The sequence below is a fragment of the Paenibacillus hexagrammi genome (genome assembly GCF_021513275.1).
Classification (GTDB): domain Bacteria; phylum Bacillota; class Bacilli; order Paenibacillales; family NBRC-103111; genus Paenibacillus_E; species Paenibacillus_E hexagrammi.
In genome coordinates this window covers 3862631-3976368 of the sequence record NZ_CP090978.1, presented here as the reverse complement: position 1 = coordinate 3976368, position 113738 = coordinate 3862631, and the positions used below count along the sequence as shown (strand labels likewise).

General features: G+C 47.2%; 110 protein-coding genes, 1 tRNA gene, 17 pseudogenes and 1 riboswitch (1 of these 129 cut by a window edge). Of the genes and pseudogenes, 78 read left to right on the top strand and 50 right to left on the bottom strand.

Annotation, left to right across the window (positions count from 1 at the left end; translation table 11 throughout):
- Positions 1-1149, bottom strand: the 5' portion of a protein-coding gene (locus L0M14_RS18225) for a methyl-accepting chemotaxis protein (protein WP_235118055.1). The gene continues 891 nt to the left of window position 1, outside the view; only the first 1149 of its 2040 coding nucleotides appear in the window; the start codon lies at positions 1147-1149; its stop codon lies off the left edge, out of view.
- Between the two features lie 316 nt (positions 1150-1465).
- On the opposite strand from L0M14_RS18225, the gene L0M14_RS18220 reads away from it, so the two are divergent.
- The 5 genes from L0M14_RS18220 (at position 1466) to phoU (ending at position 5717) form a co-directional block, all read left to right on the top strand.
- On the top strand, positions 1466-2323 hold the full coding sequence (locus tag L0M14_RS18220) for a phosphate ABC transporter substrate-binding protein (protein ID WP_235118054.1): 858 nt from the start codon (positions 1466-1468) through the stop codon (positions 2321-2323).
- Between the two features lie 162 nt (positions 2324-2485).
- Complete coding sequence (pstC, locus tag L0M14_RS18215) at positions 2486-3421, top strand: phosphate ABC transporter permease subunit PstC (RefSeq protein ID WP_311198731.1); 936 nt, start codon at positions 2486-2488, stop codon at positions 3419-3421.
- Positions 3418-4275, top strand: coding sequence for a phosphate ABC transporter permease PstA (gene pstA / locus L0M14_RS18210; RefSeq protein ID WP_235118053.1), 858 nt, complete (start codon positions 3418-3420; stop codon positions 4273-4275). Before pstC ends, pstA begins: the two co-directional genes overlap by 4 nt.
- Positions 4276-5040: a phosphate ABC transporter ATP-binding protein PstB gene (gene pstB / locus L0M14_RS18205; RefSeq protein ID WP_235118052.1), complete on the top strand. Its 765-nt coding sequence runs from the start codon at positions 4276-4278 to the stop codon at positions 5038-5040.
- A 17-nt stretch (positions 5041-5057) separates the two neighbouring features.
- Positions 5058-5717 carry a phosphate signaling complex protein PhoU gene (phoU, locus tag L0M14_RS18200; RefSeq protein WP_235118051.1) on the top strand — a complete coding sequence of 220 codons (660 nt, stop codon included), beginning with the start codon at positions 5058-5060 and terminating at the stop codon, positions 5715-5717.
- A 60-nt stretch (positions 5718-5777) separates the two neighbouring features.
- Here the strand turns inward: phoU and L0M14_RS18195 are convergent, their stop codons facing one another.
- Positions 5778-7364: an ATP-binding protein gene (locus L0M14_RS18195; protein ID WP_235118050.1), complete on the bottom strand. Its 1587-nt coding sequence runs from the start codon at positions 7362-7364 to the stop codon at positions 5778-5780.
- A gap of 197 nt (positions 7365-7561) precedes the next feature.
- Between L0M14_RS18195 and L0M14_RS18190 the strand changes: the two genes are divergently transcribed.
- Positions 7562-9298 (top strand): bifunctional diguanylate cyclase/phosphodiesterase, encoded by a 1737-nt coding sequence (locus L0M14_RS18190; protein ID WP_235118049.1) that lies wholly within the window; start codon positions 7562-7564, stop codon positions 9296-9298.
- Here L0M14_RS18190 and L0M14_RS18185 read toward each other — a convergent pair.
- Positions 9295-9996 carry an HAD family hydrolase gene (locus L0M14_RS18185; RefSeq protein WP_235118048.1) on the bottom strand — a complete coding sequence of 234 codons (702 nt, stop codon included), beginning with the start codon at positions 9994-9996 and terminating at the stop codon, positions 9295-9297. The two genes, L0M14_RS18190 and L0M14_RS18185, sit on opposite strands and share 4 nt — an antisense overlap.
- A gap of 200 nt (positions 9997-10196) precedes the next feature.
- Here L0M14_RS18185 and polA point away from each other — a divergent pair, with 200 nt between their 5' ends.
- The 5 genes from polA to L0M14_RS18160 all read left to right on the top strand — a co-directional run bounded on the left by polA (position 10197) and on the right by L0M14_RS18160 (position 15942).
- Positions 10197-12848: a DNA polymerase I gene (polA, locus tag L0M14_RS18180; RefSeq protein ID WP_235118047.1), complete on the top strand. Its 2652-nt coding sequence runs from the start codon at positions 10197-10199 to the stop codon at positions 12846-12848.
- Positions 12849-13095: 247 nt separating this feature from the next.
- A complete protein-coding gene (mutM, locus tag L0M14_RS18175) occupies positions 13096-13956 on the top strand; it encodes a DNA-formamidopyrimidine glycosylase (RefSeq protein ID WP_235118046.1) in 861 nt (286 codons plus the stop codon).
- A gap of 103 nt (positions 13957-14059) precedes the next feature.
- Complete coding sequence (gene ytaF, locus L0M14_RS18170) at positions 14060-14746, top strand: sporulation membrane protein YtaF (protein ID WP_235118045.1); 687 nt, start codon at positions 14060-14062, stop codon at positions 14744-14746.
- 15 nt (positions 14747-14761) lie between these two features.
- Positions 14762-15358, top strand: a complete 597-nt coding sequence (gene coaE, locus L0M14_RS18165; RefSeq protein WP_235118044.1) for a dephospho-CoA kinase — start codon at positions 14762-14764, stop codon at positions 15356-15358.
- Entirely contained in the window at positions 15355-15942 is a 588-nt protein-coding gene (locus tag L0M14_RS18160; protein ID WP_235118043.1) for a lytic transglycosylase domain-containing protein, read from the top strand. The genes coaE and L0M14_RS18160 overlap by 4 nt, the downstream gene beginning before the upstream one ends.
- A 68-nt stretch (positions 15943-16010) precedes the next feature.
- Here the strand turns inward: L0M14_RS18160 and L0M14_RS18155 are convergent, their stop codons facing one another.
- Positions 16011-16235 carry an alpha/beta-type small acid-soluble spore protein gene (locus L0M14_RS18155; RefSeq protein ID WP_235118042.1) on the bottom strand — a complete coding sequence of 75 codons (225 nt, stop codon included), beginning with the start codon at positions 16233-16235 and terminating at the stop codon, positions 16011-16013.
- A gap of 106 nt (positions 16236-16341) precedes the next feature.
- Here L0M14_RS18155 and nrdR point away from each other — a divergent pair, with 106 nt between their 5' ends.
- From nrdR to L0M14_RS18135, 4 genes are all read left to right on the top strand, one after another.
- Positions 16342-16821, top strand: coding sequence for a transcriptional regulator NrdR (gene nrdR, locus L0M14_RS18150; RefSeq protein WP_235118041.1), 480 nt, complete (start codon positions 16342-16344; stop codon positions 16819-16821).
- A gap of 24 nt (positions 16822-16845) precedes the next feature.
- Positions 16846-16992, top strand: a complete 147-nt coding sequence (locus L0M14_RS18145; RefSeq protein WP_235118040.1) for a hypothetical protein — start codon at positions 16846-16848, stop codon at positions 16990-16992.
- A 66-nt stretch (positions 16993-17058) separates the two neighbouring features.
- Positions 17059-17985 (top strand): aminoglycoside phosphotransferase family protein, encoded by a 927-nt coding sequence (locus tag L0M14_RS18140; protein WP_235118039.1) that lies wholly within the window; start codon positions 17059-17061, stop codon positions 17983-17985.
- Complete coding sequence (locus L0M14_RS18135) at positions 17982-18728, top strand: SDR family NAD(P)-dependent oxidoreductase (protein WP_235118038.1); 747 nt, start codon at positions 17982-17984, stop codon at positions 18726-18728. Before L0M14_RS18140 ends, L0M14_RS18135 begins: the two co-directional genes overlap by 4 nt.
- Before the next feature lie 251 nt (positions 18729-18979).
- Here the strand turns inward: L0M14_RS18135 and tenA are convergent.
- From tenA to L0M14_RS18115, 4 genes and pseudogenes are all read right to left on the bottom strand, one after another.
- Positions 18980-19644: pseudogene (gene tenA / locus L0M14_RS18130) on the bottom strand (thiaminase II).
- Positions 19645-19662: 18 nt separating this feature from the next.
- Positions 19663-20478: a hydroxyethylthiazole kinase gene (gene thiM / locus L0M14_RS18125; RefSeq protein ID WP_235118037.1), complete on the bottom strand. Its 816-nt coding sequence runs from the start codon at positions 20476-20478 to the stop codon at positions 19663-19665.
- A gap of 260 nt (positions 20479-20738) precedes the next feature.
- A complete protein-coding gene (locus L0M14_RS18120) occupies positions 20739-21518 on the bottom strand; it encodes a Cof-type HAD-IIB family hydrolase (RefSeq protein WP_235118036.1) in 780 nt (259 codons plus the stop codon).
- Positions 21519-21606: 88 nt separating this feature from the next.
- The gene (locus L0M14_RS18115; RefSeq protein WP_235118035.1) at positions 21607-22884 is read right to left on the bottom strand and encodes a PASTA domain-containing protein; all 1278 of its coding nucleotides are present in this window, start codon (positions 22882-22884) and stop codon (positions 21607-21609) included.
- Positions 22885-23098: 214 nt separating this feature from the next.
- On the opposite strand from L0M14_RS18115, the gene L0M14_RS18110 reads away from it, so the two are divergent.
- The 7 genes and pseudogenes from L0M14_RS18110 to L0M14_RS18075 all read left to right on the top strand — a co-directional run bounded on the left by L0M14_RS18110 (position 23099) and on the right by L0M14_RS18075 (position 32767).
- A complete protein-coding gene (locus L0M14_RS18110; protein WP_235118034.1) occupies positions 23099-24703 on the top strand; it encodes a sensor histidine kinase in 1605 nt (534 codons plus the stop codon).
- Positions 24704-24834: 131 nt separating this feature from the next.
- A complete protein-coding gene (locus tag L0M14_RS18105) occupies positions 24835-26466 on the top strand; it encodes a response regulator (RefSeq protein ID WP_235118033.1) in 1632 nt (543 codons plus the stop codon).
- A 100-nt stretch (positions 26467-26566) separates the two neighbouring features.
- Positions 26567-27955 carry an ABC transporter substrate-binding protein gene (locus L0M14_RS18100; RefSeq protein ID WP_235118032.1) on the top strand — a complete coding sequence of 463 codons (1389 nt, stop codon included), beginning with the start codon at positions 26567-26569 and terminating at the stop codon, positions 27953-27955.
- A 39-nt stretch (positions 27956-27994) separates the two neighbouring features.
- Positions 27995-28891 carry a carbohydrate ABC transporter permease gene (locus tag L0M14_RS18095; RefSeq protein ID WP_405030791.1) on the top strand — a complete coding sequence of 299 codons (897 nt, stop codon included), beginning with the start codon at positions 27995-27997 and terminating at the stop codon, positions 28889-28891.
- A gap of 147 nt (positions 28892-29038) precedes the next feature.
- The gene (locus tag L0M14_RS18090; RefSeq protein ID WP_235122948.1) at positions 29039-29791 is read left to right on the top strand and encodes a carbohydrate ABC transporter permease; all 753 of its coding nucleotides are present in this window, start codon (positions 29039-29041) and stop codon (positions 29789-29791) included.
- 168 nt (positions 29792-29959) lie between these two features.
- Positions 29960-31569, top strand: a pseudogene (locus L0M14_RS32040) (spore germination protein).
- A pseudogene (locus L0M14_RS18075) lies at positions 31566-32767 on the top strand (Ger(x)C family spore germination protein). The pseudogenes L0M14_RS32040 and L0M14_RS18075 overlap by 4 nt, the downstream one beginning before the upstream one ends.
- Positions 32768-32772: 5 nt before the next feature.
- Here the strand turns inward: L0M14_RS18075 and L0M14_RS18070 are convergent.
- Positions 32773-33027 carry a YczF family membrane protein gene (locus L0M14_RS18070; RefSeq protein ID WP_235118029.1) on the bottom strand — a complete coding sequence of 85 codons (255 nt, stop codon included), beginning with the start codon at positions 33025-33027 and terminating at the stop codon, positions 32773-32775.
- Positions 33028-33135: 108 nt separating this feature from the next.
- Here L0M14_RS18070 and L0M14_RS18065 point away from each other — a divergent pair, with 108 nt between their 5' ends.
- Entirely contained in the window at positions 33136-34245 is a 1110-nt protein-coding gene (locus L0M14_RS18065) for a GerAB/ArcD/ProY family transporter (protein ID WP_235118028.1), read from the top strand.
- Between the two features lie 235 nt (positions 34246-34480).
- Here the strand turns inward: L0M14_RS18065 and htpG are convergent, their stop codons facing one another.
- Complete coding sequence (htpG, locus tag L0M14_RS18060; protein WP_235118027.1) at positions 34481-36361, bottom strand: molecular chaperone HtpG; 1881 nt, start codon at positions 36359-36361, stop codon at positions 34481-34483.
- Between the two features lie 228 nt (positions 36362-36589).
- Here htpG and L0M14_RS18055 point away from each other — a divergent pair, with 228 nt between their 5' ends.
- A complete protein-coding gene (locus L0M14_RS18055; protein WP_235118026.1) occupies positions 36590-36865 on the top strand; it encodes a DUF2277 domain-containing protein in 276 nt (91 codons plus the stop codon).
- Between the two features lie 162 nt (positions 36866-37027).
- On the opposite strand, the gene L0M14_RS18050 is transcribed toward L0M14_RS18055, so the two are convergent.
- Positions 37028-37642, bottom strand: coding sequence for a TetR/AcrR family transcriptional regulator (locus L0M14_RS18050; protein ID WP_235118025.1), 615 nt, complete (start codon positions 37640-37642; stop codon positions 37028-37030).
- A gap of 183 nt (positions 37643-37825) precedes the next feature.
- Here L0M14_RS18050 and L0M14_RS18045 point away from each other — a divergent pair, with 183 nt between their 5' ends.
- Positions 37826-39037 (top strand): multidrug efflux MFS transporter, encoded by a 1212-nt coding sequence (locus L0M14_RS18045; RefSeq protein ID WP_235118024.1) that lies wholly within the window; start codon positions 37826-37828, stop codon positions 39035-39037.
- A 228-nt stretch (positions 39038-39265) separates the two neighbouring features.
- Here the strand turns inward: L0M14_RS18045 and L0M14_RS18040 are convergent, their stop codons facing one another.
- Entirely contained in the window at positions 39266-39952 is a 687-nt protein-coding gene (locus L0M14_RS18040) for a TetR/AcrR family transcriptional regulator (protein ID WP_235118023.1), read from the bottom strand.
- A gap of 126 nt (positions 39953-40078) precedes the next feature.
- Between L0M14_RS18040 and L0M14_RS18035 the strand changes: the two genes are divergently transcribed.
- Entirely contained in the window at positions 40079-41008 is a 930-nt protein-coding gene (locus tag L0M14_RS18035) for a VOC family protein (protein ID WP_235118022.1), read from the top strand.
- Between the two features lie 122 nt (positions 41009-41130).
- Here L0M14_RS18035 and L0M14_RS18030 read toward each other — a convergent pair whose 3' ends face one another.
- Both L0M14_RS18030 and L0M14_RS18025 read right to left on the bottom strand, forming a co-directional pair.
- Positions 41131-41730, bottom strand: coding sequence for a TetR/AcrR family transcriptional regulator (locus tag L0M14_RS18030; RefSeq protein WP_235118021.1), 600 nt, complete (start codon positions 41728-41730; stop codon positions 41131-41133).
- Between the two features lie 22 nt (positions 41731-41752).
- Entirely contained in the window at positions 41753-42667 is a 915-nt protein-coding gene (locus tag L0M14_RS18025; protein ID WP_235118020.1) for an SDR family NAD(P)-dependent oxidoreductase, read from the bottom strand.
- 236 nt (positions 42668-42903) lie between these two features.
- On the opposite strand from L0M14_RS18025, the gene L0M14_RS18020 reads away from it, so the two are divergent.
- Positions 42904-43308, top strand: coding sequence for a VOC family protein (locus tag L0M14_RS18020; RefSeq protein WP_235118019.1), 405 nt, complete (start codon positions 42904-42906; stop codon positions 43306-43308).
- A gap of 270 nt (positions 43309-43578) precedes the next feature.
- Positions 43579-44289 (top strand): MBL fold metallo-hydrolase, encoded by a 711-nt coding sequence (locus L0M14_RS18015; RefSeq protein WP_405030790.1) that lies wholly within the window; start codon positions 43579-43581, stop codon positions 44287-44289.
- Positions 44290-44405: 116 nt separating this feature from the next.
- On the opposite strand, the gene L0M14_RS18010 is transcribed toward L0M14_RS18015, so the two are convergent.
- A tRNA-Ala gene (locus tag L0M14_RS18010) sits at positions 44406-44478 on the bottom strand.
- 198 nt (positions 44479-44676) lie between these two features.
- Here L0M14_RS18010 and L0M14_RS18005 point away from each other — a divergent pair.
- Together L0M14_RS18005 and L0M14_RS18000 are read left to right on the top strand one after the other, a co-directional pair.
- Positions 44677-44985: a cytochrome c oxidase VIIc family protein gene (locus L0M14_RS18005; RefSeq protein ID WP_235118018.1), complete on the top strand. Its 309-nt coding sequence runs from the start codon at positions 44677-44679 to the stop codon at positions 44983-44985.
- Positions 44978-45478: a VanZ family protein gene (locus L0M14_RS18000; RefSeq protein ID WP_235118017.1), complete on the top strand. Its 501-nt coding sequence runs from the start codon at positions 44978-44980 to the stop codon at positions 45476-45478. Before L0M14_RS18005 ends, L0M14_RS18000 begins: the two co-directional genes overlap by 8 nt.
- Here the strand turns inward: L0M14_RS18000 and L0M14_RS17995 are convergent.
- A complete protein-coding gene (locus L0M14_RS17995) occupies positions 45456-45611 on the bottom strand; it encodes a hypothetical protein (protein ID WP_235118016.1) in 156 nt (51 codons plus the stop codon). The genes L0M14_RS18000 and L0M14_RS17995 overlap by 23 nt on opposite strands.
- 122 nt (positions 45612-45733) lie before the next feature.
- On the opposite strand from L0M14_RS17995, the gene L0M14_RS17990 reads away from it, so the two are divergent.
- The 3 genes from L0M14_RS17990 to L0M14_RS17980 all read left to right on the top strand — a co-directional run bounded on the left by L0M14_RS17990 (position 45734) and on the right by L0M14_RS17980 (position 48014).
- Complete coding sequence (locus L0M14_RS17990) at positions 45734-46675, top strand: ABC transporter substrate-binding protein (RefSeq protein WP_235118015.1); 942 nt, start codon at positions 45734-45736, stop codon at positions 46673-46675.
- Positions 46676-46755: 80 nt separating this feature from the next.
- On the top strand, positions 46756-47562 hold the full coding sequence (locus L0M14_RS17985) for an ABC transporter substrate-binding protein (RefSeq protein WP_235118014.1): 807 nt from the start codon (positions 46756-46758) through the stop codon (positions 47560-47562).
- 53 nt (positions 47563-47615) lie between these two features.
- The gene (locus L0M14_RS17980) at positions 47616-48014 is read left to right on the top strand and encodes a hypothetical protein (protein ID WP_235118013.1); all 399 of its coding nucleotides are present in this window, start codon (positions 47616-47618) and stop codon (positions 48012-48014) included.
- 75 nt (positions 48015-48089) lie between these two features.
- Here the strand turns inward: L0M14_RS17980 and L0M14_RS17975 are convergent, their stop codons facing one another.
- Positions 48090-48353, bottom strand: coding sequence for a hypothetical protein (locus L0M14_RS17975; RefSeq protein ID WP_235118012.1), 264 nt, complete (start codon positions 48351-48353; stop codon positions 48090-48092).
- A gap of 124 nt (positions 48354-48477) precedes the next feature.
- Here L0M14_RS17975 and L0M14_RS17970 point away from each other — a divergent pair, with 124 nt between their 5' ends.
- The 4 genes from L0M14_RS17970 (at position 48478) to L0M14_RS17955 (ending at position 51023) form a co-directional block, all read left to right on the top strand.
- The gene (locus L0M14_RS17970) at positions 48478-48843 is read left to right on the top strand and encodes a response regulator (protein WP_235118011.1); all 366 of its coding nucleotides are present in this window, start codon (positions 48478-48480) and stop codon (positions 48841-48843) included.
- Between the two features lie 128 nt (positions 48844-48971).
- Positions 48972-49634 (top strand): tetratricopeptide repeat protein, encoded by a 663-nt coding sequence (locus tag L0M14_RS17965; protein WP_235118010.1) that lies wholly within the window; start codon positions 48972-48974, stop codon positions 49632-49634.
- Positions 49635-49869: 235 nt separating this feature from the next.
- The gene (locus tag L0M14_RS17960; RefSeq protein WP_235118009.1) at positions 49870-50307 is read left to right on the top strand and encodes a DUF86 domain-containing protein; all 438 of its coding nucleotides are present in this window, start codon (positions 49870-49872) and stop codon (positions 50305-50307) included.
- A gap of 128 nt (positions 50308-50435) precedes the next feature.
- Positions 50436-51023, top strand: a complete 588-nt coding sequence (locus L0M14_RS17955; protein WP_235118008.1) for a helix-turn-helix transcriptional regulator — start codon at positions 50436-50438, stop codon at positions 51021-51023.
- Positions 51024-51128: 105 nt separating this feature from the next.
- Here the strand turns inward: L0M14_RS17955 and L0M14_RS17950 are convergent, their stop codons facing one another.
- On the bottom strand, positions 51129-51761 hold the full coding sequence (locus tag L0M14_RS17950; RefSeq protein WP_235118007.1) for a bifunctional 4-hydroxy-2-oxoglutarate aldolase/2-dehydro-3-deoxy-phosphogluconate aldolase: 633 nt from the start codon (positions 51759-51761) through the stop codon (positions 51129-51131).
- 155 nt (positions 51762-51916) lie between these two features.
- Between L0M14_RS17950 and L0M14_RS17945 the strand changes: the two genes are divergently transcribed.
- Positions 51917-52399 (top strand): DUF948 domain-containing protein, encoded by a 483-nt coding sequence (locus L0M14_RS17945; RefSeq protein ID WP_235118006.1) that lies wholly within the window; start codon positions 51917-51919, stop codon positions 52397-52399.
- A gap of 32 nt (positions 52400-52431) precedes the next feature.
- Positions 52432-52773, top strand: a complete 342-nt coding sequence (locus L0M14_RS17940; protein ID WP_235118005.1) for a YtxH domain-containing protein — start codon at positions 52432-52434, stop codon at positions 52771-52773.
- A 49-nt stretch (positions 52774-52822) separates the two neighbouring features.
- Here the strand turns inward: L0M14_RS17940 and L0M14_RS17935 are convergent, their stop codons facing one another.
- From L0M14_RS17935 to L0M14_RS17925, 3 genes are all read right to left on the bottom strand, one after another.
- On the bottom strand, positions 52823-53938 hold the full coding sequence (locus L0M14_RS17935) for a phosphodiester glycosidase family protein (RefSeq protein ID WP_235118004.1): 1116 nt from the start codon (positions 53936-53938) through the stop codon (positions 52823-52825).
- 100 nt (positions 53939-54038) lie between these two features.
- The gene (locus tag L0M14_RS17930) at positions 54039-55853 is read right to left on the bottom strand and encodes an EAL domain-containing protein (protein WP_235118003.1); all 1815 of its coding nucleotides are present in this window, start codon (positions 55851-55853) and stop codon (positions 54039-54041) included.
- Between the two features lie 109 nt (positions 55854-55962).
- On the bottom strand, positions 55963-56616 hold the full coding sequence (locus L0M14_RS17925; protein ID WP_235118002.1) for a helix-turn-helix domain-containing protein: 654 nt from the start codon (positions 56614-56616) through the stop codon (positions 55963-55965).
- Between the two features lie 187 nt (positions 56617-56803).
- On the opposite strand from L0M14_RS17925, the gene L0M14_RS17920 reads away from it, so the two are divergent.
- The 5 genes and pseudogenes from L0M14_RS17920 (at position 56804) to L0M14_RS17900 (ending at position 61807) form a co-directional block, all read left to right on the top strand.
- Positions 56804-58837, top strand: a complete 2034-nt coding sequence (locus L0M14_RS17920; RefSeq protein WP_235118001.1) for a glycoside hydrolase family 15 protein — start codon at positions 56804-56806, stop codon at positions 58835-58837.
- A gap of 18 nt (positions 58838-58855) precedes the next feature.
- Positions 58856-59065 (top strand): hypothetical protein, encoded by a 210-nt coding sequence (locus tag L0M14_RS17915; RefSeq protein ID WP_235118000.1) that lies wholly within the window; start codon positions 58856-58858, stop codon positions 59063-59065.
- A pseudogene (locus L0M14_RS17910) lies at positions 58975-59226 on the top strand (alcohol dehydrogenase catalytic domain-containing protein); the annotation flags it as partial. The gene L0M14_RS17915 and the pseudogene L0M14_RS17910, both read left to right, overlap by 91 nt.
- A 45-nt stretch (positions 59227-59271) precedes the next feature.
- Positions 59272-60027 carry a zinc-binding dehydrogenase gene (locus L0M14_RS17905; protein ID WP_235117999.1) on the top strand — a complete coding sequence of 252 codons (756 nt, stop codon included), beginning with the start codon at positions 59272-59274 and terminating at the stop codon, positions 60025-60027.
- A gap of 271 nt (positions 60028-60298) precedes the next feature.
- Positions 60299-61807 carry a transposase gene (locus L0M14_RS17900; protein WP_235117998.1) on the top strand — a complete coding sequence of 503 codons (1509 nt, stop codon included), beginning with the start codon at positions 60299-60301 and terminating at the stop codon, positions 61805-61807.
- A gap of 204 nt (positions 61808-62011) precedes the next feature.
- On the opposite strand, the pseudogene L0M14_RS17895 reads toward L0M14_RS17900, so the two are convergent.
- The 3 genes and pseudogenes from L0M14_RS17895 to L0M14_RS32035 form a co-directional block, all read right to left on the bottom strand.
- Positions 62012-63503, bottom strand: a pseudogene (locus tag L0M14_RS17895) (IS5 family transposase).
- Positions 63504-64017: 514 nt separating this feature from the next.
- On the bottom strand, positions 64018-64725 hold the full coding sequence (locus tag L0M14_RS17890) for a hypothetical protein (protein ID WP_235117996.1): 708 nt from the start codon (positions 64723-64725) through the stop codon (positions 64018-64020).
- A complete protein-coding gene (locus L0M14_RS32035) occupies positions 64613-64873 on the bottom strand; it encodes a transposase (RefSeq protein ID WP_350340519.1) in 261 nt (86 codons plus the stop codon). Before L0M14_RS32035 ends, L0M14_RS17890 begins: the two co-directional genes overlap by 113 nt.
- Positions 64874-65691: 818 nt before the next feature.
- Between L0M14_RS32035 and L0M14_RS17885 the strand changes: the two genes are divergently transcribed.
- The 7 genes from L0M14_RS17885 to L0M14_RS17855 all read left to right on the top strand — a co-directional run bounded on the left by L0M14_RS17885 (position 65692) and on the right by L0M14_RS17855 (position 72153).
- Positions 65692-66120, top strand: a complete 429-nt coding sequence (locus tag L0M14_RS17885) for a disulfide oxidoreductase (RefSeq protein WP_235117995.1) — start codon at positions 65692-65694, stop codon at positions 66118-66120.
- A gap of 233 nt (positions 66121-66353) precedes the next feature.
- The gene (locus L0M14_RS17880; RefSeq protein ID WP_235117994.1) at positions 66354-67289 is read left to right on the top strand and encodes a polysaccharide deacetylase family protein; all 936 of its coding nucleotides are present in this window, start codon (positions 66354-66356) and stop codon (positions 67287-67289) included.
- Positions 67290-67397: 108 nt separating this feature from the next.
- Positions 67398-68204, top strand: coding sequence for a glutamate racemase (racE, locus tag L0M14_RS17875; protein WP_235117993.1), 807 nt, complete (start codon positions 67398-67400; stop codon positions 68202-68204).
- 191 nt (positions 68205-68395) lie between these two features.
- Positions 68396-69277, top strand: a complete 882-nt coding sequence (locus L0M14_RS17870) for a M14 family metallopeptidase (protein WP_235117992.1) — start codon at positions 68396-68398, stop codon at positions 69275-69277.
- 103 nt (positions 69278-69380) lie between these two features.
- The gene (locus L0M14_RS17865) at positions 69381-69581 is read left to right on the top strand and encodes a hypothetical protein (protein WP_235123076.1); all 201 of its coding nucleotides are present in this window, start codon (positions 69381-69383) and stop codon (positions 69579-69581) included.
- Between the two features lie 132 nt (positions 69582-69713).
- Positions 69714-70355 (top strand): HlyD family secretion protein, encoded by a 642-nt coding sequence (locus L0M14_RS17860; RefSeq protein ID WP_235117991.1) that lies wholly within the window; start codon positions 69714-69716, stop codon positions 70353-70355.
- A gap of 13 nt (positions 70356-70368) precedes the next feature.
- A complete protein-coding gene (locus L0M14_RS17855) occupies positions 70369-72153 on the top strand; it encodes a DHA2 family efflux MFS transporter permease subunit (protein ID WP_235117990.1) in 1785 nt (594 codons plus the stop codon).
- A 92-nt stretch (positions 72154-72245) separates the two neighbouring features.
- Here the strand turns inward: L0M14_RS17855 and L0M14_RS17850 are convergent, their stop codons facing one another.
- The 5 genes and pseudogenes from L0M14_RS17850 to L0M14_RS17830 form a co-directional block, all read right to left on the bottom strand.
- The gene (locus L0M14_RS17850) at positions 72246-72437 is read right to left on the bottom strand and encodes a DUF2524 domain-containing protein (protein ID WP_235117989.1); all 192 of its coding nucleotides are present in this window, start codon (positions 72435-72437) and stop codon (positions 72246-72248) included.
- A 293-nt stretch (positions 72438-72730) separates the two neighbouring features.
- Entirely contained in the window at positions 72731-72910 is a 180-nt protein-coding gene (locus L0M14_RS17845; protein ID WP_235117988.1) for a hypothetical protein, read from the bottom strand.
- A gap of 174 nt (positions 72911-73084) precedes the next feature.
- Positions 73085-74196, bottom strand: a pseudogene (ytvI, locus tag L0M14_RS17840) (sporulation integral membrane protein YtvI).
- Positions 74197-74229: 33 nt separating this feature from the next.
- A pseudogene (map, locus tag L0M14_RS17835) lies at positions 74230-74977 on the bottom strand (type I methionyl aminopeptidase).
- A gap of 41 nt (positions 74978-75018) precedes the next feature.
- Positions 75019-75378 carry a winged helix-turn-helix transcriptional regulator gene (locus tag L0M14_RS17830; RefSeq protein ID WP_235117987.1) on the bottom strand — a complete coding sequence of 120 codons (360 nt, stop codon included), beginning with the start codon at positions 75376-75378 and terminating at the stop codon, positions 75019-75021.
- A 193-nt stretch (positions 75379-75571) separates the two neighbouring features.
- Between L0M14_RS17830 and L0M14_RS17825 the strand changes: the two genes are divergently transcribed.
- The gene (locus L0M14_RS17825; RefSeq protein ID WP_235117986.1) at positions 75572-75874 is read left to right on the top strand and encodes an iron-sulfur cluster assembly accessory protein; all 303 of its coding nucleotides are present in this window, start codon (positions 75572-75574) and stop codon (positions 75872-75874) included.
- Positions 75874-76093, top strand: a pseudogene (locus tag L0M14_RS17820) (DUF1450 domain-containing protein); the annotation flags it as partial. The gene L0M14_RS17825 and the pseudogene L0M14_RS17820, both read left to right, overlap by 1 nt.
- Positions 76094-76170: 77 nt before the next feature.
- Here L0M14_RS17820 and L0M14_RS17815 read toward each other — a convergent pair.
- A pseudogene (locus L0M14_RS17815) lies at positions 76171-76653 on the bottom strand (glutathione peroxidase).
- Positions 76654-76773: 120 nt separating this feature from the next.
- Here L0M14_RS17815 and L0M14_RS31140 point away from each other — a divergent pair.
- Positions 76774-77268, top strand: coding sequence for an MBL fold metallo-hydrolase (locus L0M14_RS31140; protein WP_260115367.1), 495 nt, complete (start codon positions 76774-76776; stop codon positions 77266-77268).
- A complete protein-coding gene (locus tag L0M14_RS31135; protein WP_260115366.1) occupies positions 77169-77627 on the top strand; it encodes an MBL fold metallo-hydrolase in 459 nt (152 codons plus the stop codon). The genes L0M14_RS31140 and L0M14_RS31135 overlap by 100 nt, the downstream gene beginning before the upstream one ends.
- A 1-nt stretch (position 77628) precedes the next feature.
- Here L0M14_RS31135 and L0M14_RS17805 read toward each other — a convergent pair whose 3' ends face one another.
- The gene (locus L0M14_RS17805; protein ID WP_235117985.1) at positions 77629-78540 is read right to left on the bottom strand and encodes a TIGR01777 family oxidoreductase; all 912 of its coding nucleotides are present in this window, start codon (positions 78538-78540) and stop codon (positions 77629-77631) included.
- Positions 78541-78673: 133 nt separating this feature from the next.
- Here L0M14_RS17805 and L0M14_RS17800 point away from each other — a divergent pair, with 133 nt between their 5' ends.
- The 7 genes and pseudogenes from L0M14_RS17800 to L0M14_RS17775 all read left to right on the top strand — a co-directional run bounded on the left by L0M14_RS17800 (position 78674) and on the right by L0M14_RS17775 (position 83702).
- On the top strand, positions 78674-79612 hold the full coding sequence (locus tag L0M14_RS17800; RefSeq protein WP_235117984.1) for a glycine-rich domain-containing protein: 939 nt from the start codon (positions 78674-78676) through the stop codon (positions 79610-79612).
- Entirely contained in the window at positions 79609-79737 is a 129-nt protein-coding gene (locus L0M14_RS31130; RefSeq protein ID WP_260115365.1) for a hypothetical protein, read from the top strand. Before L0M14_RS17800 ends, L0M14_RS31130 begins: the two co-directional genes overlap by 4 nt.
- A gap of 243 nt (positions 79738-79980) precedes the next feature.
- Positions 79981-81210: an MDR family MFS transporter gene (locus L0M14_RS17795; protein ID WP_235122945.1), complete on the top strand. Its 1230-nt coding sequence runs from the start codon at positions 79981-79983 to the stop codon at positions 81208-81210.
- Between the two features lie 113 nt (positions 81211-81323).
- Positions 81324-81416: riboswitch (cyclic di-GMP riboswitch) on the top strand.
- Positions 81417-81518: 102 nt separating this feature from the next.
- Entirely contained in the window at positions 81519-81824 is a 306-nt protein-coding gene (locus tag L0M14_RS17790; RefSeq protein WP_235117983.1) for a hypothetical protein, read from the top strand.
- A 125-nt stretch (positions 81825-81949) separates the two neighbouring features.
- Positions 81950-82864 (top strand): exopolyphosphatase, encoded by a 915-nt coding sequence (locus L0M14_RS17785; protein ID WP_235117982.1) that lies wholly within the window; start codon positions 81950-81952, stop codon positions 82862-82864.
- Between the two features lie 199 nt (positions 82865-83063).
- A pseudogene (gloA2, locus tag L0M14_RS17780) lies at positions 83064-83461 on the top strand (SMU1112c/YaeR family gloxylase I-like metalloprotein).
- Entirely contained in the window at positions 83448-83702 is a 255-nt protein-coding gene (locus L0M14_RS17775; RefSeq protein WP_235117981.1) for a hypothetical protein, read from the top strand. Before gloA2 ends, L0M14_RS17775 begins: the two are co-directional and overlap by 14 nt.
- Here L0M14_RS17775 and L0M14_RS17770 read toward each other — a convergent pair.
- Positions 83654-84807 (bottom strand): annotated as a pseudogene (locus L0M14_RS17770) (THUMP domain-containing class I SAM-dependent RNA methyltransferase). The gene L0M14_RS17775 and the pseudogene L0M14_RS17770 sit on opposite strands and share 49 nt — an antisense overlap.
- 144 nt (positions 84808-84951) lie before the next feature.
- Here L0M14_RS17770 and L0M14_RS17765 point away from each other — a divergent pair.
- Positions 84952-85600 (top strand): annotated as a pseudogene (locus tag L0M14_RS17765) (O-methyltransferase).
- Between the two features lie 57 nt (positions 85601-85657).
- Here the strand turns inward: L0M14_RS17765 and L0M14_RS17760 are convergent.
- Positions 85658-85876, bottom strand: coding sequence for a hypothetical protein (locus tag L0M14_RS17760; RefSeq protein WP_235117980.1), 219 nt, complete (start codon positions 85874-85876; stop codon positions 85658-85660).
- 181 nt (positions 85877-86057) lie between these two features.
- Here L0M14_RS17760 and L0M14_RS17755 point away from each other — a divergent pair, with 181 nt between their 5' ends.
- Positions 86058-86639, top strand: coding sequence for a spore coat protein (locus L0M14_RS17755; RefSeq protein ID WP_235117979.1), 582 nt, complete (start codon positions 86058-86060; stop codon positions 86637-86639).
- Between the two features lie 95 nt (positions 86640-86734).
- On the opposite strand, the gene L0M14_RS17750 is transcribed toward L0M14_RS17755, so the two are convergent.
- Together L0M14_RS17750 and L0M14_RS17745 are read right to left on the bottom strand one after the other, a co-directional pair.
- Positions 86735-87958, bottom strand: a complete 1224-nt coding sequence (locus tag L0M14_RS17750) for an MFS transporter (RefSeq protein ID WP_235117978.1) — start codon at positions 87956-87958, stop codon at positions 86735-86737.
- Between the two features lie 14 nt (positions 87959-87972).
- The gene (locus L0M14_RS17745; RefSeq protein ID WP_235117977.1) at positions 87973-88782 is read right to left on the bottom strand and encodes a metallophosphoesterase family protein; all 810 of its coding nucleotides are present in this window, start codon (positions 88780-88782) and stop codon (positions 87973-87975) included.
- A gap of 151 nt (positions 88783-88933) precedes the next feature.
- On the opposite strand from L0M14_RS17745, the gene L0M14_RS17740 reads away from it, so the two are divergent.
- Together L0M14_RS17740 and L0M14_RS17735 are read left to right on the top strand one after the other, a co-directional pair.
- Complete coding sequence (locus L0M14_RS17740) at positions 88934-90223, top strand: CapA family protein (protein ID WP_235117976.1); 1290 nt, start codon at positions 88934-88936, stop codon at positions 90221-90223.
- Positions 90224-90240: 17 nt separating this feature from the next.
- Positions 90241-90869 (top strand): annotated as a pseudogene (locus L0M14_RS17735) (fumarylacetoacetate hydrolase family protein).
- Positions 90870-91050: 181 nt separating this feature from the next.
- Here L0M14_RS17735 and L0M14_RS17730 read toward each other — a convergent pair.
- A complete protein-coding gene (locus L0M14_RS17730; RefSeq protein WP_235117975.1) occupies positions 91051-91953 on the bottom strand; it encodes an HD-GYP domain-containing protein in 903 nt (300 codons plus the stop codon).
- Positions 91907-92179: a GAF domain-containing protein gene (locus L0M14_RS17725; protein WP_235117974.1), complete on the bottom strand. Its 273-nt coding sequence runs from the start codon at positions 92177-92179 to the stop codon at positions 91907-91909. The genes L0M14_RS17730 and L0M14_RS17725 overlap by 47 nt, the downstream gene beginning before the upstream one ends.
- Before the next feature lie 298 nt (positions 92180-92477).
- Between L0M14_RS17725 and L0M14_RS17720 the strand changes: the two genes are divergently transcribed.
- A complete protein-coding gene (locus tag L0M14_RS17720) occupies positions 92478-93299 on the top strand; it encodes a DUF92 domain-containing protein (protein WP_235117973.1) in 822 nt (273 codons plus the stop codon).
- Positions 93300-93350: 51 nt separating this feature from the next.
- Here L0M14_RS17720 and L0M14_RS17715 read toward each other — a convergent pair whose 3' ends face one another.
- From L0M14_RS17715 to L0M14_RS17705, 3 genes and pseudogenes are all read right to left on the bottom strand, one after another.
- A complete protein-coding gene (locus L0M14_RS17715; RefSeq protein ID WP_235117972.1) occupies positions 93351-93743 on the bottom strand; it encodes a LapA family protein in 393 nt (130 codons plus the stop codon).
- Between the two features lie 70 nt (positions 93744-93813).
- Positions 93814-95605, bottom strand: a pseudogene (gene pepF / locus L0M14_RS17710) (oligoendopeptidase F).
- Positions 95606-95859: 254 nt separating this feature from the next.
- On the bottom strand, positions 95860-96042 hold the full coding sequence (locus L0M14_RS17705) for a hypothetical protein (RefSeq protein ID WP_235117971.1): 183 nt from the start codon (positions 96040-96042) through the stop codon (positions 95860-95862).
- Between the two features lie 453 nt (positions 96043-96495).
- Here L0M14_RS17705 and L0M14_RS17700 point away from each other — a divergent pair, with 453 nt between their 5' ends.
- The 4 genes from L0M14_RS17700 to L0M14_RS17685 all read left to right on the top strand — a co-directional run bounded on the left by L0M14_RS17700 (position 96496) and on the right by L0M14_RS17685 (position 99416).
- Complete coding sequence (locus L0M14_RS17700) at positions 96496-97248, top strand: thiamine pyrophosphate-binding protein (protein WP_235117970.1); 753 nt, start codon at positions 96496-96498, stop codon at positions 97246-97248.
- Complete coding sequence (locus tag L0M14_RS17695) at positions 97170-98171, top strand: thiamine pyrophosphate-binding protein (RefSeq protein ID WP_311198913.1); 1002 nt, start codon at positions 97170-97172, stop codon at positions 98169-98171. Before L0M14_RS17700 ends, L0M14_RS17695 begins: the two co-directional genes overlap by 79 nt.
- Before the next feature lie 307 nt (positions 98172-98478).
- Positions 98479-99072 carry a DUF4850 domain-containing protein gene (locus tag L0M14_RS17690; protein ID WP_235117969.1) on the top strand — a complete coding sequence of 198 codons (594 nt, stop codon included), beginning with the start codon at positions 98479-98481 and terminating at the stop codon, positions 99070-99072.
- A complete protein-coding gene (locus L0M14_RS17685; protein WP_235117968.1) occupies positions 99069-99416 on the top strand; it encodes a DUF4850 domain-containing protein in 348 nt (115 codons plus the stop codon). Before L0M14_RS17690 ends, L0M14_RS17685 begins: the two co-directional genes overlap by 4 nt.
- A gap of 3 nt (positions 99417-99419) precedes the next feature.
- Here L0M14_RS17685 and L0M14_RS17680 read toward each other — a convergent pair whose 3' ends face one another.
- Positions 99420-100256 carry a TerC family protein gene (locus L0M14_RS17680; RefSeq protein ID WP_235117967.1) on the bottom strand — a complete coding sequence of 279 codons (837 nt, stop codon included), beginning with the start codon at positions 100254-100256 and terminating at the stop codon, positions 99420-99422.
- A gap of 290 nt (positions 100257-100546) precedes the next feature.
- Positions 100547-100738: a hypothetical protein gene (locus tag L0M14_RS17675; RefSeq protein ID WP_235122943.1), complete on the bottom strand. Its 192-nt coding sequence runs from the start codon at positions 100736-100738 to the stop codon at positions 100547-100549.
- 332 nt (positions 100739-101070) lie between these two features.
- On the opposite strand from L0M14_RS17675, the gene L0M14_RS17670 reads away from it, so the two are divergent.
- Both L0M14_RS17670 and L0M14_RS17665 read left to right on the top strand, forming a co-directional pair.
- The gene (locus L0M14_RS17670) at positions 101071-101787 is read left to right on the top strand and encodes a methyltransferase domain-containing protein (protein ID WP_235117966.1); all 717 of its coding nucleotides are present in this window, start codon (positions 101071-101073) and stop codon (positions 101785-101787) included.
- A 125-nt stretch (positions 101788-101912) separates the two neighbouring features.
- A complete protein-coding gene (locus tag L0M14_RS17665; protein WP_188174947.1) occupies positions 101913-102110 on the top strand; it encodes a cold shock domain-containing protein in 198 nt (65 codons plus the stop codon).
- A gap of 149 nt (positions 102111-102259) precedes the next feature.
- Here L0M14_RS17665 and L0M14_RS17660 read toward each other — a convergent pair.
- The 6 genes and pseudogenes from L0M14_RS17660 to L0M14_RS17635 all read right to left on the bottom strand — a co-directional run bounded on the left by L0M14_RS17660 (position 102260) and on the right by L0M14_RS17635 (position 108702).
- A pseudogene (locus tag L0M14_RS17660) lies at positions 102260-102911 on the bottom strand (nitroreductase family protein).
- Between the two features lie 64 nt (positions 102912-102975).
- Positions 102976-104079 (bottom strand): efflux RND transporter periplasmic adaptor subunit, encoded by a 1104-nt coding sequence (locus L0M14_RS17655; RefSeq protein WP_235117965.1) that lies wholly within the window; start codon positions 104077-104079, stop codon positions 102976-102978.
- A gap of 13 nt (positions 104080-104092) precedes the next feature.
- A complete protein-coding gene (locus L0M14_RS17650; RefSeq protein ID WP_235117964.1) occupies positions 104093-105442 on the bottom strand; it encodes an ABC transporter permease in 1350 nt (449 codons plus the stop codon).
- Positions 105439-106128 (bottom strand): ABC transporter ATP-binding protein, encoded by a 690-nt coding sequence (locus L0M14_RS17645; protein WP_235117963.1) that lies wholly within the window; start codon positions 106126-106128, stop codon positions 105439-105441. Before L0M14_RS17645 ends, L0M14_RS17650 begins: the two co-directional genes overlap by 4 nt.
- A 44-nt stretch (positions 106129-106172) precedes the next feature.
- On the bottom strand, positions 106173-107378 hold the full coding sequence (locus tag L0M14_RS17640) for an MFS transporter (RefSeq protein WP_235117962.1): 1206 nt from the start codon (positions 107376-107378) through the stop codon (positions 106173-106175).
- 22 nt (positions 107379-107400) lie between these two features.
- Positions 107401-108702 (bottom strand): multi antimicrobial extrusion protein MatE, encoded by a 1302-nt coding sequence (locus L0M14_RS17635; protein ID WP_235117961.1) that lies wholly within the window; start codon positions 108700-108702, stop codon positions 107401-107403.
- A gap of 209 nt (positions 108703-108911) precedes the next feature.
- On the opposite strand from L0M14_RS17635, the gene L0M14_RS17630 reads away from it, so the two are divergent.
- The 5 genes and pseudogenes from L0M14_RS17630 (at position 108912) to L0M14_RS17610 (ending at position 112758) form a co-directional block, all read left to right on the top strand.
- Positions 108912-109226 (top strand): hypothetical protein, encoded by a 315-nt coding sequence (locus L0M14_RS17630; protein WP_235117960.1) that lies wholly within the window; start codon positions 108912-108914, stop codon positions 109224-109226.
- Between the two features lie 79 nt (positions 109227-109305).
- Positions 109306-109938 (top strand): hypothetical protein, encoded by a 633-nt coding sequence (locus L0M14_RS17625; protein ID WP_235117959.1) that lies wholly within the window; start codon positions 109306-109308, stop codon positions 109936-109938.
- A 37-nt stretch (positions 109939-109975) separates the two neighbouring features.
- A pseudogene (locus tag L0M14_RS17620) lies at positions 109976-111003 on the top strand (tetraprenyl-beta-curcumene synthase family protein).
- A gap of 34 nt (positions 111004-111037) precedes the next feature.
- On the top strand, positions 111038-112006 hold the full coding sequence (gene pfkA / locus L0M14_RS17615) for a 6-phosphofructokinase (RefSeq protein WP_235117958.1): 969 nt from the start codon (positions 111038-111040) through the stop codon (positions 112004-112006).
- Between the two features lie 311 nt (positions 112007-112317).
- Positions 112318-112758: an aminoacyl--tRNA ligase-related protein gene (locus L0M14_RS17610; protein WP_405030789.1), complete on the top strand. Its 441-nt coding sequence runs from the start codon at positions 112318-112320 to the stop codon at positions 112756-112758.
- Here the strand turns inward: L0M14_RS17610 and L0M14_RS17605 are convergent.
- Together L0M14_RS17605 and L0M14_RS17600 are read right to left on the bottom strand one after the other, a co-directional pair.
- A pseudogene (locus L0M14_RS17605) lies at positions 112755-113386 on the bottom strand (D-2-hydroxyacid dehydrogenase). The gene L0M14_RS17610 and the pseudogene L0M14_RS17605 sit on opposite strands and share 4 nt — an antisense overlap.
- Positions 113387-113406: 20 nt before the next feature.
- Entirely contained in the window at positions 113407-113706 is a 300-nt protein-coding gene (locus L0M14_RS17600) for a Rossmann-fold NAD(P)-binding domain-containing protein (RefSeq protein WP_235117957.1), read from the bottom strand.
- Positions 113707-113738 lie beyond the last annotated feature (32 nt).

Below are 113738 nucleotides of genomic sequence, written 5' to 3'. Positions count from 1 at the left end.
GGCAGCAAGTGTGTTCATAGCGTGGTTGACTTTCTTCAAGACCTCCTGCGAGCTATCGGATGATTCCTTCAAGGCTTTTATCGCTTCCGTTCCTTTCAATGTCCCTTTAGACGCTTCTTCGCTCGATCGCTTCATCTCCTGCGTGTAGGCCGTAATGTTGTTCATTTCGTCTTCAAGCTCCGCAATCATAGTGGAGCTGGCTTCACTATGGGTAGCCTGCTCATCGGCACCTACCGATATCTCATGAATAGCTTTCAAAATATCGGTGTTGGCCGAGGCGGTAGTCTCGCTGAATTGGCGGAACTTATGGGAATGCTCGGTCAGAGATGAGGCGATTCTTCCAGCAGCGCTGAGCATCTCGCGAACCTGCACAATCATATGATCAAAGCTGCGGCTTAATTGGCCAAGCTCGTCCTTAGCTTCGGAATTGATCGTATGGCTTAAATCTCCGTCGGCAATGCTCGCAGCTGCTTTTTGCAAACGGGTAATTGGGCCTAAGAAGGAGCGGATAATGAGCAGAGCGATGACGACGGTACAGATAAACACGATGACAGAGGCGACCAACATAACATGGCTTGTTTGATCTAACAGCAGTGTCGACTCGCTTACGGCTTGATCGGCAGATTCTGAATAAGCGACATAGAAATGGTCGACTAGCTCAAAGATTTTATCCTTTAATTCTTGGGATTCATTATAGATGTAAAGAAGGTTCATCTGCAGATCCACCGGATTGGTACCATTGCCTTGAATCATTTTAGCAGCGGAATCAAAGTTATTGATATAGTCGACGGAGGCCTGAATTAATTGGCTTCGCCACTTTAACTGGTCCGGTGTGGAGGCTGTGTCACCGATTTGTTTCAGCAGATCATTGTAGGGCTGCCGCATGCTGTTGTATTTCAAGATAAACTCCGGTTTCTTAGAAATCTCCAGGCCTGAGGCGATAATATTCAGCTCCTGTACGGTCTCCTTCATTTCAAGAGCCATGACCTTCAGCCTGACCTTATCGTTTTGATCGTTCATATGCTGCTTAATCTGATTCATTTGATGCAGATTGAAGAGAGCAACAGCAAGAAAAATGAGTAATACTGCGCTGAAGCTTGCGATTAATTTGAAACGCATGGTCATAGGGAAGGATAGTCTTCTCTTCATGTTCTCATACCTCCGATTTTTAAAAGACAAAGTTCGACTAATTTCTATTAATTTCTTATTACTATAGGACTCTACTATTAAATTGGATGTTGGAAATTGTAAAAGAATTGTAAAATAAAAGTTTTACATTACGTTTACGTTTCGTGAGTTTGGAATTTACAAACCGTTGTTACGATAAGGGTGTGAGTTAGTTCGGTGGACACAGTCGAACCTAACTAGAGAAGATAAAAACTAAGGAGGACATGCTGACAATGTTTAAGTTCATGTCGAAAAAGGAATCACATTAGCACTTTCTACGGTAGTAATGATGGGGGTTATGGTAGGTTGCGGTGCCAAAACAGAAACAGCACCTAAAGATGCAGCACCAAGCGCAAGCGCAGCGGCTTCCACAAAGCCGAGTGAAACTCCGGCAGCAGCTAAATCTGATCTTTCCGGTACAATTACAGCTTCCGGTTCCAGTGCACTTCTTCCTCTAGTCAAACAAGCGGCAACTGAATTCATGGAAAAAAATCCGAAGGTTACGATTAACGTAACTGCAGGCGGATCGGGTACAGGAATCAAAAACGTGGCAGACGGCACTTCCGATATCGGGAACTCCGACGTTGAGCCGGGTGATGAATATAAAGATAAAGATTTGAAAGATCATGTTGCAGCTATCGCTCCATTTGCAATCATCGTAAATAAAGACGTTACTATTGATAACTTAACCAAACAGCAAGCGGCTGATATCTACATGGGCAAAATCACGAACTGGAAAGAAGTAGGAGGTAAAGACGAGAAAATCGTTCTGGTTCACCGTCCTGAAAGCTCCGGCTCCCGTAAGTTGGTAAAACAAATCATCCTGGATGGCAAAGAATTCTCTAAAGATGGTATTACACAAGAGAACAGCGGTGCTATGAAAACAGCGGTTGGAAGTCAAGCGGGGTCCATTGGTTATGTGGATACTCCTTACATCGACGATTCGATCAAAGCTCTTAAAATCGATAACGTTGCATTCTCCGAAGACAACATCAAAAACGGTTCTTACAAGCTGTATGGCGTTGAGCATATGTATACAAAAGGTGAAGCAAAAGACCCAGCAAAAGCATTCATAGATTATATCAGAAGCAAAGATTTCCAAGACAAACAAGTGCGCGAACTGAAATTCCTTCCTGCGAATCTTTTGGATAAATAATCCAGATGTAACTACAGAGGTAGTTCTCAATGAGAACTACCTCTTTGATTTTGTCGAAAAGGAGCGAATTTTTACATTGCCTTAACAATTGCTTGATGGTCCATTTACATTCATGACCTATCATTATAGGTAGAAGGTAAGAGATGAAAGGGGCACGATGCATTGAACATGATGGCAGACAAACTGACCAACTCAGTAGAAGATAATAGCAAACCGACCATGAGCAAATGGACCCGGTCACAGTACAACCAAGACACCCTGATGCGATGGGTATTTGTAGGGAGCGCAGCTCTGGTGTCGGTCATCATCTTTTCCATTATCGGATTCGTAGGGATGCAGGGGATCAAAACTTTTCAAGGGGTCAGCTTCACCGAGTTTTTCTTCTCTACCGACTGGACGCCTTCACAAAATAAGTTCGGTGCTTTTCCGTTTTTATACAGTACCATGCTGTTAACATTGCTCTCTGTATTGTTTTCGGTTCCGCTGGCCTTGTCCGGAGCCTTGTTTATGGCCAAGATTGCACCAAAATGGGTGAGAGAAATTCTTCGCCCGGCAACCGATCTCTTTGTTGGAATTCCTTCCGTCGTATATGGCTTGATCGGGATGACCGTCATCGTGCCTGCTCTTGGAAAAATTACAGGTGATATCGGCTACGGCATTTTACCAGCAGCGATTATTTTGGCCGTCATGATTCTGCCGACCATTCTGTCCATCTCTGAGGATGCCATTCGATCTCTTCCGATCCGGTTGGAAGAAGCATCACTGGCACTGGGCGCAACGCGCTGGCAGACGATGTGGAGGGTTCTGCTTCCTGCTGCTAGACCAGGTATTCTGACTGGGATTATTCTGGGTATGGGAAGAGCGATCGGTGAAACGATGGCTGTGTTTATGGTGATTGGAAACTCACCGCAAATGCCCAAATCGCTGCTAGATTCCACGACCGTATTGACTACGGCGATTGTCAAAGATATGGGGAACACGAACTATGGTACGAGTTGGAACAACGCGCTCTACATGATGGCACTTGTTCTTCTTATTATATCCTTGCTTCTGATTTTAATTATTCGCATCGTAGCGAAAAGGAGCGAACTGAAATGACTAGTAAAACAACGGACCGACTGGCTACGATCTATTTTTGGGCTTCGGGGATTGCTATCATTCTAATTTTGGCTTGGTTTCTCGTGAAAATATTAGGAGAGGGTATTCCGCATCTGTCCTGGCATTTCATCTTCGGCAAGCCGGAGGAAATCAAGGCTGGGGGCGGGGTAGGTCCACAGCTGTTTAACTCCTTTTATGTGCTGTTTCTGTCACTAGTGATCTCGGTGCCGATTGGCGTCTTCTCGGGTATCTATCTTTCTGTTTATGCACAAAAAAATTGGTTCACTGACTTGGTGCGGATTTCGGTCGAAGCCCTATCCTCCGTACCTTCGATTGTATTTGGACTCTTTGGATTCCTACTTTTTGCAAATCTACTGAACTTGAAATTTTCAATTCTAGGCGGTGCCGCGACCGTAGCACTTCTCAACCTGCCGGTTATGGTTCGTGTAACCGAGGAAGCGATTAAGACTGTGCCAGAATCGTATTGGGAAGCTAGTTTGGCGCTAGGATCAACCAAATGGCAAGCGATTCGCAAGGTTCTCATTCCGGCCGCACTGCCGAATCTGATGACAGGGATTACTCTGATTGCAGGACGTGCTTTGGGTGAATCCGCCATCCTGATTTATACGGCAGGCCTGTCTGTATCCCGATTTTTTCCCGATTTCAATCCGTTGAAAATGGGCGAAACTTTATCCGTCCACCTCTGGTATGTAGGAGCTGAAGCGCTCGTTCCTGATGCTAAGGACATTGCCAAAGGAAGCGCGGCGCTGCTGCTCATCGTTGTTTTGCTATTCAACCTGCTGTTGGCTATTCCAAGCCGTATCCTACAAAAACGATTAACCGGAGGTAAATAAATGATCGCCACCAAATCCAAGATCAGAGCCGATAAATTAAACTTGTTCTATGGGGAGAACCATGCCCTGCATGATATCGATTTGAGCATTGAAGCGGGAACGATTGCAGCTTTGATCGGACCTTCAGGCTGTGGTAAGTCAACCTTTCTGCGAACGCTGAACCGGATGAACGATCTGATCGATAATGTACGCATCACAGGGAATGTAGCTGTTGACGGTCAAAACATTTATGGCTCCGACTCCGATGTAGTTTCTCTTCGAAAGCGTGTCGGCATGGTATTTCAGCGTCCTAATCCGTTCCCGATGAGCATATATGATAACATTGCTTACGGTCCGCGGATTCATGGTATCAAGAAGAAGTCCGTTCTGGATGGAATCGTCGAGAAGAGCCTTGCTCAAGCTGCGCTTTGGGACGAAGTGAAGGACCGACTGAACAAATCGGCTCTCGGACTCTCCGGCGGTCAACAGCAGCGTCTTTGTATCGCGCGCTTGCTGGCGGTTGAACCCGATGTGCTGTTGATGGATGAGCCCACCTCCGCGCTTGACCCGATCTCAACACTGAAGGTGGAAGAGCTGACGCAAACGCTCAAAGAAAAGTACACGATTATCATCGTGACCCACAATATGCAGCAGGCTGCAAGAATCTCGGATATGACATCCTTCTTCTTGAATGGGTATCTGATTGAGACTGATAAGACGGACAAAATCTTCACAAGTCCTAACGATCAACGGACAGAAGACTATATTACAGGCAGATTCGGATAAAGAGAGGACGTGTGGGAGTGGATACAAGACCGGGATTTCACCAGTCGCTCGAGCTGCTTCAGCAAGAATTAATTCAAATGGGCAGCAATGTGGAGGATTCCATTTATGCGGCTGTCCAGTCGCTCGCCAAGTTGGATGATAAGATGGCTGCAGAAATCATTAAAAAAGACGATGAAATTGACGATTTTTTAACACGCATCGATGAATTGTGTTTGCGTCTGATCGCAACTCAGCAGCCGATGGCCAGCGACCTAAGAATCATTGGAGCTGCAATTAAAATCGCTACTGACTTGGAGCGCATCGCGGATCATGCCGTTGATATTGCCCGAATTACGATTCGCTTTGCCGGAGAGGAGCTGGTAAAGCCGCTGGAAACCATTCCGCAAATGGCGGATATTTCGATCCAGATGCTGCAAGAGAGCTTAATTGCCTACGCGGAGCGGGATGTGCACAGAGCCGCGGCTTTGGCTGAAAAAGACGATCGTGTGGATAAGCTGTACAGCGGCGTTATGCAGGAGTTGATCGGTATGATGAACGAGGATTCGAGCCGTAACAGACAGCTCACGCACTTGCTGTTGGTTGCTCATTACTTGGAACGCGTAGCCGATCACGTGACGAATATCGGCGAAGGCGTCATTTATATGGTTACGGGTAAACGCAAGGATCTGAATGTGTAACATTAGAAATCACAAAAAGCGCATTGCGGCGAAAAGCCGTCATGCGCTTTTTAATTTGAGCTATACGAGAATCGGAACTGGAATTATAAATTTGATCGTAAAGGTAGTTCCTGCCGGGCTGCTTTGTACTTCAATTTTAGCGTTATGTCTTGCCGCAATGCTGTAGCATACGGCGAGTCCCAGTCCAGTGCCATGTTCCTTGGTCGTGAAGAAAGGTCTTCCCAGCTTTTCTAGATGCTCCGTTTGAATGCCGCCGCCTTCGTCGGAGATTTTGAGAATAACATGCTCAGATTCCGAATACGTTTGAACCGTCAGCTTGCCTCCTGCTTCCATCGCTTCCAAACCGTTGATGCAAATATTTAAAATTAATTGGCGGATTTCTTTATCATCGAGCTGAACGTCAGGGCATTCCCCATAGTGTACATGAAAATGTTTACCGGTCATGACCGCTTCTGCTTGAATGAGAGGAGAGAGCGTCTCTAGAATGCGATTCAACTGCATGGCGTTTTGATAGGTTCGTTTATTTTTGGCAAGTGATAAGTATTCGGTAATAATATCATTGGCTCTGTCCAGCTCTTCCAGCATGATCTCAATATATTCGTTATCCATCCTGCCTTGACTGTTACGGAACAACTGGAGGAAGCCACGGATGGTAGTCATGGGATTGCGGATCTCATGAGCGATCCCTGCAGCCATTTCACCGACCAGGTTTAACTGGGCCAGTCTGGCCATTTCCGTTTCGTACCGAAGCGTTTCTGTAATATCAATGCCGACCTGCAGGAGACATTTTTCGTCGTTCATTTCAATAATCTCCGTAGACACCAGCGCACTGCGGATTTCCTTTTGCTTGGTTTCATACTTGACTTTATAATTCTGATATAACTCTCCGAGCCGCGGCTCATCCGAAGTGTCGGCAGTTTGGTTCATGGGATTGAGAGAGGTGCCGATGACTTCGTCTCCATATCCGGTATGATACTTCCAACTTTCATTGACATCGATATACTCGAAGGTGGACAAATTACGGATCGTCATTAAACACGGAGAGGCTTGGAACATCTTTTTGAAATGTGCTTGTGACTTCATAAGTTTATTATGGGCTTCAATCAGTTCCCGTGTCCGCTCTTCTACTCTCTTCTCGAGCTGCTCGTTTTGCTGCTTGAGCAGCATTTCAGCCGCTGCCAATTTATGATTGGCTGCCTCAAGCTCCAAGGTACGGGAATGGAGGAGCTCGCTTTGTCGCATGTAATTATGCTGGACGCGATGCAGCTTAATGAAAGCATCTACCTTCATCTTGAGTAGTTCGGGATGTACAGGCTTAAATACATAGTCGATTGATCCCGCATGATAGCCTCTGAGTACATGCTCGATGGAAGTGCTGATGGCGGTTAAGAATATAATAGGAATATCTTCACACGATTTCTTCTGTTTGATGAGCTCCGTCGTTTCAAAACCATTCAGACCGGGCATTTGCACATCCATCAGAATAGCTGCAATGTTGTGGGCGGGTTCCTTCAATAAATATTTGAGAACCTCTTCTCCGGATTGAAGCGTGACAAGATCACAGTCGCAAGAGGCAAGTATACTTTGCAGGGCCAGCAAGTTCTCGTAGCGGTCATCTACTGCCAAAATTTTGACCTGTTCTTCCATTTCAGTTCCTTCCCGAATGTATATTTAAACGTCTCTAGCATGTACTTCTTCGGGAAAAATCCCCAATTCCCTGCTTTTATCAAAAACTCTTTACAATGATTTTACAATTCTATAATATGATGCACCATTTCGTTTGCTAGACTATTCTTACTAGCATAGGCAGCAAGGGAATGATGATGATGACGAGGAACATAGAAATGGAAAAAAACACGGAATTTCAAACATTGATCGAACAACAATTGATATATACGGTATATCAACCGATCGTATCTTTACAAAGCGGGGAAATATACGGATATGAGGCTCTGACTAGAGCTCCTGGGACCAGCCGGTTCACATCTCCAGTAGATCTCTTTCAATTTGCAGAGGAGCAGGGCGAGCTGTATAAGCTAGAGAAGTTAGCTAGAGAGAAGGCCATTCAAGGCGCTAAAGTGAATGCCGATCAGCTCTTGTTTATTAATATCTCTTCGCATGTTTTGCATGATCCCCAGTTTGTTCCGGGTAAAACCTTAGACGTGTTGAGCAGGCATGGACTTCAGCCGCATAACGTCGTGTTTGAGATTACAGAAAGAAGTTCGATTGAAGATTTCACGTTAGCCAAGCAAATTCTGGAGCATTACCGCAAACAGGGCTATCGGATAGCGATTGATGACGCGGGAGCGGGCTATTCGTCGCTTCAGGCAATCGCTGAGCTGCAGCCGGATTTTATTAAAATCGACCGTTCGCTCATCGAGAATATTCATAAAAATAAAATGAAAGAGTACATATTGGAGACCTTTGTCACCTTCGCGCAGAAGATGAACATCTCTTTGGTTGCCGAAGGGATTGAGCATATGGAGGAGCTGATACAGTTAACCCGTATGGGGATTCATTATGCACAGGGGTATTTGCTGGGGAAGCCGAGCATTAAGAAGGGTGTTATTGATGCAAGGTATATGAATGCCATCGGGCAGAATCAGAGGCTTCAGAGTGGCGGTGCGATTTGCTCAATAGGAAATTTGGCTGCGCCTGTGAAAGTGTTTGATCATAAGACCTTAATTTCCGAAGTGGCTGATTACGCGAAGAAGAATCAAGATTGTACGGGAGTAGTCATTACGAACGGTATGGTTCCGGTAGGACTTCTGATGAGAGATCAGTTGTTTCAACATCTGGCAGGGCAATACGCTTACTCGTTATTTTCTAATCGGACAGTCGACCTGATCATGGACGCTTCGCCCTTAATTGTTGATGAAGGCATGGCGGTCGAGCAGGTATCTCAAATGGCCACGGCGCGGTCCAATCATAATTTATATGACTTGGTTATTATTACAAGCGAGGGCAAATTACTGGGAACTGCTTCCGTGCGGGCTATTCTAGAGTGTATCACGAATATTCGTATGGAAAGCGCGCGCATCGCCAATCCGTTAACAGGGCTGCCAGGCAATCAGCAAATCCAGAGAGAGCTGGGAAAACGCATTATGGATAGGAAACCGTTCCATGTTGTTTATGCGGACCTGGATTATTTCAAATGGTTTAATGATCGCTTCGGCTTTCAACGAGGCGATCAATTAATTCAATATACAGCGGATATCTTGCAGCAAGCAATTGCCGCATGCGGCACGCCTCGCGATTTCGTCGGTCATGTGGGCGGTGATGATTTCATTGCGATTTCTTCATCTCTGCAGCCGGAGCTGCTTTGTCAGGAGATGATCAGACGCTTCGAGCAAGGCGTTCAAGTATTCTATGAAGGGGAAGAGTGGGATTTCGTGAGGGACCGCAGCGGGGCAGAGGTACCCAGCGACGGGGTCACGCTTTCGCTCTCGCTCGTCGTATGCAGATGTGATTCTGCCATTACTGTCGAGCAGATCTCACAAACCGCAGCCGGGCTGAAGAAACAAGCGAAAGCGCATCATGGAAGTGTGTATTTCATGACTTATCTGCATGAATCTGTTTAGAACGTATGTTGAAGCTGCCGGAATGATCGAACGATAATGACTTTTTGCTTGCCGATTCTTCGTTCCGATACTTTCTTCATATTGCCGGGGTGAATCCAAATGGCGTCCATGCCGCAGGAAGTTGCTCCCACAACATCGTTTCTCCACGAATTACCTACCATAACACTGTGATTGGCGGTCGTGTTCATGGCTTTCATCGCAGTCTCAAATATCAAAGGATGGGGCTTGCGCGGTCCGTCCTTCTCCGAGCTGAACAGGCGGTCTGGACTAATCCATTCCGTCAGTTTCAATTTGTGCAGGCTTCCGAGCAGACGTCGGAAATGTCCATTGCTGATAATGGCCAGCTTGTAGTTTTGGGACAAGGCCTCGAGGGTTTCCTCAACACCTGGGAATAACGAGACGAAAGCATCTTCCTGCTGCTCGACCTGTTCAAAGAAGCTCCGCGCGTATGCAGCGTTGACGGTGACAGGTAAGGGCTCTAAGGCCTTGCTAAGACATACAAGACGAAGCTCGTCTGCTGAGATTGGGCTCCGAACGGGTGCTTTACGATGCTTGCTCCATTCAAGCTTGTAGCTCTGAAGCGCATCCTGTGGAGTCCAGGACTGATCTTCCGTATCCCACCTGGCGGTGTAATCGTTCATCACCTCGACGAAGGCGGAATCGAAACACTGTCTGCGGTCAAGAATCGTATTGTTCATATCAAAAAAGATGACTTGTTTGCGAGTCGGAGAAAAAAAGGACTCATACGGAGAACCTCCTTGAAAGACCTGAATGCCGGATCATTAGGAAATGAAGCCAGACCGATTCCTCTCTTCATGTTTATGTGCTTCACTGTTTTTTTATTTTAAATTCGTGTGCTATGATGAAGAGAGTATGTCAAAAATCGGGGTGCGCACTTATGGATAAATTAGTTATTATTGACGGCAACAGCATCGCGAGCAGAGCGTTCTATGCGCTGCCGCTGCTCAGCAACTCCAGCGGACTGCACACAAATGCCGTATACGGCTTTACGACGATGCTGCTGAAGCTCATTGAAGAGGAGAAACCGACCCATTTTCTCGTCGCTTTCGACGCTGGAAAAGTTACGTTCAGACATAAAGAATATACCGAATATAAGGGCGGAAGAGCAAAGACTCCACCAGAGCTTTCCGAGCAATTTCCGCTGATTAAAGAGCTGCTCAAAGCGTTCCAGATTCCTCAGTTTGAGCTGCAGGGCTATGAGGCGGATGACATTATCGGGACACTGACGAGAGTAGCTGATGAGAGCGGGAAGCAGGTGCTGCTTGTCTCTGGAGATAAGGATATGCTTCAGCTGTCATCCGATCAGGTCACCGTTGCGATTACGCGCAAGGGCATCACGGAAGTAGAGCGTTATAACCCTGCGGAAATTATGGAGAAGTACGGACTGGAGCCCAAGCAGATCGTAGACTTGAAGGGACTTATGGGTGATACGTCCGATAATATTCCGGGTATTCCCGGAGTCGGCGAGAAGACAGCGCTTAAGCTGCTTCATGAATACGGTTCCGTGGAGGAAGTATTGGCGCATGCTGCCGAGATGAAAGGCAAGATGAAGGAGAAGATCGAGGAGCACGCCAAGGATGCGATGATGAGCAAGGAACTCGCCACGATTTTCCGTGAAGTGCCGATGGATACGGATTGGGCGACTTTCCGTTATGAAGGCTATGACGGACAAGCTTTATCGAGCATGTTCCGTAAGCTGGAATTCAAGACACTGCTGGAAAAAATGGATTTCTCCGGAGGGGAAGCCGATATCGAGTCAGCAGTTAGCCTCGATATCGAGGTAATCTCGGAAGCCGGAATCTCCGGGCTGGCTCATGCGCTTGGCGACTCAACCTCACTGCATATCGAGATTGTTGGGGAGAATCCCCACCACTCGGAGGTTGCCGGAGTGGCATTTTATTTGGCGGACGGGGATAAGTACGCCTATGTGCCGTTTGAGCTTCTGATGAGCGAAGCCGGACAGCCGATCCAGGATTGGCTGTCTGACGAGTCGAAGAAGAAGCAGCTGTTCGACCAGCACCGCGCGGAGCTGGCGCTGGCTTGGCATGGCGTCCGCCTGCGCGGCGTGGACTTCGATGTGCTGCTGGCCGCTTATCTGCTCGATCCGACGGAGTCGACGCTCACGGTCAGCGGCCTGGCCTTCAAGTACGGGCTGCCGGGCATCCGGCCCGACGAGGATGTATTCGGCAAGGGCGCGAAGTTCCGCTTGCCGGAGCTTGCCGCGCTTAGCGAGCACCTGTGCCGCAAAGCGGATACGATCCGCCGCGCAGTGCCCGTGCTGCGCGAGGAGCTCGAGAAGGGCGAGATGCATCGCCTCTTCTACGAGCTAGAGCTGCCGCTCGCCGGCGTGCTCGCGGAGATGGAGCTGCGCGGCATCAAGGTGGATGCCGCGGGGCTGCGGCAGCTCGGCGACGAGATCGCCGGGCAGCTCGAGGGCATCATGGCCCGCATCTACCAGCTCGCGGGCTGCGAGTTCAACATCAACTCGCCGAAGCAGCTCGGCGAGATTCTGTTCGAGAAGCTGGGTCTGCCAGCTTCGAAGAAGACCAAGACCGGCTACTCGACGGACGCCGAGGTGCTGGAGAGACTGGCGCCCTACTCCGAGATCGTAGGGCAGATCCTGCAGTACCGGCAACTGGCCAAGCTGCAGTCGACCTACATCGAAGGGCTGCTGAAAGAGGTGCGGCCGGAGACCGGCAAGGTGCACACCTATTACCGGCAGACGATTGCCGCTACAGGCCGTCTCAGCAGCCAATACCCGAACCTCCAGAATATTCCGATCCGTCTGGAGGAAGGCCGCAAGATCCGCAAGGTCTTCGTCCCATCCGAGCCCGGATGGTACATCCTCGCCGCGGATTACTCGCAGATCGAGCTTCGCGTACTGGCGCACATCTCGCAGGATGAGAAGCTGAAGGAAGCGTTCCTTCAGAACATGGACATCCACACGAAGACGGCGATGGACGTCTTCGGCGTACAAGAGAGCGAAGTCGACTCGAACATGCGCCGTTCGGCGAAGGCGGTCAACTTCGGTATCGTATACGGCATAAGCGACTACGGTTTGTCGCAGAATCTGGCTATTACCCGTAAAGAAGCGGCCAGCTTTATCGAGCAGTATTTTGCCGTCTTCCAAGGGGTTCGCACCTATATGGACGACATTGTCAAGGACGCTCGCCGAGACGGCTATGTGACGACGCTGCTGCAGCGCCGCCGCTATTTGCCGGAGATCACGGCTTCGAACTTTAACCTGCGTTCCTTTGCCGAACGCACGGCGATGAATTCGCCGATTCAAGGCTCGGCCGCAGATATTATTAAGTTGGCTATGGTGCAGATGGCTGAACGCTTAAAGGCCGATGGTCTGAAAAGCCGCATGCTGCTTCAGGTGCATGACGAACTGGTCTTCGAGGTGCCGGAAGAAGAATTGGAGTTAATGAAGCGTATTGTGCCGGAAGTAATGGCTGACGCGCTTAAGCTGGACGTTCCGCTGCAGGCGGACGTAGACTATGGATTGACCTGGTATGACGCCAAGTAAGACGGATCGTTCATAGGCGCCAGACTGGTGATCAAGGAGCATGGACCGCTCCGTAGTTTTCGGAGAAGCGCAGCGGGTCCTTTTGACTGTTTTGTTATCAGCGCTCTGAAACTTCTTATGAACCCTACATGATCAACAAACTCGCGGATGATATATAAGCCGCTTTGAATTGAGCGGATTGGCACATACAAAGATGAAAGCAGTGTTTTAACATTTGATATGAAACTGATACACGAGGTGAGACCTGATGCCTGAGCTGCCCGAAGTCGAAACAGTCAAACGAACACTGAATATGCTGGTCACCGGAAAAACGATTGAGCATGTTCAGGTCAGGCTGCCGAGAATTATTCAAAAACCGCAGGACATCCAGATGTTCGAGGTTCTGCTGCAAGGACAGACCATAGAGCGAATCGAACGGCGAGGGAAATTTTTACGTTTTATCCTGGACGATTACGTTCTGGTATCCCATCTGCGGATGGAAGGGCGCTACGGACTGTACGCCGGAGACGATCCGCTAGAGCTGCACACCCACGTGCTGTTCCGTTTTACAGACGGAAGCGAGCTTCGCTACAAGGATGTGCGGCAGTTCGGAACGATGCATTTATTCCCCAAAGGGGAGGATTTGACGCAGCCTCCGCTGCACAAGCTGGGCCTGGAGCCTCTGGACGAATCGTTCACGCTGAAGGCTTTTACAGAAAGAATTGCTAAACGTTCGACGAAAATTAAGCCGCTGCTGTTGAACCAGGAATACATCGTGGGTATCGGGAATATTTATGTAGACGAGTCCCTCTTTCTTGCAGGCATCCATCCAGAACGCGAAGCTTCTTCATTAACGCGCAAAGAGCTGGAAAAGCTGCATAAGGCAGTCGTGGAGACGCTGCAAAGCTCGGTCGACGTCGGTGGATCCTCCATCAAGTCCTACGTGAACGGACAAGGGGAAATCGGGATGTTTCAGCACCAATTGAACATCTATGGCCGAGAGTCTGAGCCCTGCAAGGTATGCGGCAGTGAGATTTACAAGACGGTCGTTGGCGGCAGGGGCACTCATATTTGTCCGAAGTGTCAGCCGTTGAAACGAACAAGTCCGCGAAAGAAAATTGATATTTAGGCACGCGATGCCAGCCCCTCCCATATGATATGGAGTACGTAGCCCAGAGTCATGGCTTGCCTTGAGGTAAGCAAACCTGTGGATAACTCTTAGGAGGGGTATTATGCTTCCTGTGCTTTCTTTGCTTATTTTGGCTTTTGCGGTCAGTTTGGACGGTTTTGGTGTCGGAGCGATGTACGGATTGCGAAAAATTCGGATCCCGCTGCTTTCGATCGGCATTATTTCGCTCTGGTCGGGTATTATTATTTTCCTCTCCATGCAGATCGGTGTGCTGCTTTCTACGTTTCTCAGTCCGATAACGGCAAAACGCATCGGCGCGGTAATCTTGATCGGCATCGGAATATGGGCGTTCGTTCAGATGCTGCAGAATAGGTCCCAGGATTCGCAGGAGACGGACCCAGAATCGGATGTCCCGTTGCAAGAGAGCGGCCATGCAGAGCTTGCTTTGAAAGAAATACTGAATATCGAACTGAAGCGATTTGGTCTGGTGATCCAGGTATTGCGGACTCCGTCTATTGCAGACAGGGATAAATCCGGCAATATCTCGGCATCGGAGGCAACGCTCCTCGGTCTGGCGCTTTCTCTGGATGCATTTGGTGCCGGTATCGGTGCGGCTTTGATTGGGTTCGCCCCTGTACTTACAGCCGGAGTCATTGCTCTGTCCAGCGGCATTTTTATTGCATTAGGTCTGCGGATCGGCTTCCGCTACGCCGAAATGAGCTGGATGAAAAAGCTTTCCATTTTACCGGCTTGCGTGTTGATTGTAATGGGAATTATGAAAATGTTCTAAGGCAGGGATTTACGAATGAATATCGGGTTAACAGGAGGAATCGCCTGCGGCAAGAGTACGGTTAGCTCTATGCTTGTTGACCGCGGCGCCATATTAGTAGACGCAGATCGAATCGCCCGTGACGTCGTGGAGCCCGGCAGCCCTGTTTTGTATAGGGTTGCTGAGCACTTTGGACAAGCAGTCCTTCAGCAAGACGGTTCCTTGAACCGAAAAAAGCTGGGGGAAATTGTCTTTGGCAATCCGACAGCCCGCAAGGAGCTAGAAAGCCTGCTGCATCCCCCGATTCGCGCTCGGATGAGGGAGCAGATGGACACGGCGGCACGTGATTGTCCGGACAAGCTTGTTGTGGTGGACGTGCCTTTACTTTACGAGTCCGGGCTGGCATACATGTTTGAAAAAGTGATGGTCGTTTATGTACCGAGAGAACTGCAGCTGCAAAGGCTTATGAAGCGTGACGGACTCTCGGAGCAAGAAGCCTTGAAGCGTCTGGATGCTCAAATGCCGATTGAGAAGAAGCGGGAGCTTGCAGATCTACTTATTGATAATAGCGGAACCCTGGAAGAGACAAGCAGACTGATTGATCAGTTTTGGATAAGAAAGGGGCTTTCATGACATTTTTTCGCAAAAAGCGTGCATTCGCTCTTCTGCTAATTTGTTTTGTTTTGTTCCTCTTTATGAACAGCTCTTTAATAGGAAGAAAATTGTATCCGATCTATTATGAGAAGGAAATTCGACAAAGCGCGGCGAAACATCAAATAGACCCATTTTTAATCGCGGCTATCATTCGGGTGGAAACCAATTATCAACATCATTTAGAATCGAGTAAAGGCGCCTTGGGAATTATGCAGCTAATGCCCGATACAGCGGGCTGGATCGTTGAATCGGCCAATTTGAACACGCTGACACAGGAAGACCTGCTCAAAGCCGATGTGAACATCGATTTGGGTTCGTGGTATCTGAATTGGTTGACCAAGCATTATAACGGTAATTTGTTATATGCCATTGCTGCCTATAATGCAGGGCAAGGAAACGTCAATCAGTGGAAGAAAAACGAGGTTTGGGATGGGACGGAGGAGCAAATCGCCCGTATTCCATTCGGTGAAACTCGGCACTATGTTCAGCGGGTGTTGTATTATTATAAGAAATACCAAGCGCTGTATACAGAACAATGGGAAAAGAAAGAAGCATTGGACTAGCTCCATAAGGGGCCTGAAGTCCAATACTTCTTCTCTTGCGAACAACTTTCACTTATCGGTTCAAGTTATTACTTGAATTGACCAGCTAGTTGTTGCTCAGCGATTTGTACCAAGCGACGAGTAATGTGACCACCGATGGCACCAGTATCACGAGTAGCCATGTTACCGTAGTAACCATCTTGTGGGATGGCGATACCCAGCTCTTGCGCTACTTCGTATTTCAACTGATCCAACGCTGCATTTGCTTGTGGAACCACTAAAGCATTGCTGTTGCGGGATTGTCCTGTACCCATGTCTGTTCACCTCCTTGTCGTGGTAACAGTATTATGTGGCGTTTGGCGCTAGTTCATAACAAGCAACATTTGGAAATTTGAATGGAGAAAGGAGAGATGAGAGCGAATGAGGTGCCCATTCTGTGACTATAACGGTACGAAAGTGCTCGATTCCAGATCAGCCAATGAAAACAAATCCATACGCCGCCGCAGAGAATGCGAGAAGTGCGCCAGACGTTTTACAACGTTTGAAATGGTGGAAGAAACACCGCTGATCGTCATTAAGAAAGACGGCAGCCGGGAAGAATTCAGCAGAGAGAAGATTCTCCGCGGCTTAATCCGTGCCTGTGAGAAGCGTCCTGTGTCCATGGAAAGATTGGAAGTGATTGTCTCTGAAGTCGAAATGCAGCTTCGCAACACCGCGCATGCGGAAGTGGACAGCCGAGCCATTGGTGAAATATTAATGGAGCAGTTGTACCCAGTCGACGAAGTGGCTTATATCCGATTCGCTTCCGTCTATAGGCAGTTTAAAGACATTAACATGTTTTTGAAGGAACTAACGGAAATTTTGGGGAAGCATGAAGGCGGGTTCCTGCCTAAAAAATAATGACACCATACATGAGCCGGCCGTTTGATTTTGAAATGGTTGGCTTTTTTGTTTGGGGTTGTAGTTGGTGTTGTCTTTGGGGTGTGGCGCGCGGTGTGGCGTCACATGACGATCCTCAACCACATGGTTGAGGATGAGGGCGTGCTGGAGATTTTGTTAGAGAATGTATGAATTGATCGCTGGTTTGATGTTGAGAATGGTGTAAGAAGTTTGAAATGGTGAAGGAGTGTCAGACACTTGGATTATCATCAAACAGCTTTTCCGGAAGCGTTTCGCCGGACGATTCTAGGGGTATACAAGGAACAAGGTCGGCAGTGGCTGGATGGCTTTCCACAGTTGATCAAAAAAATTGAGGAAACTCACAAGCTGCATGTTTTGGGGCCATATCCGCTATCGTATCACTTTGTCGCGCCTGTCATTATGGGGAACGGAACGAAGGCTGTCATCAAGCTTGCTGTCAGCGGCAGGGAAATGGCATCCGAGGCGGCGGTACTAATGAATGGTGAAGGGATAGGAATGGTAAAACTGATAGAACATGATGCAGCTCTGGGTATGATGATCATGGAAAAACTTGAACCCGGACATACACTGGCAGGTATTTCGGATGATGAGAATGCGGTCCGAATCGCAGCTTCTGTGATGAGCCGGATATGGAAAAAGCCTTCGTCCGGTCATTCGTTTCAATTCGTTACGGATTGGTTCCAAGGCTACGGAAAGCTGAGGAGCAGATTTCATGGAGGGACGGGCTCGATTTCAACTCGGATGGTTGAGCTTGCGGAGCGTAGGTTCTCCGAGCTTGTCCGCAATCCTCGGAACATCTATTTGCTTCATGGAGATCTTCATCACGGGAATATTCTTGCAGCGGAGAGGGAGCCGTGGTTGGCTATTGATCCGAAAGGCGTATTGGGAGAACGTGAGTATGAAGTGATCCCTTATCTCATGAATCATGTACCCGAGGAACGGGCGATTGAGGCGACCAAACGTCGTGTAGAGCTCTTCGCGGAGTTGCTTCAGCTCGATGCATCCAGAATTCTGCTGTGGGCATACTGTCATGCTGTTCTGTCGGCCTGGTGGCATATTGAGGATGAGACAGGCGGGGAGGAGGCTAGCATCAGCGCGGCGGAGCGTTTTGATAGGCTAATCCAGGGAGGGGGAACAATATGAAAATCGATCAGCAATATGTTCTAGTTACCGGAGCCGCTCGAGGTATTGGACGAGCGATTGCGGTGGCCTACGCTGTTCAAGGAGCTAAAGTTATCCTGGCAGATAAGGATGCGGTCGAACTCCAGAAGACAGCAAAAGCTTTGCTTGGAAGAGGACTGAATGTCTCTTTCTATGAAGTGGAGCTTAGTAAAGCTGAGGCCATACATACTCTATTTCAGCAGCTGGAGAACGCTGTTCCCAGACTGGATGTGCTTATTAACAACGCCGGTCTAGGAGCATGGAAGCCGCCTTATGATCTGGAAGTAGATGAGTGGGATTATATTATCAACACGAACTTAAGGGGAACGTTCCTTTGCTCGAGGGAAGCAGCTAAAAGAATGAGAAACAGCGGGGGAGGCTCGATCGTCAATATAAGCTCAACAAGAGCCTTGATGTCCGAGCCTGACTCGGAAGCGTATGCTGCATCCAAGGGTGGCATTTTATCACTCACGCATGCGTTAGCTGCGTCACTCGCGCCCGATCGGATCCGGGTCAACGCCATCAGTCCGGGATGGATCGAAACTGGTGACTATGGACAATTGAAGGTGTCTGATCATGCGCAGCATTTCGCTGGGCGAGTGGGAAAGCCTGAGGATATCGCGAGAGCTTGCTTATATTTGACGAACCCGGAGAACGACTTTGTTACAGGCATCAACTTGGTCGTCGATGGGGGGATGACCCGCAAAATGATCTATGAGGAATAGCAAGAAGCAGCACCTAATCCAGATAGGAAGTGCTGCTTCTTTGTTGCATTTTGTGATTTTGGAAAGCTTTTGTGATTTTGATAGCCTATTTGTGCTTTTAAGCCTTTTTATGCGTTCTATGAGCGTTATGAGTTTAGGAGTTTATGAGCTTTTTCACTCTCAGGAGCTACTAGTATAAGTGTACTTTATTATTACTTGCATGTGTATCTTGCTTGCTGATTTTATCTATGCTTGGCTCATAGCCGGCGCAATTATTTTAGCCACTGCTCTCTTGTATAAGCCATTTCCCAGAAAGCTAGTTCGTAGCGGCTGGAGATGACAAAATGCCTTTCCATCCGCTTACGATCCTCTTCGGTTACACGGTCAGCTATCTCATTCAGGCGGTCTATCTGCTCCTGGACAAGCTGGCGAAACCATTCGCTGCCGTAGGCGCTGATCCATTCTTGGTAGATGGGCTGCTCGGGTTTCGCCCCTTAAGGTTCTCCCCAATATCCTGGTACAGCCAGTAGCAGGGCAGGATAGCGGCGACGATATCGCCCAAATGTCCTTCATACGCTGCGCGCAGCAGGTGGGACGTGTAGGCATAGACTGTTGGAGCCGGCTCGAAGCTTGCTCGCTGCTCGTCCGTGATATGGAGCAGTGCGCTGAATTTTTCGTGCAGCGAGAGCTCGGCTTGGTAGGTGGATTGGGCATGTCCGGCCATGCGCGCACTGGTAGCTAAGTCATTCGCTTTGGCCGCTCCAAGCGCTTGAACCTTTCCAAATTGCGACAGGTAATAGGAGTCTTGAAGTATATAATAGCTGAAGCATTCTAGAGGCAGTGTACCGTCTGCCAGCTTGGTGACAAACGGGTGCTGAAAGCTGGCCTGCCAGCTCGCATCCGCAGCTTTGCGGATGCGTTCCGAGAATAATGTCATGATAGATACCTCCAGGGTTTAGGTGTGCAGGGCCTCCATACGGCCCAATTGTTCAATGTCGTCCGCAGAAACGCGGGCGAGTGCGTTCAGCAGCTCGATTTGGTAGCTGCCTGGTCCTTGTGTGCCGCTGCGCTGCGCAGCCAACTCAGCAGCGACTCCGTAGCTGACAAGCGCTGCAGCAGCTGCCGCCGCGGGCTCGGAAGGCTCCACGGCCAAGAACGCACCTACAACGGAAGTAAGCAGGCAGCCTGTGCCGGTAACTTTCGTGAGCAGAGGCGTACCGTTGCTGCACTTGTAAGTGCTCTGGCCGTCGGAGACGATATCGTCTTTGCCGGTGACCGCAACGGTAATTCCTAGCTGCTTGGCTGCCCGAATCGCCAAATCAACGGAGCTGCCGCCGCTCTCTCCGGCGTCGACGCCCTTGATCTGCCAGTCCAGGCCGATCACCTGGGCGATCTCCGCGGCGTTGCCGCGCAGCACCGAGACCTTCACCTCTTCGAGGATGGCTCTCGCTGTCCGCGTACGATACGCGGTAGCTCCAGCGCCGACAGGGTCGAGGACGACCGGAACGCTGTGCTCGTTAGCCGAGCGTCCGGCCAGCTTCATCGCCCGCACTTCGGTTTCATTCAACGTGCCGATATTAAGCACGAGCGCTCCGGCGATCTTCGCCATATCGGCCACTTCCTCTTCCGCGTAGGCCATGACGGGGGAAGCCCCCAAAGCCAGAAGCCCGTTGGCCGTAAAATTGGTTACAACCACGTTCGTGATGTTGTGGACAAGAGGGTTTCGGCTGCGTAGCAGCTCCAGTAAAGCGGTAATTCTTTGTACCTTCATTTCCAACCTCTCCTTTATGTAGACAATAAAAAAACGCCACTATGCCCGTAAGTAAACAAGCAAAGCGGCGATCATCTCGCATTTGAGTCCGGTTCCTACGCTGGCATTACCCAACAGGTTCAAGCGGTCTACGACAGATTAGCCGTACTCTCAGCCTGCTTCCGCAAGCTCCCGCAGTTCTATGCAGTTGTTAACAGTGTAGACCCTATCTGGAAAATATGCAACCATTAAGCTTAGTCTGCCCGAAGAGCAAAAGCTGATTAAGCATGAATTAAATGAGCGTAATGAAGACCTTGACGGATCCCGCCTTCGTCAACGGATGCCGTTACATAATCAGCAAAAGGCAGCAATTCTTTATGCGAGTTCCCCATCGCGATGCCAAGTCCTACATATTCGAGCATCTCTTTGTCATTAAGCCCGTCTCCGAAGGCGACGGCTTCATGGGGCTGAATGCCGAGCATCTTGAGCATGGCTTCAATACCCTTGGCTTTGGAGCCGCCTGCAGGCAGCACATCCATGGCTTTTTCATGCCAGCGGATCAGCTTCAGATCCGGGAACTTAGGCTCGTAGAGGTGCTCCTCATGCGCTTCACAGTGTAGGAACACTTGATAAATATCTTCCTTTTTCCAAAAATCAGGATCATAACCCGGAAGCTCAACCCTGAGTGAGAGGACGGAATCTTCAACGAATACATGAGACTCTGAATTGGCGAAGAACGCCTCACTGCCTTCGAATACAAGCGAATGGTTCTTCTCGCTGGAATAAGCGACGAGCGCTTCCAGACTGGAACGAGGTATCGGATTTTTGTAAAGCGGTTTGCCTTGATAGACGACATAGGCGCCGTTCAGGCTGACAAAGGAATTGATGCCGAGCTCTTGGGCTAAGGGCCCAAAGAAATAAGGTGCTCTTCCTGTGGCTATTACAGCCTCCACACCAGTTTCCTGCAGTTCCTTAATGGCTTTCACAGTGTCGGCAGGCACCAGCTTCTGCTCGTTGACTAGCGTGCCGTCAATGTCAAAAAATACGATTTTATAGCTCATCTCTCTCTAGCACTCCTATCTGTCTGTTTCCACTAGTGTTGCACATCAGGGAGTGCCGTTCAAGTAAAATTTATTGATAGGTGTCCCGTTATTGACTGCCCTTGCTCACCCAGAACGTAATACTATCTCCCTTATAAGCTTGACTTCCCGGCTGCGGATCCTGCTTGAATACGGAGCCGTTCTCCTGATCGTTAGCTTCCAGCAAGTAGTTGTAATGCAGCCCGGCTGACAATGCGGCCTGCTCTGCGGCGGCTTGATCAAGACCAACAAGATTCGGTATCGTAGTCTCCTCAGGCTCCGAGTCGCCGCTACCGTCTGCTCGGTTGCTTCCCGCAGTTTGCTTAGGTTGAGCGTTCGGCGTCGGAGACGCTGCGTGAGAAGGTGTGGGAATAGGCTTTGTGGAGATTGTGGCCGTGACAGGCTGGGACTTGTCGCTTGGCCAGATCGCCCAGACAAGCAAAATGAGTGCAAGCACAGCGCCCGTGCTCCACAGCCAGGCTTTATTCGAACGAGGTGATGGAGACGAATGCGAGGATTGCTCACTCCTCATATCCTCTTCCTCTTCCTCTAGCTCTTCCTCTAGCTTTAGGTCCTCCTTCTGCTCGATGGATCTGACCTCTGTACGTACGCGAGCGGATCTAGCGTTTAGCGCAGACGGCGCTTCCGCTTTGACGTTCCCGGCTGAAAGAAGCCCGCGGAGCTCGAATACCATGGCCGACAACGAGGCTTGGCCTTGGCAGACTCTCTTGATCAGCTTCACCAGAGCGTCCTTTTGTTCCAGCTTTGCCGATGCAATTTCCATCCGTTCCAGATGGGTGTGAAGCGCCTCGAAAGGTCCGGGAATCGGCTTGGAGCCTGATAAGAGCTGGACGAGCAATCGGCATAGCCCGACGGCACCCTGCGTATGAGGCAAGCCGTCCTCCCAATAAGTAAGAATGGATAATTTGCCGTCATCACTGAGCCACAGGTTATCGACATCAATGGAATATCCGGTAATTTGCTCTTCCAACGCATCCAACATCGCGACGCCCAGTTCAGCGGCCATGGTGACGACCGAGGAGAATGTTCGGGAAGGCTTATTTAACTGCTCGCGCAGCGGTTTACCTTGCCTGAATTGAAGAACAATGAGCAGCGAGTCAGCTAACCGTGATGTGTCGAGAATGTGATGAAAGGAATCATGGACGAACGAAGCGGTTTTGCCGAAGCGTTGGATGTATTCATCAACGGAGGGAGTGTTCATGGATTTGGTCCTATATAGCAGTACAGTCCTGCGCAGGGATACATCTTCTCCGTAGTAGAGCGTCCCGTTTGTGTGCGCAAGAATTTGCTGGTGTTCTTGATAGCGATTGTTCATGGAATTATTCAAAGCTTGAATCCATCCTTTCCTGATAGGGTGGTTCGTTATTATTTATATTCTAATCTATTTGGTTTATGAAATGAAATCCAGACTTTCATATTATTACATAGATTCGGTAAATACGAAAATATGAAATCTCAATAGGAAAGCATAGCGGCAAATAAGTGCTTATGTTACAGTGGGGGAGAAATGGGTCCATCAGGAATGTAAGAGGTGAAATTAATTGCAAAAATGGTATGATTCATTATCCTTTCATTTTCGGATTCAGGCTGCCTTCGTCATATTGATTATATTGGCTGTTTCCCTGGCAGGCGGCGGTGCTTATTGGATCGCGTCCGATATTGTGGAGTCCAATGCCGCAAGAAGCGGGCAGGAGACGATGAACACCTCGAAGCAGGTGCTGGACGAGCGTATGAGACATATTGTTGTTTCTGTGATGACCTTGATGTTCAGTGACGCATTTAAGGGGACGATCCGGGATGTATCCCTTGGAGACAGCTCCCAGTACCCGGCTCATTTAAGCGCCATGCAGCCGTTGTTTGCGCAGATTAAGCTGAACGAGCCTATGGCCGAATCTGTACTGATTAGTACGCCGATCGGTGATTTTTATGATACTGCACAGGTTCGCAGCACATCTGTGAAGTTCAATGAGTCCGACCCTTACCGCAGAGTTCAGGCCTCCAAAAACAATGTCTGGATCGCAGGCCATGAGGATCCTTTCTTCAGCAGCCATAAGCGTGTCGTGTCACTGGTGATAGCCCCGACCTTGGACGTAAGCGATGTGTATATTATCGTGAATGTTCTGGAAAGCTCGCTTAGGGATGTCTTAAGGGCGAACCTGAATCAGACGAATGCCGATATGGTCCTAGTCACACACGAAGGCTCCGAGGTATTGGAATCCGTTCCGGACTTATGGAAAGAAGTCGAGCTCAATCCCCGTCTGGCAAGTCAGATTGCTAATGGTCATATCGACCCGGCGATGATGAAAAATCAATATATTTTCAATTACGCGGGACTTGAAGTAAATAAGGATTGGGCGCTGGTTAGTATCCAGAAGCGTTCCGAATTGTTAAGACAGCTGAATCGTATAAAATGGCTGACCATCTCTGTAGCGGCAGGCTGTATTTGTGTGGCTTTGCTCGTGTCCAGAATGCTTATGCGATTTCTATTGAAACCGCTTCAAAGCCTGAGAATTGTAATGAAACGCGTAGAAAACAACGATTTGACGGTTCGCTACGAAAGCCGTTCTAGCGATGAGTTCAGCCGTTTGGGTGACCGCTTTAACCGGATGCTGGATGAAATTTCGAATTTGATTGAGAAGAACAAGCAAGTGGAAGCGGACCGAAGCAAAGCGGAGGTGAAAGCGCTGCAGGCACAGATTTCGCCGCATTTTTTATATAACACCTTGAATACGATTTATTGGCGCAATCAGATGGGACAAAACGGCGATGTGGGCGACATGGTGCTTGCTTTATCACGAATGTTTCAATTGGGTCTGAACGGCGGCAATGAGATGACAACGCTGGAGAAGGAGCTGGAGCATTTGGAGCAGTATCTGCATTTGCAGATGAAATGCTACGAGGAGCTTTTTGCCTATGAAATTCTGGTAGAAGAAGATTCTTTGCTTCAAATCCCTGTTTTGAAATTGATGCTGCAGCCCTTGGTCGAAAATTCGATTTTACATGGCTTTAAAAATAAACGGTCCGGGGGCATGATTCGCGTTCAAGTCTGCGCCATCAAGCCGCATGTGGTGATTACGGTCCAAGATAATGGCAAGGGGTATGTAAACGGTCAAGTCGGCGAGCGGTTGGAGACCGGAACCGGGTAACAGCTATGCTTTGAGAAATATTTATCACCGCTTGCAGCTGTATTATGGAGCCGGAGCCTCGATGAAATTGCAGAGTGAGCCTGGGGAGGGCACCCAAGTAACTTTACTGATTCCTATGGGAGGGCAATCGTATGAAGCAGAACTGCGCACTTTGCGTGATTGATGACGTCAAGAGCGTCGTGGAAGGGATATCCAAAGTGATTCCCTGGACTGACCACGGTATTGATGTCGTAGGAACAGCATTGGACGGAGAAGAGGGATTGCGTCTTGTTAGAGAGACCCAGCCCGATGTGATTCTTACAGATATTCGCATGCCGAACTTAGACGGACTCGAGATGCTGGAAAAGCTGCGGGATGAGAATTATGTAGGAAAAGTCATCTTCTTTACCGGATATAACGATTTTGAATATGCCAAGCAGGCAATTCGGCTAGGTGCGTTTGATTATATTATGAAACCGCATTCAGCGGATCAAATTCTGCAGGTGGTTCTGAAGGCGAAGCTGGAGATGGAAGCCCACAGGGCAAAGGAACAACGTATTGCAGAGATACAGAACAAATTAAAAGAAAGCCTGCCGATTTTGCGACAGGAATTTTTCCACCTACTGATCCATCACCGAACCAACGAGGAACGTATTCAGAAAAGGTGGGATTTTCTCCAAATCGATCTGGATATGAAGGAACTCACGCTGATGATCATTGAAATGGATAATTGGGAGGAGCAAAGCCTGTTCCTATCGATTGAGGAAGTTGAGCTGATGAGGTTTTCTCTGCAAAATATTGTGGAGGAGACGGTTCAGGCTCATACGAAGGGCTTGATTTTTCGCGATACGGCCAGCAGATTTGTGGTCATCTATCAAGCCTCGGCCGAGCTGCCGCCATCCCGGGTCGCCGAGCAGTGCTGCGAACATGTGGCATCCTACACGAAATTTACAGTAACGATCGGTCAGAGCCGGAAGATCTCCCATGCTGTCCAGCTCATGGATGCTTATCGGGAAGCTTTATTTGCGCTATCGTACCAATTCTATGAAGGGGGCAATGTTGTACTGCTCTACGACGATGTCGTGGGCGGAGACCGCGCGGTTCCGCGTTATTCCAGCGATAGGGAGCAGGAGCTGACACTGTCGCTGCGGTCGGGTAATTTTCGAAAGTCGAAAGATGCGCTTGAGGCGATTTTTCAGGAGCTGTCGAGCGGCGGAACGAATTTTCCCGATCCTATGCATGTGATGTTTGTCTATTATGAGCTTGCAACCCGCATCGTCAGGGTATTGCTCGAGAAGGTAAATTACACGGACATTGAAGCCTTCGATCAAAAGCTTCATGACCGGACATGGCTGATCTCGGCCCCGCTCAAAGAACTCCAGCAAGTCTTGCTGGATCTCTGCAAGGAAGGATGTTCCCGCATTGAAAGCAGCCAGCGCACAGAATCAGAGCGTACCATTGACCAGGCGATCGCTTATATCCAAGACAGGCTGCATTTGGACCTTACTGTAGGCGAGTGCGCCAAGCACGTGCATGTCAGCGGCAACTATTTCGTCCATCTGTTCAAGAAAGTAACAGGAATGACCTTTGTCCAGTTCGTCACGCAAGAAAGGATGGAAAAGGCGAAAATCATGCTGCTGGACGGCCGATTGGTGCAGGACATTGCAGCGGAGGTCGGATATGAGGACCGTAGATATTTTAGCGATGTGTTCAAGAAAACATTCGGCATGACTCCCTCGGAATATAGAGATCAGTATCTCAATCAACCTGAAAGTCGGAAATAGCTGTAAATTCTCCCCCTTCTTCTTTGGATTCCCTCCTACGAAATAGATTCGATCCTTTCTATAATGAACTCAGAGCCAAGCATACAAGGGAGGAAAGACATTGAAAAGACAAATTGCTACCATTTGTACCGCATTCATTGCGGCCTGGAGCTTAGCGGGATGCACATCTCAGACAGATGCTCCAACTACTACAAGCACGAATGCACCTGTGGCATCAGGTGAGAAGACCAAGCTGGTGTTTTGGACGTTCGACCGCCACGACTTTGATTTTATGAAGAGCACCGTAGAGACGTTCAACAAGACTAACAAGGATAATATCGAGGTAGAAGTAACGTCTATGGCCGAGAATTATACCCAGTCCGTGGATATCGCCTTCGCCAGCAATCAGATGCCGGATATTTTGCGTCCGAATCAGGACACGACGATTCCTTTTGTGAAGAAAGGATATCTGGAGCCTTTGGACAGCTATCTGACCGACGATATGAAGAAAAAGTTTGAATCGACCTTTCAAGACCAAGTGAACCGCTTTAACGGCAAAATCTATTCCCTGCCCAACTTCGGCTATACGTTGAGACTGATTTATAACAAAGATTTGTTCGATAAGGCCGGCATCGCGAATCCTCCTGTGACCCTTAAGGAATTGGTGGAAGACGCCAAGAAAATTACAGCTGTAGGGAAAGCTGACGGGCAATATGGCTTTGCGCTCAATTTCAAGAGTCCGAAGAGTGCCTTGGACCGTTCGGCGAGAGAAATTCTTCAGCTAAGCGGCTATGACGGCTTCGGCTTTGATGAAAAGCAGGGGCAATTCGACTTCACCCCGTACAAAGCAGTTATTGAGGCATTCAAACAAATGAAGGACGACGGCAGCATGCTGCCAGGTGTAGAATCCTTAGACATTGACCCACTCCGAGCACAGTTTGCGCAAGGGAAGATCGGTATGTATTTGTCTTATTCGGCTGAACCTGGTGTGTACAAGAGCCAATTCCCAACACAAATTCATTGGGCGGCGGCGCAGGCTCCTACCATTGACGGAACCGTGAAAGGGGCAGCGGGCTTTGCCAACTCAGGCCAATGGCTCGGCATTAGCAGCGGGTCCAAGAACAAAGAGGCAGCTTGGAAATTCCTTTCTTATATGTATAGCGATTCTGTTCTGCAGGACTATCATGAGCAAGGCTTTGGTTTATCGGCCGTTCCTTCCATAGCAGCAAAGGCGAAGAAGCCCGAGATAAATGGTGTAGAAGGCTTCTTGATCACGAAATACGATGCATTATGGCCGGTCCCTCCAGCTGTAACGGTGCAAGGGCTTGATTATGGAAGCGCCTTCTTGAAGTATATGTTGGACGGCGGATCGCTGGATACCGTAGTTTCGGATTTGAACAGCCGATATAATGCCGCTTTGGAGAAGGCTGCGGCCTCCGGCGACGTGAAAGTTACTAAGGACCCTAGTTTTGACCCTGCGAGCTTGCAAGGCACCATGCTGGACAAATGATTTTGGAGACTCGAGGGTTCGATTAGGAGGTGAACGTCCGTGATCAAATGGCGCACGCAGCTGGAAAATTACGGGCTGCTGTTACCGAGTTTTTTCCTCACGTTAGTCTTGGGCATTTATCCGGTATTGTGGGCCATTCGGTATATGTTCTATGACTACAAAGGCTACGGGAAGGAAATTTTTATCGGTTTCGATAATTTCGTCAGGCTTTGGAGCGACGATTTGTTTTGGAATGCGGTTTGGAATACGGGGATTTATGCCGGAGGTAAGATTATTGTGACCATACCGTTGTCACTTGTACTTGCGGTCCTGTTAAATAAGGGATTGAAAGGCAGACAAATATGGCGGGCTATTTATTTTATGCCTACGGTCATTAGCTCGGCTGTGATTGCGGTTGTCTTCTATATCATCTTTAATTCTTATAACGGACTTTTAAATCAATTTTTGCTCAAATATCATGTCATCTCCGGGAGTATTGACTGGCTGGGACCGAAATACGCGATGCTCACTGTGATCATTGTGGCTATCTGGGGAGCGATCGGCAACTATATGCTGCTGTTTCTCGCAGGATTGCAAAATATTCCCGGTGACCTGTACGAAAGTGCAGATATCGACGGAGCGAATAGCTTTCAAAAGTTCTGGAAGATCACAGTCCCCATGCTGGGTCCCGTGCTGCAGATGATTATGATGCTCGCCATTACTGTGTCGCTCAAAGGGTATGAAAGCATCATGGTACTTACGGAAGGCGGGCCTGTGGGAAGGACAGAGGTCATGTACTTGTATGTATACAAGCTCTTGTTTCCGGTGTCTACAGGTTCCGTGCTTATTCAAGAGATTGGCTATGGGAGCGCCGTTGGATTTGCCACAGCTCTTATTGTCGGAGCCGTTACCGGAATATATTTCTTCGTATCCAAGCGGCTTAATCAGATTTATTAGGCGGTGACCTCAAGTGGACAATATGACTGTTGTGAGTCAACAGCAGAAAGCATTCCTTCCTGCTATCGCAGTAAAAGAGGATTAGCCCGATTGGGCATATGGATATTCCTGGCTGTGATTGCGTTCTTTACTTTATTTCCAGTGCTAATGACGTTGTTAGGGTCCTTCAAAACGAATATGGAGCTCGCCTCCGGGGCTACGATCTTACCCAAGCACTGGATGTTTACCAACTATGGAGAAGCGTGGGAGAAGGCGAAATTCTCCGCCTATACCTGGAACAGTCTATTTGTAAGCGGCGCTTCGACAGTGGGCACGCTGCTGGTAGCCTCTCTGGCAGGATACGTAGTGGATCGTCGTGAATTCGCGGGCAAGCGGCTATTTATCTTGATGCAAGCCTCTACCATGTTCATCTCGATAGGTGCGGTTGTGCTTCGACCGCAGTTCGAGCTTATGGTCAAGCTGCACTTGAATACCTCCTTGTGGGGCGTCATACTCATCTTGGTGAGCGCACACGCCAGCACGTTCTTCATATTACTCGGATTCTTTAAGGCGATCCCGCGGGAATTGGATGAAGCTGCTAATCTTGATGGCTGCAGCTTCCTAGGGATCTACGGCAAGATCATTCTGCCGCTGTTGAAGCCGGGACTTGGCGTCACTGCATTGTTTGCTTTTCGAACAGGGTGGAATGAATATATTCTGCCCCTGGTGTTCACGATGAACAACCCGAAGCTGCAAACGCTGACGGTAGGCTTAACGAATCTACGCTATGGCAACAGTGCGGCTATGCAAACCCATCTCATGCTGGCTGGAGCATGCTTATCGATGCTGCCGATTCTGATTGTGTACGTCTTTGCCAATAAATCGTTCATGCAGGTTACTGCAGGCTCTGTGAAAGGATAAAGGGAATAGCTAACGCATGTATCCAAAGAGAAAGCTGCCATCTTAAGGTGACAAATTGCACCTGAGTGGCGGCTTCTACGTTATTTGTCCGAGACTCATATTTCTCAATTATTGGAGACATGCTATACAGTGACTTTCTTATCCAATAAAGGAAAGTGGGGGAAGTTCATGCTTCCATGGAGCAAATTTCGGAGTAAAAGCACGCTAGACCATCGGCATTTCGCCGACAGCAGCCAACTTGCAAATGGGGCCTCTCCTTTGCTGCCATGTTTAGAGGATAATTTGCAGCAAATCCGAGTACAGTTTGGACAAAGTCCTGACATTACGATCCGACAATTTGAGGTGGGAGCCACCTTTACACCGGTTGCTGTCATCTATACAGACGGAATTATAGATAAAGACTTAGTCAATACGTTCATTTTGCATTCTTTGATGATTGATTCAGAAAGAGAAGACTTTGAACGGTTATCTAAGGAAAAAGGAATCTTTGAATTCATTCGAACCAATGCGCTTACCGTGGGCGAGGTTAAGGTGGTTGACAATTGGAACGGCGTGATCCTATCTATCCTTTCAGGGGACACAGTCATCCTTCTCGATGATAACACTCATGCAATGGTATGCGGTACCCGCGGCGGTGAAATGAGAGGGGTCACTGAGCCTACCTCACAGGTTGTAATTCGGGGACCTAAGGATGGCTTTAACGAGTCCATAGGCACGAATGTAGCGCTTGTGCGCCGACGAATCAGAAGCTCTAATCTATGGCTGGAGCCGATGAAAATCGGCACTGTGACACAAACAGATGTTGCGTTCATGTATATCAAGGGAATTGCCAATGACAAGATTGTTGAGGAGGTAAGGTACAGATTACAGCAAATTAATTTCGACTCCATATTGGAGTCCGGATATATCGAACAATTGATACAGGATAAGACGTACACCTTTTTCCAACCCTGAATAATACCGAGCGTCCCGATACGGTAGCCGGCAATTTAATTGAAGGCAAAGTCGCTATCTTTGTGGATGGATCCCCATTTGTCCTTATCGCTCCCTTCACGTTTTTTAGTTTTTTTCAAGCGGCGGAAGATTATTATCAGCGTTATGAGATGGCGACAGCGATACGATTATTAAGATTTATGGCTTTGCTCATCTCGTTGTTCATTCCATCCATCTATGTGTCTGCCATTACGTATCACCAGGAAATGATTCCTACGTCATTATTAATAAGCCTAGCTGCTCAACGAGAAAGCACGCCATTCCCGGCCTTCATCGAGGCGATGATCATGGAAGTCACGTTTGAAATTTTGCGGGAGGCCGGTATCCGAATGCCACGTGCGATCGGTCAAGCGGTGTCCATTGTCGGGGCACTTGTGTTGGGGCAAGCGGCAGTTGAAGCCGGGATCATCTCAGCATCTATGGTCATTGTCGTTGCCTTAACAGGCATATCCAGCTTCGCGACTCCTTCATACAGCATGGCGCTTGCGGTGCGTTTACTTCGGTTTCCCATGATTATCGCTGCCGGGTTTCTTGGCTTTTACGGGATTGCCATCCTCAGCATCATGATTCTTGCCCATATGTGCGGACTGCGTTCGTTTGGAATCCCGTATATGGCTCCGTTAGGACCTTTTATACTCGATGATCAGAAGGACACCTTCTTTCGCTTTCCGATATTCAAGTTAACGACCCGTCCCCGGTTGATCAGTCAGAATAAGGTATCCCGGACCAGTCAGGAAAGTCCGTCTGCAGCTCAAAGTGAGCCTGCCGGAGAGGAATCGTCATGAAACTTAAGAAGCTTGTCCCACTTGGGGCGATTCTATGCTTGATGCTTGTAATGAGCGGCTGCTTGAATGGTAGAGAGCTGGATGATCTAGCGATCGTTGTCGGAATGGGGATCGATAAGCCGCAGGATTCTGATAAATATCAAGTTTCATTTCAGATTATTATCCCTGGCTCTGTTTCGACAGGAACAAAGGGGGCGGGAGCGGGATTCCCACCTTGGTCTATTCCGAGTCTGACGACACCCTGTTCGGCGCTCTGCGCAAAACGTCACAAAAAGTGGCCAGGCAGCTATTCTTCGCGCATACCCAGCAGGTAGTGATTGGAGAAGCCTTAGCTAAAGAAGGGATTGGCGATCTGTTTGATTTTTTTGAGAGATCGCATGAATTACGCATGAGTTCCCATGTATTGATAGCGAGAAATACAGAAGCTGAATCTGTGCTTAGGATATTGACTTCGTTGGAAAAGGACCAGGCTGAAGGCATTGTCAAACGAGAAAAGATATCCTCGGAAATCTGGGGAAACAGCTTGGATAATAAAATCATAGATGTAGTAAAAGCATTGCTTAGTAAAGGCGAAACGGCAATAAGCGGTATTCGGGTGAAAGGAAATATAACCAAAGGCAGTGAGATGTCAAATAAGAGTAACTCCAAATTACCAACTTATATCCAAATCGACGGTATTGCCTTATTTAAGGATAAGAAACTAGTGAAATGGTTGGATGGAAATGAGGCGCGCGGGACGTTATGGCTGCAAAATAAAATGAAGGGCACTGTTGTCAATCTTCCATGTAAGGAAAGTAAGGAAGAGGCCGCGGTAGAGCTGATACGGTCCGAAACGAAGGTAAACATAACGATGATGCAGGGAAAACCGATGTTTCACATCCATATCAAGGAAGATGGAACTGTCAACGAAGTCCATTGCCCAATGGATCTTAGCAAACGTGATGTTATCGTTCATCTTCAGAACCAATGGGCGAAAGAAACGGAAGTTGAAGTGAAGGAAGCCATTCAAGTTGCTCAAAGCCAAAAGAGCGATATTTTTGGATTCGGTGAAGAGCTGAAGCGTCAATACCCCAAAGAGTGGAAGCAAATAAAAGATCATTGGCAAGATGTGTTTGCCGATTGTCAAGTTGAGACGACTATAGAAGCCTATATTAGACGGACGGGGATGAGAAGTAAGCCCTACTTTATTGAACAATAAGGGAGCTAGCCGGATCCTTCGTTGAAGTCCTGGCTAGAACCGTTTTTACTGCGGAAGAAAGCCTTCTTCACCGTATAATTGATTATGGGGTAGAGCAGGATGAAGATAAGAATGAACTCCTCCATCCTTGTGGAAGAGAAGTAGGCACGTTTCATAATATCAATGGCTGTTGACAGCTTCATGCCAGCTACCAAGTCCGTAATCAGCAAAAACGACAAGCTGATAAGTAAGATCGAAACATAAGCAGAGAGCACTCTCAAAGGAATTCCTCCAATTGCAATATAAATTCTAGTGCTTATAGGGTTGCCAAATCAAGGATAAAATAAGCTTAATTAAGCTTAGTGGTAAGAAAAGTGAAGGTGATGGACTTGTCAGATGTCAAAAATATTAGCTCCAATCAGTTGTTTGCGGTAATTGTCTTATTCGAATTTGGTACAGCTTTGGTTGTTCCTATCGGCTTAAAGGCTGAACAAGGAGTGTGGTTGTCCATACTTGCGGCCCTTCCCGGCGGAATTGCCATCTACCTTGTCTATGATTATTTGTTTCGCCAATATCCGAATGTCATACTCAGCGGTTATATTCGTAAAATAGTCGGACCCTATATCGGCTTTCCGATGATCTTCCTCTACATTGCTTACTTTCTATATAATGCTTCGCGCAATTTAAGGGAAGCCGGCGACCTCCTGATTACGGTTGCTTACGATCAGACTCCCATGCTTGTTATCCATGCAGTCATGATCATCGCAGTTGTCTATGTATTAAACAAAGGCATAGAAGTCTTCTTTCGGCTAGGAGAGATCTATTTAATAATCACGGTATGCTTAGGCTTAATCGGTGGCTGTACACTGCTTTTATCAGGTGTGGTCGAACCCAGAAATTTGCTCCCTATCTATGGAGCGGGTTGGAAGTCAATTCTGCAGATGGCCTACCCGAATATATTTTTGTTTCCCTTTGCGGAATTAGTATGCTTTACCACCGTATTTCCCCGATTGAATCGAACGAAAGCAGTTAGGATCAGCGGATTAGCCGGTATTATTATCAGTGGTCTCATTCTTAGTATGACGCATGCTCTTGAGATAGCAACGCTGGGTTCAAATATATACGGGAGATCTATTTTTCCGCTCTTTACGACGATAAGCTTGGCGAATGTAGCCGATTTTCTGCAGCGGATGGATGCTATTGTGGTTCTGACACTCATTATTGGGGTTTTCTTTAAAATGAGTATGTATTGTTACGCCGCCATGGTCATTACGGCAGATGTATTTCAAATCAAAGAGGAACGGAAACTTGCTTATCCCGTAGGGGCTGTGGTGCTGCTGGTTTCCATCTTATCGGCGTGGAGCTTCCCGGAGCATTTACAGGAGGGGGTTGAAAGCTCGATGTTTTTCCTGGGCATCGTGTCATTCTGCATTCCGGTACTGCTCTTTCTTGTACAGCTGATACGAAGACGGCTGTCTCCACCATCCCTTTTAAAATAAAAAACTGCTCCTGAGAGGAGCAGTCAGACTTTTGAGAAAGCGGGAGTGAAGAGCTCAGTAGTTTTCGGAGAAGCGTAGCGGTTGCCTTTGACAGTTTTGTTATCACCTTAGAAGCTTTGACTTCAATCAAATAACAAAATGTCAACAGCAATCGGAGAAAAGCTACTGAAGCTCGTAACGGACCCAGCTTTATCAACATACTCAAACTGCCCCTAGGGAGCAGTTTTTCATTTACCTACACCATGATTTTGCAAATATCATTAGTGAATTCAACCGGATCCTGCAGCGGCAGTCCTTCGATCAGGAGAGCTTGGTTGTACAAGAGCGCGGTGTACAGGTTCAGCTTATCCTTATCTTTTTCGAAGGCGTCCTTCAAGGAGCTGAATACTTCGTGATTCACATTGATTTCAAGCACTTTCTCGGCTTTGACATTCGGGTTGTTCGGCATTGCGTTCAACACTTTCTCCATCTCGATCGTTACTTCCCCCTCGGTGGAGAGGCAGACCGGATGAGAGCGCAGGCGCTTGGAAGCCTTAACGGTTTTTACCTTGCCGGACAATTGGCTAGCCATGTAGTCGAACAATTCTTTATTTTCCGTCTTGGCAGCTTCCGTTTCTTCCTGCTTATCTTCGGATTCGATGCCTAGATCGCCGCTGGAAACCGAACGGAATTCTTTTTCTTTGTACTGCATCAGCATTTTGATGGCAAACTCATCGATATCGTCTGTGAAGTACAGAATTTCATAGCCTTTTTCTGCGACAACCTCAGTTTGAGGCAGTTTTTCGATCCGCTCGTTCGATTCGCCGGTTGCATAGTAGATGTACTTTTGATCTTCAGGCATTCTTGATACGTAATCTTCAAGTGTTACGAGCTTCTTCTCTTTGGAGGAGTAGAACATCAGCAGATCCTGCAGCACATCCTTGTGTGAGCCGTAATCGCTGTAGACGCCGAATTTCAGTTGTCGGCCAAAAGCGTTGTAGAACTGCTCGTACTTCTCTCTTTCATTCTTCAGCATCGATTGCAGCTGGCTCTTGATCTTGCTCTCGATGTTCTTGGCGATCATCTTCAGCTGGCGGTCATGCTGCAGCATTTCCCTGGAAATGTTCAAGGACAAGCTCTCGGAATCGACCATACCTTTGACGAAGCTGAAGTAGTCGGGCAACAGGTCTGCGCACTTGTTCATGATAAGGACGCCGTTCGCATACAACTCCAAGCCTTTTTCAAATTCTTTGGAGTAGTAATCAAACGGGATGTTCTCAGGGATGAACAGAATCGCTTGATACACGACCGCACCGTCGGCGCTAACGTGAATATGCTTGAGCGGCTTGTCGAAGCCATAATGCTTCTCATGATAGAACTTCTCGTAATCCTCAGGCGTCAGCTCGCTCTTATTTTTTCTCCAGATCGGAATCATGCTGTTAATATGCTGTTCCTCTTGGTAATCCTCGAATTCGTTTTCGCTGCCTTCCTTCAGGCGCTTACCGGATACGTCCATCTTAATGGGGTAGCGAATGAAGTCGGAATACTTCTTGATGATTGATTTGAGGCGATATTCCTCCAGATACTCATCATAGCTTTCATCCTCAGTATTCTCTTTGATTTTCAGGATGATTTCTGTACCTACCGAATCTTTGTGAGTAGGCTCGATTGTATACCCGTCCGCACCTGTGGACTCCCATTTGTACGCAGTATCGCTGCCTAGAGCCTTACTGATCACGGTCACGACATCGGCAACCATGAACGCTGAATAGAAGCCTACGCCGAACTGGCCGATAATGTTGTGACCGTCTTTGGCTTCGTTTTCTTTCTTAAACGCGAGGGACCCGCTCTTGGCGATGACGCCCAGATGACTTTCAAGGTCCTCCTTGGACATCCCGATACCCGTATCGGTGATCGTCAGCGTGCGGTTTTCCTTATTAGGAATCACTTTAATGAAATAATTGTCTTTGTCAAAAACCAGACTGTCGTCAGTCAAAGCTTTGTAATAGATTTTGTCAATTGCGTCGCTGGCATTGGAAATTAATTCTCTGAGGAAAATTTCTTTTTGCGTATAAATGGAATTGATCATCATTTCCAAGAGCCGCTTGGATTCCGCTTGAAACTGCTTTTTTTCCATTAGAAATGCTCCTTCCCATTATCGAAAATGTTAGCACTCTCCATCATTGAGTGCCATTCCATTCTTTTTATATCATTACTTATTTTTAATGTCAACCAGACCTCTCCACACATTGTTTCCAGAAAACGGTTCTTTTATAGGAAGAGAGTGGAGGGAGCCTCTTATGTTATACTGATTAAAAAGCTGTTGAAACGAGAGCCTGCAGGCTGTACACGAAAGGAGAACGCTATGTGCCGTAATATCAAGCCGCTATTTAATTTTGCCCCTCCCGCTACCGATGAGGAGATTCAAGCAGCTTCGCTCCAATTTGTAAGGAAAATTTCTGGGTTTCAGCAGCCGTCCAAGGTGAATGAGGAGGCGTTCCATCACGCCGTGAATGAGGTGGCTGCCGCTGCGCGCACATTGATGGATACGTTAATTACTCAAGCAGAGCCCCGCAATCGGGAAATAGAGATCGAACGAGCCCGCGCAAGAAATTTGAAAAGATTCGGAAGCAAAGAATAAGACTCACATGCAAAGAATGCAGTAAACCATACATGTATGTATAAAGTAACGTGCATAACATCGCCAATAGCAAAAGCCCTTTCGTGAACTCCGCATCGGTGCCGGTGTCATAGAGAGGGCTTTATAGTTGTCGGGACCCATAGATGATGCAGGTAATGACCGTCAATGATGAATGGATATGAACGTGAGGTAGAGCTCCTCGAGGATTTGCTCAGGCGAGTATCCGCGAACCTCCCTTTGAAATAAATAAGAGTCGCTTGTCAATGCGGCCAGCAGCATGTCCGCCCTAAACACACTGGCAGGATAACGGCTATCGCCAAAAGCTTGTTCTTCCAATAAAGGAACCAGCAGCTGAAGCAGCTCATCGTATAGAGGACTTTGGGTTCGAGGTCTTCGGCGATTATTGGCCGAGGATTCCTCTACACCTGTCAGCAATTGTGCTTTCTTCTCTCTAAACCGGATAAAAAAGCGAAGCAGCTGCTTCAATCGAAGATGGGGCGGCTCAGCCGGATGCTGCTTTAAGTAATCCTCCATGTCCTCGAAAAGCTGATCCACGTTGTCTTTCATAAGATCCATACAAAGATCGCTTTTATTTCTGTACCGTCGGTAGAGGGTACCTGGGCCAATATTCGCTTCAATCGCGATTTGATTCATGCTCACTTGTTCGACGCCGTGCTCTTCGAATAACCGAAGCGCCGCATTCAAGATCCGCTGGCGGTTCTCGGCTGCATCACGACGTTCAGGCCGTGGTTGTATCGTGATCTCTTCATAGCTCATACTACATATCACCCCTTGCCTCAATAGAACGAACAACCGTTGTTGACAACGGAGAACTCTCCGCTTAACATCAAGTGGAGAGTATTCCGTTTCATACTAGCATACTTCGAGAGACATACACAATGACAGAGTAGATGCATCATGAATCTAATCTTGAAGGATCGAAAGAAGGAATCAAGGGATATGCCTATCTGGAAAAGAAACCTGATTGTATGTTGGTTCGGCATGTTTGTAGCGGGACTTGGAATGAGTCAAATCGCACCGATACTGCCGCTTTTTATTCATAAATTAGGTGTAGAGAACACGGGATCTATTGCACAATTATCAGGAGCTGCTTTTGGGATTACGTACATGATCTCAGCTATCTTCTCCCCAATATGGGGGCAGGCTGCGGATAAATATGGGCGCAAGCCCATGCTACTGCGGGCTAGTCTCGGCATGGCGGTCATTGTAGGATGCATGGGCTTGGCGACGAATGTGTATGTGCTGATCGGGCTTCGGCTGCTGCAGGGTGTAATCACAGGCTACGGCACAGCATGCACGACGCTTATAGCGACGCAGACGGATAAAGAACATGCAGGCTATGCGCTTGGTGTACTTTCGACGGCCAATATTGCGGGTTCGCTGCTGGGTCCCATGATGGGCGGCTTTATTGGAGATCATGTCGGATTGAATGATGTATTTTATATCACCGGTGGGCTGCTATTGATCGCATTTTTGGCAACTGCATTCTTTGTTAAAGAGTCGTTCAATCGTGAAGATAAAAAGGTGCTGCGCTTCCAGGAGCTTTGGCGGCTTGTGCCTGAGAAACAACTGACGATCACGATGTTTATCACCTTTTTTGTCATTACAGTGGCCTTGTACTCGATCGAACCTGTACTTACGGTCTATGTCACGAGCTTGCTGCCAAGCGGCCACACCCATATTGCCTTGATTGCAGGCCTCACTTTTTCCGCATCGGGCCTCGCTACTATCTTCGCTGCACCGCGTCTAGGCAAGCTGTCAGACCGGATTGGGCCGCATAAAGTCATACTCCTCTGCTTGTTAGCGGCAGGAATCCTTTTCCTTCCTCAAGCCCTGGTTACAACACCTTGGGAGTTAATGGGGCTTCGTTTTCTTTTAGGTCTGACAGTAGCAGGGTTGACCCCCTCGGTAAACGTCTTGATCAAAAGAATAACACCTGCCGCGATAACCGGCCGCGTATTCGGGTTCAGCATGTCCGCCGGATATTTGGGTGTATTTGGGGGCTCGGTATTAGGCGGACAAGTGGCGGCATGGGTTGGAATCCGTTATGTTTTTATCGTGACGGGCGCTCTGCTTCTCATGAATGCCATCTGGGTGTACTTCAAGGTGTACCGCAAATTAAATAATGGAGAGAAGGGGCTTGCACGATAACAAGTGTTAGCCCCTGATTTTTGTTAAATATCTAGAAAACGTTGAATATCAGTAAAATCGATATGATCGCGCTCTGCTTTAATGCTTTGGAGACCAGACCGTAATCACCTATGACTTTGAATGCACCTAACCAGGAGTTTTCTACATGGTACTGCCTATAAATTTTTTCTCAGGATCGGGAATCATGGGAAAAGGGGCTTGTGCTGATTTACATGCTCAAGAATACCATTAATTTTTATTAAAGGCACTCCTGAGATACTGTCTGAATAGCTCCACATTCTTCTCCAGCACGATTCGATTATCTCTCGCTTTTGCGAGAATAAGAGAACCCTGATAAAGCGAAAGAAAATAGTCGGATAGCTGCTGGCTGTCGGTTGGTATATGTGAAGGGTATTGCTCCATAACCTCATCTAGAATTTTCTTCAATGGCTTTGTATTGTTAAATAGCTTTTCTTCACACAACGAACGGAATTCGGAATGGGTATCCGACAGTTCCTGTGTCATCACGGCCGTTAAACAACCACTGGGGGATGAAGGGTCTTTGGCTAATGCCACGAAAAAATCCAAATATGCTTGCAGCTTCTCCCAAGGATCTTGAACAAGATCCAGCTCTGCCCCTGCTATGAGATAGGCTTGCATGCTCTCAAATTGCTCGATCGCCGCTTTGCCGATATCCTCTTTAGTTTTAAAATAGTGAAAAAAACTGCCTTTCGTTACGCCCGCTGCAGCGCAAATTTCGTCAACAGTAGTTCCATGGTATCCTTTTGTTATAATAAGCGATAGTGTTGCCTCTAAGAGCTTACTTTTTTCAAAGGTATGCTCTCGTCTACATAGTCCATTACCGTTCCAGACCTCCAATGCAAACCTACTAGTTGGTATCTTATCAGGGGTTTTATTCCACGTCAACAGTGACATTGAACATGGATACATTCCTGTAGCAATCGAGACAAGGCAAGACATACAGCAATCAGAAAGAAATAACATGACCATCTTTCAGTTAAAATAGAACACGTAATCTATTTACCAAGGAGGAGTCTACTGATGAATGATGCCAGAAATTCTGTTAAGCAGCCCATCACCACGCATTTATGGTTTGATCAGCACGCCAAAGAAGCTGCGGAATTTTACTGCTCTGTATTCCCGAATTCCAAAATTATAAGTACAGCCACCTTGCAAGATACGCCTTCGGGTGATTGCGACGTCGTTTCCTTTCATCTCTGGGGACATCCGTTTATGGCAATCTCAGCGGGACCGCATTTTACATTCAATCCAGCTATTTCGTTTATTGTCAATTTCGATCCCTCACGGGAAAAGAATGCGAATGACATGATCGATGAGATGTGGAATAAGTTGTCTGAAGAGGGAATCGCGCTTATGGCGCTTGGTGAGTATTCTTTCAGTAAGCGGTTTGGTTGGATTCAGGATAAATACGGTGTCTCCTGGCAGCTCATGCTGACGAATCCGGAGGGAGAGCCTAGGCCTGCAATCATTCCCTACCTTATGTTCATCGGTGACAATTGCGGGAAGGCGGAGGAGGCACGCGAGTTCTACCTGTCGATTTTTCGAAATGCGAAGCCCGGAACTCTTCTTCGGTATGGCTCAGGACCAGGACCGGATCAGGAGGGAACGGTTATGTTCACTGATTTCATGCTGGAGAACATCTGGTTCGCGGCCATGGATAGTGCGTATGAGCACAAGTTTCAATTCAATGAAGCAATTTCCTTGCTCATTCAGTGCGAGACGCAGGAAGAGATTGATTACTATTGGGATAAGCTTTCCTATTACCCAGAGGCTGAGCAGTGTGGGTGGCTGAAAGACAAATATGGTGTTTCATGGCAAGTTACTTCATCGGTAATAATGGATATAATGAGCAAAGGAACGCCAGCACAACGTGATCGTGTTACGAGGGCATTCATGAAGATGAAGAAGGTTAAGATTGCGGAATTGCAGCAAGCTAGTATAGAAGAGTAGAATGACGATTTCGGAGCGCCGCCCGCTTGTTGGGCGGCGTTTGATTTCGCGGAAGCATACAATGAAACGCGGAAGTCCAATCATAGTAGGTTAGCAGTGCGACTTTATCGCTGCCATGGCTTCTATGTTTCTTCTTTTGCTATGATCTTTAACAGCATATCGACCTCTTTCATCCAATAACCCGGGGAAGCAGGCGTGTCTTGAAGCATTAACCCTGTAACGACGGAAAAATACAGGAACAGCAAGCGTTGGGGTTCACCTTCAACAAATTCACCGATTTCCTGGCCTTGTTTAAATAATGGAACAAATTGACCTATCGTGTCAATGGCGGAATAGCGGGTTAACCACTCCTTCGCCTGAGCGGGGATGTCTTCGGATGTCATGGCTACTTGGATCAGCATGAAGTGCGCTTTTTGGCTTTCATCCAACATTCGCTGCGTAAAAGCTTTCAACTTATCCTTAGGCGATCCGGGCAGATTCTGCAAGTCCTGAATTGCGCTCTGTGCTTCTTCTAATGCCTCCTGTACGAGCATCGTGAAAATCTCCTCTTTAGAAGAAAAATAGCGATACGACAGCCCTTGACTAATTCCGGCTTCAGCAGCAATTGAACTCATTTTCGCACCGGTAAGTCCCTGCTTGGCGAAGACCTTAAGCGCCGCTCGTTTTATTTGTTCTCTGCGCTCATCTACTGATTCCGACATAGATGTCCTTAACGTATTCATAGGTTGATTAAACACTCCTCGCTCAAGAAAAAAATGTTTCTCCGACTTGCGTCTCGCTTACATCCCAAAGACGAGCAGCGGCGGCCTTGTCGAGGGCGGCTGCGGATGGAATTTCGGCGTGGCTGTCTTTATAATAGCTTGCATTGGCTTGTTCCAACATCGCATTCGAATCCGCAAGCCAGACAAGGGTCTCCGCTCCCTGTTCGGGAGTTCGGGAGAATCGTTTCATGACAGACATTGTCAGGCGAGCCATCCAACCGTTGTCTTGATTGAAATTCGTTGCAACCAATCCCGGGTCAAAAGCAGCGACCCTAACCCCGCTGCCTGCCAAACGATTACCCAGCTCGGTCGTGAACAAAATGTTGGCGAGTTTAGTTTCGCCATATCGAAAGTTAGGACCGCCTAACATAATACCCATCGGACTTAAACGTTTTTTCGCGTCTAAATCCTCAAATCGAATCCCCTTGCCTGCCATCTTGTGTCCATGAGAAGCTGTGGTGATAATCCGAGCATTTCCAGATTCCATCAGTCGTTGCAGTAATAAGTTCGTCAATAGGAAGGGGCCCAAATGATTCACGGCCCAAGTCATCTCGATTCCATCCTCAGTCAGGATCCTCTTAACGAACATGGCACCGGCGTTGTTGATCAAGATGTCAATCCGCGGCCACTTTTCCAGTATCTGAGCTGCGACTCGTCGGATGGATGACTGTGATGCCATATCTGCAACGAATACGTCCACCGTTATCGGCTCCTTGGACGAAGCTCTGAGATGAGCCGCCAGCTCTTTCGCTTTGTGTTCGTTACGAGCAACAATACCCATATGAGCGCCGCGAATAGCAAGCTCGTTGGCTGCTGCGAGTCCGATTCCGCTCGTTGCTCCGGTGATGATAACATACTTACCTTTTACCGTCCAGTTGGCATTTATCTTGCTTTCCATAAAAATCACTCTCCTCTAGTAAATGAATGAATCATTCATTCAATAAGTTAATACTAATTTGTTTTCCACAAAATGTCAAGTGGCTGAATTCACTTCTTTTGTCGAGAGGACCCAAGGATAGACGATGTGATATTTACGTTTGAAAGCTATTATTGACAGCTACATGCATGTGTGTGATGTTATCATGTGTGTAGCACTTATTAAAAAAGGCTGAACTTGAGAGAGGTGATCCAACCATGCAGCTTGTAAAATTAGAAGGAATTACATTATTAGCAGATGATGTTGCTCGACTGGCCAGGTTTTATCAAGATGTTTTGGGATTTACTATCGTTATTGAGGAAGAGCATTATGTTGAATTCAGCGGTCATACAGGAGTAAGACTGGCAATCTGCTCTAAATCGCTTATGGCGGAGAATACTAGCGGATATTCATCTTTCAGGGAAAGTCGAAAAGGACAAGCGGTCGAGTTAAACTTTCAATGTGATTCGCCGGATCAAGTATACGCTTTGTATGAACAATTCGTTTCGAAGGGAGCTATTGACGTCACAGCTCCACAAATCAAGTCTTGGGGGCATACTACTGGCTTCTTTGGCGATCCAGAGGGCAATGTTCATTCCATATTTGCGGTTAATCCTGTGTAGGTAAACGTAGCTTCGCAAGCTAGCTGTGCGCTGACTGAATCCACCAGAGGTTCACTGCAGGAGCTTAATAAAAGTCTTACTGATCTCTTCATTCCAGTTTTTTAACAGTCTGAAGCCTCACACAAGTGAAGCTTCTTTTTATGGAGCTTAGGGAGATGTTCGAATCCGTACCAATTTCCTTTTATTTGAAAACCAACCGGTTGGTATGTTACGATAGATGGGTATTCATTGCACTGTTACCTACTATTTTCTAGATCGGAGTGGATAAGTGTGAAAATGACACAATGGAGAACGCTGCACCAGCTTACGTTCTTACCTTATTTCTTCCCTTTCAATTGCTACTTGGTAGAGGAAAAGGATGGCTTAACCCTGATCGATGCCGGCTTGTCTTTTTGCCATAAAGAAATTGGGCTTGCTGTTAGGCGGATCGGAAAGAGGGTCAATCGAATTCTGATCACACACGCCCATCCCGACCATGTTGGCTCGCTTGATGTACTTAAGAACGAGTTGCCAGACGTTCCCGTCTACATGTCCGACCGTGAAGCGCAAATTCTCAGAGGCGACAAATCCCTCAATGTTGACGAAGCCTCAAAACCGATAAAGATGGCCCCAAAGCATGTCTCTTCGCAGCCCGATTTTTTGCTTCGCGATGGAGATCGAATCGGCTCGCTTATTGCCTATTCCGCTCCTGGACATTCGCCTGGTTCGATGGCGTTCTTCGATACTCGCAATAACTCATTGATCGCAGGTGATGCTTTTCAGCTCCTCGGAGGCATTGCCGTCTCCGGTCTAATAAAACCTTTATTTCCATTTTTAGCCCTTGGAACATGGGATGCAAAGACAGCTCTGGCCAGTGCCAAAAAACTTCTGATGCTACAACCTGAGTTACTGGCTGTCGGACATGGCAGGATGCTTGCCCAGCCGCTGCAAGCAATGGATAAAGCCATTAAGGAAGCCGAGAAGAAATTCAACACAGCTTGAGCCGTAGGATATAAAAAAGAGGGTGAACCAAGTGAGGGCTAACCCTCCGGGGTTCTCACCCCCGTGTCTCTAAAGAAATAAGCACCACAACCATGAGGTTGCGGTGCTTATTAGTATGGAGCCTAGGGGGATCGAACCCCTGACCTCATCGCTGCCAGCGATGCGCTCTCCCAGCTGAGCTAAGGCCCCGTATGTGAGCTGACTTTTCATAATATACACGAAAATTTGTCCACTTGCAAGACCTTGTTTCAGAAAAAAACTTCCTGCTCTTAATAGGGGCAAAGGTTTGACGATTCTGTTGCATCGTCCCGTAAACATTGTGCCATGCAAGCATTCATGCTAACCTAGAAGACAAGATAGTTGATCAATAGCGGGAGTGACAACAACGTGTCAGATAATGTACTTTATTGGACTTTTCTCGGGCTGGCTTTTGCTCTGCCATTTATCATAGGTGTATCCATCATGCGGAGAACCAACCGATTGGCGTTGTCGTTTTGGCTCTCGACAGTACTCAATGCAGGGATGACCGTAGCTGCGTTGATATGGTGGAAATCCGTAAATATGGATAGCTTTCGCATTATTTTCGGAAATGTCTTTTTCGGTATCTCATCCGTCAATTTGATGGTGCTTGAGCTATTTGCACTTCTAAGCATTCGTAAGAAAACGACGATAGAGGAGAAGAGTTCCTATGAATAAGAAATACGCATTTCGTTTTTACATCTTGTTAGCCGCTACTCTCCTTTGGATGGCGGTTATTTTTATGAAATCAGCAGAGACCTATCAACAGCAGAGTCTAAGACCGCTATTGTCTCAGTGGTTTCAAGGGAGTGGCTTCCTGGGGAGCTTACCGCATTGGGAGTTTGTTTACGATCAAGATACGGTCACGTGGCAGGACCCAATTGGGCTCATAGAGTTCTTTATAAGAAAAGCAGGACATGTTACCGAGTACGGTATCCTTGCCCTGCTGTGTTCACTTACTTTATTGGCCAAACCGGTCAGAGCGTCCAAGGCACTGGTCACCTCCTGCTTGATATCCGTTCTCTATGCAGCTTCGGATGAATGGCATCAAACCTTTGTACCTCAGCGAACGGGTCATGCGATTGATATCGCGATTGATTCAATAGGTATCTTGTCGGCTCTACTTCTTGTAGCTTTAATTGTCTGGATTAAACGAAGAAAAAGAGGCTAATCATCAGCATACGAAATTGGTTTACTGGTTGTTTGGCTGCACTCCACATCCATTGCCCCCTCGATTGTTTTTCCAGCTCCTGCTGCTGCCATTGCATCATTTTCTCCGATGAATAAATCATATTAGGTAACATCCCGATCACTTCCTTTCTTTTCCTGATGGCTATAGCATACAGCTAGTTTAAGGGGAACAAAAAGAGTATAATTTACTTTATGAATTTCCCTTTTATTTGAGCAGCTTGTTAGGATGGATGCTATGCAAATATTAACGTACTATTTGGAGCTTCGCTCTGGCTTCGACCCGGTCATTGAAGGCCAACCGATCCGCGTTACTCTTGAGGAATTGGCTGTCAAATTGTACTGCTCAACTCGCAATGTGAAGCTTCTGCTCAAAAAGATGTCAGAGCGCCAATGGATCATTTGGAGTCCTGGGAGAGGTAGAGGCAATGCTTCAGAGCTGACTTTTTTGAAGTCCGCTAAAGACATGTTAACCCAAGAGGTTAAGGAGCTAGCCGGGAGAGGGGATTACAACGGAGCTATCGAGCTGCTGCATAAAATCGATGACGGGGCTGCGCTGCAGGATTCATTCATGGAGTGGCTGTCTGGCCATTTTGGATACCGCTCTATTGATCGCGAGGAGCTCTGCTCGGATATTTTGCGTTTTCCCGTTTTTAAACGTATTGCGACTTTGGATCCGGCGCATACTTTTTTTGCATTCGATTGTCATATGATGAATCATATCTTTGACACGCTTGTCCGGTATGATCAGGTAAAAGGTACGCTCCGGCCGCATCTCGCTCACTCCTGGGAGGTTAGCGAAGACCAACTTAGCTGGACCTTTTATTTACGTAAGGGCGTATTGTTTCATCACGGCAGGGAAATGACGGCTGAAGATGTACGGTATACGGTTCATCGTCTTCAAGATCCTGAGCTGTGTTCGGGTCAAAGCTGGTTGGTGAATGACATCCGGGATGTGGAAATATTGAATCGGTATAAGGTGCGCTTTCATCTGAAGCAGCCAAACTATTTATTTGTAATGCAGCTTACTTATACGTCGACTTCCATCGTGCCGGAGGATTTTTGTCGGGATCATCAGCCTCTGTTCGGACAACTCCCAATAGGCACGGGGCCATTCCGCTTGAGAGGCATGATGAGTATACCTGTAAGCTTGTTGCTTTTGACCGGTATTTTGATTTAAGACCACACCTGGACCAAATTGAGATTTAGTTTCTGCCGCATGGATTACTTCCAGTAAAGCAGAACATGGAGCTCATTCAAATGATAAGCGAGCATGAAGACCCAGGTCTGCCCCCGGGACTGGAGGAGAAAGACGCGGAATGGAACAGCATCGACAGGCTTGTGCTGGGTTGCAGCTTGTTAACGTTTAATATGAACAAAGAAGGTCCGCAGCAGCATATTTTGTTTCGTAAAGCTATAGACCTTTTGCTAGATAGGGAAGGGATGATTAAAGAGCTTGGTGGTTCCCGGGTTTTGCCGGCCAAAGGCTTTCTACCCGATACGCATATGATCGTCTCGAACCCAGAATATCATCTAGTGGAAGCGAAGAGACTGCTTAGCGAGATGGGATATAAGGGCGAGCAACTGTGCATTTATATCTATCCCCAGCATGAGCAAGATGCGCTGTGGATACGAAATCAGTGTGCGCTAGCCGGTATCCAAGTGAATGTTCTAGTTTGCAGCGAGCAAGAAATGGTCGATCTACCTCATATTAAAAAAGCGGATATGATTCTGTACCAAGTGATCATGGAGAGTGGCTATGAGCTGCATCTCATAGAGGCGCTAGAGCAAAGAAACAGTTACGTTCGAGTACATATGGACGATAGCATGATTGAAGCTGTTGAGCAAAGAGTTGCCGATTTGCTTGCTGAGCCTGACCAAGAAACCCGGATTCGTCAAATGGACGCTATCTATGTTGATTTACAAAAGGAAAAGACGTTTTTATTCGTCCTTCATCGCTTCTTTCGAACCAGCTACCATTCTTCGATCCGCGGAATCAAAATTAGCGATTTGGGTTGGGTAGACTTTCGAAGAGTATGGTTCGCGCAGGCTTCGTCTGATAAATAAATCCATTCAAGGAAATACTCTATATATATAGTTTGGTAAAAGGAGTGTTTCTGTTGAAAGAAGTCGCTTATGCTGAAATCGTCCGATTTACGGAGCGCAACGACATTCGGTGTGCGGATATAGAAGTGAAGCTTGAAGGCAGCAGTGAGACCTACTTAGCTGAATTTACCGCATCCGGCGATCATCTTGAAATGTCTCATATATACAAAAAAGATGTGAGCACTGAAATCGACTGGTATGACAACAATTTGCATGATGCGTATGTGGATGTATCCGAACAGCTATTTGGGAGGAAGGCATCTATTGCTAAAGGAAATGAACGCGAAGATTTCAAGGAACAGGTTCTGACGTTTGGCTCGGTTAAGAAGGAGCTGGAGGATCATTTCAAAATGATGAGGAAGGCATCCGTATTCGGCACTGAGGATGCAGATAGTCAGGAATTGCTGCATTAGCCGGCAGCAAGCAAAATGAGCAGCCTTCGGGGCTGCTCAGCAAGATGATATTGGTAAATGGAGGGCTCAGCTGCCTTAGGGCTGCTCTTGGCGAGACGCCTCAAACCTTCGTTCCATAGACTGCCAACGGCCGTTTGCGATGAAGAATCCTACCATCGAAAAAACGACGAGCCTCACGGGAATCCAATTCCAAATCATTTCATGAAAAGAAATAAATTCGATGATACCGAATAGAATCGTTAGTCCGATCCCCCAAGGTAGTACACCGAACTGCAGCAGATACTTGGACCTGCCCAGTTGTTTTCTCTTTTGCCAAGTTTGCGATTGCTGATTGCTCATATGTAATCTCCTTTTCTTTTCATTATAGCATCACTTGATAAAAATCTCGAATGACTAATCTTTTTGGCCCTCCCAGCCGTTATGATAGTAGTACCCATATTACGAGAAGGGGAGGTAGGGGATAGTGACTCGAATCATGATCGTAGACGATACACCTCTCATGAGATCAATGCTTACCTCGATATTGTCGGAGCATGGCTTTCATGTTGTTCATGTAGCCGTTAACGGTCAAGAAGCGGTGGACATGTATCCGATCATCAAACCCGATGGGGTCATCATGGATGTATCGATGCCGGAGCTTGACGGCGTAGAAGCATTAAAGCTGATCCTAGAGAAGGATCCTGCGGCTAAAATCATCATGTGCTCCACGTTTGCCCAGCAATCCTTTATATTGAGGGCGCTTGAAATCGGCGCGAAAGATTTTATCGCGAAGCCTTTTACACCTTTTCAAGTCGTTGATGCAGTTAAACGTGTTTTTAATAAAAATTAGTTGCAAAAGCAAGCAGTTGTTCGGTTGATCCGAAGACTGCATTTTTTATGCCGACCCTAAGAAAAATATGGTAGAATAGGATGGTTCATACTATCTGTCATTGTTTTTACACGGGAGGTTCGTTTATTTTGAGTAAAATTCTTATTTTCAGCTTGTTATTGTACCTAACGGGCAATCCGATCATCGCCATTATTGTTTTACTTATTATTATTTATGTACTGGACCGCAGGTTTGTCGGACTGACACCAAGCTTCGTGCGTCCGTTTCGTTTGAGCCGCAGAGCATCACGATTAAGACAGGACCTGCATGCGAACCCGCACGACACTTCTGCCAAGCTGGAGCTTGCACGGATCTTATTGGAGAAGAAGAAATACTCGGAAGCGGCTCAGCTTCTGGAGCAAACATTAATTGTGATGGAGGATTCCGCTGAAGTTCATGCCGAGCTTGGACTATGCCGTTTACAAACAGGCGACCTTGCCCAAGGGGAGCAGTTGATGATCAAGGCACTGGAGCTGAACCCACGGGTCAAATATGGCGAACCGTATTTGCGATTGGGAGAAGCTTTGGCCGGTTCAGCTCCAGAGAAGGCTGTTGCCTACGTGGAACGCTTCCGTGAGGTGCATTCTTCATCGGTTGAAGCGTATTACAAGCTAGGACAGTTGTATCAAAAGCTTGGTCGCGCTGCAGACGCGAAGAGAGCCTATCGGGAAGCGATAGATATTTATCGCGGGCTTCCTAAGTACAGCCGCAAGCAACAGCGGCGCTGGGCTTTGCTGGCTAGATTCAAGTAATTGTTAGTTGTGACCTCGAATCTCGATCACCACAGCTGGAGTGCTTGACGCTCCTATTCTGTAGCGATACACTAAAATGTAGAATACAGCCATGGGCTAGGAGAAGCAAGAGGGTGAAGTCATATGAGTTATGAGTATGTCATGCAAGCGGTATTACTGGTCTTACTGGTAGTAGCGACATTTGCGGCTATGGTGATTTGGACTAAATGGAGAAAAAGAGGACGGAGATAGCAGCATGTATTTCATCAACCACGAACAGATTAATGAACGAATTCAGTTTCTTGGCACGTTGTCGGGAGTATGCAGGGAGTTAATGGAGCAGTGGTCGAAAGCTGACCTGCAAAACGCCTTGGTGCTGCACATGTCACAGGAAAGAGTGCTGCATTTAGCGATTGAGACCGTTACTGATATCGGTAGTCTTCTTATCGACGCGTTTATCTTACGGGATGCCAGCAGCTATGAGGATATTGTCGAAATCGTGCATGGCGAAGGAGCCTATAGTGAATCTCTGACAGCAACGCTTCTTGAGCTTGTTAAATTAAGAAAGCCGCTTGTACAGGAATTTGTAGATTACCCACGGGAAGGTCTACATCCGCTCATTTCTAGCCTGCCAGCAGCGTTCAATGAGTTTGGAGCAAGCGTGGAAGCCTTTATCAAGAAGGAATTGGCATAACATACATACTTGTTTCTTAATTTACTTATTGTATCGGATGCTGTAAAATGAGACATAATCACAGTTCCGAGGGTAGGTGAGCTTATGATACAGGACCTGAAACTTCCACACGAAAAGTGATCCTCTCCATGCTGAAAACGCAGGGGCCTTTAAGCGTCCACGACATGTCGAAACAGCTCGGAATTACGGAGATGGCTGTAAGAAGGCATATCAATACGTTAGACCGTGACGGATTGCTAGAGACGAAATTGGTGCGACAAGCAATGGGAAGACCCACAAGCTTGTATTCATTAGCTGCACAAGCGGATGATTTATTCCCTAAGAACTATATGCAGTTGACTTTGGATTTGCTTAGCGAGCTCGTTCAAGATGATGGTGAAGATCTGGTGGATCGCTTGTTTGCACGTAGGCAAGGTACTATGGAGCAGAGATACCAATCCAGAATGGACTTCTCCAAGTTGGAAGAACGGATCGAAGAGTTAGCTCGGATTCAGAACGAGAACGGATACATGGTGGAATGGTCGCAAACAGGCCAAGATGAATATACATTTAGTGAGCACAATTGTCCCATCACGCAGGTGGCTTACCGGTTTCAGCAAGCGTGCCAGTGTGAATTAAAGCTGTTTCAAAATTTGCTGGACGCAGATGTGGAGCGCACAGAGTGCTTGGCAAAGGGCGGCAGTAAGTGTATATACAGAATACGAGGAAGGAAATAGCCATCTACTCCAGAGTTGGAGCAGATGGCTATTTCTTATCTTAATTTTTTCGGCAGGCAATCTGCTCGTCCTGTGTTGAACGACCATGTCCATGCCAGAAAAGGCTTATTTGGCAGCTGCCAAAAGCTTTGTGGCTTTATCCGTGATCCACGAGAAATTGCCTGCTTCGATTTCCTTGAGATTAATAAGCGATCCGCCAATCCCAAGTCCATAACAGCCGAGCTCTAAAAACTCCTTAATATTGCTTTCCGTTACACCGCCAACAGCCATCATAGGGACTTGGCTAAGCGGTCCCATCAGTTCCTTTATATAGGCTAATCCCAGGCTCGCGCTTGGGAAAATTTTGACAGCCGTCGCGCCTGCTTTCCAGGCTTTCACAACTTCAGTCGGTGTCATAGCCCCAGGGAAAATAGGAATGCCTTGAGAGACGGACCAACGGATAACGTCCTCATCCAGATTTGGAGTTACTAGAAACGATGCCCCTGCTTCTACAGCTTTATGGGCATCCTCCATATCCAGTACTGTACCTGCTCCGATATACATCTTCTCTCCGAATCGGTGCTGGAGTTCTTTGATCATATCCAGTGCACCTGGTGTATTGAGTGTTACTTCCATTACTGTGACGCCGCCGCTAAAGAGAGCCTCAGCAACCGACGCGATATGTGCTTCTTTTACCCCTCTTACGATTGCAACAATTCGTGTTCGTTCAATTTCCCTAATCCCCTGGTCACGCTGCATGAATATCCTCCTGTGAATTCTTTTGCCATCTATTATGACAGGTTCTACACTTTTTTCACGAAGTTTGTGTCAAGACAAGCGCCACATACTTATACTGTAGTAATTCATAGGCATTCGTCTAGAAGCAGCCATCAAGAAAGCTAGAGGTGATTGACATGACTTGGGTGGATATTAGCGCTGTATGTGCGGCTGCCGCATTCGTCGTTTTGGTCGTATTCGCAGTACGGGCGCTTATCGCAGCAAGAGCAGCTCTGCTGCAAGTGAGCTCCGCAACAGCTGAAGCGCAGCAGGTAGTAAGAGAGACCGCGGAGCAGTCGGATCTGCTGTTGAAGCAGGCGAATGCAGTGGCGAAGGATATGCATCACCATGTCCAGCTACTACAGCGCAGCTTAGGGAAGGTTGAGCAAGCAGGTGCAGCTGTGGGGGAGGTTACTGCATCACTGCGTCTTGCTTCCAAAGTCATGAACCAATCCATCCATAGCGCGGAGAGGGTTGTTCAGCAGCATCAGCGCAGGGTCAGCGATGTGATTGAATGGGCTGCAACCGGCATGGAGCTGTGGCAGCGATGGCAAGCACATAGGCAAACAAAATCGGACTACTCTGGGTCCGAACCTACATCACATAAGGGAGTGGAATAACATGTCAAATTCCAAAAAAGGGGAAAGAGCTTTTGATTGGTGCGGTAGTCGGGGGCGTTCTAGGTGCAGCTACGGCACTATTGTTTGCGCCAAAATCCGGGCGTGAACTGAGAAGCGATATTGCTGAGCAAGCGCAGGCTGTGACTGACAAAACTGCCCAAATCGCTAGCTCTGTGGGCAAGAAGACTCAAGAGATCGCGAAAACTGTGAGCACTCAAACATCCGGGCTTTACGACAAAGCAAAAGGAACAGCAGCTACTGTGGTTGAAAATGTTCGTTCCTGGAAGGAACCCAAGAATGAAGTGAGCGTTGAAGACGAAATCGCAGCATCCGAAGCAGCTGAGGATTTGGTTGTCATCGGCGGCAAGCACTAAGAATATAGAAACAAGCAGGGGCTCCGATAGGCGAGCCCCTGCTTGTGAATTACCATTTGGAAGGATCGATTTTGGAAATATCGAGTCCTTCCCAAATGTTGTTGATTTGTGCATGCTCGGGGTCGTCGAAGACCAGCCAAGCGGTGGGGAGGTAGCGCTCCCCATATTCGCTGGAGGGCTGATTGACGATCTCGTTGTTGTGTACGAGCACGCTGGACGAGCCTCCGTCCAGGTTGGCAGCTGTCACAGCGCCGTGCTCCAGGAAGATTTTTTGGACGTCGTACAACGTAGCGCCGATACTGTGTGTCTGTCTTCCATCGATGACGGCAAAAAGGATTGAACCGTCTTTGGTCTGCGCCATGCAGGTACGCGGGGCGATGCCCCAGCCGTCGGCCTGGCTTTTGATTTGTCCAACCCCGTTTACAATAAAGCGGGGGCTGAAGGATACAGCTTCTTTTACGCCCATGCTAAGAAGCTCCGAGACTTTGTACTTCCCGGCAATCATGCGCCCATCCTTATCAATGCCGACAACCTGTACAGAGCCGTTCGCCCCACGGTCGTTATAAAATATTTTTCCGCCGGATATCACAACGCCTTCTGGCTGGAAGCCGTTCCCTTTCCACTCGGGATCAATGAAACCACCCCCATTAACCCCGAGAATCGCGCCTGTGCGCTTGACCATAGAGGTTACCTTTTCCCCTTTACCGACCTTATTGGGCACTGCGATTCTTAGCTTCTTTGGGTCTGATATAGTCACCAGATATCCTTTGAAATTTTTCCCTGAGATTGGATCGATTTTAACAAGCTCTTTTTTTACAGGTACTTTTGTACTGGGCTCAGGCTTAATTTCCACGAGTCCTTTATCCTTTTCCTCGCCCATCTCTTCGAATTTCTTCCAATAGTTTTCGACACGTGTTTGAAGCTCCTCCGAGCCGATCAAATATTTGGCCCAATCCCGGTGCTGTGTAGTTATTAACGTGTCGGCCATCATATATCTAACACTTGTTCCTGACTCCGTCAGAAAGAACCAAATTAATCCTGCTACTGACAAAAGTGTTCCGACTACTATCACATACAACATTATTTTTATTGGGCTAGACCTCTTGCGCTTTCCTCGAAGCTTACGGCTGGGAGTAGGGTGCATAGCAGGCTGCTGAGTAGACATTGATTCAATTCCTTTCCAGTTTCATTACAAGACTCTCCCTTAATAGACGAAAAAAGGAAATAAAAGTTTCAGATTGAATCTGAGCTTTTTTTCCTTTCTTTTAGTGGAGATATAAAGTTTTCTTTTCTTTAATTAAGTTTTCAAAGCTTTCTGCCGGAAGCGGTGTGCTGAAAATATATCCTTGAATCTCATTACAGCCTCGCTCTCGCAAAAAGGCCAACTGTTCAGGTGTCTCCACGCCTTCGGCCAACGACTTAATTTTCAGCTGCTGAGACATAGCGATTAGTGCTGTTACAATTGCAGCATTGTCTTCATCGGTTGTAACGTCTCGGATGAAGGATTGATCTATTTTAAGTGTATGAACACGAAACCGTTTCAGGTAGCTTAGCGATGAATAGCCGGTCCCGAAGTCGTCGATCGAAATCTGTACGCCTAGCATACGAAGCTTGTCCATCGTCTCCATGATGAAACTGACGTTTTTCATGGCGACACTTTCAGTAATCTCCAAGCAGAGCAGGTTGGGAGTGAGTCCGGTTTGCTTCAATGTATCCTCGATGAATTGTACAAAACCCGTTTGCATAAATTGATTCACGGATATGTTCACGGAAACACAGAGGGGAGCTAACCCAAGTGAGTTCCATTTCGTATTCTGAATACAAGCCTGCTTAAGCACCCAATTGCCAAGGGGAATAATTAGTCCGGTTTCTTCTGCTAAGGGAATGAATTCGCCTGGTGACACCATGCCCCATTCCGGATGCTTCCATCTGACAAGGGATTCCATGCCAAAAATGCTGCCGGTAGTCAAATCAACAAGCGGTTGGTAGTATACCATAAATTCTTCCCGCTCGATCGCCTTACGCAGTTCAATCTCCAGGTTCAAGCGGTGCATGGACCGCATATTCATATCGGGATGATAGAGCTCGTAGATGTTGCCGCCTTTTTCCTTCGCTTTGTACATGGCCACGTCGGCGTTTTTGATCAAGGATTCAACATTATTGCCGTCATGTGGATATAGACTGATTCCGATACTCGCTGTGATATACAGTTCTTGTTTTTCGAAATAAAAAGCTTCTTTCAAGCACTCGGGAATACCTCGGGCAAAATCGGTGATTTCATCGATGCTATTGACTCCGGTCATAAGAATGATAAACTCATCTCCGCCAAACCGGGCAACCGTGTGCTTGTCCCCTACATATTCGGATAACTTACTGGCAATATGCTGAAGCAATTGATCACCTGCGTGATGACCTAATGTATCGTTGATGATTTTGAAGCGGTCCAAGTCAAAAAATAAGACTCCCAAGAGCGTGTCTGAACTTTCCGCTTTCGCAAAAGAATCTTTTAGGTGCTCTTGAAATTTAAGTCTGTTGGGAAGATTCGTCAGTGAATCATGATAAGCCATATGAACAATCTTCTCTTCTGCTTGACGCTTGGCATTCATAGCTCGAATCGTTGCATAAGAGCGAGAAAATTGGTCATCGTCATTCATTACGAAAAAGGGCGGCTGTATCTCAGGGTGTTGATTGGTTGGCTGTCTTACAGCCTTGTCGGTGTCGGATGATTGTAAAATGGACATCACATTCTCGATATGTTCCTTGTGAATTCGCGCAGCTGAGGCTGTTTTCGTTTTTTTGTCAGTTGGCGAATCGAAATATACAATGCCTTTGCGTGAATCATATTCTTTCACGTGCTTCATATTAACAATGTTTGTACTGTCAAGTAAACGGAAACCATCCTCATAGAGCCATTCTTCAATACTATCGAGCGACAGGTCCAAGTAATAGTGATGATCTTTTGTATGTATGACATAATCACGGTCTCGGATCTTATCAATTTTAACAACACGATGAGAATCGATAAGTAAGATATCCGATCCTTTTTTGCCATCACGAGTGACGGGGATTTTCTGGGACAAATCAATCAGCTCCATGAGTAGTAAAGAGATACCTATATCATATCATTTTATTATACAAACGTTAACCATTTAATCGAAAAATGTCGAAAAAAATCGAATGAAGTTCTATTTAGAAGGATTGTTTCAGAGTAGATCTCATAGAATCTATGGAACCATTGCGATCCAAATGATATTCAAGGCTATTGCCTGTATTGCGGGCGATGCATCGTAACAGCAAATCATGATATTTTTTTTGCTTGGAAGCTGCAATGACAACATGTTTGCCAATTCCCGGCTGATCAAAGTACAAGGTACCTTCTTTTTCTATATATTTCATCACATGATGCAAATTAACAAATAAATCGGTATCCATCTTTTTAAAGCCTTTTTCCTCTAGCTGGTCAAGGAAATCGCTAAAATCAACCAAAGAATGTACATTTTGGCTGATTTTACTATGCTGGAATTGGTAGGTGACTTCTTTAGCACTGACTTCTATAAAAAGAATCTGGGCAATATCTACTTCAACGGAGGAGTGATTCATTTCCTCCTTTTCAAGATAACCTGCTTTTTCCATTAGCTCTGTATAGGAGTAGTTGTAAGCGTCGGATAGCTTTTTTAACGTAACAGGAGATGGCTTGATCTTCTCATTCGTAGAGCGGTTTCGCTCCAGTTCCAGATCACGTATATAAGCATGCGACAGTCCGCTTTTGTGAGCTGCTTCGCGCAGTGACATTTTACCTCGTAAGGTCTCCAGGAATTTGCCGAATCCGTCTAATTGCTTCATGTTTCGTAGATCCCTCCATTTGTTCATATTGTAAACGAATTTTGATGAATTGAAAATGCTTGTAGTCTTCTTTACCGATAATTACCTTGTATGCAATGAAACCTGAAAAGCCTTCCCACAAGATGCATACTTTGCTTGCCGTGTTGGAAAATTATATAGAGACTTCCTTGGAAAAGAGGCTGATGGAATGGCAAGAGATTTACCTATTGGAAATGGGAATGTGCTCATCAATTATGATGCTGCTTATAATATTCGGGACATGTACTTCCCTTTAGTAGGTCAGGAGAATCAATCCAGTGATCATTTATCACATTTCGGTGTTTGGACTCAGGAAGGGTTCTTCTGGATCGATCACCCGGAGGTCAAGAAGAGTCTGAATTATTTGCCTGACTCGCTAGTTACAAATGTGCATTGCAGCCATGAACGGTTGGGACTCCAGATGCTGTTTCGAGATGGCGTTGACGTCCAGCAGAACGTATTTCTGCGCAAACTAAGAATTGAAAATAACTTTGATATGGAACGGAAAATCAAATTGTATTTTCATTTGGATTTACAGATATATGGAAATGGAATCGGGGATACCATCTATTTTGATCCGGAGCTGAATTCTCTTGTTTTTTATAAGGGTCATCGGTACCTGACGCTATCCTGCTTTTCACCGGATGAAGGGAAAGCTAAGCTGAGCGGATACGCTACAGGTCAAAAAGGCATTCACGGCCTGCAAGGGACATGGAAGGATGCCGAGGACGGTATGCTTGGAGGCAATCCAATTGCGCAAGGGTCCGTAGATGGCATTATCGAGATGGAAGTAACGCTTCCTGCCAAAGGAACTAAAGAAGTGTGGTTCTGGATTTGCTTCGGTAAGAGTAAGCAAGAGATCGAACGCATGGAACGCTTGCTTCGCACAGTGACACCGCAAGCCATGCTCCAACGAACACATGATCATTGGGTGAAATGGGTAAATCAGGATAGTCACGAGCTGTCCCTCCTAAAGCCCGAGATACAAGCTTTCTACAAACGAAGCTTGTTAATCACTAAAACCAATATCGATAATCGAGGTGCTATTATTGCGGCGAATGACTCTGATATATTGAAGTTCGCCAAAGACTCCTACTCGTATATGTGGCCGCGGGATGGAGCATTGGTCTCACATGCATTGGATCGTGCAGGCTATTATGAGCTTTCAAGAAAGTTTTTTGACTTTTGCAAGAAAGCAATGACTCCAGAAGGATATTTGATGCACAAATATAACCCGGATGGCTCAGTAGGATCCAGCTGGCATCCTTGGGTCAATCAAAAGGGCAACAAGCAGTTAGCAATTCAAGAAGATGAAACCGCATTGGTCATTTACACTTTGTGGCATCATCATAAACTAGCGGGTACGTTATCCAAGTCGAAAGATGATTATGACCAGCTTGTTATTCCAGCAGCCGATTTCTTGGCCCATTATCGTGATGCTTCGGGACTGCCTTTACCTTCCTATGATTTATGGGAAGAACGTTATGGAGTTATGGCCTTTACGGTATCAAGTGTATACGCGGGACTCATAGCTGCTTCTCGATTTGCAGAATATCATGAAGATAAAGTGAGAGCGGTCTATTACGCAGATAAAGCGGAGCAAGTCAAAAAAGCAGCGAATGAACAGCTGTACTCAGAGGAAAAACAGCAATTTATCAGGTCGTTGTACTGGAACTATGACAAAGAAGCCTATGAGCCAGATTTTACTTTAGATGCAAGCATGTATGCCTTATTCGACTTTGGTTTAATTGAAAAGACGGATTCCAGAATGATAAATACGATGCAAGCGATGAAAGAGAAACTTTGGGTTCATACTGAAATTGGCGGGCTCGCTAGATACGAGAACGATTATTACCACCAAGTGTCCCACGATATAGCTAAAGTGCCAGGAAACCCTTGGTTCATCTGCACATTGTGGTATGCAGAATGGTTAATTGCCTCCGCAGCATCAAATACGGAACTGCAAGAGGCTGAGAATCTGATGCAATGGGCTATCAAACATGCGTTGCCTTCAGGTGTGATGGCGGAGCAGGTGCATCCTTTCACAGGTGAACCGATGTCCGTTTCGCCTCTGACTTGGTCACACGCTTCATTTATTAAAGTAACGCAAGAATATCTGTCGAGACTGAAGGATATGAAGAATATCGGAAGAAAGCAGAAAAATGATGCAAGTGAAGATAAGGTGCTCGAACCGGTGAATTGATAAAGGGAGGAGAATGACATGAGAGCAATTCGAGTCAAACAGCTAAGGGAAGGGAATCCATATATTTCACTTGAAGCTGTGGAGACACCCGCAATTCAACATCCAGGTGAGGCTCTTGTGCAAGTACTTGCAGTAGGATTGGACGGTACCGACCGCGAAATTCTCCAAGAGAAGTACGGTACCCCCCTGAAGGCGAAGATGAACTTACCACGGGACATGAATCTTTAGGAGTTGTAGTTGAAGCTGGACCTGATACTGGACTGCAAGTTGGTACGTTGGTTACCGCGATTGTAAGAAGGCCGTGTAAGGACCCGCAGTGCGTCAATTGTCGTAACGGACATTCCGACTTTTGTCAGACTGGCAAATATGTAGAACGAGGAATTAAGGGTGCTCATGGCTTTCTGTCAGAATATTATGTAGAGGATTCGCGTTATTTGGTACCTGTACCGCTCGAGCTGCTTGAACTCGGTATGCTGGTGGAACCGCAAAGTATCGTTGAAAAAGTGTGGGATCAGGTACTTAGAATTCAGCAACGATTAATTTGGGAGCCAAAAACAGCTCTTATCCTTGGATCAGGACCGCTGGGACTTCTGGCGGCTATTACTTGCCGAATATTAAATCTGGATGTTTATGTATGGTCCATGTCACCGGAGGGGAGTATACAAGCCCAATTGGTCAGAGATTGTGGCGCTCAATATCAACAATCGGGCTCGTCTGAGAGTTCGCAACAGAATAATTTAACCTTGTCAGCATATGCAGAGAAATTAGGAAGACCGATCGACATGATATTGGAATGTACTGGATACAGTCCATTGGCGTTTGAAGCCATGTCCGCACTAGCACCTAACGGCGTACTTGCACTGCTTGGCGTGACACCTTCTGATAAGAAGGTAGAGATACATTCGGATGCGATCAACCAAAGCATGGTACTTGAAAATAAATGCGTAATCGGGTCCGTAAACGCGGCTCGAAAAGATTTCGAAACAGCCATTTATCGTCTCATGCAGATGGAGGAAAAACATAAGGGTTGGCTTCAACGCCTAATTACGAATAGAATAACACTTGAGCAAGTCCCTAAATTGGAGTTTAAAGATATTTCACTCAAGGCTGTCGTCGATGTCATTCCGCAGGCTCAATGGAGAAGCCTGGTAAAGAAAACAGAGGAAATCGCATATAGCTTCTCTGTTTAGTATATAGATTCTTATTTTCGTGTATTGGGAACCTTAATCGGTTCCTTTTTTTAATACGTCAGAATTAATAAGTTTTGGGGTGAGCGAATTTTACTCCCTTAGTTATAATCATGACCTATGCAGTTCACCCCAATTGATGGGAAAAGCTTAGAATTCATTATAATTTTTACCTAAGTTCATAAAAACCACTTGACTTTTCAGAAACACCACAATAATCGCGAAGGATACCTTTTTGAACAGGTATATCTTACAGATTATAGGTGATATTCCAATGTCAGCGTTACAAAAGCCGAAGTTTAAAGATTTAAATCACAGCGAATGTGCTGGAGCTCCCATTCTGAAAAGTCTGTGGGAGCGTTTTGACTTCTCTTTGTTACTCGCACAATCTGGCATCATGAAACGTAACGGTACTCCGTCTTGGTTAATTTGCTTCCTCTACGTCGTCGGCCTCGTTGCCAATTGCTCTTCCGTTACCCAGATAGCGCAATTGGCCGACAAAGACGCTTTGCTGAAGCGAATGTTTCAGCCTTGGAAGCTTGCACAGTACACGTTAAGTCGCTTTTTAACGAAAGGCTTTGCTTGGACGACTTTTGGAAAAAAGCGTGTTGAGCGCTTGCAGCAGGATCCTGTAACTGCGCTTACTGATGGAGATGTCGTAAATCTCGATGATACCCACAGCGCGCATCCCTTTGCCAAGCTGCTTCCGTTTCTGTGCTGGCTCTATGACCACTCCGCCAAAGTCTATGTATGGGCAACCAATTTGGTTGTTCTACAAGCTGTTCGGAAGAGCGGATTGGAGTATCCGTTGTTTTTCCGGATTTGGCATAAGCCCGAAACAAAAGGAGAAGGCTTGACTAAAATCGATTTGGCCAAGCAAATGCTACTCATGTTGCGGGAATCTGTTTCATGCCGCTTGTGGGTAGCCATGGATCGGTGGTACCTTTGCAAGCATTTCTTCTCGTTCCTGGAGGAGAATAACTTTGATTGGGTCACCAAAGCCAAACGCAACACGGCTCTGTTTCGTAAAGTCATCGAACCCGGCACTCGTCGGGAACGCTATGTACCGCTGACTCCAGTCATGCTGATCCGGGAGGTCTTTAAGGAGCTGTTAGGTGGGGAGGCATCCGGTCTGACCTCCATTTCGATACCGGATATCTACATGAAGCGCCCTTACGCAACCGTGAATCGGAAAGGGAACCAAGTGACCAAGCAGCGGTATGTTCTTGTAGCTGCTGTTGTTGCGATACGTTTGAAAGAAGATGACCAACCGATAACGGATGCTGATCAAGAGGAAAAAGGAGAAGAGCCTGCTACTTACAAAGGCGCTTATTTGTTAATTAGCAATCGCCACGATGCTCCGAAAGACGTGGTTCAGACCTATGCCAAGCGCTGGCGCATTGAAGTATTCTTTCGCTCGGCCAAACAGGAATTAGCTTTTGAAAAATGCCATTCCGAATACGAGGCGCATCATCATGCCCATTTCGAGTTGTTGTTTGTCGCCGAAACTTTATTAGCGATTGCGCTCTTTGAACTGAACAAAGAAAAAACGAGTGATGATGAAGGCTACACCCACGGCGAAATGGTTCGTGGCCTCTTCCACACTCGTTGTCAGGTCCGCGTGAACAACCGCAAGGGCATTCAGCGAATCACTATTGATTGTGACACACAAGTGCAGCAGTTTGCAAGACTAATTGAGCTTTTTTGGCCAGAGCACTATTTGGTGCTTCTTTGGGTTATACCTAAACCTGGTAATTACCAACTACTACCACGAACTGCATAGGTCATGTTATAATAATCTTTTTCTGTGCGATTTATTTTGTATGAATGAATACTCACAACACGTATTGCCTCTTTATAACCACTATCCCGTAACCTCAGAAAATTAACAGTAAGAAAATAGATAGTTCTAATGAAAATAGATAACTCTAAAGTAAAAGTAAATAGATAACTCTAAAGTAAAAGTAAATAGGGCTTGCTGAACGAATCAATTTAGTTTCAAAAGCCTCACGTTCACGCATAGCCGAACCGTTTGCAACCCCGCGAAAAAAGACAGAAAGAAAAGCCGTAGTCTTCGCTCCAGATTCATCACGAGGAACTGCATGCTGATGACCGTCTCGCTCGTCGCCTGAAGGCGTGCTCGAATACGACCAAGCCCATAGCAACGCTTGCCCTCGCCGAATTTGCCTTCGATTGCGTTACGTTCCGATGCGTCGACCTTGGAGAGGCGCTTGGCTTCCTCTTGATTAGCGGATGGTCGCCCAAGGTTGCGGTCCGCTGAGGCGGATGCCCAAACCCTTGCAATACCGCAGGTTTTCACGGTTACGGTAGATCTGATCCGCAAGCACCGCTTCGGGGTAGAAGCCAAATCGTTTGTAGTAGGCTTCGACTGAGGCCTTCAGCGTGAGACCTTCGTTGAAATTGTCCCAATCCCGTTTCTCTTCAAACGCAAAGCCGTTCACCAAGCTGATGGCGACTTTCGCGCCAAACTCTACGCTGGCCTTTGCCTTGCCGCGCACAATGGGACGAACGTGCGGTTGCGAGATGCTGACGATCCGATCCGGGATGCTGTGCGAGCGTTCATCGAACATCTGCCGTTGCTGGCGGTACAGCTCCTGAATGACCAACAGTTTTTTGTACAGGCTCCTAGGCAGTGCCGACAGATGACTAGTTTCAGCTAAAGCAGCAACCGTTCGTAAGTTGCGCGCAACGAACCGCAGTTGCTTTCCGATCGCTTTGCGCATCGTGCGGGGCTTTACGCGCCGCTGCTTGGACACAGCAAGGTACGCCTTCCTGGCTTTTTGCCGATAGGTTCGCGGTTTTGCGGTCTTTCCACGGTGCGGCTGATGAAGCAGGTCAATGATGATTTCCAGTTTTTCGCGCGCATCATTCAGCAGCGACAGGTCGGTTGGATACGCCATGTCGGCGGGAGCGCAGGTGGCATCAAGGAGCAGCTTTCCTTGATGAAGAGGCGCTTCGGCGTTTTGATGCGTGAGACTCCCGCTTGCGCTTCCTGCAGCGTTGCCTCCACTGGAGTCGTCATCATCCGAGCCTTGCTCGTCTGTCTGTTTCTGGACCTCTTCGAGGGCAATCCATTCATTCACTTCTTGAAGGACGTCGCTGCCAAGTCGCTTACGGAAGTGAGTCATAAGTGATGCGTGAAACGGACGTCGATTCTGATAACCAGGCAACCCCAGGAAGTACTGCAGATACGGGTTCTCCAGAATCTGCTGAAGTGTTTCTCGGTCATCGGTCCCGAGCCGCTCTTGAATGATGAGCGCCCCGAGCGCGACACGGACGGGTACCGCTTTTTGACCCTTTTGGCTCCTTTTGAAGGATTTGGCGTACTTCTCCTCAACCTTTGCCCATGGGATCATCGCCGCGAGAAGCACCCAGCGGTTATCTTCGCTTAATTTTCCACCAAACGGCAGGAAGAAGTCGCCTGGCAGAATGAGCTGACCTTCACTTCGCTGAAACATGATTTTGCCCTCCAGATGCACGGTTTTTACCGGACTACCTACCGGTTTCCTTGCATCCTATTTCGACAAAAGGACGGTTAAACCCTTGTTATTTCTAGGTTTTTTTTCGTTCAGCAAGCCCTAAATAGATAACTCTAAAGTAATAGATAACTCTAAAGTAAATCGACAACTCTAACTAAAATGGTTAAAAATAACATATTTTAAGTGATGTGAGCTGGTGGAAAATATGATGAAACTGACGACCTTCATGCGACGGCTCGCCACACCACGCCACACCACGCCGCACCACGCCGCACCACGCCGCACCACGCCGCACCACGCCACGCCGCACCGCACAACGCCGCACCACGCCACGCCACGCCGCACCGCACCGCACAACGCCACACCACACCACACCACACCACGCGTTGGGAGCTGCGCTCCGTACATTTATAACCTCCCCTAAGGTGCTTTGAGACAGTGTGGGGAGGGGATTCTACTCGAGTTGATTGCAGCCAGTGGCTATCGAGTCGGCTTAAATTGCTTCGATGAATGAGTAATTGAGTCTCAATTTAGATAAACATAGTTGTGTCAATTGCAGTAGCATAGATTTACTGTTGTTAAGGTAATGGTTATAACGATAGCTGAACTCATCCATGTAGAGCTGCAAGTACTTTTTACCAAGGCCGTGGTAAGTGTTATTCAGCCATTTACAAGCTTGATTGGCTATTTGCAACAGGTCATGAAATCTTTCTGGACTGTATCTTCCTGTTACATATTGTACATCGTCTGAGTAAGTAGCGATGTGCTTACTCTTGAAGTCCTCAATTTCATTTTTTAGAATAAGCCCTTGTTGTAAATGAGCCGTCGGAATTATTTTAAGCTTAATTTGCTGGGAATAGTTAATTGAGTCCTGAGAGGCAGCTATTGTGAACAAATGCTCCTGTGGATGCTTGCGGATAGAAGAGTTATAAGGTTTTCCATATATAGCTGAATTGGCCCTAATCTTACCTGAGAGCAATGAATGCTCGTCGGTTTCGTGCATTGCGAGCCGAATCTTTTGAAGAATGGCCCAAGCTGTTTTATAGGTTACTTGGATAATTTCAGCAAGGGTAGTGGCATTAATTCCTTCAGGCTGAGCTACTAAAAGAGAGCTGTGAGCCATTTGCACAATTTCGTTCGGCTCCTTCCATAATGGTGCCGGATGTAACGGTTGTTTGATGCCGACATTTTTGACATTCATAGAGAGGAATTCTTCGAGTCTTTACTACATAAAAGGAACTATTTTCACAGCGAGGACAACGAAAACCATCAGGCCATTTTAAACGAAACAAAGCATCAGCGCAGATGGCTTCGGAAGAAAATTGGTGCTGAAATTGTTCCAATGTCATAGACGATTCCCACAAATTTACCATAATAGCTTCCCCCTATACATAAATTATATCGAACAAGCGTTCTTATTTCAACTGTTTTTTTGGGATATTGTAGAAATTTTCTCATAATCGAGCATCTAAATACTTTCAAACCATTTACTATGAACACTATTTGGAGTAACGAGAATATAAAGGGTGATGAGGGTCAGAATGAAAAAAAACTAGATCTATTTATCTGGTAAGAGTGCGTTGTTGGCCAAGTGCAATATCAGAAAAACGGAAGCGATAAGGAGGCGAGTAATTAGCGGTACGAGAATTATCTGAGCCAATGGGATAACGCTTGCAAGTGAGAATATGCTGGTATTGAATGGTGATAACTGAGCTATTGGGATAGTGTCTGTAAGGTTGCATAAACGAGTAGGAGCGGGATAAGACGAATTAATGCCAGACGAATTAATGTTGATTAATTAATGATGAATTAATGATGAATTAATGGATGAATTAATGATGAGTTAATGTAAGATGAATTTAATTTATGGATCATAAAGGTTAGTTGAAATTGAATCATATTGTTCCCAAGCGGGATGTGGAATGGATACAAAGTGATATTTGATCATGAATAGGTCATGAATGGGGCATGAACAGATCACGAACAGATCAAGAACAGATCAAGAACAGATCAAGAACAGATCAAGAACAGATCAAGAACAGATCAAGAACAGGTCGAGAATACATCAAGAATTGATCGGATAGGGGGATAGATATGATCTATTTATTTGTCATAGACTTCCAAATCATATTTTCATATAATGGGTCAGAAGGGGGGAGTTGAACCAATGTTCGGAGCCAGATGGATCCGTGAGAACGGGCTGCACCTGTCGTTTTTCATTGCATTAGTAGCAACGATAGGGAGCTTGTATTTCTCGGAGGTCATGCATTTCTTGCCGTGTAAGCTATGTTGGTATCAAAGAATTCTAATGTATCCGCTCGTCTTATTACTTGGGATTGCGGCTGTTCGAAGAGAGCATAAGATTGCTCTATATGTACTTCCTATGTCAATCTGGGGATTGTGTATTTCCGTTTATCACGTGCTGCTTCAGTCAGGTGTTTTCCACGAGTCAGCTACTGGATGTGGACCTGTTCCTTGTGATGTTGATTATTTAAATTTGTTCGGTTTTATCACTATTCCGATGTTGGCAGGCACAGCCTTCCTATTAATAACGATTTTTCAATGGCTTATTTACCGTGCTGCTAAATCCTACTAGGACACCAAGAGACTATGTCTTGTGGTGTCTTTCTTTGTAAATTGATGTTGGTAATTAACAATTAAATGGCAGGTAATTGATGTGGGGTTGTCGAAAAAGAGAGGAGTGATCTTATTTTTTTATAGCGAGGTGTTTGAATGGGAGCCACACAGTTAAAATTCGCCGCCATATTTGTCTTGTTCACTCATATATTGACCGGCTGTGCTCAAACCGGAAAAATAGGTGTACAATCAGTGCCAAAAGCGCAAGAGACATCAACAGCAAACCCGAAGTCAGAACTTGTACGATCTCAAATCTCATCCGCTACCACGAAGCCGACAGCAGCACCAACACCTGCTCCTGGAATGCTGCAACCATCTTTATCACCAACTCCACTCCCGACAGTTACACCTGCATCAAATTCAGTAGATGTGACCAGTGTATCACAAACCACTGTACAGGCCTCCACGTACAAGTCGAAGCCTGCTAATGCCGGAGACCGGCAGCCTTTATCTTGGTATTACATGAAAAAGAAACCCGGACAAGTACCTGACTTTCCTAGGGACACGAAGTCTTTTACAGCAGATCAAAAGGCATTTTGGGTGGGACAAGGGAAAAAAGTTTACTTAACCATTGATGCGGGCGGCCCCTTGATCGATGTTGACCTGATGCTGAAGTCATTGAAAGATAATGATGTTAAAGCTAATTTTTTCATCTCGGGGAATAACATCAAGAAAAATCCGGACTATGTAAAAAAGCTGGTTGCTGATGGCCACTTAATTGCTAATCATACCATGACACATCGGGATTTTAACGAGTTGTCGGATGACCAAATCAAGAAAGAGATTACGGATTTCGAGGCTTTATATAAAGAGATTACCGGCAAAGATTTGGAAAAATTTTTCCGATTTCCTTATGGACACTATAATTTACATAACTTAAGCTTGGTTTCCTCGCTCGGGTATACGTCTGTTTTCTGGTCAACGGCTATGCGAGATTGGGAACCAAGAAAGAATGGAGCGGAGGACCCGTATAACGACATCATGAATAATCTTCATGACGGAAACGTTATTCTGATGCATCAAGGGTCGAAGGAAAATATGGAAGCACTTGATAGAATTTGTAAAGAAATTAAGAACAGAGGGTACGAGTTTGCTCTTGTGAATGAGCTGTCTTCCGAGCAAAAGTAGAAGTAGCGGAAAAAACTGATACGATATCCCAGGTACCTTTCAACTTGCAGGTTCATATTCTAACATGTAGCTTCGCAAATTAATAACCTGCAAAGGAAGCGTATAGTCGTGCAGCAAGCGATAGCCATACTGGACTCCGGGGTCGGAGGATTGACCGTTGTAAAAGAGGTAATGAGGCAGCTTCCTCAAGAAAAAATCATTTATTTCGGAGATACAGCCAGAAGTCCATACGGCCCAAGATCTGCTGATGAGGTTCGAGCATTTACAAGTCAAATTGTTGACTATTTAATTCAATTTAATCCAAAAATGATCGTCATTGCCTGCAATACGGCAACCGCGGTTGCTATTGAAGACATTCGTGCCAAGGTAACGATACCTGTTCTTGGTGTCATCTCACCGGGTGCAAGAGCTGCCATTAAGTCTACTCGTAATGGAGTTGTCGGTGTCATTGGCACAGATGGGACGATTCGAAGCCATGCTTATGATCAAGCTTTAACATCGATTTCTCCCGGTATTCAAGTGTTTAGTGAAGCGTGTCCTCTGCTTGCGCCCTTCGTTGAGAAAGGATTGTTTGATGCGGAAGAAGTTGATGCCATAGTTGAAAAGTCACTGCGATCCTTGGTAGGCAAGCCCATGGATTGTTTAATACTTGGCTGTACGCATTATCCATTTCTCTCGCATGCCATATCACGTGTAATGGGGCCAGAAGTGACGCTGATTTCCTCGGCAGATGAAACGGCAAGGGAAGCTAGTACGATCTTGTATCACAGAGGTGACTTGGCTAAGAACGGACAGATCCCTGTACATCAATTTTTTTGCAGTGGAGATCCCGAATTGTTTAAAAGAATTGCACAAACCTGGCTGAAGGATCAAATCTCGATTGCGCCTGTTGTTTGGCAGGTGCCCAATATTTAATAAAGTGAGTATGGGAGCGCAAGAACATGGGGGGTGAGCACCGGTTGCTTCACCTTGGATATCCTGTTCTTGCGCTCTTGTTCATTTATACGGCACTTGGTGCGGTGAATGAATGAGCAGGCATAGGCATATTCATATATGACCGAGTTCTGTACCTTTGAGAACACTGCTTTCAATAGGAGGTGGCTTCCGTGACGACATACGGATACTTAAAGCTTTGCGATGAGATGACCAGATTATGCGAATCGTATCCCTTCCTTCGCTTTCAATTCATTGGCCAGAGTGTTATGGGTAGAAATATTGCTGCGTTAGTTATCGGTACCGGACCAAGAACCATTCAGTATAACGCTGCATTTCATGCGAATGAGTGGATAACGACACCGCTGTTGATGCAGTTCCTAGAAGATCTTGCGAAAGCCTATGCACAAGGCATAGATTGGAGAGGACATCAAATTCGCCGACTATTAGCGGAGACGACGCTTTGGGTAATTCCCATGGTGAACCCTGATGGAGTTGAATTGGTTCAGCAAGGGGTTTCGCAAGATCATCCATTCTGCCGTGAATTGCTTGATTGGAATCAGGGCTCCTTCGATTTTCGCAATTGGAAGGCTAATATACGCGGAGTGGATTTGAATGATCAATTTCCTGCATATTGGGAAGTGGAAGCTGCCAGAAGAGGACAACTGGGGCCGGGTGAACGTGATTATGGAGGAACAGCTCCATTGACCGAACCGGAGGCAGTGGCGCTGGCGGATAACGCACTATCTCAATGTTACGAAATGATTGTAGCGCTACATACCCAAGGGCAAGAAATTTATTGGAATTATCGAGATTATGAGCCGTTTTACTCGGAAACTTGGGCTAACCAATTGGCTGCTGTTAGCGGATATCAGGCAGTCAAGCTCAGTGGAAGCGATGCAGGATATAAGGATTGGTTCATTCAAGAGTTTCGCAAGCCGGGTTTTACGGTTGAGGTTGGTTTTGGTGTGAATCCGCTTCCTGTCGAATCACTACCCGTGTTGTACGAAGAGATCGTACCACTGCTGCTGGAAGGATTGGAGCTGAAAATCTAAGCTTCTTTGCTAAAAAAGAATAGCAAGTTTGCCCTGTTATGGCGAACCGTTCCTCGTACCGTTCCATATAATGTTGATGAAGCGGTGTCTGGGAGGAATGGTTATGGCCCCTAAGGGAAAAGCCAGTAAGAAGAAAGAGATTTCATCGAGAGCGCAGTACACAATGAGAATCGTGGAATCGTCTACATGTGCTGTATGCAAGCAGCAATGCACCCGCGGATTGCGGTATTTGGCTGCAATGTCGGAGCCGGGAGCGATCGGTAAAGGAGTTCCTTGCATTTTGACTAAAAAAAGATTGAATTAAAAGCCATAGAGAGAAGGTGATGCCATCAAGTGATAGCTCCCTTCTCTTTGTCATTTGGTCTACATATTCCTCTTTACATGTGGAGATATTACTTCTGTTGACATATTAAACCACTAGAAAGAGGCGTATTGAATGAAGGGAACAGCACGAATGGTTCTTCTTAATGTTGTCTTACTAGTCGTTCTTGTTGGAGGGGGCGCATTAGGTTACTATTTCTACAATCAATCGATTAATTATCTGTCTACGGACAATGCTCAAGTTACAGGCGAACAGGTTCCTATCAGTTCATCAGCTTCTGGAAAGCTTTCCGATTGGTATGGGGACCTTGGCAAAAGGTACTCGGACGGCGAAAGAATAGGCGCTGTTCTAACACCTACAGGCTCTGTGGATATAACAGCACCTAAAGGTGGAACGGTGGTACAGCAAAGTGCCGTGACAGGTGCTTTGGTTTCGGCCGGTATGCCGCTAGCTTATCTTTACGACTTGGATCATCTATGGGTGACTGCGAATGTCAAGGAGACCGATATCAATGATGTGAAGACCGGACAAGCTGTCGATGTTTATGTGGATGCTTTTCCAGGCACGACATTAAGCGGTAGAGTGGACAAGATCGGTTTGGTGACTGCAGGGACGTTCTCATTGATGCCCTCGTCCAATACAAACGGCAATTACACGAAAGTCACGCAGGTGGTCCCGGTAACCATAACGCTAGAAGGTAACAGAGGCCTGGGGATCGTGCCAGGAATGAGCGTAACAGCACGTATCCATAAGTAAGGGAGCTGTTGTCATGAATGCGTATGTAGTGGGTTATGTTCTGTTCTCTTTGCTTATTCTCTTAACGGCAAATTGGATGTTCACTGGAAGAAGAAGGCGAAGAAAACAGCTGGCAGAAGGAAGATATTCACCCATTCCTGAACCTTCTCCATTGCTAGTTGAGATGTCGGAGGAATTAAACGGAGAGCACCATCCGAACAATGATAGTGTGCCTCATACAAGATCAGCTTCCCCTAGAGGGGGAGGAGAAATCCATGTCGGACAGTTGCTCACGGTACTGATGCTCGGCGCATTTGTGGCCATCTTGAATCAGACTTTAATTAATGTAGCCATACCGCATATCATGATGGATTTCAATGTAACCGCCAACGTAGTTCAATGGCTTACTACCGGTTACATGCTGGTGAATGGAGTCATGATCCCGATAACGGCATTTTTAATTGAACGTTTTGGCTCAAGATTTATGTTTCTGACTGCCATGATTCTATTTACCGTTGGAGCGCTTGTCTGCGCGTTAGCTCCTAACTTCCCTATATTGATGTCAGGAAGGGTCATTCAGGCTGCTGGAGCGGGTATCATTATGCCATTGATGATGACGGTATTCCTGACGGTATTCCTGCCGGAGAAGCGCGGCAGCGCGATGGGAACTATGGGGATTGCGATGATATTTGCACCGGCCATAGGGCCTACTTTATCGGGTTGGCTGGTTCAAACTTATACGTGGAGGTTACTGTTTTACATCGTGTTACCCATTGGTCTGCTGGATATTATTCTTGCCTTCTTTTTGATGGGCAATGTGACGAAAATGTCTAAGGTGAAGTTTGATTTCTGGGGCTTTTTGTTTTCAACAGTCGGCTTCGGGGGATTATTGTTCGCCTTTAGTGAAGCCGGTTCAGCGGGGTGGCTCAGTTTCAGGGTGTTAGGTACGATGATTGTTGGCATACTGAGTCTAATCGCCTTTGTTTGGCGGGAGCTGACTGCTCAGGAGCCTATGATCGATCTTCGTGTATTTACGTACAATGTGTTTACATTAACAACTATCGTCAGCTCTATCATCAACATGGCCATGTTCGCTGCGATGATTCTGCTGCCGATTTATCTGCAAAATATCCGTGGCTTTACACCACTTGCTTCCGGGCTGCTGCTCTTGCCGGGCGCTATTCTCATGGGGATTATGCAGCCTATCTCCGGGATGATATTCGATCGGATCGGAGCGCGATGGTTAGCTGTCGTGGGACTGATTATTACGACGATTACGACGTGGGAGTTCAGCAAACTAACGGCGGACACGCCTTACGCACATATCTTACTGCTGTACTGCTTAAGAATGTTCGGCATGTCGTTTATGATGATGACGATCATGACGGAAGGTATGAATCAATTGCCAAGACATCTTCACAGCCATGGTACAGCGATGTCTAATACGCTCAGACAGGTAGCGGGCTCCCTTGGGACCGCACTTCTAGTTACCGTGATGAGCAGCCGTGCTGATTTTCATATGGGCAATTTCGGAAATACGTTTACCTCAACAAATCCGTCTATCGTTAGCCAGCTAAGTCATTTGAGCCAAGGATTCGCTGTTATGGCCCATCTTCCCGTAGAGACGGCCGGCAAGCTAGTTTCCACCTTGCTGTATGCTACTGCTATGAAAGAATCTACTATCAACGGTATCAATGATGCTTTCATCATTGCAACTGCTATTACAGCTGTAGCGCTTGTGCTTTCGTTTTTTATCAGCAGAGTGAAAAACAAAACCAACTTCATGACAAAAAGCCCGTTCAGCAATAGTTTAAGCTAAACGGGCTTTTTAATGTTATAGAACTTGGGACTCCCCGCAACGTGACCTGAATCAGCTTCGAAGCCAAGGCAACTTGTGGGGTTATTTTGCGTTTAGGAATGGGAATGGTGAATGGAGCACTTATTCTCAATGAATCGAATTTGATTCTCAATACGATTCAGCTGTTCTTGATGTTCTTTACCGGAGCCGCCTTGTGATGCAAGCTGGTTCAGCTCTTCTTTCAAGCTGTGTAAGTCGGCTCCAGCTTGCGCGCAGTCGTAGTTGCTTTCCAAATTATCGATCATGGTTCAGCCCTCCTTAATGAGATCGTCTATTTGTTGCCTTTATCTCCGCTTCGATCCGAAGTACGACTCGTCGTATTTTGGCTGCCGTGACCTTGTTGTTTGCCGGACATAATATGACCTCCTTGGATAAGTTAATGGTTAATTCGATATTGCGTAGATAGTATGGGTCAATTATGGCGGAAATAATCGCAGCACTCCAAGAAAGCAAGCAAAAAATAAAAGCCTTGCATATGCGATGAGTCGTTCATCGAATATACAAGGCTTAATGAGTTGGATCATCATTCTGCATGGAATTAATGGTTGGAATGAAGCAATTTATCTTCGAGAGATTGCTTCAATTTTTTAACGGCGTCGGTTTCTAATTTGTGGTTTTGAGGGAATTTGGCACCTGTTAATGCAAGCGCTTCCTTAACAGTCATTTCAATGCGGATAATTTCCTCGCCTTGAGGGATGTGCAGTGTGTTTTCATTCATTTCCCATCACTCCTATATCAACATTTTGAGTGGAAACCTTGATTTGACGCACTTTTAATATAACACATCATGTTAGGTATAACAAGAGGATATAAGTCCTAACTTTGGGAAAAGAATGTCGATAGGCAAAAAAAACACCCCGAAACCAAAAGGATTTCGGGGCTGCGAAAAAGGTTATGTACCGTTATAAGGGCTGCGTCCTTCGGCGTATTCGTCTATCGGTTTCCGAATCCAGCGCTGTAAATATCCTTGATCAATTAGGGCCTTGATCAGAATGATGAGAACGGGGGAGAGAATGACACCAGCCACGCCAAAAAGAGAAAGGGAAACGATCATAAACGCTAGAGTTGTGAAAGCCGATACACCTAGAGATTCACCGGTTATTTTCGGTTCTAAAATTTGCCGAACGAGAATGACAACAAGAAGTATAGCACTCAGCCAAATCGCTAAAGTGGTGTTGCCGATAACGAACAGATAGATAATCCAAGGAATAAACAAGGTTGAGACTCCCAGAAGCGGCAATACATCAAAGATAGCCGAGAGTAAGGAGATGGAGAACGCATTATTGACACCTAAAAGCAGCAGCGCGATGAAGATCACAATAAAGGTGAGACTGATCAGCTTGAGTTGGGCCTTCAAGTAGGAAACAATGCCTTTAATGACATTTTCTTTAAGAAAGTAATAAGCCGATTTGAACGTCTTAGGCGTTTTGTCGTGAGCTAGGCGCTTCCAGGATTCAATCTCAATGCTTAAAAAATAAGCTAGAATAATCCCAACGATGAAGTTAAACATAAACGTTGAGAAGGAAGTCAGGGAGGCCACAAGTCCTGATAAAAACCCTGCCAGTACCTTGGAAGCTTTATCGGCAAACTGTGCCGCATAGTCCTTGGCTTTGTTCACAACGTCGTCCGGCAGATCCTGAATCGAGTGCTGCAGGTCTCCAACCCTTTCAATAATCTGGATCTGAAAGACTGATTTGTAGGTGTCAATTTTACCAGCTAGGTTCATAATTTGGTTCGTAAAAATAAGAGCCGCTCCCGCGAGCACGACTAGGATGATTAGAACAAAAGAAGTGTCGATATCGCGGAAGCAATCGTTTTACGCAGGCCTTTCTTATGAAGAAAGCGGGCAAGAGGTTCAATCATTGCGTAAATGATCAGCGCCAGAAAAATTGGCGTGGCAATGCGATATAAATAGCTGAATAGCAGCATGAACAGGTAAACGGTCAGCACGATGAGTGCGATATCGAATGCCGTTCTCCAATATTTCTTATAAAAAGAAATCAACTATTGTCCCTCCAAATTAAGGTTGCGCATCTGTTACTGTTCGGTTAAAATGACTGGCCCTGTACTCGTAATGGCGATTGTATGCTCGTATTGCGCGGAGAGGCTGCCGTCGACGGTTCTTGCTGTCCAACCATCGAGATCGACTCTTGAAAAGTATTTGCCAATGTTCAGCATTGGCTCAATAGTGAAAACCATGCCTTCCTTAATGCGCGGCCCTTTGCCTGCTGGACCATAATGCGGTACTTGTGGCTCCTCATGCATCTCGGCTCCGATTCCGTGGCCGATAAAGTCGCGCACAACCGAGAAACCTTGCGATTCCGCATAGACCTGAATAGCGTGGGAAACATCGCCGATACGGTTGCCGGGTACGGCTTGCTCGATGCCCTTGTACAAGGGATTCTTTGGTCACTTTAAGCAGCTTCTCAGCTTCGGGGGAGATATGTCCTACTGCATAAGACCATGCGGAGTCAGCGAGCCAACCGTCATATCTTACCACCATGTCGATGGTGACGATATCTCCGTCATTGAGCGCCTCCTTCTTCGGAAAGCCGTGGCAGATCACGTCATTGACGGACGCGCATGTTGCATACGGATAGCCTTGATACCCTTTTTGCTCCGGCGTCGCGCCGTGCTTGGCCAGATATCCTTCGACGAATTGATCGATTTCCCACGTTGTAATGCCGGGGCGAATCAATTTGGCAATTTCTTTATGGCAATCAGCAAGGATGCGGCCGGCTTTGCCCATTTTCTCAATCTGCTCTTTCGTTTTAATCGTAATCATGTTAGTCAACACTCCTCTGTAGATAAGTCCCTAATACCTCATTATGTCCATTTTGCTGACCATAACTTCATTTCTTTCAATATTTGATGCAAGTCCTGACCCTTAGGTGTCAAGGTGTACTCGACCGTAACAGGGACGGTTGGATAGGCAGTACGTTCCAGTACGCCATGGTCTTCCAAGTGTCGGAGCGTGTCAGTCAACGATTTCGGGCTGATTCCTCCGATCTGTCTTTGCAATTCGCCGAACCGGCGGGTACCGCAGAACAATTCGCGAAGCACGAGAAAAGCCCATTTCCCTCCAATCACTTCGAGTGTCCGTTCAATGGAGCATTCAATTACCTTAGGCTCTTTAGGAATGTAATTGCTCAGCGGAGCTACTTTCTCATTCTCAAGCGTAGACATAGGAACGCATCCTTTCTGATTCCATTACTAACCTATAGGTAAGTAAGTTACTGAGATGTAATAAGTGGCGATTCTTTCCACTGCTAACTATTTTAAAGAGATGGTAAGGAAATGGCAATAGTGGACGAAGGTTGATTTCGGTTCGCTGATTCTTTACAATAGGATTAAAATTTGTTTCAGGAGATGTGTACATATGAACGTCAAAATTTCTCGCAACGCAGCCAAAGTACTTCAGATGGAACTGGACAAAGACGAAAACAAAGGATTAAACGTACGCGTTCAAGTTACGCATAAGCATGGTGATCACGCCCATTATGGTTTAGGGCTCGATGATAAAACCGCGAATGATGTCGTCGTAAGCACCGATAAAGGCATTGATGTGCTGCTTGACAAAAATGAGCCTCTTCTCGATGGCATCCGCATCGACTACTTCTACGTACCTGAAGAAGGCTTCATGATTACGAACCCAAGTAAGGGGAATCACGGAGATCACTAATGCCTAATGACATACGCATTTGTGATAAATGCAAGCACATGAAAGTTAAAACAGCCGTAGCGAAGCTGAGTGCGATAGCGCCGGACACTGACATCAAGATAGGCTGCAAGTCATATTGCGGCCCCTGCTCTCGTTTTGCTTTTTATTTTCATAAACGGACGTTATGTGACTGGCGCAACCGAGGATGAAGCTATCGAGAAGGCTAAGAAATATGTAAAAAAAGTAAACCATTTGAAACGCCAAAAAAGCATCCTCCACTTCCGTGGCCCGGATGCTTTTTTCATAGCCAGCCGCAGCTACTTCTTCATCAGTTGCTTTATATGCTTTTCGATGCTGCTTGGAGCAGTCGTAGGAGGAAATCGCTTTACCACATGACCCCTGTGCGTCAACAAGGAATTTGGTGAAATTCCACTTGATGGAGGAGCCGAACCAACCGGATGCTTCATTCTTTAAATAACGGTACAGCGGATGAGTATCAGGCCCGTTGACATCGATTTTTGCAAATAACGGAAAGTTCACTCCGAAGTTTAATTGACAAGCTTGCTCCACTTGATCGTTGTCGCCCGGTTCTTGATCTCTGAATTGGTTACAAGGGAAACCCAGTACCGTAAATCAACTTGGCTTTTATATGTATCATGAAGCTCTTGGAGTCCTTTGAACTGCGGAGCAAATCCGCATTTGGTTGCGGTATTGACAATCAGCAGCACTTGTCCTTGATAAGCGGACATAGACTTTTCCTCGCCGCGGATTGTTCTTGCTTTATAGTCATAGACGGACATCAGAATCACCGACTTTCATTATTATTTTATACAATTTAATTGTACACAATATTTATGACATTGAAAAGAAGTAATTTATATTGTGCCACACTAAAACTAAGCAAATAAGGGGTTATTCCATTGAAACCTACTAAAACAGGCGCGGCATTTATGCAGGAAATTAAAGATACTCATCCCCCGCAGGGGACGGTAGCGGTATGGCTGACAGGGCAAGCCAGCGTAATTTTAAAAGGAAGCCAAGTAACCGTATGGATCGATCCCTTCGTATCCGACTACCTGGAACTGAAAGGAGGGCCTGCCCGCGCTTATCCTGCTCCGATTGTGCCTGAGGACGTCGATCAAGCCGATATTTGCTTGATTACGCATGAGCATGATGACCATCTAGATCCGATCACTGTCAAGGCGATTGCATCCCAGAACGAGCATGCCGTGTTTGTGGCCCCGCCGTGCTGCGAAGAATTGTTATGGAAGGCAGGAGTAAAGCGGGAACGCTTTGTCCCGGCCATAACCGATGAATGGAAAGAGCTGGGGGGATCAGAATCAAGCCCATCGCTGCTGCGCATGAACAGCTTGAGCTTGATGAGAGCGGCAACCACCGATACGTGGGTTATTTGATTAGGATAAATGGGGTAACAGTGTATCACTCCGGAGATTCAACCATCTATCCAGGTATGACGGAATTGCTGAGCAAGGAAGGAATCGACTTGGGCATGCTTCCTATTAACGGAAGGGATGCATTCCGCACGGCCAAGGGCATCATTGGCAATATGAACATCCAGGAGGCCGCTGAACTGGCTTACACGGCCCGAATGGATACCGTAATCCCGCTGCATTATGACATGTTTAAAGGAAATCAAGAGAGACCCGGTGGTTTTGTTGATTACATGTACGAGCAGTTTCCTATGCAAAAAGCTCACGTATTAGCAAGAGGCGAGCGCTTCGTTTACGTAACCCCTAACATGTTTCTTTCCTAAGTTAGTTATTCTTAAATGACTTGTTCTGAGGCCCAGCGATATCTGCTAGGGCTTCTTCTATGGTTGTAAATCGAAATTCGAATCCGTGCTCCAGTAAGGTACGGGGAAGTACCTTCTGCCCTTCCAACAGCAGCACGGACAATTCGCCGAATAGGAGCTTGAAAATAAAGGAAGGCACTGGAAAAAGGTTGGGCCTACGCAAGGTACGTGCGAGTACCTGCCCAAATTGTGCGTTCGTGACCGGACTAGGCGCTGTAGCGTTAACGGGTCCTGACACTTCTTCCCGCTCGATACAGAACTGAATAAGTCGGACCATATCTTCAATATGAATCCAAGACATCCATTGCCGCCCTGAGCCTACTTTGCCGCCAATACCTAGCTTATAGGGCAAAGCCATTTTTGGAAAAGCTCCCTCTTTGCGATCCAACACAATGCCTACCCGTATCTTCACCAGTCTAGTTTCTTGAATTTGATCCGCAGCTTGCTCCCACAGGCTGACTACATGGGATAAGAAATCTGTGTCGCGGTGCGGACTCCATTCATCGAAGATCTCTGTCTCGGATGTGCCGTATATGGACATACCCGATGCATTCACGACAACTTTAGGCTTCGCTTTCATGCGTTGAACCCAGTTCGCAATTTGCTTTGCAGCCTGCAGCCGAGAATCTATAATTCTGCGCTTAGCTTGCTCCGTCCAACGCTGGTTGATCGATTCCCCAGCCAGATTGACAATCGCATCCACTTCTATGACGTCCGTGGAGTCATCTTGAAACTGCTTCCAGGTTATAGTTGGAACGGCAGAGCCGCTTGAAGGACGGCGAGAAATAACAAATACCTCATGACCGTCGTTCTGCAAGTGGCTGATCAGACGGCTTCCAATAAATCCGGTACCGCCAGCTATAGCAATTTTCATTCTCTTCCACCTCTCGTAATAACCGTTTATCCACCTATTATAAGTTGGAATCGTAACATTTTGCCAATTTAAAAACGTTATACTTCCCATAACATAGATGTGTTATATTGGTAAAAAAAAGGAGGGGCTCCACTTGTTTCAGTTCCTGTTCCGTAAATGGCGCGGTTCTTCAAAAGCTGCAGTCAAGCGTGGGGAGAAGCTTGCCGGTTTTTCTTCTACAAAAATAAAGGTTCAGGCAGATCAGCTGCCTGAACAGCTAGGACTCTTAGCGGATATTCCGCTGCACATGACAGTCAGCAAGCTCGAAGGTTCGCTTCCTGCCGACTTTGTGGAGCGTATTCAATATCGAGTGCAAACTGAGCATCCGCAGATGAGCGACGATGAGTTCGCATGCAAATGGTTTGAATTAAAACGCTTCTTTCTTATGAACGCGCTGCTCAAGCGAACTCCGATGTTCAGTAGCGCTATTGACGACATCTGGCATGCGATGCTGATGTTTACGCGAGAATACCAACGCTTCGGCGATCAGTTTGTCGGAGAGATGATTCATCATGCCCCCGAGCGGGAGCCGAAGCAGATGCCGGGTGAGCGTGCCTGGTTTGATTGGGTGTACGCTCACTTATTTGAATTCACTCCAGCCAGTTCGGCTTGCTGGAACGGTTTCTTTCGATATCCGCTCGACAAGGAACGGACGCGACTTCTGCTGTCAGCTAGCGAGGAGGAGATTGCCGAAAGTCTGTTTGATATGAAAAAAGCCGAGAATAATCAGGAATTGCTAGAGACAATTACGATTCTAGTAAGGAAGGCCGTCAGAGAGGCACGACGTTCGGAAGAAAGCGATACCTATGACCATACAGATTTGACTGATCCCATAGGGTTACCCGGCAGTATGCTGGGGATGGCTGCTGCAATGATGTTCTTTTCCATAGTTGATGAGGGGGACTACTTGACTCAAATGGAAGCTTTGCAGCCACAGGAAGAGGAAGATCCCTCTTATAAGGCGAGCGGTTGTTCTTCCTCAGGCTGCACAAGCTTGTCTGGAGGTGAAGACTTCCTCTGGGTCAGGAGATGACGGAGGGGGAAGCGGCTGCAGCAGCGATTCGGGCGGTTCAAGTTGTTCATCGGGTTCGAGTTGCAGCTCGTCCAGCTGTGGATCAGGATGCAGCTCCGGTTGCGGCGGCGACTAGGCGGTGGTGAGATGCGTATCGGATGAAATAGCGGAAGCTCGCCAATTTCGATCGAATTAAAAATGTCGACAGCGCTTGGAGAGAATCTACGGAAGTTTGCAAAGGACCCTACTTGATCAACTAGTTAACTTTCTCCTTTCACAAAGGAGGAAGTTTTTTTGTACAAAAAAAGTGCGTAATCTAGCATTTCGTGTATAATGAGATTTTGAGATTAATTGACCTTTGGTTAATAAAAGTGAAGGCAGGCTGCATGATGAACAGATTGCGCAATTTTTATACGTCCTATCATCCGATCGTTCATACCCTCATTCTCGGAACTGTAATGGCCAGAGCCGCGTCCTCCATGAGTTTGCCTTTCCTGGCTATCTATCTAGCCAAGCATACCTCGATGAGCGAAGTCATGATCGGTGTTGTCATCGGGATGGGAGCGCTGGCGGGAACAGCAGGCGGCTTTATTGGCGGAACGCTGTCGGATGCATTCGGACGACGGATTATCATGCTGGCTGCTTTATTCGGCTGGGCTTTTGTTTTTACCGGGTTTTCATTCGTCAGCCTTCCTGTATGCTTTATGCTGCTGAACATGGTAAACGGCTTATGCCGATCGTTCTATGAACCGGTATCGCAAGCATTAATGGCTGATCTCACCGAACCGGCTAAGCGATTCAAAGTTTTCTCTATGAGATATATGGCTATCAATGTGGGCGTTGCTGTCGGTCCCCTCTTGGGCGCTTATTTTGCAACGCTGGACGGTGCTCTTCCTTTTCTTCTCACGGGAGTCGTTTATTTGATATACGCGATAGCACTATGGCTGCTGCTGTCCTATTTCGGGATAAAGAGTATCGAAGGGGAGAAAAAAGCGCCGGTTACCCTTCGCGCAGCCTGGTCCATCATTCGAAGTGACATAACCTTCCGATACTACATCACTGGCGGGATTGTCGGCGCGATCGGCTATTCGCAGGTTATGGTCACCTTATCCCAATATATGGAACAGAGCTTTAGCGACGGAGTGAAAATATTTGCACTGCTGATGAGTGTGAATGCGATCGCGGTGATTTCTATGCAAATTCCATTAACGAAATGGGCAGAAAGATTCAGACCATTCGTTGCCATTGCTGCAGGAAACTTGATGTTTGCACTGGGCGACGTCGGATTTGCTTTCTCTCATTCCGCCGCCGCGCTAGTCATTTCTATGGTTGTTTTTACGATGGGTGAAATCTTAAATTATCCCGCTGCGAATGTGCTCATAGATAAGCTTGCTCCCGAGAATATGAGGGGCACGTATTTTGGGGCGCAAACCTTTACGAATATCGGGCATTTTGCGGGTCCATGGATTGGAGGCTTGCTGCTTTCCTCCTTCGGTGGGAATGTCCTTTTTCTCACGATGTCTATTCTTACTTTAAGCGGTACCTTATTCTATATGACAGGAATACGACGATTACAAGCAACACAAAATAGGTTAAAACAAGAAATTTTCGAAAATTAGTTCCTTTTACCTATCTTATTGTTGTAAAATAGGCATAATAGAGTATTCGATTTCGCTAAAACTTACCTTATCCTTGATAGTAGTAAAAGCAATGTTTGACAGCTTTCGATACTGCTCGATAAAGGCAAACCTGGCGAAAGCCAGCGACGCAAAGCTAGAGGGGCTTGCTTGACCGTAAATGGACAAGCTGCCAGCCAGCCGCCGAGGTTCAGGATGATGACAGCATGAGCCCTCTCTAGTCGGCATAACAGGTGGGCTTTTCTTATTTTAGAGAGAAAAAGAATGGGTTAAAGGGAGGATTTGGCAGCATGCAGCCTGAATGGATGCTAAATGAAGAAGAGGCGGTCACGTCACTGTGCGGTAACCATGTTGCCAGACTTGTGCCGTCCACAGATGGAACGAAGCTGGTCATAAACCGCGAAGAGTACCTGCTTAATGAAGCTTGTTGGGATATTGAAATGTTTCATGGACGAAATAATAGCATTCTTATTTTTTATTGGAAAGGCGAGGTTAAGCTTTCCGTCAAGCTTCCGCCTTTGTCTCAGGTAGAAGCATTTTTATCCAGATTGTATCAATGCTTGACGTTTAAGATGAGAACGATTCAGCCTAATTAGGGTTGAATCGTTCTTTTTTTGTCGATCAAGTTCGACAAAAGCGTTGTCACTGATCGACAAGAACGGTATAATTATGAGGAGGACAGTTAGTAGTGCTTTAGGACTATTGGGAGGAATACATTAGCATGCGATTAATTACACGTTCCGATTTTGATGGCCTTGTTTGTGCGATGCTCTTCAAGAAATTAAATATGGTGGATGAGATGAAGTTTGTTCACCCCAAGGATATGCAGGACGGTTTGATTGAAGTGACGGAGAATGATATTCTAGCCAATGTTCCTTATGTAGCAGGATGCGGTCTATGGTTTGACCATCATTCCAGTGAGCTGGAAAGAATGGGGGAGAAGGTCGAGTTTAAAGGCGAGACTCGGATCGCTCCAAGCGCAGCCAGAGTAGTATACGATTATTACGGCGGCAAAGACACATTCGGTGATATCGATAATATTATGGAAGGCGTAGATAAGGCGGATTCAGCCCAGTTCAGTAAAGAAGATATCCTGAATCCCAAAGGATGGGATCTTCTTTCGTTCATCATGGATGCCAGAACGGGATTGGGTCGATACCGAGATTATCGGATCAGCAACTATCAATTGATGGAAGATCTGGTCGAGCACTGCGCAACCAAAACGGTAGAAGAAATTATGGAGCTTCCGGATGTGAAGGAACGGGTTGACCGTTATTTTGAATTGGATGCTTTATATCGGGAAATGCTGGGCAAGTATACGCGTACGGAAGGGAACGTTATCATTACGGATCTTCGGGACGTAGAGACGATCTACCCGGGGAATCGATTTATGGTATACGCGCTATACCCTGAACAAAATATATCCATTTGGATTGTGGATGGACGCAATAAGCAAAACTGTGTATTCGCGTGCGGCCACAGCATTGTGAATCGCACGTCACAGACCAACGTGGGTAAGCTAATGCTGAGCAATGGCGGAGGCGGTCATCATGCAGCCGGTACTTGCCAGGTGCCTTATGAGCAGGCTAATGTCGTTCTTGAGCAGCTAATTGCAACAATGAGAAAAGACGGATAATACGTGATGTGAGCCGCACCAGGATGAAGCCGCCTGCTGCGGCTTTTTCTTCGAAAGCCTAGCTGTAGGTTATTGATAGGCGGTAGCTCCATTCCGCATTTTAGTCGCATCATGCTATGTATAGTTAGTTTAAGATCATGTTGCATGCTGGAATCAAGTGCATGTATGATGGAACAACAAAGTACGGGAGGGATCAGGTGTGAAATTAGAACGTATTCACCATGCTGCGATCATTTGTTCAGACTACGCGAGGTCGAAGCATTTTTATGTGGATGTACTTGGTCTGACGGTACTTCATGAAACATTCCGGGAGGAGCGTCAATCGTATAAGCTGGATCTGCTTATTGGAGAGAAGGAGCAAATTGAGCTGTTCTCCTTCCCGAACCCGCCGGAGCGGGTGGACCAGCCCGAGGCCCGGGGTCTGCGGCATTTGGCGTTCGCTGTAGCGGATATGGATGCTAGCGTGAGAGAGCTTGAAAGTAAGGGGGGGTAAGCGTAGAGCCGGTGCGAATCGATCCTGTTACAGGAGCACGCTATACGTTCTTTACCGATCCGGATGGGCTCCCCTTGGAGTTGGTAGAGCATGTTGAATCGTGAGGATAAACAGCTGGAGCACCGTTCTAAGCTTAGCTTCGCCAAAGGCTGCTTATGGAGCGTGCTGCTTTCGCTAATCGTTTGGATCCCGCTTATCTGGTGGCTTATCGCCAAATCAAAAAAATCCCGAAGGATGACCTGCTCGCAGCAGAGTGCTGCTGAAGCGGACAAGTCGTTTCGGGATTTTCTTGTTTATCAGGACTGCTCCAGCGGTTTTCTTGGTGGCAGCGGTCCGAGGTATTGAAACAGGTTGCACTCGATTCGGCCGTTAAACAGCTTGCGCTTCTTGTCAGCGCGGCGGCTCATGTAGTGCTCGAGCTGTTTGCTCGGACTGAGCACAAACACGCTCCACGTGGGCAGCTGCCCCGTGATCGAGCCGAGCTGGCGCAGCGCCTGCTCGACTTCCTTCGGATCACCAAGCCTCTCCCCCCCATAGGGAGGGTTGGTGATCACGCAGCCATAGTCGCCGCGCGGGCGGGCCTTGGCCACAGGCTCCACTCGGAAGTGGAGCTCCTTGGCAGACCGGCCGCTTTCGCGGCGGCAAGCGCTACATCGATGGCTTCGCTATCGATGTCACTGCCGACGATGTCCAGCGGGACATCGTCGCGAACCGCGTCGTAGGCCTCGTCGCGGGCCTGCTCCCATAGCTCGGGCTCGATGCATGCCCAAGCTTCGCTAGGGAAGCTGCGCCTGAGGCCCGGCGCAATGTTCCACCCGATCATCGCAGCCTCGATCGGGATCGTTCCCGACCCGCAGAACGGGTCGTAGAGCGGCCGCTCCGGCCGCCAGCGGCTCAGCAGCAGCATGGCTGCAGCCATCGTCTCCTTGAGCGGCGCTTCGGTGACAAGCTTGCGGTAGCCGCGCTTGTGAAGGCTCGGGCCGGTCGTATCGATCGTCAGTGTCGCGATGTCATTCAGCAGCGCGACCTCGATGACGTACCGCGCGCCGGTTTCGCGGAACCATTCCGTACCATAGCGCTGCTTCATTTTTTCTACGACCGCTTTCTTGGCGATACCTTGACAGGCCGGTACACTGGAAAGCTGGGATTTATGAGAGCGGCCTTCTACAGGAAACTCGGCGTCCTCAGGAATGAAATCCGGCCATGGGAGCGCCTTTGTGCCCTCGAACAGCTCGTCAAAGGTTAGCGCTGGAAACTGTCCCATTAGAATGAGTACTCGATCGGCAGTTCGCAGCCATAGATTGGTGCGGCAGATGGCCAGCTCGTCCCCTTGGAAGATGACGCGGCCGTTCTCGACCTTGGTGTCCTTATAGCCGAGTTCGTGAAGCTCGCGTGCGACGATGGCCTCCAGGCCCATGGGGCAGGTGGCGATTAGTTGTAGTTGTGACATGCAGTTTAATCCTTTCTATCCTTGAATGCCGACATGCGGCAAGGTTGCTCAGCAGCATGAAAACTCATACAATTAACAAGTATAGGATAAACAGAGTGTACATACAAACGAAATCATAGAATTTAGGAACAGGAGACAGGAGATATGACAGATTCGCCCGTAACGGTGTCAGCCGAAGTTTACATGGAATCGTTGTATGAGCAAGATAACGAGCTGGAAAAAGTCAAGGAAGGCATCCGTCAGCACAATATGCCGGAAATTTCAATCGCACCCGGTTACGGTAGATTGCTGACCATGCTCGTCAGAATGATCAAGGCGGAGCGTGTGCTCGAGATTGGTGCATTAGGCGGATACAGCGGTATCTGTCTTGCCAGGGGGCTTGAGGCAGGAGGAAAACTGATCTCCCTGGAACTGAAGCAGGATTTTGCAGACATCGCCAAACGCCATGTTGCTGAAGCCGGGTACCTCGATAAGGTCGAATACCGTGTTGGGGGAGGCGCTCGTACATCTGAAGCAGATGGAGGAAGCGCAGGAGCGCTTTGATTTTTTCTTTATCGACGCAGATAAAGTGAATTATCCGAACTACCTTGAATATGCCATCACGTTGGCTAACTCAGGAGCCATCATTGCTGGAGATAATACACTCATGCGCGGTAAAGTCGTCGACCCGAACCAGAATAAAGCTTCTGTGCAGGCGATGCGTGAATTTAACCGGAGAATAGCATCCGATCCTCGCCTAGAAAGTACGATCCTTCCCGCTTACGACGGTTTAGCCCTAGCCAGAGTGAAATAGAAAACGAATAAAAGCGTCCTCACTTGAGCCTTGCTGCTCGAGTTAAGGACGCTTTTTCTACGATGCTTTCTGAAGATCTTGCCGGGAATCATATTTGGACGAGGGAGTAGGTGTCGGAGAATTCATTTGGCTGATGACGGGATTCATAGGCTCCGTTTCGGATCGAAGCATAGCCTGCTGTCTCCTGAACTGCATGGCGCTTAGGCTGTTCCAATACACAAAGAGGAGTTCTGCACATAGAACGATGAACACGATCTTACGCCAATTCAATTTCATGGAAGGCTCCTTTTTCCTATCTATAATCAAATAAAAATACATGAGTGTTGCCCATATATTACCATATATTGATTGTGAAATCCACTTTAGAGCCACACGGATAAATATTTTGGATTTGGTGACGCTATACAAGGTGATTTTTTAGCTAACCCCATTTTGATGAAAAGAGGAGAATTCCCTTATGCCATTCGGTGCACATGAAGCCATGGAAGTCCACGAAATTTTATGTGAAAAAACGAACATGATCAATCATTTTTCCTTCTATGAAGAGCAGGCGCAAAATCAGCAGGTCAAGCAGCTTATCCGCCAGCATCTGCAAAGCGCCATTCAGCATTATGATCAACTGGTGGCTTATACGCATGATTACAATGCGGTAAACCGCACCGGCGGAATGCAAGCGGGAGGTCACATGTTCAGCCAGGCTTCTCCGCAGCAAATCCAGTACGGCCTTCGTCAGCCTGCCAAAACGTCACCACAGATGCAAGGCCGCATGAATGACGAGCAAATTCTCAGCTCTATGCTCAGCTGCCACAAGAACAGCGCGAAGAACGGCATGCAGGCTTCGCTCGAATGTGCAGATCCGAACGTAAGACAAATGCTGCTTAACGGTGCTATAGCCGCTAATCAGCACGCTTATGATACCTTCTTGCTCATGAATCAAATGGGACAGTATCAAGTGCCTACGATGCATGACCACACTGCCAAGACGTATCTGCATACGTTCCAACCGATTCAACAACAGCCATCCATGAACTATATGTAAGATAATGTAAGATACAAAAAACCCATCTCGCTGCAGTCTGCATCAAGTCCGGACTAAGTCCGGTTCCGCAGCAGTGAGATGGGTTTTACTCATGATTAAGAGGTTTGTTGTGCCCTTGGGTTTAAGCGGCTATGATTTCGATAAAGTGTTTTGTAGACCCAGTAAGAGTTAAGAAGAAGCACAACAGCTGATGCGATAAACAGCTCCCTGATAGTCAGAAGTCCGGATAACGCACCACCGATGACGGGGCCGGACATGTTGCCTAAGCTAAGCGCGCTGGTATTGAAGCTGTAGGAGCGGCTCTCCATCCCTTCCGGCGTGTATTTGCGGATGAGTGCATTTACGGTTGGCAGCAGCCCTCCCATAAAAATACCCAGTCCGAATCTGGCAGCGAACAGCTGCCAAACATTATGGACAAGCGCCTGCGGAACGAAAAGAACAGCAGCGCCAATCAGACAGATCGCTAATATTCGTTCCGGACCGATCCGGTCGGAGAGCCGACCTAATAGCGGCGAAGCAACCATATTGGAGAATCCAGTGATGGAACTGACCAATCCTGCAAAGAACGCTAGCCCTTCTGACTGACCATGCAGCTCCCCTACAAACAGCGGCATGAGTGGCATTGTGCTCAGCATCGCGAATTGAATAATAAATGTAACGGCATATAACGAGGGCAGCTGCTTGACATGACGGATCAGTTCAAAGCTTTGTGCGATGGATACCTTCGGTTTGGCCGCAGCTTCTCTGGCGTTGAATTTTTCTTTAACCAGCCACCAAGTGAGTAATGAGGCAATGAAGAGCAGCGTTCCTGTAATATAAAAGATGTACCGGAAGCCGATCCATTCTGCCAGCAGTCCGCCGATGAACGGTCCGAGAATCGTACCGGCAACCGCTCCCGATTGCAGCGTCCCCATGGCAAAGCCGATCCGTTCCTTTGGCGTATTGGTTGACATGAGCGCCACAGCAGCCGGGGCAAACCCGGAGATAGTCCCATTCAGCATGCGCAGAATCAATAACTGCCAGGCATTCGTCGCAAAGCCCATCAGGGTCATGACAATGGCCATGCCGAAGCCGGAGCGAAGCAGCATGACTTTCCTGCCATACCGGTCAGCCAGGCTCCCCCAGAAGGGTTGAAACAAAAAAGATGTCACGAAATTGCCGGCAAAAATAATGCCTGCCCATGTGGCAATTTCATGAGAATCGGTAAGTCCTAGGTCTTGCAAGTACAAGGGCAGGAAAGGGACGATCATGGTCATGCCGCCCATTACCAGGAACTGCCCTAACCACAAAACGACCAGGTTAATCTGCCATCGAACCATGTAAGCTTCTCCTCTCATCCTAGTTCATCCAATTCTTTATGAACAGCAGCCGTCGTAATCTCCAACTCATATCTGCGCGCTCCGGGCATATCAGCTTCATAGGCAAGACGCACGGCTCTTGGAATATCGTAAGGCACTCTGACGAATTGAACAGCAAATCCGCTGCGCTTATCTCTGCTGAGTTCGGCATCAAATCTGCCTTCCATTACTGTGTAACAGGCTTGAGGAATACCGTCATAGGGGCAGCCTACACTTCCTGTATTGAATAGCACGAGCCCTTCCTCTGGGGCGTCTGAACCGGCAATAGCAGCTTGGTGCGGGTTCTTCATGGTCAGCATGAAGGAAACATGAATATCGCCGTATCCCACGATATCAGGCGTATAAGGTGCGCTGGCATAGCCTGTCGCCTCTGTGTTGCGGAATAGTGCAAGCCGTTCCTCCTTGGGCGATTTTCGCTTCACACGATGAAAGATGCTAGTGGAGGAGGCGTGAAAAAGCCTTAGCAGCCTGCCGCTGACAGGGATATCTACGGAAAAAGGCAGCCCGGCAAGATAGGCAAGCCTCTCGCTCCCGAGCATCTCCTGCTGCCAAATGCCGCCTGCTGTATCCTGCTTATAGGTGATGCCCAGATCCCAGTTCCCTTGAACGATCGTTTCACAAACCTCCCGCAATCGATCAACTGCCTCAGCAGACCCAGGGCCCTTGCCTACTAGATCGCCAAGACACACAATGCGGCGAATTTCGCGTTCCTTGATATCATTCAAGACAGCTTCAAGCGCGGGAACATTCCCATGAATATCTGAAATAATGGCGATTTTATCCACAATTTTGCTTCCTTTCTGGAAAAGTGGGTGACTTCATGTTTACACATTTGTTATATCACATTCAATCTGCTCCTAGAAAGGGCAGCTCATTACGTGTACCCAGACCCAGCTTGTTCTGATATAATTTGAAGGGGGAAAGGGGAATGTTCAATTGGAATCTAGATTGGAAAGACATCGAAAGTCGAAGCCTCAAAGGCAACAGGGCGAATTTCGTGAAAAGACGCCTGTCAAGGTTTTTCTTAGCTTGACGCTTGCGGCGGCAGCCTGCTTTGCAGTAGGTGTCGGAGCAGCTTACGTTACCTCGCGAACTGATCCAGCCGTTCAATTGGAAGCGGCTTCTTCATCTGAACCTCGCTCTGCCAGCTCAACCACTCCAGCAAGTCAGGCTGGAACAAGCGGCACTGTCAGTCCAGAGCCTTCCGTGAATTCATCGGCAGTTACTCCGGCGTCTTCAAAAGCCAGCAGTGAAAATTCTGCCTCAGCAGCAGGAGATGGAACCGTCAAGCTGGATTTTGTCGGCGACGTCATCATGGCCGGTAATGTCGAAGATATCTTGCTAAAGCAAGGCTATGATTACCCTTATACGAATGTAAAGGATATATGGACCAACGCTGATTATACGATTGCCAATCTTGAAACTCCGGTAACGACAAGGGGGACTGCCCAATCTAAGGAATATGTGTACCGCTCATCACCGGATGCCCTCCCTGAATTGAAGGCAGCAGGTGTAGACCTAGTCAACCTGGCAAACAATCATATCATGGATTACGGGCAGGATGGCTTGTTCGATACGATGGAAGTATTGGACAAGCTTGATATCAAGCGCGTGGGAGCGGGGAAGAATACACAAGAAGCGTATGAGCCCGTTATCGTTGAAAAACAAGGGATTAAAATTGCGTTTCTAGGGTTCAGTCGGGTAGTGCCGGACGCCTCTTGGAAGGCGGGAGCTGACCATGCGGGAGTAGCGGAAACCTATAGCTATTTGATGCCTGTGGAAGCCGTTCAGAAAGCCAAGCAGCAGGCTGATCTTGTTGTTGTGCTCGCTCATTGGGGTACGGAACGCGAAGACAATCCGGATAAAAATCAAAAGGAATTGGCGCACCGCTATATCGATGCGGGGGCTGATTTAATCGTCGGCGGACACCCCCATGTGCTGCAGGGCTTTGAGAATTATAAAGGCAAGTGGATTGCCTATAGTATGGGGAATTTTATTTTCACGACAAATGGAAATTCGAAGACCTGGGATTCAGGCATCCTGGAAGCCTCCTGCTCGAAGGATCAGCAGTGTGATATTCAACTGGTTCCTATATTAACCAAGGGGGCGCTGCCGACTCCGATGAATGCGGAAGACGGCTCCAAGCTGTTCGAAAGATTAACGAAGATTTCCAAAGCCTTCAATGTTAAAGTGGACGAGCAGGGGCATATCTTGCAAACAAAATAATAGGAGTTTGTGAAGCGATGACAACGAACATTCGCAATATTTATTGTGTAGGGCGTAATTACAGAGCCCATGCGGCTGAGCTTGGCAATGATGTGCCGGATCAGCCCATGATATTTACGAAACCGACTCATGCTCTTGTAGATTGGAGTGCAGGTGAGGTGCGGCTTCCCGGTGATCGCGGTGAGATTCACTATGAAGCGGAGCTTGTGCTTCACATCGGTAAAGCGTATACTCCTGGCATTCGTGTCGATGAACTGGTCGATTCCTTTGCGTTAGGCATTGATTTTACACTTCGGGATGTTCAGAGCACAATCAAGAAAAAGGCGAGCCGTGGCTGCCGGCAAAAGGCTTCCTGGGGTCCGCTCCTGTTAGTGCATTTATGACCTTCCCAGGTATGGAGCAATTGGTTCAAACGCAGTTTCAGCTGCAAATTAACGGAAGAACCGTGCAGACAGGCGATATCCGCAATATGATCTTTGATCTGCAGACCATCGTTGATTTTATCGGTACGCATTTCGGTTTAGGCGAGGGTGACATGATCTACACAGGTACACCAGAAGGTGTTGGTAGTGTGCATCACGGAGACCGATTTGAATTGTACTGGGGCGAGCAATCACTCGGACAGTTGACGGTGGTTATTCCATAAGCTGCAAGTAATTGAATAAGCCAAAAAAGGATTTCGGAAACATGCTTCCGAGATCCTTTTTTTCACAATATGAACCCTAGTCATAGGGGATTGCCAAGTTCATAATCACCACCCAAGAATTCATGGGCCGCTTTATTATTCGGAGGGGGCCGTAAGTTGAAGATTGCTTGAATGGTTGTTTCTATTGGCCTTGCTTGGCTTGCAAATTGGCATCCGAATAACGAACTTGGGCTTTTAAAATGGCGGGAAGCTGTTCGAAAAACGCATCGACGACATGAGGGTCAAAATGCTCGCCTCGCTCCTCTTTGAAGAGATTCAAGATCCGATCAAGCTCCCACGCTTTTTTGTACACGCGCTCGCTTCCTAAAGCGTCGAAGACGTCGGCAATCGCCGTAATCCGTCCAAATATATGAATTTCCTCGCCCTTCAAGCCTCTAGGGTAGCCCTTTCCGTTCCATTTTTCATGATGCTCATAGGCGACAATTGCCGCCGTTTTCAAAATATGACGATTTGAGTTTTTTAGCAGATTATACCCGATTTCTGTATGGGCCTGCATCACTTTGAATTCTTCCTCTGTCAGCTTGCCTGGTTTCTTCAGCACTTCGTCGGGAATAGCTACTTTTCCGATATCATGCATAGGTGACGCCATTTTAAGCAGCTCCGCTTCTTCGACGCTTAGACCAAGACCCAGTGCAATCAAATAGGAATATTCCGCTACACGCTTGACGTGGTTGCCGGTTTCTTTGGAACGGCTCTCGCCGATTTCCCCCATCGTAAAAATAATTTCTTTCTGCGTTTCCTCAATCTCATGCGTAAGCAGGGCGGATTCTAGTGATTTTCCGGCATAGGAAGCAGCGAGGGTTATGTATTCCATATCCTTCTCGGAGAATAGCTCACTCGGGGTCATTTTGTTAATGGCCTGGTAAGCTCCCATAATTTCGCCTTCATTGTTCCGAAAAGGGATGACAATGATCGCTTTGGTGCGGTAGCCGGTCATTTGGTCGGTGCGCAGTGCGCCGCTTATCAAATACTCCTCATCATTCAACGTTCGTATAGGCGTCGTCAATGAAGACAGCTTGATCATGCGTAACAGCGTATCCGACAAGCCCGGCGGTACTTGGAATGCGAATCTCGTCAACCCCGTGGGCCACTTTGGACCACAGTTCATTTTTATGTTTATCCAGCAGCCATACTGTGCAGCGGTCCGACACAATCATATCGCGTCCCATATCGGCCATTAGCATCAGCACATTGTCCAGATTTCGTTCGTTTGCAATTTTAGCAGCGTAATCAAAGATGACGCGCAGCATTTCTTGTGGATTCTAGATCTCTTTTCATTCGAGGCTCCAAGTCAAAAAGTTCATGTTCCATATAGGATCTCCTTGCCGTCTTATCATCTTTGTTTCTTATATTCCCCGTGAATGGCAATAATTCCTGCCGAAACGTGAAATAATTTGAAGGAATTTGTCGAATATTCTCATTGGTTTTCAATCACGGCGCGTTGTGTCGCTGACGCAGGAGACTTTTTCAAAAGTTCGCGGGAATCCCGTATTATGATACAATGAGGTTACAAAAATTGGTTATCCGTATTTAACGGAGGGTTATGAGATGGTTGGGGTTTGGGGATTGGGATTCATAGGAAGTATTCTTATCGCCGGCTTGGCGTATTGGCGGAGATCTTTATCCATGTCAGGATTCATTGGCGCAGTAGGTTTAGGAACATGGATGTATGCGGCTGGCAGCCTGCCTTGGTTTGGGACACTGATTGCTTTTTTTATTTCATCCACGCTGCTGTCCAAAGTCAAGCATGCTGTGAAAGCGGAAGCGGAGAGTGGATACGCAAAGGGCGGAAGAAGGGATGCGGGTCAGGTAGCTGCTAACGGGGGCTTAGCTTTGCTTCTGTGCATATTCCACTCCATATGGCCGCACACAGTCTGGTGGTGCTTATTCCTAGGCGTCATGGCTACGGTAAATGCAGACACTTGGGCTACTGAGATAGGTGGAATGAGCCGTTCAGTTCCGAGATCGATTCTAAATGGCCGGAAGGTAGCGGCAGGAACATCAGGCGGAATTACAGCATTAGGCATTGGGGCATCGGTGGCAGGAGGAGCGTTCATAGGGGCAGTGGCTTGCGTGCTTATGGCCATAAGACCAGGGAGTCTAGGTGAACCGTGGTATTTTTATATGTTAGCAGCGGCCATCGCCGGTTTCGTCGGTTCCTTGGCGGACTCCTTCTTGGGAGCGACCTTACAGACCATGTATCACTGCGAGACCTGCGGGAAAGTCATAGAGAAGCGTGTTCATTGCGGACAAAGCAGCAAACAGGTTCGAGGCTTCAAGTGGATGACCAATGATGGGGTGAATGCGTTGAGCTCATTGGTGGGAGGTGCCGTGTCGTGGCTTCTGTATCTGGCATCATTTCCCTATTAGGGAAGCTGCTATCCATTTACTATAAATAGGTGTAAACAGACAGCAGCTTTTTTACGAAGTAGAATCTTGTGGATCCTTCGGATCTTTAGAAGCTTCCGGATCTTGTGGGTCTTCCTGTTCGCTTGATGAAGGCTCCGTTGAAAGGACGGCGGGTTGCTCTAAGGCTTGTACAGCAGGATCAGACAATTCAGACGTTGGTGACATTGCTTTTACTTGCTTTTCCAGCTGCTTTACTTTTCTTTGTAATTGGTAATATCGCAAGACTCCAAATAAACCAACAATCAAGCCGCCAAGTAAGGTTGAAGTTAGAATGACCAGAATAAGCGGTAAACTCGTCTGAGCAAATAAGAAGTTCACCTGCACCGACTCCACATTGATAACGGCGAATATGGCGGTTATCAGGGCAAAAACAAACATGCTAATCATCATCCACTGCGATTTCATCGATAAGCTCCTTTCTTATAGGGAAAATGGAAAACGGTTGAAAGCACGGGCTTTCAACCGTCTATCTCTATTATTTCGTTAATTCCTCCATTTGGTCAAGCAAAGAACTGAAAACGCTCATGGCCTGCTTGATCGGTTCAGGGGTGGACATATCCACGCCGGCACGTTTCAGGATTTCAATGGAGTAGTCGCTTCCGCCGCTTTTCAAAAAGCCTAGGTAGCGGTCAACGGCAGGCTGACCCTCTTCCAGAATCTGCTTAGCAAAGCTTGTTGCCGCTGAGAAGCCCGTTGCATATTTGTAAACGTAGAAGCTATTGTAGAAGTGAGGAATGCGGGCCCACTCCATTTCGATATCCTGGTCTACGACCATGTCGTCCCCGTGGTACAGCTTGTTAAGTCCATAATAGATCTCGCTGAATTCTTGCGGAGTGAGCGACTCGCCGTGCTCCGCTTTGTCGTGCGTAATCATCTCGAACTCAGCGAACATCGTTTGACGGAATACGGTTGTGCGGAATTGATCGGCATAGTAAGTAAGCAGGTACAGCTTTTCTTTTGGGTCTGTCACTTTCTTCAGCAGGTAGTCCATGAGCAGTGCTTCGTTCAATGTGGAAGCAACCTCTGCAAGGAAGATCGTATACTGCGCATAACGGTATGCCTGAGTTTCATCGGATAAGTACGAATGAATGGCATGGCCCATTTCATGAGTTAGCGTGAACATGCTGTTCAAATTGTCTTTATGGTTGAGCAGTACATAGGGATGTGTACCATAAGCGCCCCAGCTGTATGCACCGTTGCGTTTGTTTTTATTCTCATAGACGTCGATCCAATGGTTATCGAAGCCTTCCTGCAGAATCTTCAAATAATTCTCGCCCAATGGAGCTAAGCTTTTCTTGATTTCTTCCTGTGCTTGCTGGTAGGTAACACTCATCTTAAATTCCTCAACCAGTGGGGCAAATAAGTCATACATGTGAAGCTCATCCACTTTAAGCAGCTTCTTGCGGAGCTTCAGGTAGCGCTGCAGCTGCGGCAGAGAATCATGAATCGTGCTGATCAGGTTGGTGTAAACTTCCTTCTTGATGTTGTCCCCGAACAATGTGGACTCTAGCACAGAAGGGTATTTGCGCGCTTTCGCATAAAAAATGTTTTTATTGATATTGGCGCTGAGTGTGGCTGCAATCGTATTTTTTTGGCTGCGGTACGTGGAGTATACCGCTTCGAAGGCTGCTTTACGGACATCACGGTTCCTGCTTTCAAGAAACTGGATATAGCTGCCGTGAGTAAGCTCGACTTCCTCGCCATTCTCATTTTTTATTTTCGGGAATTTCAAATCGGCATTGTTTAACATACCGAAGATGGTGCTTGGCGCTCCAGCCATATTGCCTGCTTGTGCCAGCAGGGCTTCTTGCTCCTTGGACAGCACGTGAGGCTTTTGACGGATCATTTCCTCAAGCGTATCTTTATAGAAGGAAAGGGATGGATCATTAACCATTTGTTGGAGCTGTTCATCGCTAAGGCTCAAAATTTCAGGAGATACAAAGGAAAGTGCTTCTCCAACCTCGACGCTGATTTTTTTTGGCTTTATCGGATAAGGCCTGGTAGGTAGGCTCTGCTGTATCTTCATGATGCTTCATGTTGGCATACACGTACAGTCTTTCAGTCATAAGAGATATCTCGTCTTCCAGCTCGAAGATCTGCTTTACTGCTGCGGGATCACTCAGTTTACCTTGGAAGGCGCTGACTTTGCCAATAGAGTCCTTCACTTTTTGAAATTCTTGATCCCAAGCCTTTTGATCGGGAAAAAGATCCTCGAGATTCCAACGGTGCTCGGCTGGCACATCCTTGCGATCCAGTATTTGATTCATTGGAGCCCTCCTGTCCTTGAGTTGAATTTTGGGTAACGTTGAAGCATAAGTATGTGATTCTGCTGCAGGTATCGAACTGAGCAGCAGTCCCATAGCGGCAGTTAAAGAAATCCAGCGCATAGCGGTCACGCTCCCGGTTTGTTCCGTCTTAAGAAGCCTTATACAAGACTGTCATAAGATGGTTTTCACTTAGTATGACCGTTACCTTATGTTAATATGATTATAAGAAAAACCTGGAAGCTTGTAAATTTCGCTTACATCCCCAGCCCGAAAAAGCTGAGCAGAACCAGTACAAATGAAATGGAGACCATGGCAATAGCGAGAATGGCTAACCAGCGCTTTATTTGAGAGGGCAGCGTATCTTTTTTCATAATGAGAATAACGGCTAAGCAAAAGGAAACGATCACAAATGTGAGGATCGAACCGGATTGAGACATACTAATCATCCTTATCTATGTAGGAAATGAACGATCTGGGGCTAAGCTCCCGTCATAGGAATGGTTCGCTGCCGAACGGGGAAATCCTTTTTTGCCCACAAACTGTATGCTGATTGATGTAGATACCATCTTTTAAACGCAGGCGCTCCACTTGAAAGACCACCGCGACAGACCGAGACAGAATGAGAAAGATTGCGACAGAACGAGATAGAACGAGATAGAACGAGATAGAACGAGATAGACCGAGACAGACCGAGATAGACCGAGACAGATCAGATCACGACAGTACGAGACAGACCACGACATACCAAGACAGATCGAGCTAGATCGCGTCAGATCAAGACAGACAGTTCTCACCCGGCGGAATCCGAATGACCGAAAGGGTATCGGGAAAACCTACATAACCTGCGCCATCTTCTTGGCACAAATCTTCGTAGTGAAAAGGTGAGCACCATGACGGTTTTGACGATGGATAAGGCTGTGGAGAAGCCTGTCAATAGCGATAAGACCAAACCAACGGATCATTTGACAGTTGTGCAATATATGCTGGAGCAGCTTGCAGTATGGGGGGTCAAGCGAATCTTCGGTGTCATCGGAGACGCTAATTTATTTGTATTGGATGCCTTGGCCAAACAGAACAAGATCGCTTATGTGGCTTGTAAGCATGAGTGCAGCGCTGCGCTTATGGCCTCCGCTGAGGCGAAGCTAACAGGCAGGGTTAGTGTCTGTATGGCGACAAGCGGTCCAGGTCTTGCTAATCTGCTTAACGGACTGGCCGATGCTGCTATGGACCATGCCGGGGTATTTGTTTTGACCGGACAAGTCGATGAGCCCTCTATCGGCACCAATACGAAGCAATACATCAATCAACAGCAGTTGATCCATCCGATTGCGGAGCAAACGGAGCTACTGGCTCATCCGGATGCACTGCCGGAGCTGCTGCAGAAGTGCTTTACGCTGTCCAAGCAGGGGAAGGTCTCTCACCTGTCGATCCCCAAGTTTATGTATTTGGAGCAAGTGCAGGGTACGGTCAAGCCGTATCCCAAGCATCTCGATCAGACGATGCTGACGCCGGATGAAGTGATCGTGCAGGCTGCGGGCCTACTTACGTCTGCGCAAAACCGACGCTGCTGCTCGGTAAGGGCGCTTACGCCGCAGCGGACAAAATCAAACAGCTCGCGGAGTCCGTTCAGGCGGCCGTCGTGACCACCTACACGGCTCGCTCGCTGTTTCCTAACGACCACCCGCAGTACGCCGGGGGTCTGGGACAAGCCGGCAGCGAGGCGTCCAGCGCCCTGCTCGCCGAGAGTGATCTCATCCTCGTGCTGGGCGGCACGTGGTGGCCGGACGAATACACGCCTACGCAGGCGCGTATTGTGCAAGTCGATCGATCCCCTGGACATATGGGGATCGGGCATGAGCTCGAGCTCGGTGTGGTGGGCGATTTGGCCCAAATCGTCCCACGGCTCCTCGAGCTCGCAGCGGCAAAGCCGCTGGACCGCGCTGCGTGGAAGCAGCGCGTAGCGGAAGCGGCCGGCGCCTGGAAGGCGAAGCTGGAGCAGGAAGCGGGGGCGGACGCCAGCCCGATGCCGCCGCAGCGCGCCATTCGCGCGCTGAGTCAAGTGATCGCACCGGACGCGATCATTGCTGTAGACACCGGTGACCACACGCTGTGGTTCAACCGGATCTTTCAAGCCCGCAGCCAGGAGATTCTCATCTCTGGCACGTGGCGGACGCTCGGCTTCGCTCTGCCGGCTGCGATTGCAGCGCAGCTGGAGCATCCCGAGCGTCAGTGTATCGCCATCGCCGGGGACGGCGGCAGCGTGCAGACGCTCATGGAGTTCCAGACCGCTGTACAGCTTGGTCTGCCGATCGTCATGGTCGTCATGAACAACGGCTGCTATGCGATGGAGAAGAATCGGATGACCGGAAGCGGGCTTCAGACACTTGGCAGCGAACTGGTGAATCCGGATTTCGCTATGTTAGCACAAGCCTGTGGAGGAACTGGGCGCAAGGCGTGCACCGGTGCCGAGTTGGAGAAGCAGCTGAGCGAGGCTCTGGCCGCACGCAAGCCTTGCATCATCGATGCGTCCGTAGCTCCGGCCGTTGTACCGCATACGAAGATATAACAGCACGGCAAAACGGCGAATGGAGGGTTCTTTTCCATCGCCGTTTTGTACGTAGATAAGTAAACGCATCTCTATGACCTTGCTTCGCTTCGCAGCCACCTTGAATAACATGCTTGTCTTTTGTCTTTGAGCTGGACAAAGCCATCGAGTTTGTCAAGCAGGTAGATTCCATTCCGAGCTCTAGCAGATTTCACAGACCGGTGTGCTTCTCCGAATTTACTAATTAGCTCTCCATTTGCTATATCAACAGTTAGTATTAGCAAGACGTTATCCTGTAATCATAAAAGCTATGAAGGGAGAACCTGACATGACAATAGTGCCCATCGCCTCCAAGAAACTGCTATTTTGCACCCTTACAGCCGCAGGTTTATTCACACTTGCTGCCTGTGGACAAGTTGACCGACCGATCGTGAAGGTTTCACCTTCTCCGGCAACGAGGGACTCGAAAGAAGGCCCCCGGGCTGAAGCGGGAACTCCTGCTTCCACACCTTCTATGACATCCCCCTCGTCACCGGTCGTCCAACCGCCGGCTTCCACACCTGTACAGAAGCCTCAACCGACTAGCAGAGCAGACGCTCAAGAGGAGTCTGTTCAGGAGGGAACTCTAACCGATTGCGGGGCGGTAACTCTAAAGCATGGAGAGAACGTCTCAAATCTTCCTCTTCGCTGTGTCAAAGCAAGCTATGGCGCGGAAGAGGAAGGGAGCTCCATTCAGGTGTCGCCCGAATCATCGCTTCCCGCTATAGATTATGAACTGCCCGCTGGATTAGAAAGTACGCTTGCCGCGTATTGGATGAACTCCGGAGACAATAAGCATGGCCTGCTGCTGCTGGCTCCAAAGCATTGGATCTCGACGCGAGCACTTTTGGAGCCGACGGTTCATCGGCATTTGACCTTGTGAATCCGGACGATTCACAGGAGTTTGTTAACTATCTGGACAACGGCGCCTGCATAGGCTGTCAAATCTCGAATATTGGCACCTACTTTCCCGATCTTAAGGACTGGGCGGAAGAGCAGGGCTTTCCCGCAGAGGACAGTCCCGAATTTACGAGCCGCAAACTGATCGATGCTAACCATCTCACATATACATTGCAAGCTCCGCAAGGCTATATTTTAAACGGAGCAGCGTATCAAGAGCATGGGGAAGGTGGAGGCGTATTCCGAAATCAGAAGGTTCAGATGAAAGCCTCTTCCAAGGATGCAGCATCCGCCATACTTCATTTCTTTGTGTCTCAAAATAAATAGTCTTCAGCCTGCATGCGGCATCCCATCATTGGGTTCTTCCTCCGGATCTACCTTGACGAGGGTCAGCTTGCCGCGTGAATCCATTTTTACGGTGAACTGATCTTCAGGCTCGATCCGGGCTTGCTCGCTCAATTCTTTGGGAAGCTTGAGCTGCCCGCGTTCTCCCACTTCAACAAGGTAGCCTGCGGTCTTACTCCATTTCCCAGCTGCAAGCACACCTGCGATCAGTAATGCGATCAGCATCCATTTGCTTAGCGGGCTTTCATGGAAGAAAGGGGCAAGGAACGACTCGCCGGTAATCATTTTGCCTGCAGTTAAAGCTAAGACAGCTGAGCCGATATAAATAATCCATGGGAATTTATCCATCCAAGCAATGAACAAAGTGCTGCCCCATACAACAATGGGGACGGATACGAGGAGACCGATCACGACTAACGCAAACTCGCCATGGGCGGCACCTGCGACGGCAATGACATTGTCGAGTCCCATAACGGCATCCGCGACAATAATCGTGCGAATGGCTGCAACCATGCTGTCCTTGGCTTCGATGTGCTCGTGGCCTTTCTTTTCGGCAAGCAGCTTATAAGCAATCCACAGCAAGACCAATCCGCCAGCTAGCAGCAGTCCGGGAATTTTCAGTAAGCTTACGACGACTAGAGTAGCTAATGCACGGATGATCACAGCGCCGACGGTTCCCCATACGATAACTATCTTCTGCGTTTCTTTCTTCAGATTGCGGGCGGCCATGCCAATGACGATGGCGTTATCTCCCGCGAGCACCAAATCAATCAGGATAATGGTGATGAGTGACGTGAAAAATTCCGCTGATAACCATTCCATACGAGAACACTCCTTTGTAAAAGATGGGTTTAAATAAATAGAGCCCGGCACCGTTTCACTGGTGAAGGCTCTTTCTCCATCAAAAAAAGACCTTTACCAGTGAAATGGCAAAGGTCTTGCTAACAACGTGAACGTTGCCAATAAAGCCGGGGTTTGATGAGAACCCGAATTGACGACTTTACTGTAGCAGCTACTCCCCTTTGGAGTTGGGACTATGAATTTATATGTTCATTATATGAACATGATCTAGTCAAGTCAAGGTATTCCTTGGTAATATTCAGCAGATTGAATCAGACCTGATCGAATGCATCCATGATTGCTTGACGCTCTTCTTCCGTTCCATCAAAGCGTTCCTTAGCAAACCGCTCGTTCGCCCACTGCATCATGGCCGGTCTGCCTAGGAATGTATGACACTCTTCGCCCCATTGGTCGGAGATTTCCGTCAGTACGATCTTAGTGCCCTGCACTTCTACATTCAACATATTCCACTTATCTTTTTTGTAAATCACATGTTTTTTAAATCCTGGATTGGACAATTGCAAAACCCCGCTTTGTATTCAGTTTGTATATGGACGCCGCTTCGATTCTGTGCGCCTTCTACTCTGAAGTCTACATGTTTCTTCCCATGTTCGCAAATCGAATCACTTGAGCTTATGATGATTTTTTCTTGCCACAGCTTGAAAAGGGTGATAAAATCCTTCCAAGCCCTTCCAAAAGAGGAGGGGGATATGAGACTAGTTAAGATCAGATTGATGATCTAAACCAAGTAGCAGTAGAGCTGAGAAGAGTCAGAAGAGTAGAGGAGAGATGAGACATGCAAGAACAACGTTATTATGAGCAAGCAGGGGTAGCTGTGACCTCGCGTTCCTATTCGGAATACGAGAAAATGTTCGTGTTACGTACGGAGCAACTGGCAGGGAAAAGAGTCCTTGACGTATCAGGAGGAGCATCCTCATTTACAGCTGAAGCCCGGAAATTAGGGATATTCGCTGAGGCTGCTGATCCCATGTACGCCAAGACACTCAGTGAAATTGAACATACCGGCAAGCTAGAGATTGAAGTGGTTGCCGCTAAAATGGAAAAACTGACTAATGTATATAACTGGGAGTATTACGGGTCCGTAGCTCGTCATAAAGCGGGCAGGGAAGTCGCTCTTGATTTATTTCTTCAAGATTTTGGAGCTCCTGATGCTTCGGGCAGGTATCATGCGGCCATGCTTCCTGAGCTTCCTTTCGATCATGATTCGTTTGAACTGGTGCTTTGCAGTCATTTTCTGTTCTTGTACGAGGAACAGTTCGATTACGACTTTCATCTCCGCGCTTTGCAGGAATTAGTACGTGTTTGTAAGCCTGGAGGGCAGGTTCGAATTTATCCGCTTCTTAATTTCCAGACCAAAGAATACAGTCGTATGGAGGATTTAATGGCTGAAATTAGCCAGTCCGGCTGTATTGTTCAGCGCAATATTTCAGAGCTTCCATTTCTCCCTGGTTCAAAGTTTTACCTGTCTATTGACAAAGCTCCAGGATGCTGAATACATTACCCGTAGAGTCGTTGAAATGCGGCGCCGATTCGGTTTTGTAAGTTGATTTATAGGACCGATGGTGATATAATTTTGTTATTCGCCATAGATGGCGATATTTTTAGGAGGTTGTTCACTTGAAAGGTACAGTAAAATGGTTTAACGCAGAAAAAGGTTACGGATTCATTCAAGTTGATGGTGGAGACGATGTATTCGTTCACTTCTCCGCAATCCAAGGCGAAGGATTCAAAACTCTAGAAGAAGGCCAAGAAGTTGAGTTCGATATCACTCAAGGTAACCGCGGCCCTCAAGCAGCTAACGTCACCAAATTATAAGATTAGGGGATCTCCCACTTATAAATAGTGTCATAGCACAAAAAGTAAAAGACAGTTCCGATTCAAATCGGGGCTGTCTTTTTTGCATGATGTAACAAAATAGAAGGCGCAAGTTGCGTAAGAACTCGCGCCTTTGTAACGTTAGTGGATTAATCGACAACAACAAGAACGTCTTCAATTGGTTTCCGCGGCATCGTACCAGGCTGCTCCTTCGGATGGCCAAGTGAGATAACCATATTGATTTGGAACTGTTCCGGAATATCCAGGTAGGCTCTCATTTGATCCTGAGCCAATAGAACTGGGCCGGTCATGGGACACGTAGCAAGCCCTCTGGCATGCGCGGCAAGCATTAAATTTTGAGCAGCCAGGCAGGAGCTCTTCAATTCCCTCTTCAGCCCAAACTTCATCTCCGACGAGAGCGATCGGGTCGAAGATCTTCTCGCGGAACTTGGATTCATACGGCGTGGCAAGACACACGATGAGCACAGGCGCATCGGAAAAGGCTGTGGCATAGGGGCCGAATGACCGCACCAGCATACGCGCTTCTCTGCTTAAGCCTTGCTGCTCGGCAGCTGCAGCCTTCTGATGAAGCTGATCCCAGGTAAGCTGTTCGATGTGCTTGATTTTTGCTTTATTACGTATCACAATGAATTTCCACGTTTGCGAATTGGTATCGCTGGGTGCGAATCTTGCGCAATCGATGATCTCATGGATATCCTCGAGTGAGACATCCTGCTCAGTAAAATTGCGTATGCTGCGCCGGTCCAGCACAATTTGTTTAAAATCAGTATAGTTCGTCATTCATGCAACCGCCTTCGGGATTATTACTTGGTACTAAGACATCCTCCTTATTATAAGACAGTCGCTACTGCAGCACAACCGTATCTCCCTCGCTTAATCCTTTGAGTACCTCTGTCTTCTCTGGAGTCTCAAGTCCCATCTCAATATCCCGTCTTTCTATGCCTTGTTCAGTTTTTACCATGACATAGTAGCTGTCCTTTTCCTGCTGGATAGCCAGTGTGGGAACGACGATAGCTCCGGTTTTTTTCTCAGTTTCGATGGTGCCGGATAAGCTGAGACCTGCGATTAGCTGATCGTTGGGCTCCAGAGAAATGGTGACTTCAAATTGAGCGGAGGCGGACCCTTGATCCGTTCCGGATTTGGCAAATTTGGAGACCTTCTCGACCTTACCTTGCAGCTTCATTTGCTTGAGCGCATCCACCTTCACTTCAACAGGCATGTCAGGCTTGATTCGGAACACGTCATATTCGCCGACGGTGCATACGAGCTGAAGCTTGGTAAGATCCACAATCTTTCCAATGCGGACGCTTTCTTCCACGGATTGCGGAATTTTCGTGGAATCGTCAAATAGGAAGATGCCGTCATCCGGAGCTAGGAAGGCCGCTTGCTTCACCTTTTCTTGCTTCTTCTTTAGCTGGAGCTCCGCGGAATCCAGATTGATCGCGCTGAGCTGCTCTTGCAGCTTGCGCCCCTCAGAATCTGCGTAGCGCTGTCTTGCTTCGGATTCGCTAATGGAGCCTGCTCCCGAAGAAGTGTCGCCGTAGGAATCCGCTCCGGCTTTAAAATCAGCTAGATCTGCTTCCAACTGCTGTTTCTTCATGCTCATTTGCAGATCCGAGATTTCACTCAGCAGTGGTAGAGCATCCAATTCAAACATAGGCTCACCTTTTTTGACTTGGGAGCCCTCCGATACGTGCCAGGATTTAATTTCTCCTGTAAAAGGAGCATAAATTCTTGTTTCTTTTTCGTAGGAGGATTTGCCGTTCACCTCTACACTGCTAACCAAATCCTCTTTCGTAACTTTGAATTCTAGCTGCGATGGATTACCTGCTTGATCGGGTGATTGCTCATGGATCCCCTTAGGGTGGCTGAATATGTATAAGGCACTGCTGATCCCGCATAGAACAACGGCTGATATCAGCGGTACCCAGATTTTCTTTTTCTTCATTGCTTTGGATCTCCTATTCTCGTTTAATGGCGGTCAGCGCATCCGTTCGGGAGGCTTTTACAGCCGGATATAGACCGGATAAGACGCCGGTTAATATGGCAAAGAACATGCCGACAGGCAGGATCCAAAGGCTGATAAATAAAATTTGCGCCTCTCTGCCCGAAGAATTGCTGCCATCGAATTTGATGATGATCAAATTAATGCCCCATATCACCCAGTAAGTGAGGACGATGCCTGCGAGACCGCCAAGCATACCTAGCAGGGAGGACTCGACAATGAACATGTTACGGATTTGCTTTAAATTCGCACCTAACACCTTCATAATGCCGATTTGCCGCCTTCTCTGATGTGTTGACATGGTCATCGCGACAACAATGGATATCGAGGCTACGAACAGCACAAATAGTCCTACGCCAGTTAATAGTAAGCGGACAATGACAAATTCACCCTTCATGCGATCTTCTTGATATAAGTTCGATTGCGTCTGCAGATGGAGCTTCTTAATCAGGTCTTCGACTTGCTTGACGTTTGTGCTGCTGTCTACTTTTACTTTGACCTCGGAGTACACAGCCGTATTCCCGGTGGCCTGGTTCATCATTTCCAGCATTCGGCGTCCCATGTCGGGAGAAACATAAGCACGCTTATTTCCCGAGATCATATAGTCAGGCAGTCCTTCCGGCTTCTTCAATACTCCCGCCACTCGTATGGGGATTTCGACCTTTTGCGAAGCAGTGTCATCCGCGTTATCTGCGGGTCCACGCATCGTGACCGGTTTAAGAATAAGCTGCTTTTGATACAAAGGATAAGGGATGGCATTCATTTTATCTAACGTATCCATCGTTTCTTTCGTTGGCCGCTGTCTCGTTAATTGGTCGCGTATCTTGAGTGTTTTTTCATCCATGATGCCGAGTGTAGCACCGTAGCTCAAAATAATGCTGTTCTCTTGCCCAGATGGACCTCCTTGTTGAAAGGTGGAATCGAACGCTTCCAGTGTATCCAGTTCCGTTGCTATTAGTTGCAGATTGCCTAGTCTGCCGTTGTCGACGGTAAATTCGAAAGGAGGGAGCTCCTGAAAGCTTGCTACAGCTTTGACATGAGGAAATGTTCGGATAAGAGCGAGCTTTGGCTCTGTCACTTTTGCTTGTCCGCTGGGGTCACCCGATGAATCCATGATTGTGATTTCGTCAGTTTTCAAATAGTAGCTCATCTGCTGCTGACTGTAGTGCTGGATGGACTCCCCAAAGGCAAGTGCGACCATAATGGACGCTGAACCAATGGCGATCCCGACGGCGCAGAGCATAGTGACGACCTTTCGACGCTGAAGCTGGTCCCAGCCAAGGCGAATGTAATCCTTCATTTTCATCCGGCGGCACCTTCCTGACTGTTTTCAAGCATATATCCGTCTCTCAGTTGAAGGATGCGCTGCGTGCGGGATGCGACTTCATGCTCGTGAGTAACAATGACAAAGGTGATTCCGGAATGACGGTTGAGATGAATGAGCAGATCGATGATTTCCGTTTCTGTCTTTGTGTCCAAATTCCCGGTTGGCTCATCGGCGAAGACAATTGCGGGATTCGTAATTAAAGAACGTGCGATGCTGACGCGTTGTTGTTGACCACCGGACAATTGAGAGGGAAACAATTCCGATTTCTCGCCGATCCCCACTTGATGGAGTAGCTTCATGGCGCGGTCTTTTCTGTCTTTAGCGTTTACACTTTGAAAAACGAGCGGGAGTTCCACATTTTCTCTAACGGTTAAATGGGGAATCAGTTCATACGATTGAAAGATGAAGCCGATATGCGTCCTGCGAAATTCCGCTAATCGATTTTCATTCATTTTTTCAATAGGATGGCCGGCAATCAAGATGCTGCCTTGTGTGGGCTTCATCAGTCCCGCCATTAGATTAAGCAGCGTGGACTTGCCTGATCCTGAGCTGCCGAGCAGCGCGACCATTTCACCTTTCTCCACCCGGAAGTTAAGGTCGTGGAGAACGGCAGTTTCTTCCGCACCGTTGCGGAAGCTGTGAGATAACCGTTCAACGGCTAACAAGTGATCAACCTCCTAGTTACGAAACTAACTTGCATGCTGCTTGTTCACTTTCTTATACTTGGTTGTGATTTCAGCTTGCCTCCGGGGAGAGAGTCATCGCTCTGGAAAAGATGTGTTGCCAGGAAACCAATCGCAGATAAAAAAGATAGACTTGCACCTGTAAAGTAGAGCATACTACCGCCCCACACATCAAAGATCCAGCCTCCCAATGTTCCGCTGATCAAACCGGCTACACTTGACCAAGTTGCTGCAAAAATAGCTTGACCGGATGCCCGGTATTCATCAGGGACGATTTGCTGCATGTATCGGATAGCAGTAAAAAGAAAGATCCCAAAAGTGATGCTGTGTAGCAATTGAATGGCGATAATCCATATAGGCTGCTCTACCATGCCCATTATGAAAAATCGCACGGTATAAGCCAATCCCGCGAAAGCGAGAAGGGGTAATTCTTTGAATTTGTGCCCGTACTTACTCAAGAAGAAGAATACAGGAATTTCACTAAGCGCAGATGCCATCCAGGAATATCCGATGATCGAATCGGGAGCGCCTAGCTGCCGCATATGCAGGGCCAAGAAGCCGTCATTAAACCGATGCGAAACGGACATAACGACGGTCAGAACCAGAAACCAAACGAATTTGCGGGAACGGATGATGTTCACCATTCCTCCGAATTCCATCTTCTTGCCGCTTCGCCGACCATCCTTGAGTAAAAAAACGAGAATGAGGGAGCAGCTAATTGTTATAAAGCACAGGAACGGGGTTAATCCTGAACCGAACAGCTTGAGCAGCCAACCGAAAAAACCAGCAGCGAATGCAAAGCCGATGGAACCCCAAACCCGAAAAGATGCGTAGCTAGTTCGGCTTGTCTGGACATGGAGCATAAGCTGACTGTCATTGAGCGAATTTACGGGCTGCTGGAAGAAGAAGAAGATAGCTAAACAGATGTACAAGAGTGTAAACCAGTTGGACGTAAAGACGAATACAGCAGCAATGAGCTGGCCTACAATCAAAATGATCATGATCTTCTTCACGGTCTGGTATTTATCACTCATAAATCCCCAAAGCAAATTCGTAGCGATCCCGATTAAAGGGCCGATTGAATAGAGCAGGCCGATTTGCAGCTTACTGTAGCCTTTATAATCAAAATATAACGGGAAAAAGGTCACCACGATTCCCATCGTCATGAAGAATGAAAACGTGAACAATTTGAGCAGCATATCCTGGGATTTCATAGATATAGACGTATTCATTAGAGATTATCACTCGATTTCATTAAAAATTTTTTTCAAACCCAAGTCCTTGGGATGACGCCGCCGTTTTTCGGAGGATATACATGACGACAAGAAGCTCTGCAACGGTACCGGAGGACTGGGCGAATGCGCCAATCATTCCGTTCCATCCGGGTGTTAACCAAATGGACAAGATGAGCGTACATATGGTCATGGCTGCATTGGCAGACTGAGAGGCGACCATAACCTTCGTCTGTCCTCGAAGCATGAGGATGCCATTGCCATAATCCAGCCACGGAAATGCAAGGGTCATTAGCATGAAAATTCGAAGTGTGCCAAGACTTGCATGAAGTAGCTCGTCGTTTACGCCCATGACATGCTGCATAAAAAGCGGTCCTAGCGGCGTATAGCCAAGTATCGCAATTAATGAAGCAGGAATAAAGCTTAGCATGAGCGAGAAGCGGAATACGGTTTGCGGGTCCTTTTTATAAAAATTCAAAACGATTTGATGGATATAGGAAAAAAAACTCATAACCAGCTGACATAAGCTGCCCGCGATTGCGAAGGAAGAAATAGCCAGGTGAATATTGACGGTCTTACCAAGCATCGCATTAATTGCAGGACCGATGATGACGGCTATGCATGAAGAGTACAGCAGCGGTCTATAGAAGGTGAAAATTTGCCTTTTTGTTTCAATAGCATGGCCTTCAGCCTTTTCTGGTATGACCTTTTTTAGGAGCGCGGTGCCTTCCCATATGCTGACTATAGCCTCGATGATCATGCCGACTAAAAAAATAACGGCTCCGACCTTACCGCTTGTCACATTATCGGTCATAATGAAATATAGTGACAGCAAGTACATGGCGAGAAGCCGAATTCCCATACCGATCGTTAGCCATTTCGTTCGCATATTGAAGATGATAATGCCATGAAACAGACATCTCAACCCAGAAAAAATGCTTACAAACATGAGAATCCTATAAACGTCAATAATGGGAAACAGCAGCTCACGCTCGACACCGAATAAATAAATAAACACCCATTTCCCGATGGATGTATAGCAAAGTATCAATCCGATTAAGATGATGCTGGCGAACACATAAGCGCTCACTGCGCCCATGGCGCGGAACGATATCCGGTCACGTACTAAAGCCGAGCAGGTCTGCCGCAGAAGAACAACCGGCTTCTCGGTTAGACCGAGCAGGCTCAGGGGCAGGGCGTAGCTGGCGATCACGACTTCAGGGTTATCCGCCCGGGCCAGTGTGCTGTTAATAATAACGTGGGATAGGGTAACTAATGTTGCAGATAAACCTAATGGCAAAAAAAGAAGCTGAGCTGTTTCCATGTTACGGAGTTGCTTTGCTGTAAGGTTGACATTTGGATCTCTCCCTAACCGTGTGCTCCCTTTATAAACGTTATTCTAGTATAACAGAAAATGAAATCGCGTTGACACACAATTTTGACTGGAACCCTGAAGCTTGAAGTGATACATTTAAAGGTAAGGTTGTATGTATAAATGCAGGATTAGTTTCTAGCAAGGAGGCTTGACCGAAGATGGCTAGTTATTTTCGTTACGATGAGCGGCTCGGTATTGAAATCCCCGATCTCGAGAATGAGTGGGAATCGTACACCTCCGAAGAACGCTCTCAGATCTTACTTCGGTGGGAGCAGATACGTGGATATATACCTGACCGAATCCATAAGCTGGAAGCGGTTATTATAGGGAAGCAGAATCAATTGGATCAAGAGGATGATTTCCCTACATCGTGTCGGTTGAATTCTGAAATTGCCGATACGGCAAGCACGATTAACGATCTCCATCTCTGGTTTCGTGTGAACCAGGATTTCGAAGCAAAGGCTCATATGTAATGTACCAACAAGACGCTGCCAGGTAGTCAGTTTTTCGTCATAAAAACTTGAAGCGGGTTTTTAAGAAAGGGTGACTTACATGCAAAGCAAAAAAGTGAATCAAGGTTGGCTGGATACGATTGCAAGGCCGCTGCTGGAGCACTTACCGTCCCTATATCCGTCCGAAGAGTGGAATAGAGATTTGGATGCGCGAATTGAAGGATTAATATTGGATGATATTAGTATGGGTATGAAGGATAAGGAGTCTTATGCGCTGGCTACAAAGGCAGGGCTTTTTCTCTTAAATGAAAGCTTGGATAAATCCCATGATATTGCCCAGGAAATTACGAATGCTACGGGCAGCTATTGGCATGCCATTATGCATCGTATGGAGGGGGATTACAGTAACAGCAAGTATTGGTTCCATGATGTCGGCTATCATCCTATTTTTACGCATCTAACGAATTGTGTTAGAAACTATTTATCGATCAAAGATTTAACTGAATTAGAGCATGAAGGTCTTCGCTGTAAGCTGGAGGTTTTGATTACGTCTCCGGTTTGGAACCCGCATGTATTTATTGATGCCGTAGAGCTTCAATTAACGCATGTTCAGCATCCGAAGGTCGAGGAATGGCTGAAGCACATACAGCGATATGAGATGCAGCTTTTGCTGCAATATGGCTATGAACAAATTAGTGGAGGAAGTTTGCTTGAAGCAATCGGACAGAAATAAGAGTGGCAGGAAGGTTCCTGTAGACCCGTTTCGGCTTATGCTAAGAGTGTACCGTTATATCTTGCCGGACGTTGACCGGGAGCTTTCCAAATGGCGAACGTCAGCGCAGCAAATTCCTGATCAGGAGCTTCGTACGCAAGCGCTGGCAAGTATCACAGATAAACAATTTCACTGCCAGGGCGGAGCCGTGTATGCGGCGGCAAATTTATCTATGAGGCATATCCTCATTCCGCTTATTGTTGCTTTTCAGACAATCAGCGACTATCTGGACAATTTATGCGACCGCAGTACTTCACTCGACCCGCAGGATTTTAGACAGCTGCATCAATCCATGCTTGACGCGGTGGATCCTGCTGCGCCGCTTCATGATTATTATGCCTACCGGCAGGAAAAGGAAGATGGCCGCTATTTGTATGAGCTTGTGGCTGCATGCCAGTCCTGCATTCGAGAACTGCCCTCCTATTCGGTGGTAGCTGACCGCGTGCGGACGCTGGTATCGCTTTATTGCGATCTTCAAGTGTACAAGCATATACGCAAGGAATTGCGCGAGCAGGAGCTTCAGCAGTGGTGGAATCTACATCATCGTGACTATTCTCAGCTTAGCTGGAACGAATTTGCCGCTGCAACAGGATCTACACTCGGCATGTTCATGCTGTTCCTAGCCGCATGTGAGCCGCAGCTCCATGAAGACCAAGTCGTGCATATTAGGGATGCCTACTTTCCTCTATGTTTGCGGTCTACATATCCTTCTGGATTATTTAATCGACCAAGAGGAAGATCTTGTGGGCGGCGATCTGAACTTTTGCAGCTACTATGATAATATGGATACGACAGCGGAAAGGATCGCCTACATAGCTGAGGAAGCGAGAACTAAAATTTTATGCTTGGAACATCCGCGATTTCATCGTATGATAATTGAAGGTTTGCTCGCGCTCTACCTTTCAGACCCAAAAGTCAAGAGTCAAAAACAGGTTCAACAAATTTCACGACGTCTAATGAAAAATAGTCCCCTTTACCCGGTTATTTTTCTGGATAAATAGCATGTACATCAGAACGACATCATGAATGGATTCATGGAGAAATTGAAGGAGGAAATGAAATGTCAGCAGTAAAATCAATTGCAGTATTAACTAGCGGAGGCGATTCTCAAGGGATGAACGCAGCCGTGCGCGCCGTTGTTCGCAGTGCGCTCTATCACGGACTGGAGGTATACGCAGTTCAGCGCGGCTACCACGGGCTCATTAACGATGACATCCGTAAGATGGATCTTCGCAGTGTTGGAGATATCATCCAACGCGGAGGGACGATTCTTCAAACTGCCCGCTGCAAAGAATTCATGACACTGGAAGGGCAACAAATCGGAGCAGAAAACCTGCGCAAACGCGGGATTGATGGCCTTGTTGTCATTGGTGGCGACGGTTCTTACCAAGGTGCGAATAAATTAAGCAAGCTAGGCATTAAAACGATGGGTCTTCCCGGCACGATTGACAACGATATCCCATTCACGGATTTCACAATCGGTTTCGATACAGCTGTCAGCATTGTGGTAGATGCCATCAATAAGCTTCGCGATACGATGACTTCACACGAGCGTTCCTCGGTAGTTGAAGTTATGGGCCGTCATTGTGGAGAAATCGCTCTATATGCAGGTCTAGCCAGCGGGGCCGAAACAATTATCGTTCCGGAAGTGTCTTATGACATTGATGAAGTTGCCAACCGCATGAAGGACAACTTCTCCCATGGCAAGCGTCACAGTATCATCCTGGTAGCTGAAGGCGCTGGTACGGGTGAAGGAATCGCCAAGCAAATTACAGAGCGCAATGGCATTGAGCCTCGTGTAACGGTACTTGGCCATATTCAGCGGGGCGGTGCGCCTACGCACAATGACCGGATTCTGGCAAGCCGCCTGGGCGATTTTGCAGTACGTAAGCTGATGGAAGGTGACTCCTCCAAAGCCTGTGGGGTTATCAAAGGCGAGCTTGTAGCAACGGACATTGATCTTGTAGTCAACACCAAGCGTCCATTCAACACAGAGCTTTACGAGTTGGCTCAACGCTTGTCTCAATAACAAGTAAACGGCTACTCACAAAAATTGGCTTGTAATAAGTGTAAGGTTTCGCTATAATAGCCACACAATCAACAAAGCGAAATTATGTCAATGAAGAGCATCCAACTCGGAGACGCTTTCGACCCGGTAGGTATGGGTAAGACGCCTATCACTAAGTTAGCCGGCACCGCCCGTTATCGCGGAATCCAAGCGGATGGCACATGCAAGTGTGTCATCAAGTTGGGTGGCACCGCGAGCAGAACGCTCCTCGTCCCAATCGGAGAGGAGCGTTCTTTGTCTTTTTTAGAAAAGAAAAAGGAGCGGTGGTTAGGATGTCGGACATGAAGCAGGTGGTCATTTGTAAAGCGGTCAGGGAGACTGCGAGCTCAATACTGCAAACGATGATAAGCTATGCCGAGGAAATCTTACAGCTGCTGGAGCTTCCTTATCGAGTTAGTTGTAGAGGTTTGCAGCGGAGATATGGCTGGAAAAATTATAAGCAATTCGATATTGAAACGTGGATGCCGAGCCGAGGGAGCTACGGAGAGACACATTCTGCATCCAACCTGCTTGATTTTCAAGCAAGACGTAGCAAAATCCGCTATAAGGATGAAGAGGGACAGCTGCATTATCCTTATACGCTGAATAATACAGCTGTTGCTTCGCCACGCATCTTGATTCCACTTCTAGAGAATCACCAGAGGGAGGACGGCTCGATCTATGTGCCTGAGGCACTTCGACCCTATATGAGAGGAATAACGGAATTGCGTTAATAGCCTTCGCTAATATTGACTACATTCATGTAAGGCTCGCCGCTCAGAAAAGCTCGGATGTTATGGTAAAAGATGGTCGAGGCTCGCTTCGTATATTGTGCGGAAGCACCGGCGATATGCGGTGTTACAATCACATTATCGAGCTTCCATAACGGAGAATCAGCTGGAAGCGGTTCTTGTTCGAACACGTCCAGAGCAGCTCCGGCGATTTTCCCTGTCTGAAGAGCATCAATTAGCGCTGCTTCGTCGATGACTTCACCGCGTGCCATATTGATCAAGAAGCTGGTCTTTTTCATCAGTGAAAGATGTTCCTTGGTAATAAGTTGCTTCGTTTTGGATGTGCTTGGCAGCAGCAGTAATACAAAATCGCTCTTTGTGAGAAGCTCATTCAATCCGGCATCGCCGCAGAGCATTTCGTCAAAATGTGCATTCGGGGTGCCGCTTCGGTTCAGACCGATCACCTGCATATCAAACGCTTTCGCTTTCCGGGCTACGGCTTCCCGATCGCTCCCGCGCCGATTATGCCCAGTGTTTGGCCGTATAGCTCGTCAAATTGAACGCTTGCATCCCATTTTTGGTGCTGCTGGTTGTGGTTAAGAAGGTTACTCTTACGAACCCATTGGAGCATCAGGCTAAGAGTGAATTCACTCATTTGTACGGTATGTACCCTCTGGCGTTTGTGAGTATAATATTTCGCTCGGCAAATTCTTTCAGTGGAAGCTTGTCTACACCAGCCGACAAGGTTTGGACCCATTTCAGCTTTGCTGCTTTAGCCGTTATCTTGGGATGCATTCTCCCTGTAGTCACAATAGCATCAGCGTCTTCAACGAAATCTATAGCTTCATCGGTTTCCCTAAACCACTGGAAGCTAACCTTTTCTTGTAAATCCTTAGGCAGGTGATCTTGTAAATACGTGAGATCCATACCTGTGATGGCGATGATTTTCATTTTGAATCACTCCCTCGGATGTAATGGTGGTC

Excerpts from the sequence above, each read along its gene's own strand:
- L0M14_RS18220 (WP_235118054.1), top strand. The coding sequence starts at position 1,466 with ATGGTAGGTTGCGGTGCCAAAACAGAAACAGCACCTAAAGATGCAGCA.
- pstA (WP_235118053.1), top strand. The coding sequence starts at position 3,418 with ATGACTAGTAAAACAACGGACCGACTGGCTACGATCTATTTTTGGGCT.
- pstB (WP_235118052.1), top strand. The coding sequence starts at position 4,276 with ATGATCGCCACCAAATCCAAGATCAGAGCCGATAAATTAAACTTGTTC.
- L0M14_RS18195 (WP_235118050.1), bottom strand. The coding sequence starts at position 7,364 with ATGGAAGAACAGGTCAAAATTTTGGCAGTAGATGACCGCTACGAGAAC.
- L0M14_RS18190 (WP_235118049.1), top strand. The coding sequence starts at position 7,562 with ATGGAAAAAAACACGGAATTTCAAACATTGATCGAACAACAATTGATA.
- L0M14_RS18185 (WP_235118048.1), bottom strand. The coding sequence starts at position 9,996 with ATGAACAATACGATTCTTGACCGCAGACAGTGTTTCGATTCCGCCTTC.
- polA (WP_235118047.1), top strand. The coding sequence starts at position 10,197 with ATGGATAAATTAGTTATTATTGACGGCAACAGCATCGCGAGCAGAGCG.
- mutM (WP_235118046.1), top strand. The coding sequence starts at position 13,096 with ATGCCTGAGCTGCCCGAAGTCGAAACAGTCAAACGAACACTGAATATG.
- ytaF (WP_235118045.1), top strand. The coding sequence starts at position 14,060 with ATGCTTCCTGTGCTTTCTTTGCTTATTTTGGCTTTTGCGGTCAGTTTG.
- coaE (WP_235118044.1), top strand. The coding sequence starts at position 14,762 with ATGAATATCGGGTTAACAGGAGGAATCGCCTGCGGCAAGAGTACGGTT.
- L0M14_RS18160 (WP_235118043.1), top strand. The coding sequence starts at position 15,355 with ATGACATTTTTTCGCAAAAAGCGTGCATTCGCTCTTCTGCTAATTTGT.
- L0M14_RS18155 (WP_235118042.1), bottom strand. The coding sequence starts at position 16,235 with ATGGGTACAGGACAATCCCGCAACAGCAATGCTTTAGTGGTTCCACAA.
- nrdR (WP_235118041.1), top strand. The coding sequence starts at position 16,342 with ATGAGGTGCCCATTCTGTGACTATAACGGTACGAAAGTGCTCGATTCC.
- L0M14_RS18135 (WP_235118038.1), top strand. The coding sequence starts at position 17,982 with ATGAAAATCGATCAGCAATATGTTCTAGTTACCGGAGCCGCTCGAGGT.
- thiM (WP_235118037.1), bottom strand. The coding sequence starts at position 20,478 with ATGAAGGTACAAAGAATTACCGCTTTACTGGAGCTGCTACGCAGCCGA.
- L0M14_RS18120 (WP_235118036.1), bottom strand. The coding sequence starts at position 21,518 with ATGAGCTATAAAATCGTATTTTTTGACATTGACGGCACGCTAGTCAAC.
- L0M14_RS18105 (WP_235118033.1), top strand. The coding sequence starts at position 24,835 with ATGAAGCAGAACTGCGCACTTTGCGTGATTGATGACGTCAAGAGCGTC.
- L0M14_RS18090 (WP_235122948.1), top strand. The coding sequence starts at position 29,039 with ATGACGTTGTTAGGGTCCTTCAAAACGAATATGGAGCTCGCCTCCGGG.
- htpG (WP_235118027.1), bottom strand. The coding sequence starts at position 36,361 with ATGGAAAAAAAGCAGTTTCAAGCGGAATCCAAGCGGCTCTTGGAAATG.
- L0M14_RS18055 (WP_235118026.1), top strand. The coding sequence starts at position 36,590 with ATGTGCCGTAATATCAAGCCGCTATTTAATTTTGCCCCTCCCGCTACC.
- L0M14_RS18050 (WP_235118025.1), bottom strand. The coding sequence starts at position 37,642 with ATGAGCTATGAAGAGATCACGATACAACCACGGCCTGAACGTCGTGAT.
- L0M14_RS18045 (WP_235118024.1), top strand. The coding sequence starts at position 37,826 with ATGCCTATCTGGAAAAGAAACCTGATTGTATGTTGGTTCGGCATGTTT.
- L0M14_RS18040 (WP_235118023.1), bottom strand. The coding sequence starts at position 39,952 with ATGTCACTGTTGACGTGGAATAAAACCCCTGATAAGATACCAACTAGT.
- L0M14_RS18035 (WP_235118022.1), top strand. The coding sequence starts at position 40,079 with ATGAATGATGCCAGAAATTCTGTTAAGCAGCCCATCACCACGCATTTA.
- L0M14_RS18030 (WP_235118021.1), bottom strand. The coding sequence starts at position 41,730 with ATGAATACGTTAAGGACATCTATGTCGGAATCAGTAGATGAGCGCAGA.
- L0M14_RS18025 (WP_235118020.1), bottom strand. The coding sequence starts at position 42,667 with ATGGAAAGCAAGATAAATGCCAACTGGACGGTAAAAGGTAAGTATGTT.
- L0M14_RS18020 (WP_235118019.1), top strand. The coding sequence starts at position 42,904 with ATGCAGCTTGTAAAATTAGAAGGAATTACATTATTAGCAGATGATGTT.
- L0M14_RS18000 (WP_235118017.1), top strand. The coding sequence starts at position 44,978 with ATGAATAAGAAATACGCATTTCGTTTTTACATCTTGTTAGCCGCTACT.
- L0M14_RS17995 (WP_235118016.1), bottom strand. The coding sequence starts at position 45,611 with ATGTTACCTAATATGATTTATTCATCGGAGAAAATGATGCAATGGCAG.
- L0M14_RS17990 (WP_235118015.1), top strand. The coding sequence starts at position 45,734 with ATGCAAATATTAACGTACTATTTGGAGCTTCGCTCTGGCTTCGACCCG.
- L0M14_RS17985 (WP_235118014.1), top strand. The coding sequence starts at position 46,756 with ATGATAAGCGAGCATGAAGACCCAGGTCTGCCCCCGGGACTGGAGGAG.
- L0M14_RS17975 (WP_235118012.1), bottom strand. The coding sequence starts at position 48,353 with ATGAGCAATCAGCAATCGCAAACTTGGCAAAAGAGAAAACAACTGGGC.
- L0M14_RS17960 (WP_235118009.1), top strand. The coding sequence starts at position 49,870 with ATGTATTTCATCAACCACGAACAGATTAATGAACGAATTCAGTTTCTT.
- L0M14_RS17955 (WP_235118008.1), top strand. The coding sequence starts at position 50,436 with ATGCTGAAAACGCAGGGGCCTTTAAGCGTCCACGACATGTCGAAACAG.
- L0M14_RS17950 (WP_235118007.1), bottom strand. The coding sequence starts at position 51,761 with ATGCAGCGTGACCAGGGGATTAGGGAAATTGAACGAACACGAATTGTT.
- L0M14_RS17945 (WP_235118006.1), top strand. The coding sequence starts at position 51,917 with ATGACTTGGGTGGATATTAGCGCTGTATGTGCGGCTGCCGCATTCGTC.
- L0M14_RS17935 (WP_235118004.1), bottom strand. The coding sequence starts at position 53,938 with ATGTCTACTCAGCAGCCTGCTATGCACCCTACTCCCAGCCGTAAGCTT.
- L0M14_RS17925 (WP_235118002.1), bottom strand. The coding sequence starts at position 56,616 with ATGAAGCAATTAGACGGATTCGGCAAATTCCTGGAGACCTTACGAGGT.
- L0M14_RS17920 (WP_235118001.1), top strand. The coding sequence starts at position 56,804 with ATGGCAAGAGATTTACCTATTGGAAATGGGAATGTGCTCATCAATTAT.
- L0M14_RS17915 (WP_235118000.1), top strand. The coding sequence starts at position 58,856 with ATGAGAGCAATTCGAGTCAAACAGCTAAGGGAAGGGAATCCATATATT.
- L0M14_RS17900 (WP_235117998.1), top strand. The coding sequence starts at position 60,299 with ATGTCAGCGTTACAAAAGCCGAAGTTTAAAGATTTAAATCACAGCGAA.
- L0M14_RS17890 (WP_235117996.1), bottom strand. The coding sequence starts at position 64,725 with ATGAATGTCAAAAATGTCGGCATCAAACAACCGTTACATCCGGCACCA.
- L0M14_RS32035 (WP_350340519.1), bottom strand. The coding sequence starts at position 64,873 with ATGACATTGGAACAATTTCAGCACCAATTTTCTTCCGAAGCCATCTGC.
- L0M14_RS17885 (WP_235117995.1), top strand. The coding sequence starts at position 65,692 with ATGTTCGGAGCCAGATGGATCCGTGAGAACGGGCTGCACCTGTCGTTT.
- L0M14_RS17865 (WP_235123076.1), top strand. The coding sequence starts at position 69,381 with ATGGCCCCTAAGGGAAAAGCCAGTAAGAAGAAAGAGATTTCATCGAGA.
- L0M14_RS17860 (WP_235117991.1), top strand. The coding sequence starts at position 69,714 with ATGAAGGGAACAGCACGAATGGTTCTTCTTAATGTTGTCTTACTAGTC.
- L0M14_RS17855 (WP_235117990.1), top strand. The coding sequence starts at position 70,369 with ATGAATGCGTATGTAGTGGGTTATGTTCTGTTCTCTTTGCTTATTCTC.
- L0M14_RS17850 (WP_235117989.1), bottom strand. The coding sequence starts at position 72,437 with ATGATCGATAATTTGGAAAGCAACTACGACTGCGCGCAAGCTGGAGCC.
- L0M14_RS17845 (WP_235117988.1), bottom strand. The coding sequence starts at position 72,910 with ATGAATGAAAACACACTGCACATCCCTCAAGGCGAGGAAATTATCCGC.
- L0M14_RS17830 (WP_235117987.1), bottom strand. The coding sequence starts at position 75,378 with ATGTCTACGCTTGAGAATGAGAAAGTAGCTCCGCTGAGCAATTACATT.
- L0M14_RS17825 (WP_235117986.1), top strand. The coding sequence starts at position 75,572 with ATGAACGTCAAAATTTCTCGCAACGCAGCCAAAGTACTTCAGATGGAA.
- L0M14_RS31135 (WP_260115366.1), top strand. The coding sequence starts at position 77,169 with ATGGAAAGAGCTGGGGGGATCAGAATCAAGCCCATCGCTGCTGCGCAT.
- L0M14_RS17805 (WP_235117985.1), bottom strand. The coding sequence starts at position 78,540 with ATGAAAATTGCTATAGCTGGCGGTACCGGATTTATTGGAAGCCGTCTG.
- L0M14_RS31130 (WP_260115365.1), top strand. The coding sequence starts at position 79,609 with ATGACGGAGGGGGAAGCGGCTGCAGCAGCGATTCGGGCGGTTCAAGTT.
- L0M14_RS17795 (WP_235122945.1), top strand. The coding sequence starts at position 79,981 with ATGAACAGATTGCGCAATTTTTATACGTCCTATCATCCGATCGTTCAT.
- L0M14_RS17790 (WP_235117983.1), top strand. The coding sequence starts at position 81,519 with ATGCAGCCTGAATGGATGCTAAATGAAGAAGAGGCGGTCACGTCACTG.
- L0M14_RS17785 (WP_235117982.1), top strand. The coding sequence starts at position 81,950 with ATGCGATTAATTACACGTTCCGATTTTGATGGCCTTGTTTGTGCGATG.
- L0M14_RS17775 (WP_235117981.1), top strand. The coding sequence starts at position 83,448 with ATGTTGAATCGTGAGGATAAACAGCTGGAGCACCGTTCTAAGCTTAGC.
- L0M14_RS17760 (WP_235117980.1), bottom strand. The coding sequence starts at position 85,876 with ATGAAATTGAATTGGCGTAAGATCGTGTTCATCGTTCTATGTGCAGAA.
- L0M14_RS17755 (WP_235117979.1), top strand. The coding sequence starts at position 86,058 with ATGCCATTCGGTGCACATGAAGCCATGGAAGTCCACGAAATTTTATGT.
- L0M14_RS17750 (WP_235117978.1), bottom strand. The coding sequence starts at position 87,958 with ATGGTTCGATGGCAGATTAACCTGGTCGTTTTGTGGTTAGGGCAGTTC.
- L0M14_RS17730 (WP_235117975.1), bottom strand. The coding sequence starts at position 91,953 with ATGATCAAGCTGTCTTCATTGACGACGCCTATACGAACGTTGAATGAT.
- L0M14_RS17725 (WP_235117974.1), bottom strand. The coding sequence starts at position 92,179 with ATGCTGCGCGTCATCTTTGATTACGCTGCTAAAATTGCAAACGAACGA.
- L0M14_RS17720 (WP_235117973.1), top strand. The coding sequence starts at position 92,478 with ATGGTTGGGGTTTGGGGATTGGGATTCATAGGAAGTATTCTTATCGCC.
- L0M14_RS17715 (WP_235117972.1), bottom strand. The coding sequence starts at position 93,743 with ATGAAATCGCAGTGGATGATGATTAGCATGTTTGTTTTTGCCCTGATA.
- L0M14_RS17705 (WP_235117971.1), bottom strand. The coding sequence starts at position 96,042 with ATGTCTCAATCCGGTTCGATCCTCACATTTGTGATCGTTTCCTTTTGC.
- L0M14_RS17700 (WP_235117970.1), top strand. The coding sequence starts at position 96,496 with ATGACGGTTTTGACGATGGATAAGGCTGTGGAGAAGCCTGTCAATAGC.
- L0M14_RS17690 (WP_235117969.1), top strand. The coding sequence starts at position 98,479 with ATGACAATAGTGCCCATCGCCTCCAAGAAACTGCTATTTTGCACCCTT.
- L0M14_RS17680 (WP_235117967.1), bottom strand. The coding sequence starts at position 100,256 with ATGGAATGGTTATCAGCGGAATTTTTCACGTCACTCATCACCATTATC.
- L0M14_RS17675 (WP_235122943.1), bottom strand. The coding sequence starts at position 100,738 with ATGTTGAATGTAGAAGTGCAGGGCACTAAGATCGTACTGACGGAAATC.
- L0M14_RS17670 (WP_235117966.1), top strand. The coding sequence starts at position 101,071 with ATGCAAGAACAACGTTATTATGAGCAAGCAGGGGTAGCTGTGACCTCG.
- L0M14_RS17655 (WP_235117965.1), bottom strand. The coding sequence starts at position 104,079 with ATGAAGAAAAAGAAAATCTGGGTACCGCTGATATCAGCCGTTGTTCTA.
- L0M14_RS17650 (WP_235117964.1), bottom strand. The coding sequence starts at position 105,442 with ATGAAAATGAAGGATTACATTCGCCTTGGCTGGGACCAGCTTCAGCGT.
- L0M14_RS17640 (WP_235117962.1), bottom strand. The coding sequence starts at position 107,378 with ATGAATACGTCTATATCTATGAAATCCCAGGATATGCTGCTCAAATTG.
- L0M14_RS17635 (WP_235117961.1), bottom strand. The coding sequence starts at position 108,702 with ATGGAAACAGCTCAGCTTCTTTTTTTGCCATTAGGTTTATCTGCAACA.
- L0M14_RS17630 (WP_235117960.1), top strand. The coding sequence starts at position 108,912 with ATGGCTAGTTATTTTCGTTACGATGAGCGGCTCGGTATTGAAATCCCC.
- L0M14_RS17625 (WP_235117959.1), top strand. The coding sequence starts at position 109,306 with ATGCAAAGCAAAAAAGTGAATCAAGGTTGGCTGGATACGATTGCAAGG.
- pfkA (WP_235117958.1), top strand. The coding sequence starts at position 111,038 with ATGTCAGCAGTAAAATCAATTGCAGTATTAACTAGCGGAGGCGATTCT.
- L0M14_RS17610 (WP_405030789.1), top strand. The coding sequence starts at position 112,318 with ATGTCGGACATGAAGCAGGTGGTCATTTGTAAAGCGGTCAGGGAGACT.
- L0M14_RS17600 (WP_235117957.1), bottom strand. The coding sequence starts at position 113,706 with ATGAAAATCATCGCCATCACAGGTATGGATCTCACGTATTTACAAGAT.